This window comes from Citrobacter sp. Cpo100 (genome assembly GCF_030332595.1).
GTDB lineage: Bacteria > Pseudomonadota > Gammaproteobacteria > Enterobacterales > Enterobacteriaceae > Citrobacter > Citrobacter portucalensis.
In genome coordinates this window covers 1,046,523-1,161,865 of the sequence record NZ_JAOWHM010000037.1, presented here as the reverse complement: position 1 = coordinate 1,161,865, position 115,343 = coordinate 1,046,523, and the positions used below count along the sequence as shown (strand labels likewise).

The window sequence follows — 115,343 nt, the reverse complement described above, 5'->3', positions numbered from 1 at the left end:
CAACAGCGCGTATTAACTGGCTGGAGGATGCACAAAAAGATGGCGATATCTCAGCCGATGAAGAAAAAGAACTTACGGAATTACGTGCTTATCGTACTGCGTTACGTCGTCTGGATTTGAGTACTGCACCGAAAATAAACTGGCCTGATGCTCCGGCATGATAAAAGCGGGTGAAAACCCGCTGTCTTTTCTCTGGCCGGTTGTGCCAGACCTTATCCAACCCTGACAAATAGCCCGCCATCACCACACAACAGAAAATACACTCACCCTTAACCACGGAGTTAAACGGATGAGTGATTTTCATCATGGCGTAGAGGTCATCGAAATTAACGATGGCGTACGCACCATTTCCACCGTCTCAACGGCCATCATCGGCATGGTCTGCACGGCCAGCGATGCTGACGAAAAGACATTTCCCCTCAATGAGCCGGTGCTCATTACTAACGTGCAAAGCGCTATCGGCAAGGCGGGCAAAAAGGGGACGCTGTCGACATCCCTGCAGGCCATCGCTGACCAGTGCAAACCGGTCATTGTGGCCGTGCGCGTGGCCGAAGGCGCAGAAGACCCGGACGACCCGGAGGCCGGGAAGAAACAAACGATTTCCAACATCATCGGCACGACCGACGAAAACGGTAAATACACCGGCCTGAAAGCGCTGCTGACGGCGCAGACCATCACCGGCGTGAAGCCGCGCATTCTCGGCGTGCCGGGTCTTGATCCGCAGGAAGTGGCGACGGCGCTCGCGTCCACCTGCCAGAGCCTGCGCGCCTTTGGCTATGTCAGTGCGTGGGGCTGTAAAACCATTTCTGATGCCATCAACTACCGAGAGAATTTCAGCCAGCGTGAGCTGATGGTTATCTTCCCGGATTTTCTGGCATGGGACACCACGGCGAATGAGACTGCGACAGCCTGGGCAACGGCGCGCGCGCTCGGTCTGCGTGCCAAAATTGACCAGACCGTCGGCTGGCATAAAACCCTGTCAAACGTCGGCGTGAATGGTGTCACCGGCGTCAGTGCCTCGGTATCATGGGATTTGCAGGAGCCCGCGACCGACGCCAACCTGCTTAACAAAGCCGGTGTTACGACGCTTATCCGCAATGACGGTTTCAAGTTTTGGGGAAACCGCACCTGCTCAGATGACCCGCTTTTCCTGTATGAGAACTACACCCGCACCGCGCAGGTACTGGCCGACACGATGGCGGAGGCGCACGCGTGGGCGATGGATAAACCCATTACTCCGACCCTCATTCGAGACATCGTATCGGGTATCAATGCCAAATTCCGCGAGCTGAAAAATAACGGGTATATCGTTGACGGCTCCTGCTGGTATGACCCGGAGTCGAACGAGACCGCGACCCTGAAAGTCGGGAAACTGTATATCGATTACGACTACACCCCCGTCCCGCCGCTGGAGAACCTGACCCTGCGCCAGCGCATCACCGATACCTATCTGGCGAACCTGTCGGACTCGGTCAACAGCTAAGGAGCTCAGAGCATGGCGTTACCCCGCAAACTGAAATATCTGAATATGTTCAACGATGGCCTCAGCTACATGGGCGTCGTTGAGTCCGTCACCCTGCCAAAACTGACCCGCAAGCTGGAGAAATATCGCGGTGGCGGGATGCCGGGCGCGGTATCAATTGACCTCGGCCTCGATGACGACGCGCTGTCGCTGGAATGGACGCTCGGCGGTCTGCCTGACGTTGAGCTGTGGGCGCAGTATGCCTCGCCGGGGGCTGACAGTGTGCCGCTGCGCTTTACCGGCTCTTTCCAGCGTGATGACACCGGAGCGATTTCTGCCGTCGAGGTGGTGATGCGTGGCCGTCACAAAGAATATGACGGCGGTGAGAACAAGCAGGGCGAAAGCGGCACGACCAAAATGTCGACCGAGTGCGCCTATTACCAGCTCACGATTGATGGCCGCGAAGTCATCGAGATTGACGTCGTTAACATGGTGCTGAAAGTCGACGGCGTCGACCGTCTGGCGGAGCACCGCCGGGCGATTGGCCTGTAATCCCTTACCCGGTCAGTGAGGCTGGCCGGTCACTTTTCCTGATGAGAATACCCATGAAAAATATCAATGAAACTGCCGTTACTGACACTGAAACCGTCAATACGAATGTGGTGATTTTTGACACCCCACTGATGCGCGGTGAGCAGAAAATTGAACAGGTCACGCTGACCAAACCGAATGCCGGAACCCTGCGCGGGGTGTCGCTGGCCTCGCTGGCGAATTCCGACGTTGATGCGCTGATTAAGGTGCTGCCGCGCATGACGTATCCCGCCCTGACTGAGCATGAAGTCACGCGTCTCGATGCGTCTGATCTGATTTCGCTGGCCGGGAAGGTGGTCGGTTTTTTGTCGCCTGCTTCGGGTCGCTGACCTTTCCGAAAAAACTGTCGGTCGATGACCTGATGGCGGATATCGCGGTGATTTTCCACTGGCCGCCATCAGAGTTACATTCCCTGAGCGTGACCGAGCTCCTGACATGGCGCGACAAGGCGCTGCAACGAAGCGGAAACCATCATGAGCAATAACGTCAGAATCGAGGTGCTGCTGAATGCCGTCGACCGGGCAAGCCGACCGCTCAAAGCCATTCAGAACGCCAGTAAATCCCTGTCCGGTGATATCCGCACGTCACAGAAAAGCCTGCGCGAGCTGAATGCGCAGGCATCCCGTATCGACGGATTCCGAAAAGCTAGCGCACAGCTTGCCGTGACCGGTCACGCGCTTGATAAAGCGAAACAGGAAGCCGAAGCACTCGCAACGCAGTTTAAAAACACGGAGCGCCCGACGCGTGCGCAGGCGCAGGTGCTTGAATCCGCGAAGCGTGCCGCCGAAGGGCTGCAGACGAAATACAACAGCCTCACGGAGTCCATAAAGCGCCAGCAGCGCGAGCTCGGTGCGGCGGGGATTAATACCCGTAATCTGGCAAATGATGAGCGGGGGCTTAAATCCCGCATCAGTGAAACCACCGCCCAGCTTAACCGTCAGCGTGAGGCACTGGCGAAAGTCAGCGCACAGCAGGCGAAGTTAAGCCGGGTGAAAGAACGGTATCAGACCGGTAAATCACTGGCCGGTAACGCTGCGGCGGCGGGCGCTGCCGGTGTCGGTATTGCGACGGCGGGAACGATGGCCGGGGTTAAACTGCTGACGCCGGGCTATGAGTTTGCGCAGAAGAACTCAGAGCTGCAGGCGGTGCTCGGTGTCGATAAACAGTCACCCGAAATGCAGGCGCTGCGCAAACAGGCGCGCCAGCTGGGGGACAATACGGCGGCCTCTGCCGATGATGCGGCGGGGGCGCAGATTATTATCGCCAAAAGCGGCGGGGATGCGGCGGCGATTCAGGCGGCGACACCGGTCACGCTGAATATGGCGCTGTCCAACAAGCGCACGATGGAAGAGAACGCCGCGCTGCTGACCGGGATGAAATCAGCGTTTCAGCTTTCAAACGACAAGGTCGCGCATATTGGTGATGTTCTCTCGATGACGATGAACAAAACCGCCGCCGACTTTGACGGGATGAGCGATGCGCTGACCTATGCCGCGCCGGTGGCGAAAAATGCCGGGGTAAGTATCGAGGAAACCGCCGCGATGGTGGGGGCGCTGCACGACTCCAGAATCACCGGCTCGATGGCGGGAACGGGAAGCCGTGCCGTCATGAGTCGCCTGCAGGCACCGACCGGCAAAGCCTACGATGCTATCAAAGAGCTCGGGGTGAAAACCTCCGACAGCAAGGGTAACACCCGCCCGATATTTTCCATCCTGAAAGAAATGCAGCGCAGTTTTGAGAAAAATAATCTCGGGACGGGTCAGCGCGCGGAATACATGAAAACCATTTTCGGGGAGGAAGCCAGCTCGGCGGCCGCTGTGCTGATGACGGCGGCTTCAACCGGCAAGCTCGATAAGCTCACCGCCGCGTTTAAAGCCTCGGACGGCAAGACTGAGGAGCTGGTTAAGGTTATGCAGGATAACCTCGGCGGCGACTTCAAAGAATTTCAGTCAGCCTATGAGGCGGTCGGGACTGACCTGTTTGACCAGCAGGAGGGCTCACTGCGTAAGCTGACGCAGACGGCCACGCAGTATGTGCTCAGACTCGACGGCTGGATCCAGAAAAATAAGGGGCTCGCGACCACCCTCGGCGTGGTGGTCGGGGGGGCGCTGGCGCTGATTGGTGTGATGGGCGGGATTGGCCTTATCGCATGGCCGATGGTGATGGGGATTAATGCCATCATTGCGGCGGCTGGCGTGCTCGGGGTGGTTTTCAGTACGGTCGGCGGCGCGACTGTCACGGCTATTGGCGCAATAAGTCTGCCGGTGCTGGCGGTTGCCGGGGCGGTGGTGGCCGGTGCGCTGCTTATCCGTAAATACTGGGAACCGATTGGCGCATTTTTCTCGGGGGTGGTGGCGGGGCTGAAAGCCACCTTTGCCCCGGTGGGGGCGATGTTTTCCCCGCTTGCACCGGTGTTTGATGCCATTGCGGAAAAGCTGGGCGTTGTCTGCCAGTGGTTTAAAGACCTGCTTGCACCGGTGAAAGCCACGCAGGACACGCTCGACAGTTGCAAAAATGTCGGCGTGGCGTTTGGTCAGGCGCTGGCTGATGCGCTGTTGACGCCGCTCAACCTGTTTAACAGCCTGAGCGGCAGGGTTGACTGGCTGCTGGAGAAACTCGGCGTTATCAAAAAAGAATCGACCGACCTCGACCAGACTGCAGCCAAAGCGGATAAGGTTTCATCGGGTGGCGGGTATATCCCCGCGACAGCGAGTTATGGCGGGTATCAGGTGTATCAGCCGGTCACTGCGCCTGCAGGTCGCTCTTATATCGACCAGAGCAAAAGCGAATACAACATCACCCTGCAGGGTGGCGTTGCGCCGGGTGGAGACCTTGACCGCCAGCTCCGCGACGCCGTCGACAAACTTGACCGTGAAAAGCGTGCGCGTCAGCGATCCAGTATGAGACTCGACTGAGAGAGGGGGCAGAATGTTAATGGTGCTGGGCTTTTTTGTGTTTGAGCGGCGAACCCTGCCGCATCAGTCGATGCAGTATTCGAAGGACTACCGCTGGGTGTCCAATGACCGTATCGGCAAACGACCGGCTTATCAGTTTCTCGGGGAGGGGGAGACCTCGCGCACCCTGTCGGGGACGCTTTACCCTGAAATCACCGGCGGGCGGCTGTCGTTGCAGGCCATCGAGCTGATGGCCGACGAGGGGCGTGCGTGGCCGCTGATTGACGGAACCGGCATGATCCACGGGATGTACGTTATCGATAAAGTGACCCACAACCACACCGAGCTTTTCAGCGACGGCGCAGCGAGAAAAATCGAGTTCACTCTGTCCCTGAAACGCGTCGACGAGTCGCTCGCGGCCATGTATGGCGACCTGAAAACGCAGGCGGATAATCTGGTCACGTCAGCCAGTGAATGGGTGGGAGGGCTGGCAGGATGATAACGGGAATGAATATTCAGGCCGGGGCGCGTGTTGCCCCTGCGTATATGCTCACGCTGGACGGGGCGGATATCACGCAGAATTTCAGCGACCGGCTCATCGGCCTGACCATGACCGACAATCGCGGATTTGAGGCTGACCAGCTCGATATTGCGCTCGATGATACCGACGGGCTGGTCGAGCTGCCACCGCGCGGGGCATCGCTGACGCTGTGGCTGGGCTGGCAGGGATCCGCACTGGTCAACAAGGGGAGTTTCACGGTTGATGAAATCGAGCACCGGGGCGCGCCTGATACGCTGACCATCCGGGGACGTAGTGCAGATTTTCGCGGCTCGCTAAACTCGCGGCGCGAGCAGTCATGGCACGACACCACGCTCGGGGTGATTGTTGAGACCATCGCGCAGCGTAATAAGCTGACGGCCAGTGTTGCTGACGCCCTGAAAGCTATCGCCATTCCCCATATCGACCAGACGCAGGAATCCGACGCGGCGTTTTTGTCCCGACTTGCTGAGCGTAACGGTGCATCCGTGTCGGTGAAAGCCGGGAAATTATTATTCCTTAAAGCCGGTAGTGCGATGACGGCCAGTGGTAAGCCGATCCCTCAAATGACCGTCGAGCGTGGGGATGGCGACCGCCATCAGTTCGCCATTGCAGACCGGGAGGCTTACACCGGCGTGACGGCGAAATGGTTGCATACCAAAGACCCGAAACCACAAAAGCAAAAGGTGAAGCTCAAACGTAAACCCAAAGAGCAGCACCTGCGCGCGCTGCAGCACCCGAAAGCCACCAAAACATCAGCAAAGGCTAAGAAGAAAAAAGAGCAGGAAGCGCGGGAAGGTGAGTATATGGCCGGAGAGTCTGACAACGTTCTTGAACTCACGACCATCTATGCCACAAAGGCGCAGGCCATGCGCGCGGCTCAGGCAAAGTGGGACAAGATACAGAGGGGCGTGGCGGAGTTTTCCATTACGCTTGCCACTGGCCGGGCTGATTTATTTCCCGAAACGCCGGTGGCCGTGAAAGGCTTTAAGCGCGTGATAGACGAGCAGGCATGGATAATCAGCCGTGTGGTGCACAGCCTTAACGGGAGTGGCTTCACGACGGGCTTAGAGCTTGAGGTTAAGGTTTCTGATGTGGAGTATGAGAGCGAAGAAATAGCGCAGTGATTTGTTATATGTATTTGTTTTATAAGGTTAAAATGAGTAAAATTACTGTATTGAAAACGCTCAGAGGTGCTCATCATGTTTCACTGCCCGAAATGCCATTACGCCGCCCACGCCCGCACGAGTCGCTATTTTTCTGACACCACAAAAGAGCGGTATCATCAGTGCACAAACATCAACTGCAGTTGTACTTTTGTCACGACTGAAACCGTTGAGCGTTTCATCGTTTCGCCGGGGGAAGTCGTACCGGCTCCACCGCACCCGACGATGACCGGTCAGCATCAAATGCCCTGGCTGTGAGCCAAAAGAAAAGCCCCGCAGTTGCGGGGCTTTACTTTTGATGTGGTCAATGTGTGGACGTGACCAGAAATAAATCCTTTTATTTCATTTGGTTATCTACTGGAAAATGTCACCAATAACTGACATTGCGGTGTTTCTCCAGGTGTGGCCCATCCGGGGCCAGTGTTAGTGCACAGTTATTAACTGTGTCGAGTCTGTTTTGGCTGCTATCCATACTTTTCGTCTTTCAAGCTGCATCTTTGTTAGCTTCCTTCGCTCACCCCAGTCACGTACTTCTGTACGCTCCAGGGGATTCACTCCGTTGCCGCCTCAATGCAACTCGAAATCCATCGAGTATATAAGTATAGATAGCTGACAAAGCAGGCTATTAAAAAGGCCCCACTTACGTGGAGCCTTTATTGTACGCTTTTTAAAGTACGATTTCAGTCAAAACCAATTACATGGTCTGAGTGAAGGTACGAGTAATAACGTCCTGCTGCTGTTCTTTAGTCAGGGAGTTAAAACGTACTGCGTAGCCAGAAACGCGGATGGTCAGCTGCGGATATTTTTCCGGATGTTCCATCGCATCCAGCAGCATTTCGCGGTTCATGACGTTCACGTTCAGGTGCTGACCACCTTCGATGGACGCTTCGTGGTGGAAGTAACCATCCATCAGACCAGCCAGGTTGGTCTTACGAACTTCGTCGTCTTTACCCAGAGCGTTCGGAACGATAGAGAAGGTGTAAGAAATACCATCTTTAGCGTAAGCAAACGGCAGTTTAGCAACGGAGGTCAGAGAGGCAACAGCACCTTTCTGGTCACGACCGTGCATTGGGTTAGCACCCGGTCCGAACGGCGCGCCAGCACGACGACCATCTGGGGTGTTACCAGTTTTCTTACCATAAACCACGTTAGAGGTGATGGTCAGAACAGACTGAGTCGGGATAGCGTTACGATAAGTAGTCAGTTTCTGAATTTTCTTCATGAAACGTTCTACCAGGTCAACCGCCATGTCATCAACGCGAGAGTCGTTGTTACCAAACTGCGGGTATTCGCCTTCGATTTCGAAGTCGATAGCCAGACCGTCTTCGTCACGAATCGGTTTAACTTTCGCATATTTGATTGCAGACAGGGAGTCAGCAGCAACGGACAGACCAGCGATACCACACGCCATGGTGCGGATAACGTCACGGTCGTGCAGCGCCATCAGAGAGGCTTCGTAGCTGTACTTGTCGTGCATGTAGTGGATAACGTTCAGCGCGGTGACGTACTGTTTAGCCAGCCAATCCATGAAGTGATCCATGCGGTCCATAACTTCGTCGAAGTTCAGAACGTCGCCTTTGATCGGTTCAGATTTAGGACCAACCTGCATTTTCAGTTTTTCATCAACGCCACCGTTGATTGCGTACAGCATGGTTTTCGCCAGGTTTGCACGCGCACCGAAGAACTGCATTTGTTTACCAACAACCATCGGGCTTACGCAGCAAGCGATAGCGTAGTCATCGTTGTTGAAGTCCGGACGCATCAGGTCATCGTTCTCGTACTGCAGAGAAGAGGTGTCGATGGACACTTTAGCGGCGAATTTCTTGAAGTTCAGAGGCAGTTTTTCAGACCACAGAACAGTGATGTTCGGCTCCGGAGAAGGACCCATGGTGTACAGGGTGTTCAGGAAGCGGAAGCTGTTTTTGGTAACCAGAGTACGGCCATCAACGCCCATACCACCGATTGATTCAGTTGCCCAAATCGGGTCACCGGAGAACAGTTCATCATATTCAGGAGTACGCAGGAAGCGAACCATACGCAGTTTCATGACCAGGTGGTCGATCATTTCCTGTGCGTCTTGCTCGGTGATTTTGCCTGCTTTCAGGTCACGTTCGATGTAAGCATCCAGGAAGGTGGATACGCGACCGAAGGACATTGCTGCACCGTTCTGAGATTTAACTGCGGCCAGGTAGCCGAAGTAAGTCCACTGGATAGCTTCCTGAGCGTTGGTAGCCGGACCAGAGATATCGCAGCCATATTTAGCAGCCATTTCTTTGATCTGACCCAGAGCGCGATGCTGTTCAGCGATTTCTTCACGCAGACGGATAGTTGCTTCCAGGTTTACGCCGTTTTCCAGATCGGACTGCAGAGAGACGAACTGAGCGTATTTGTCTTTCATCAGGTAGTCGATACCGTACAGCGCAACGCGACGGTAGTCACCGATGATACGGCCACGGCCATACGCATCTGGCAGACCAGTCAGAACACCGGATTTACGGCAGTTCAGAATGTCTTTGGTGTAAACATCGAATACGCCCTGGTTGTGAGTTTTGCGGTATTCGGTGAAGATTTTTTTCAGCATCGGGTCCAGTTCGCGATTGTACGCTTTGCAGGAACCTTCAACCATTTTGATGCCGCCAAACGGAATGATCGCACGTTTCAGCGGAGCTTCAGTCTGCAGACCAACAATCTTCTCGAGCGCTTTGTTGATGTAGCCAGCGTCGTGAGAAGTGATGGTAGAAGCAACGGAGGTGTCAAAGTCAACAGGCGCGTGAGTGCGGTTTTCCTGTTTAACGCCTTCCATAACGCTGTCCCACAGTGCAGTGGTCGCATCAGTTGCGCCAGCCAGGAAGGACTCGTCACCCTCATACGGAGTGTAGTTTTTCTGAATGAAGTCACGTACGTTTACTTCATTCTGCCAATCACCTTTGGTAAAACCTTCCCAGGCTGTGGCTAACTTTTCATTAAGCTCGGACATGTAACACCTACCTTCTTAAGTGGATTTTTTATTTACTGCGTGTAATGGGCATCAACAGATTAATGATGATCGTTACCACGCAGATAAATGACCCAGTATGTCAACCCGACCAACAAACCGCCGCCGATAATGTTACCGATCGTAACCGGAATCAGGTTATCGGTGATGAAATTCATCACGGTCAGGTGAGAAAAATTCTCCGGAGAAGACCCAACTGCGGTCCAGAATTCCGGGGTGGCGAAATCGCGTATTACAATACCCATAGGGATCATAAACATGTTTGCGATACTGTGCTCAAAACCGCTGGCAACAAACATTGCGACCGGTAATACCATGATAAACGCTTTGTCCATCAGGCTGCGGCCTGAGTAGCTCATCCATACGGCCAGACACACCATCAGGTTAGCCAGGATACCAAGGCTCACTGCCTCAACAAAAGTATGGTGCACTTTGTGGTCGGCTGTTTGCAGAACGTTGAGCCCCCATGCGCCGTTGGCGGTCATATACTCGCCAGAAAGCCACATGAGTAACACAAAGATCAGGGCGCCAATCAGGTTGCCGACATAAACGTTAAGCCAGTTTTTCGCTAACTGACCCCAGGTAATACGACCACTGGCTTTAGCAACGACGATCAGTACGGTTGAAGTGAAGAGGTCTGCACCGCAGACAACACAAAGGATCAGCCCCAGGGAAAAGCAGATACCACCTACTAATTTCGCCATGCCGAAAGGCATAGTACCAGTGCCGGTTGTGGCGGTGATATAGAAAACAAAGGCAATTGAAATGAATACACCGGCAGTAATTGCCAGATAGAACGTCTTAAGCGGATGTTTCGTTGCTTTATAGACGCCTGCTTCTTCGGCAACTTTGGCCATTGCAGCAGGTAGAATAAGATCAAAAGGGTTGTCAGCTTTCACACTAACTCTCTCTTTATTAAGTCGGCGACGAGATACTAACAAAGCATTATAGATGAGAATTTGATATAGATCATATCTCGCCTGGCTTATAGGCCCGTAAGACGCATGGTTTTTATGCGATTACGGTGTAACATGTTGATTATCCATATAAAAATAAATTTTAAAAATTATAAAGTGAGTTGAATTTTTTCTTTCAGCCTCCTATGGGATGGTTAATTAAAATGGAGTAATTGAGATAAAAAACCACATTAATAAGCTAATTTTTTTAATATCAACTACTAATATTTAACCTTGCTTTTACATTTATTTTTTGGTCTGACCAAAATAAAAAACGGGGCGCTTTAAGCGCCCCGTAATATAGCTCAGACAATACATTTAGCCTACTCGAGGCAAGTTGTTTGTCACTATTTTGACCAGTGTGCCGCTTTCGCGCGTTGCAATTTCTCATAGGCTTTCAGCAGAGACTGATGTGCCGGGAATGCGTGCAGATCGCTGTCTACTGGCTGAAGTCCATAAAACGGCGCTTCACCACTCAGTGCCGCACTTGCCGCTTCAACCGCCTCAGCGCCGTACATGCGGACGAATGCGTTCAGATACTGCAGCGGCTGACGGTCTTCTTCCTGAGACAGTAGCAACAATGTTTGCAGGCAGCGATAGTAGTTTGCACGTTCCGCGCTAAAGACGGAGGCGTTAAATTCCATCGTCCATTCGGTCCACACCAGGGCCTGCTCCAGATCGCCACCGGCCAGCGCCAGCATAACTTTAAGCTCGCCAATACGCAGGGTGTACCAACCGTTATCCGCACCGGTCGCCAGACCGAGTAGCTCGCGCACGCGGGTGAAGTCGTCAAAACCTTCTTCATCCAACTGTTCAATCAGATTGAGGTAGTCTTCTTTATCCCACTCACTGCCTGGCAGAGAGAGAATGGTGTCACGCAGATGGGTGCCCATAGCGTTGTTGGCTAACCACAGGTCTTCTGCCGGATAGATGTCAGACATTCCCGGAACAATAATGCGGCACGCGTAAACGCCCAGGTGCTCATAGTCAGCGATATACACTTCTTTATCTTCAGCATTGAAGATGGCCATCAGGGTGGCGAACTCTTCTTCCGTGGTGCCGGAGAAATTCCAGTCAACGAACGGATAGTCGGCATCCTGCTTGAACAGATCCCAGGAGATCAGACCGCTGGAATCGATGAAGTGAGTTTCAAGGTTGGTATGTTCTGCCACTTCCTCATCGTCGAAGGTCGGTGGGGTGAAGACATCAAGATCCTTCAGACCACGGCCCTGCAGCAGTTCAGTCACGGTACGCTCCAGCGCAACGCCGAAATCCGGGTGTGCGCCGAAGGAGGCAAAGCAGGTACCGTTGGCCGGGTTGAACAGGACAACGCAAATCACCGGATACTTGCCGCCCAGCGAGCCATCGTAGGCAAAAATTGGGAAACCTTCCGCTTCCAGTGTGGCGATGGACTCCACCACTGCCGGATAGCGCGCCATCACCTCGGCCGGGATTTCCGGCAGGCTGATGCTTTCGGCGATAATACGGTTCTTCACATGGCGCTCAAAGACTTCAGACAGGCCCTGAACGCGAGCTTCGTTAGGTGTGTTACCCGCAGACATGCCGTTAGAAACATACAGGTTGCCGATAATATTCATCGGAATGTAGACGGTCTGGTTATCAGACTGGCGGGTAAACGGCAGGCCACAGACGCCACGCTCTTCACTACCAGACTGTAGATCGATAAGCATGCTGCCGGCCAGTTCGTTATCTGGATCGTAAAACGCACGCAGACGTGCATCCAGTAAACCTTCTGGAACATCGTCGTCTTCAGTCAGCGGGAACCATTTTTCGTTCGGATAATGCACGAACGGGCCATTGGCGATAGTTTCGCCCAGCCAGAAATCTGCAAAGAAGTAGTTAGTCGACAGACGCTCAAAGTATTCACCCAGCGCAGAAGCCAGCGCCGCTTTTTTTGTCGCACCTTTACCGTTGGTGAAGCACAGCGCGCATTCTTTGTCGCGAATATGTACAGACCAGACGTTAGGGACGGGATTCAACCACGAAGCTTCTTCAATTTGAAAACCAAGGTCGAGTAATTTTTGCTGGAAGCGAGCGATGGAGTCTTCCAGAGCGGCATCTTTGCCGGGAATAAATGTTTGCGTCATGAAAATCACTTTTGTCGTACGGAAAGCGCGCAATGATACGGGTTTTCAATGAACGGCGCTATCGCCGCCGGAGCCCATGCGTAAATAAAAGCATTGGCTATGCTTTCTTACAGCCAATCACGTTTAGAGCATATTAATGAAAGCTTTCGATTTACACCGTATGGCGCTTGATAAGGTGCCCATGGATTTTCTGGGGGAAGTTGCGCTACGCAGCCTTTACACCTTTATATTGGTTTTTCTGTTTTTAAAAATCACCGGACGTCGTGGCGTACGCCAGATGTCGCTTTTTGAAGTCCTTATCATCCTTACGCTGGGTTCCGCCGCGGGAGACGTGGCGTTTTATGACGATGTTCCGATGCTGCCGGTGCTGGTGGTCTTTATTACTCTTGCTGTGCTGTATCGGCTGGTAATGTGGCTAATGGCGCATAGTGAAAAAATGGAGGACCTTCTGGAGGGCAAACCCGTCGTGATCATTGAAGACGGCGAGCTGGCATGGTCAAAGCTCAATAGCGCCAATATGACGGAATTTGAATTCTTTATGGAACTGCGTTTGAACGGCGTGGAGCAATTGGGACAAGTGAAACTGGCTATTCTGGAGACGAATGGGCAGATCAGCGTTTACTTCTTTGCCGATGAAGACGTAAAACCGGGTCTTAGCATTCTGCCTAAACATTGTACGCAGCGATTTAAGGTGGTACCTGAAACAGGCGACTATGCATGCGTACGGTGTAGTGAAGTGGTGCAAATGAAGGCCGGAGATCATCAATTATGTCCGCGCTGTGCAAATCCAGAATGGTCGAAGGCCAGCCGGGCAAAACGGGTTACCTGACAGCAAAAATCTCGGTTTTTACCCGTCAATCCGATAGATTCTGTTGTGTGACCGATGACACATTTTTACCCTTGCCAGTTTTACCCATTGCGGCGCGTGTCACTGAATGATAAAACCGATATCCACAGGAATAACTTATACCAATGTCTGTCACCGGATTATCGTCAATGACAGGATGTTGATTGGACAACAACACAACGTGGTGAGGGGAAATGGCTCAGGTCTTCAATTTTAGTTCAGGTCCGGCAATGTTACCGGCAGAAGTACTTAAACTGGCTCAACAGGATCTTTGTGACTGGAACGGTCTTGGCACGTCAGTGATGGAAATTAGCCACCGTGGCAAAGAATTCATCCAGGTCGCAGAGGAAGCGGAGCAGGATTTTCGCGATCTTCTCAGCATCCCCTCCAACTATAAAGTGTTGTTCTGCCATGGCGGTGGTCGCGGGCAGTTCGCGGGTATCCCGTTAAATATTCTGGGCGATAAAACCACCGCGGATTACGTCGATGCCGGTTATTGGGCCGCCAGCGCAATTAAAGAAGCGAAAAAATACTGCACGCCAAACGTTATTGATGCCAAAGTCACCGTGGACGGCCTGCGTGCTGTTAAGCCGATGAGTGAATGGCAACTTTCTGATAACGCGGCATACCTGCACTATTGCCCGAACGAAACCATCGATGGCATTGCGATCGATGAAACGCCGAATTTTGCCAGCAACGTTGTGGTCACGGCGGATCTGTCCTCTACCATTCTTTCCGCACCGCTTGACGTTAACCGTTATGGCGTAATTTATGCCGGGGCACAGAAAAATATCGGCCCGGCCGGTCTGACGATTGTCATCGTCCGTGAAGATTTGCTGGGTAAAGCTCATGTCTCATGCCCGTCAATCCTCGACTATACCGTGCTGAATGACAACGATTCCATGTTCAATACGCCGCCAACCTTTGCCTGGTATCTGTCTGGCCTGGTCTTTAAATGGCTGAAAAAGCAGGGCGGTGTTAATGCGATGGATAAAATTAACCAGCAAAAAGCGGAATTGCTCTACGGCGTAATCGATAACAGCGATTTCTACCGTAACGATGTGGCGAAATCCAACCGTTCACGCATGAACGTACCGTTCCAGTTGGCTGACAGCGCATTGGATAAACTGTTCCTGGAAGAGTCTTTTGCTGCGGGCCTGCACGCGCTGAAAGGGCATCGTGTAGTCGGCGGTATGCGTGCGTCCATCTACAATGCCATGCCGCTTGAAGGTGTTAAAGCACTGACCGATTTCATGGTCGATTTCGAACGCCGCCGCGGCTAATCTGCTGTACTTTTCATCCCCACAGCCCGTCTGTGGGGTTTTTATGTCTGTTTTTGAGAGTCGAGTTTCATGGAATCCCTGACGTTACAACCCATTGCGCGGGTGGATGGCACCATCAATCTGCCTGGATCCAAAAGTGTTTCTAACCGCGCTTTGCTGCTGGCTGCATTAGCCAATGGCACCACTGTCCTGACCAATCTGCTGGACAGCGATGATGTTCGCCATATGCTCAATGCTCTGAATGCGTTAGGGATTAGCTATACCCTTTCTGCCGATCGTACCCGCTGCGAGATAGTTGGCAATGGCGGTGTGTTGCACGCAGAAGGTGCAGTTGAGCTGTTCCTTGGCAACGCCGGAACCGCAATGCGCCCGCTGGCCGCAGCGCTATGTCTGGGCAGCAATGACATCGTGCTGACGGGCGAACCGCGCATGAAAGAGCGCCCGATTGGCCATCTGGTTGATGCGCTGCGCCAGGGCGGAGCCAAAATTGACTATCTGGAGCAGGAAAACTATCCACCTTTACGTCTGCGCGGTGGCTTTACCGGAGGCCAGGTTGAGGTAGACGGTAGCGTTTCCAGCCAGTTCCTCACTGCGTTGCTGATGACTGCGCCGCTGGCGCCGCAGGATACGACGATCGCAATTAAAGGTGACCTGGTATCCAAACCTTACATTGATATCACACTGAACCTGATGAAAACGTTTGGTGTTGAAATTGAAAATCAAAACTACCAGCGCTTTGTCGTGAAGGGGCAGCAGCAGTATCAGTCACCGGGTGCATATCTGGTTGAAGGTGATGCTTCTTCCGCTTCCTATTTCCTCGCGGCAGGTGCTATTAAAGGCGGTACGGTAAAAGTTACCGGGATTGGCCGCAACAGCATGCAGGGTGATATTCGTTTTGCCGATGTACTGGAGAAAATGGGCGCAACCATTACATGGGGCGACGATTTTATTGCCTGTACTCACGGCGAGTTGAACGCAGTGGATATGGATATGAACCATATTCCTGATGCGGCGATGACCATTGCAACGGCGGCGCTGTTCGCTAAAGGCACCACGACATTACGTAATATCTACAACTGGCGCGTCAAAGAGACCGATCGTCTGTTCGCGATGGCGACGGAGTTACGCAAAGTGGGCGCGGAAGTGGAAGAGGGGCATGACTTTATCCGCATCACCCCGCCTGCAACATTGCAATTTGCGGACATCGCGACCTACAACGATCACCGCATGGCGATGTGTTTCTCGCTGGTGGCGCTGTCTGACACGCCGGTGACCATTCTTGACCCAAAATGTACCGCCAAAACCTTCCCGGATTATTTCGAACAGTTGGCTCGTATTAGTACATCTGCCTGATTTTATTGCCGCACTTTCGGGTGCGGCACATTCTGACATCTTCGATTGCCTATTTATTCTACACTCAGCTTCAATGATTCTGCATTTTTCACACAAAGATAACGATCGTTGGCGTTGGCGCGTATAATGCGCGGCGTTCACGTTAATGTACGCCCTTTTAAGGAGAAAAAGATGACGGCAATTGCCCCGGTTATTACCATTGATGGCCCAAGTGGTGCAGGTAAAGGCACCTTGTGCAAGGCAATGGCGGAAGCATTGCAGTGGCATCTGTTAGATTCAGGCGCGATCTACCGCGTACTGGCGCTCGCAGCGTTACATCACCATGTTGATGTAACATCTGAAGATGCTCTGGTACCGCTTGCCTCACACCTTGATGTGCGTTTTATCTCAACAGACGGCAACCTGGAAGTCATTCTTGAAGGTGAAGATGTCAGCGGTGAAATACGTACTCAGGAAGTAGCGAATGCCGCCTCTCAGGTTGCGGCGTTTCCCCGCGTGCGTGAAGCGTTATTACGTCGTCAACGCGCATTTCGCGAATCCCCAGGTCTGATTGCTGATGGACGTGATATGGGCACCGTGGTGTTCCCGGATGCGCCGGTGAAAATTTTTCTGGACGCCTCCTCGCAAGAACGTGCGCATAGACGTATGCTACAGTTGCAGGAGAAGGGCTTTAGTGTTAACTTTGAACGCCTTTTGGCCGAGATCGAAGAACGCGATTATCGCGATCGTAATCGTGCTGTAGCGCCGCTGGTTCCCGCTGCTGATGCTTTAGTTTTGGATTCAACCCGATTAAGCATTGAGCAAGTGATTGAAAAAGCGTTACAATACGCGCGCCAAAAACTGGCTCTCGCTTAAGTGCGACCGAATTTGCAGTACCCCCGTTGCAATGGATTGACAGCGGGTATGTTAAACAACCCCATCCGGCATGGAGCCAGGTGGACGTTAAATATGAAACCTGAAGATTAAACATGACTGAATCTTTTGCTCAACTGTTTGAAGAATCCTTAAAAGAAATCGAAACCCGTCCGGGTTCCATCGTTCGTGGTGTTGTTGTTGCTATCGACAAAGACGTAGTACTGGTTGACGCTGGTCTGAAATCTGAGTCCGCCATTCCGGCAGAGCAGTTCAAAAACGCCCAGGGCGAGCTGGAAATCCAGGTTGGTGACGAAGTTGACGTTGCTCTGGATGCAGTAGAAGACGGCTTCGGTGAAACCCTGCTGTCCCGTGAAAAAGCTAAACGTCACGAAGCTTGGATCACGCTGGAAAAAGCTTACGAAGAAGCTGCAACCGTTACTGGTGTTATCAATGGCAAAGTCAAGGGTGGCTTCACTGTTGAGCTGAATGGTATTCGCGCGTTCCTGCCGGGTTCCCTGGTAGACGTTCGTCCGGTCCGCGACACGCTGCACCTGGAAGGCAAAGAGCTTGAATTCAAAGTAATCAAGCTGGATCAGAAGCGTAACAACGTTGTTGTTTCCCGTCGTGCCGTTATCGAATCCGAAAACAGCGCAGAACGCGATCAACTGCTGGAAAACCTGCAGGAAGGCATGGAAGTTAAAGGTATCGTTAAGAACCTCACTGACTACGGTGCATTCGTTGATCTGGGTGGCGTTGACGGCCTGCTGCACATCACCGACATGGCATGGAAACGCGTTAAGCATCCGAGCGAAATCGTAAACGTTGGCGACGAAATCACTGTTAAAGTGCTGAAGTTCGACCGCGAGCGTACTCGTGTATCTCTGGGCCTGAAACAGCTGGGCGAAGATCCATGGGTAGCTATCGCTAAGCGTTATCCGGAAGGTACCAAACTGACTGGTCGCGTGACCAACCTGACCGACTACGGCTGCTTCGTTGAAATCGAAGAAGGCGTTGAAGGCCTGGTTCACGTTTCCGAAATGGATTGGACCAACAAAAACATCCACCCGTCCAAAGTTGTTAACGTTGGCGATGTAGTGGAAGTTATGGTTCTGGATATCGACGAAGAACGTCGTCGTATCTCCCTGGGTCTGAAGCAGTGCAAAAACAACCCATGGCAGCAGTTCGCGGAAACCCACAACAAGGGTGACCGTGTTGAAGGTAAAATCAAGTCTATCACTGACTTCGGTATCTTCATCGGCCTGGACGGCGGCATCGACGGCCTGGTTCACCTGTCTGACATCTCCTGGAACGTTGCAGGCGAAGAAGCAGTTCGTGAATACAAAAAAGGCGACGAAATCGCAGCAGTTGTTCTGCAGGTTGACGCAGAGCGTGAGCGTATCTCTCTGGGCGTTAAACAGCTCGCAGAAGATCCGTTCAACAACTGGGTTGCACTGAACAAGAAAGGCGCAATCGTAAACGGTAAAGTCACTGCAGTTGACGCTAAAGGCGCAACCGTAGAACTGGCTGACGGCGTTGAAGGTTACCTGCGCGCTTCTGAAGCTTCACGTGACCGCGTTGAAGATGCAACTCTGGTTCTGAGCGTAGGCGACGACGTTGAAGCTAAATTCACCGGCGTTGATCGTAAGAACCGTGCAATCAGCCTGTCTGTTCGTGCTAAAGACGAAGCTGATGAGAAAGATGCAATCGCAACTGTTAACAAACAGGAAGATGCTAACTTCTCTAACAACGCAATGGCTGAAGCTTTCAAAGCAGCTAAAGGCGAGTAATATCGAGTGCTCTAAATCCTTTGTGCTGTTAACGGCACAAAGGGTGACGAGTAGCTTGACAGATTACAGGATTCGTCCTGTAATCAATGACAAAGGGCGGCTACGGCCGCCCTTAATCAATGCAGCAGCTAATTATGCCTTTAAGGAACCGGAGGAATCATGACCAAGTCAGAATTGATTGAAAGACTTGCAACCCAGCAACCTCATATTCCCGCGAAAGCGGTTGAAGATGCAGTTAAAGAGATGCTGGAACATATGGCCTCGACTCTTGCGCAGGGCGAGCGTATTGAAATCCGCGGTTTCGGCAGCTTCTCTTTGCATTACCGCGCACCACGCACCGGACGTAATCCGAAGACCGGCGATAAAGTGGATCTGGAAGGGAAATACGTTCCGCACTTTAAACCAGGTAAAGAACTGCGCGATCGCGCCAATATTTACGGTTAAGTTTTTAGCGAGACTTAACGCCGAGAAAAGCACCCAAATGGGTGCTTTTTTCATTTCTGTCCACCTATCCTGGAATCCTCATCCCAGTTAATTTGTACGTTACAACCATCACTAAATGTCTGCGGAACTCAGGTCGTATAACGATAAATTGATGCCAGACAACCGTCGAAGAGTACTGCACACTCCCTGTAACAGGGAGGTGATTGATGAAAATAACAACGGTGAGTACCTGCGCATTACTCGGCATTCTCCCACTCATGCTATTACCTATGCTGCCAGGCATGTTGTGTATCGGCATTGTATTTTGTCTGGCATGTCTGCTCTGTTTTCTCCCCTACAAATATATGCGTTCCGCCGGACTAACCCTGCTGTTTTTTCTTTGGGGAATCCTGGCCGCGAAAGAGGCTATGTGGGCCGGTAATACGCTGCCTGCGAAAACCCAGCAAGCCATTGTGCGGATAACCGGAACTGACAATATGACAACGCACTACGGCCAGATCACTCACCTTCAGGGGAAACGAATCTTTCCTGCGCAAGGAATCGTCTTGTACGGGCAGTATTTACCCGGTGATGTTTGTGCGGGTCAGACATGGGCGATGACGTTGAAAGTCCGCGCTGTACACGGTCAATTAAACGAAGGCGGATTTGATAGCCAGCGTTACGCATTGGCGCAGCATCAACCGCTGACGGGACGATTCTTGCAGGCTTCGGTAATCACACCACAATGCGGTTTGCGTTCGCGGTATCTCGCCTCGCTGAAAACGGCACTCACCGACTATCCCTGGCAGCAGGTCATACTGGGTCTGGGAATGGGGGAGCGCTTGTCTGTGTCACAAGAGGTGAAAACGATTATGCGTGATTCCGGCACGGCTCATTTGATGGCTATCTCCGGGCTGCATATTGCGTTTGCTGCATTACTGACCGCAGGATTGATATGTGCTGGACAATTTTTTATGCCAACAAGGTGGATTTGCTGGCAGATGCCATTAGTGGGTGGGATTGTCTGCGCCACATTTTATGCCTGGCTGACGGGGCTGCAACCCCCGGCATTACGAACGGTTGTTGCGCTGCTAGTCTGGGGGGCGCTGAGACTTAGCGGCAGGCAGTGGAGTGGATGGTCGGTCTGGATCTGCTGTCTGGCAGCCATCGTGGTGGTGGATCCTGTTGCTGTTCTTTCGCAAAGCCGATGGTTGTCTGCATCCGCCGTTGCGGCACTGCTGTTCTGGTACCAATGGGTACCGCTCCCGGACTGGCCGCTGTCGCGTGCTGGACGTCAATTTCTGGCGCTGGCTCATCTGCAATTGGGTATTACGCTTCTGCTTTTTCCCGTGCAAATCGCAATGTTTCACGGTTTTAGTCTGACCTCGTTTCTGGCTAATTTGTTTGCCGTCCCTTTGGTCACGTTTGTTTCCGTACCCTTGATATTAGCAGGCATGATCGTGCATTTAGCCGGGACGGTGATGGTTGAATCAAGCCTGTGGTATCTAGCGGATCGTTCTCTGGCGCTGCTATTTTGGGGGCTCAGAAGTCTGCCTCAAGGGTGGATCAATATTGATGAGCGCTGGCAATGGCTGGCATTTTTACCCGGAATGATGATTATCGCATGGCGACTAAATATCTTGCGTACGCTACCGGTGATCTGTTTCTCTGTGCTCCTTTTGCTGAGTGGGCCGCTTTGGCGTGCACCGCGTACTGATGTGTGGCAAGTGCATATGCTGGATGTCGGGCAGGGGCTGGCGATGGTGATCGCGCGAAATGGGAAAGCGCTGCTTTACGATACCGGTCTGGCATGGCCCGAAGGCGATAGCGCACAACAGCTGATTATTCCCTGGTTGCGTTGGCATAATCTGGAGCCAGAAGGAATTATTTTAAGCCATGAGCACATGGATCACCGCGGCGGGTTGCACTCCTTACAACAAGCCTGGCCGTCGCTATGGGTAAGAAGTCCGCTGAGCTGGAAAGGTCATCTCCCGTGTTTTCGCGGAGAGCATTGGCAATGGCAAGGGTTAACCTTCAGTGCGCACTGGCCTGTGCGTGGAAATACAGACCAGGGGAATAACCACTCCTGCGTGGTTAAGGTCGATGACGGATATCAGAGTATTCTGCTGACCGGTGATATCGAATCTCCTGCTGAACAAAAAATGCTAAGTCACTATTGGCAGCACCTACAGTCGACGGTGATGCAGGTTCCACATCATGGCAGCAATACTTCATCATCACTGGCACTCATTCAGCGGGTTGACGGGCAGGTCGCACTCGCCTCTGCATCCCGTTACAACGCCTGGCGTCTGCCGTCCTGGAAAGTGAAGCAACGTTATCGGCAACAAAATTATCAATGGCTGGATACCCCCCATCAGGGACAGATTACGCTGGATTTTTATCAAAAAAACTGGCGCATACGCAGCATGCGGGATCAGATTTTACCTCGTTGGTATCATCAGTGGTTTGGCGTGTCGGAGGATAACGGGTAGAATATGCGGCTATTCTAACAAATGCTGGTTTTTTGAATGCATAACGATAAAGATCTCTCTACGTGGCAGACGTTTCGCCGACTATGGCCAACCATAGCGCCTTTTAAATCGGGTCTGATCGTGGCGGGTATAGCGTTAGTCCTTAACGCGGCCAGCGATACCTTCATGTTATCGCTCCTTAAACCATTACTGGATGATGGTTTTGGTAAAACGGATCGCTCGGTGCTGCTGTGGATGCCGCTGGTGGTCATTGGGCTGATGATAGTTCGTGGCTTAACCAGCTATGTCTCCAGCTACTGTATCTCATGGGTGTCAGGCAAAGTGGTCATGACCATGCGCCGCCGCCTGTTTGGCCATATGATGGGCATGCCCGTCTCCTTTTTTGATAAACAGTCTACAGGGACATTGTTATCGCGTATTACCTATGATTCAGAACAGGTTGCGTCATCGTCTTCCGGCGCGCTGATCACCGTGGTGCGTGAAGGGGCTTCAATTATTGGCCTGTTTATCATGATGTTCTATTACAGCTGGCAGCTGTCACTGATCCTGATTGTACTGGCGCCAATTGTGTCAGTGGCAATCCGTGTGGTTTCCAAGCGCTTTCGTAGCATCAGTAAAAACATGCAAAACACCATGGGTCAGGTTACGACCAGTGCGGAGCAGATGCTGAAAGGCCACAAAGAAGTTCTGATTTTTGGTGGTCAGGAAGTCGAAACCAAGCGCTTTGATAAGGTCAGCAACAAGATGCGTTTGCAGGGTATGAAGATGGTTTCCGCTTCTTCTATCTCCGACCCTATCATCCAACTGATTGCGTCTTTGGCACTGGCCTTCGTGTTATATGCGGCTAGCTTCCCAAGCGTAATGGAAAACCTGACAGCAGGGACAATTACGGTTGTCTTCTCCTCAATGATCGCATTAATGCGTCCGTTGAAATCGCTGACCAACGTCAACGCGCAGTTCCAGCGCGGTATGGCGGCATGCCAGACCTTATTTACGATTCTGGATAGCGAACAGGAGAAAGATGAAGGTAAACGTGTGATCGAGCGTGCTACCGGCGATCTCGAGTTCCGCAACGTGACTTTCACTTATCCGGGACGTGAAGTACCGGCTCTGCGTAACATCAACCTGAATATTCCCGCGGGTAAAACTGTTGCTCTGGTCGGCCGTTCGGGCTCAGGGAAATCCACCATCGCCAGCCTGATTACGCGCTTCTACGATATTGATGAAGGGCAGATTCTGATGGACGGACACGATCTGCGCGAATATACCCTGGCATCACTGCGCGATCAGGTTGCGTTGGTTTCGCAGAATGTGCACTTGTTTAACGATACGGTTGCCAACAACATCGCCTACGCGCGTACCGATATGTACAGCCGTGAGCAGATCGAAAAAGCGGCACAGATGGCCTACGCCATGGATTTCATCAACAAGATGGATAATGGCCTGGATACGGTGATTGGTGAAAACGGCGTCCTGCTTTCCGGCGGACAACGTCAGCGTATCGCTATCGCCCGTGCCTTGTTGCGTGACAGCCCAATTCTGATCCTTGATGAAGCAACATCGGCTCTTGATACTGAATCTGAACGCGCGATTCAGTCTGCGCTGGATGAGCTACAGAAAAACCGTACTTCTCTGGTCATTGCTCACCGTCTTTCAACCATTGAACAAGCCGACGAAATCATCGTGGTGGAGGATGGTCTGATTGTCGAACGCGGAACCCATAGCGAGCTGATTGAGCAGCGCGGGGTGTATGCGCAATTACACAAAATGCAATTTGGTCAATGATCGCACGTATCTGGTCTGGTGAATCGCCGCTGTGGCGATTGTTACTTCCACTCTCCTGGCTGTATGGCCTGGTGAGTGGCGCGATCCGCTTATGCTACAAGTTGGGGCTTAAACGCGCATGGCGCGCGCCAGTCCCGGTAGTGGTGGTCGGAAACCTTACTGCGGGCGGAAACGGTAAAACGCCGGTGGTGATTTGGTTGGTTGAACAACTGCGACAACGCGGGATTCGCGTGGGTGTGGTGTCGCGTGGTTATGGCGGGAAAGCGACTGCTTACCCGCTGTTGCTAACCGCTGATACTACTACCGCAGAAGCGGGCGATGAACCTGTGCTGATCGCCCAACGTACCGGCGTGCCGGTAGCGGTATCCCCGGTAAGATCGGATGCGGTAAAAGCCATTTTGGCCCAACACGACGTGCAGATTATTGTGACGGACGATGGACTACAGCACTATCGTCTGGCGCGAGATGTTGAAATCGTAGTCATTGACGGCGAACGTCGGTTTGGCAACGGCTGGTGGCTTCCCGCTGGTCCAATGCGGGAACGCGCAGGTCGCCTTAAATCGGTGGATGCGACTATTGTTAACGGTGGCGTTGCGCAACCAGGGGAAATCCCTATGCGACTTGAACCGGGGCTGGCCGTTAATTTACGTACAGGTGAACGCCGTGATGTGGCGCAATTGTCCAATATTGTCGCCATGGCGGGCATTGGTCATCCACCGCGTTTTTTTGCCACGCTGAAAGCATGTGGTGCCAGCGTGCAAAAAAGCATTGCGCTGGCAGACCATCAGTCTCTGACCTACAGTGACGTCAGTGCGTTTGTAGACGCCGGGCAAACGCTGGTCATGACGGAAAAAGATGCGGTTAAGTGCCGGGCATTTGCCGATGAAAACTGGTGGTATTTACCTGTTGATGCACATTTGTCAGGCGATCGGCCTGATGTATTGCTGAATAGCTTAATCTCGCTGACTCGCTAACTGATTCACGCTGCGGCAGCGAATCATTTATGAGGCCATAAATGTCGTTGCCGCGCCTTTCTCTGACGGATGCCCGTCATCTTCACCTTGCTGCTCAAGGTCTGCTGAAAAAAACACGCCGCCGGGCAACCCCGGCAGATATTCTCGCGACCATTTCGCGGATGTCGTTACTGCAAATCGACACCATCAATATTGTGGCGCGCAGTCCTTACCTGGTGCTGTTTAGTCGTTTAGGCGATTATTCCCCCCAATGGCTGGACGACTCGTTACAGCAGGGCGAACTGATGGAATACTGGGCGCACGAGGCCTGTTTTTTGCCGCGCAGCGATTTTATGCTGATACGTCACCGCATGCTGGCCCCGGAGAATATGGGCTGGAAATATAAAGCGGCGTGGATGAAAGAACATGCGCATGAGATTGAGCAACTGCTCCAGCACATCCAGCATAACGGGCCGGTACGCTCAACTGATTTTGAGCATCCACGCAAAGGGACCAGCGGCTGGTGGGAATGGAAACCGCAGAAGCGTCATCTTGAAGGGTTGTTCACTGCCGGGAAAGTGATGGTCGTGGAACGGCGTAATTTCCAGCGAGTGTATGATTTAACCCATCGCGTCATGCCGCACTGGGACGATGAACGCGACCCACTTTCGCAGAAAGATGCGGAAAGTGTCATGCTGGATAACAGCGCCCGCAGTCTGGGGATTTTCCGCGAACAATGGCTGGCAGACTACTACCGCCTGAAGCGCCCGGCGCTAAAAAACTGGTGCAACGAACGGGCGGAACAGCAGCAGATTATTCCTGTCGACGTTGAAGGGCTAGGAGCCTTGTGGCTGCATAGCCACCTTCAGCCGCTGCTTGAACAGGCGCTGGCGGGCAAATTAACGGCGACTCACAGTGCAGTATTATCACCTTTTGATCCGGTGGTCTGGGATCGTAAACGGGCAGAGCAGCTATTCGATTTTAGCTATCGGCTGGAGTGTTACACGCCAGCACCGAAACGTCAGTATGGTTATTTTGTCTTGCCGTTGCTGCATCGTGGACAGTTGGTTGGGCGGATGGATGCCAAAATGCACCGCAAAACAGGTGTGCTGGACGTTATTTCGCTGTGGTTACAGGATGGGGTTAAGCCTGGAGTGACGTTGCAAAAAGGATTGTTTCAGGCGATTGACGATTTTGCCCGCTGGCAACAGGCAACACGCGTGACGCTGGGACGTTATCCTGAAGGTTTATTTGCTGATGCACGCCATGGTTGGGAAATAGACCCAGCCCTTTAAGCGATTATGTTAATATTTACGGATTCACAATCCGGTCCATCTGGAGGAACTATGGATCATCGTCTGCTTGAAATCATTGCCTGCCCGGTATGCAATGGCAAACTCTGGTTTAACCAGGAAAAACAGGAACTGATTTGTAAACTGGATAACCTTGCTTTCCCACTGCGTGATGGCATTCCCGTGTTACTGGAAACCGAGGCCCGCATTCTGACTGCTGATGAGAGTAAATCATGAGTTTTGTGGTCATTATTCCTGCGCGTTATGCGTCCACACGTCTGCCGGGTAAACCGTTGCTGGATATCAACGGTAAACCGATGATCGTGCATGTACTGGAGCGTGCGCGTGAATCTGGCGCTGAACGTATCATCGTTGCTACCGATCACGAGGATGTCGCTCGCGCGGTAGAAGCGGTGGGTGGCGAAGTGTGCATGACTCGCGCCGATCACCAGTCTGGTACGGAGCGCCTGGCGGAAGTCGTCGAGAAATGTGGTTTTAGCGATGATACCGTTATTGTGAACGTACAGGGTGATGAGCCGATGATTCCTGCGGTCATTATTCGCCAGGTGGCTGAGAATCTGGCGCAACGTCAGGTCGGTATGGCGACTCTTGCGGCTCCGATTCACAGTGCGGAAGAGGCATTTAATCCGAATGCGGTAAAAGTCGTGTTGGACGCTGAAGGATATGCTCTCTATTTTTCACGCGCGACCATCCCATGGGATCGCGATCGTTTCGCCAAAAGTCTGGAAACGGTGGGGGACACCTTCCTGCGCCATCTGGGCATTTACGGCTATCGCGCCGGTTTTATTCGCCGCTATGTTAACTGGCAGCCTAGCCCGCTTGAGCATATCGAAATGCTGGAGCAGCTGCGAGTGCTGTGGTACGGCGAAAAAATTCACGTTGCCGTCGCAAAAGAAGTCCCGGGTACCGGCGTAGACACTGCCGAAGATCTTGAGCGCGTTCGCGCCGAAATGCATTAGTTTTTCTCACGGCACTCCCCCCATATTGAGGCGTATTTTTGGGAGGAGTGTCGTATCGTTGCGCTTTCCCTCCACTTTTCTTTTCATCAATTGATCTCATCCGGGTGACATCTGTCTGCACGACGCTCATTATGAAAGCAGTAGCATTTATGAGGGCAATCTGAAATGGAACAGTTGCGTGCCGAACTCAGCCACCTGCTGGGCGAAAAACTCAGTCGCATAGAATGCGTGAATGAAAAACTGGATACGGCCCTGTGGTCACTGTACGACAGCCAGGGAAATCCGATGCCGCTGATGGCGAGAAGTTTCACCACGCCAGGTATGGCGCAGCAGTTGGCATGGAAAACCTCCATGTTGGCGCGCAGTGGTACGGTGCGAATGCCCGTCATTTATGGGGTCTTAACCCACGAGGAGCATCCCGGTCCCGATGTGCTACTGCTTGAGCGTTTACGTGGCGTGCCGGTGGAAGCGCCAGCCCGAACGCCCGAACGCTGGGAGCATTTAAAAGATCAGATCGTAGAAGGTCTGCTGTCATGGCATCGGCAGGATAGCCGTGGCTGCGTGGGAATGGTGGATAACACGCAAGAGAACATCTGGCCATCCTGGTATCGTCAGCGTGTTGAAGTGTTGTGGACCACTTTAAATCAGTTCAACAATACCGGGCTGACGATGCAGGATAAGCGGATCCTGTTTCGTACCCGTGAGTGTTTGCCCGCTTTATTTGAAGGATTCAATGATAACTGCGTGCTGATCCACGGTAATTTTAGTTTACGTAGCATGCTCAAAGACGCCCGTAGCGATCAGCTTCTGGCGATGGTCGGACCGGGATTGATGCTGTGGGCACCCAGAGAGTATGAATTGTTCCGTTTAATGGATAATGCGCTGGCGGAAAGTCTGCTTTGGCAATACCTGCAACGCGCGCCCGTGGCGGAGTCCTTCATCTGGCGGCGCTGGCTGTATGTGTTATGGGATGAGGTGGCGCAACTGGTCAACACCGGACGTTTTAACCGCTCCAACTTTGACCTTGCCACGAAATCACTGCTGCCGTGGCTCGCCTGATGAACATGTGAACGCCTTATCCGGCCTACAATTCTGCGCTGAACACGTAGGCCTGATAAGACGCGTTAGTGTCGCCATCAGGCAACATTCCTGTCAATGTTCCGATCCCTTTAGCCACTGCCAGATTCGCCCCAACGTTTCGTAACCAACACGATCGCTATGCATCAACCAGACGGGAGAGGGGATCGCGCGCTCCCACGGATTAAGCGGTGAATCAATCGCTAACTGGTTGGCTGGCGCGGGCAACGGATGTAGTCCGGCCTGTTGGAAGAAAATCATTGCTCGCGGTAAGTGCGATGCGGAGGTCACCAGCAGGAACGGCGCGCTGCCGATGGCCTGCTTAACCGCTGCGGCTTCTTCTTCGGTGTCTTTAGGTTTATCCAGCGTGATGATATCACCGGGCGGCACACCCAGTGACTTCGCTACGCGGGCGCCCGCTTCTGCAGTACTGACGTTATTGCTCTTTGCCGCAGCACCGGTAAAGATAAGCTTCGATCCCGGGTTAGCACGCCAGAGGCGAATACCTTCATTCAGACGCGGAAGACTGTTGCTTATCAGGTTTGAACTCGGCGCCCACTGTGGATTCCAGGTATACCCACCGCCCAGCACCACAATGTATTCCACTTTTTGTGTATCCTGCCAGGTTGGATAGCTGTCCTCAATCGGTTTCAGCAGACTGTCGGCGACGGGCTGCAAGCTTAGAAGTAACAGTGCCAGCCAACTCAGGCTAATGCACACTTTCCCTGTTTTTTGAAAGCGGCTAAACCAGAGCAGCGCCAGGCCTATGCCCATGATAATGAGCATTAGCGGAAGTGGCAGCATCATACCGCCAATCACTTTCTTGAGCGTAAAAAGCATCCTTTTTGGTTCCTTTTTTAACCATACAGCAGGGGATCAGCAGGGATATTACACCAGGAAGGTTCATTCTCGGCGTGGGTGTGACAAAATAGCGGTTTTACTTAGTCACCCTAAAGCCAGCATGTGGAGAGCCCGATGCGGGATCGCAATTTTGATGACATTGCAGAGAAGTTTTCCCGTAACATTTACGGCACCACCAAAGGTCAGCTTCGTCAGACGATCCTCTGGCAGGATCTGGACAAACTTCTTGCCGACTACGCGGGCCAAACGTTGCGTGTGCTTGATGCGGGTGGCGGAGAAGGGCAGACAGCAATTCTGATGGCGCAGCGGGGCCATCACGTCACCTTGTGCGACCTTTCTGCTGAGATGGTGGCGCGAGCGCAACGGGCGGCAGAAGAGCAAGGTGTGAGCGACAACATGCATTTTATACATTGTGCCGCTCAGGACATCCCACAGCATTTGGATTCTCAGGTTGATCTGATATTGTTTCATGCTGTGCTGGAATGGGTGGCCGATCCGCAAGCCGTCTTAAAAACATTGTGGTCGATGTTACGCCCGGGCGGTGCTTTATCGCTGATGTTCTACAATGCAAACGGTCTGTTGATGCGTAATGTGTTGGTCGGTAATTTCGGCTATGTACAGCAGGGAATGTATAAAAAGAAACGGCGCACGTTGTCTCCCGATTTTCCGCGCGACCCTCAGCAGGTCTATGGCTGGCTGGAGGAGATTGGCTGGGAGATAACCGGTAAAACGGGCGTGAGGGTGTTTCATGATTATCTGCGTGATAAACAAAAACAGCATGACTGTTTTGATGCTTTAACAGAAATAGAAACACGTTATTGCCGCCAGGAACCGTATATCAGCCTTGGGCGCTATATTCATGTCACCGCGATTAAACGTCCGGCCCGAGCCGCAGATGCAAGGATAACCTATGAGTGAATTTTCCCAGACAGTCCCCGAACTGGTTGCCTGGGCCAGAAAAAATGACTTCTCCATCTCTCTGCCGGTAGACAGACTTTCGTTCCTGCTGGCTGTTGCCACACTAAACGGTGAGCGACTTGACGGTGAGATGAGTGAAGGTGAACTGGTGGATGCGTTCCGCCATGTGAGTGATGCGTTTGAGCAAACCAGCGAAACCATCGGCGTCCGCGCCAACAACGCGATCAACGATATGGTGCGTCAACGTCTGCTGAACCGCTTTACCAGCGAGCAGGCTGAAGGCAACGCCATTTACCGTTTAACGCCGCTCGGGATTGGCATCACAGATTACTATATTCGTCAGCGCGAATTCTCTACGCTGCGTCTTTCTATGCAGCTGTCAATTGTGGCAGGCGAACTGAAGCGCGCGGCGGATGCGGCAGCGGAAGGTGGTGATGAGTTCCACTGGCATCGCAACGTCTATGCGCCATTGAAATACTCGGTGGCGGAGATTTTCGACAGTATCGATCTGACCCAGCGCATCATGGATGAACAGCAGCAGCAGGTAAAAGACGACATCGCACAGTTGCTAAACAAAGACTGGCGGGCGGCGATTTCCAGCTGTGAAATGCTGCTGTCTGAAACATCTGGTACGCTGCGTGAGCTGCAAGATACGCTGGAAGCGGCAGGGGATAAGCTGCAGGCTAATCTGTTACGCATCCAGGACGCCACGATGACGCATGACGATTTGCATTTTGTCGATCGGCTGGTGTTTGATTTACAAAGCAAGCTCGACCGCATTATTAGCTGGGGCCAGCAGTCCATTGACTTGTGGATCGGCTACGATCGTCACGTGCATAAATTTATCCGTACCGCGATCGACATGGATAAAAACCGCGTCTTCGCCCAGCGTCTGCGTCAGTCCGTGCAGACCTACTTTGACGACCCATGGGCGCTGACCTATGCCAACGCCGATCGTCTGCTGGATATGCGTGACGAGGAGATGGTGCTGCGTGACGAAGAGGTCACCGGTGAACTTCCGGAAGACCTGGAATATGAAGAATTTAACGAGATCCGTGAGCAACTGGCGGCGATCATCGAAGAACAGCTGGCTATCTACAAATCCAGACAAACACCACTGGATCTCGGCTTGGTAGTGCGCGAGTATCTGGCGCAATACCCACGTGCGCGTCATTTCGACGTCGCGCGTATTGTTATCGATCAGGCGGTACGCCTTGGCGTAGCGCAAGCAGACTTCACCGGACTGCCAGCCAAATGGCAGCCGATTAATGATTACGGAGCCAAGGTACAGGCGCATGTCATTGACAAATATTGAACAAGTGATGCCGGTAAAGCTGGCGCAGGCGCTGGCGAATCCGTTATTTCCGGCACTGGATAGTGCCTTACGTTCGGGCCGCCATATCGGTCTGGATGAACTGGATAATCATGCCTTCCTGATGGATTTTCAGGAATATTTTGAAGAGTTTTACAGCCGCTATAACGTGGAATTGATCCGTGCGCCGGAAGGGTTCTTCTACCTTCGTCCGCGTTCAACGACGCTCATTCCGCGTTCGGTCCTGTCTGAACTGGACATGATGGTGGGTAAAATTCTTTGCTATCTCTATCTCAGCCCGGAACGCCTGGCGAACGAAGGGATTTTTACCCAGCAAGAGCTGTACGACGAGCTGCTAACGCTGGCAGATGAAGCGAAGTTACTGAAGCTGGTGAACAACCGTTCAACCGGTTCTGACGTTGACCGCCAGAAGCTACAGGAAAAAGTGCGTTCTTCGCTCAACCGCTTGCGCCGCTTAGGCATGGTGTGGTTTCTGGGCCACGACAGCAGCAAATTCCGTATTACGGAATCTGTCTTCCGCTTTGGTGCGGATGTGCGTAGCGGTGACGATCCGCGTGAAGCACAGCGTCGCTTAATTCGTGATGGTGAAGCGATGGCGGTCGAGAACCGTCTGCAGCTCAACGATGAGCCCGAAGAGAATCAGCCGGACAGTGGAGAAGAAGAATAATGATTGAACGCGGTAAATTTCGCTCACTTACGCTGATTAACTGGAATGGTTTTTTTGCCCGTACGTTTGATCTCGATGAGCTGGTCACCACGCTGTCCGGTGGTAACGGTGCGGGTAAATCCACCACCATGGCGGCATTTGTTACGGCGCTCATTCCGGACTTAACCCTGCTGCATTTCCGTAACACCACCGAAGCCGGTGCAACCAGCGGTTCACGTGATAAAGGCCTGCACGGTAAGCTGAAAGCAGGGGTTTGTTATTCAATGCTCGACGTCCTCAACTCGCGTCATCAGCGCGTGGTCGTGGGGGTGCGTCTGCAACAGGTTGCTGGTCGCGATCGCAAAGTGGATATCAAACCGTTTGCCATTCAGGGGCTGCCGATGTCGGTACAGCCAACCCAACTGGTGACGGAAACGCTGAACGAACGCCAGGCGCGCGTACTGTCTCTACCTGAGCTGAAAGAGAAGCTTGATGAGATGGAAGGCGTGCAGTTTAAGCAGTTCAACTCAATAACCGATTATCACTCATTGATGTTCGATCTGGGCATCATTGCCCGTCGTCTGCGCTCTGCGTCCGATCGTAGTAAATTCTACCGTCTGATTGAAGCCTCGCTGTACGGCGGGATCTCCAGCGCCATTACCCGTTCACTGCGTGACTACCTGCTGCCGGAAAACAGCGGCGTACGTAAAGCGTTCCAGGATATGGAAGCCGCGCTGCGTGAAAACCGTATGACGCTGGAAGCGATTCGCGTAACGCAGTCTGACCGCGACCTGTTTAAGCATTTAATCAGTGAAGCGACCAACTATGTGGCCGCAGATTATATGCGCCACGCCAATGAACGTCGTATCCATCTGGATAAAGCACTGGAATATCGTCGTGAACTGTATACCTCTCGCAAGCAGCTGGCGGCAGAGCAGTACAAACACGTGGATATGGCGCGTGAACTGGGTGAGCACAACGGTGCGGAAGGCGATCTGGAAGCTGATTACCAGGCCGCGAGCGATCACCTGAATCTGGTGCAAACCGCGCTGCGTCAGCAGGAAAAAATTGAACGCTACGAGGCGGATCTCGAAGAATTGCAGGTCCGTCTTGAAGAACAAAACGAGGTGGTCGCGGAAGCCGTTGACCGCCAGGATGAAAACGAAGCCCGCGCAGAAGCCGCTGAGCTGGAAGTGGATGAGCTGAAAAGCCAGCTTGCCGATTACCAGCAAGCGCTGGACGTCCAGCAAACGCGAGCCATCCAGTATACCCAGGCGATCCAGGCCCTAAACCGGGCGAAAGAGCTCTGCCACTTACCGGACCTGACAGCCGACAGCGCCGCCGAATGGCTGGAGACTTTCCAGGCCAAAGAGCAGGAAGCCACTGAAAAGCTGCTGACGTTAGAACAAAAAATGAGCGTGGCGCAAACCGCGCATAGCCAGTTTGAACAGGCTTATCAGTTGGTGGCGGCTATCAACGGCCCGCTGGCGCGCGGTGAAGCCTGGAGCGTGGCGCGTGAACTGCTGCGCGAAGGCGTGGAACAGCGCCACCTGGCAGAACAGGTTCAGCCGTTGCGTATGCGACTGAGCGAACTGGAGCAGCGTCTGCGCGAACAGCAGGATGCCGAGCGTCTGCTGGCCGAATTCTGCAAGCGTCAGGGTAAACAGTTCGATATCGATGAGCTGGAAGCGCTGCACCAGGAGCTGGAAGCACGCATCGCCGCCTTGTCGGACAGCGTCTCGTCTGCCAGCGAACAGCGTATGACGCTGCGTCAGGAGCAGGAACAGCTGCAATCCCGTATTCAGCATTTGATGAAGCGGGCACCTGTCTGGCTGGCTGCGCAAAATAGCCTGAATCAGCTTAGCGAGCAGTGTGGTGAAGAGTTTACCTCCAGCCAGGACGTGACCGAGTATCTGCAACAATTGCTGGAGCGCGAGCGTGAGGCCATTGTTGAGCGTGATGAAGTCGGCGCACGTAAAAATGCAGTTGATGAAGAGATTGAACGTTTAAGTCAGCCGGGCGGGGCGGAAGATCAGCGTCTGAACGCGCTGGCTGAACGCTTTGGCGGCGTACTGCTGTCAGAAATTTATGATGACGTTAGCCTTGAAGATGCACCGTACTTCTCTGCGCTATACGGTCCTTCGCGTCATGCCATTGTGGTACCGGATCTGTCGCTGATTACCGAACAGCTTGAAGGGCTGACGGATTGCCCGGAAGATCTCTATTTCATCGAAGGGGATCCGCAGTCGTTTGATGACAGCGTCTTCAGCGTTGATGAACTGGAAAATGCGGTGGTGGTGAAAACTGCCGAGCGTCAGTGGCGTTATTCTCGCTTCCCGACGGTGCCTATTTTTGGGCGTGCAGCACGTGAAAGCCGTATCGAAACCCTGCATGCCGAGCGTGAAGGGCTGTCTGAACGTTTCGCCACGCTCTCCTTTGACGTCCAGAAAACCCAACGTCTGCATCAGGCGTTCAGTCGCTTTATCGGCAGCCATCTGTCGGTGGCGTTTGAAGCCGATCCAGAAGCGGAAATTCGCCAACTGAATAGCCGTCGCGTTGAACTGGAACGTGCGCTGACCAATCATGAAAATGATAACCAGCAAAGCCGTATGCAGTTTGAACAGGCGAAAGAGGGCGTCTCTGCGCTGAACCGCCTGCTGCCGCGCTTGAATCTGCTGGCAGATGATACTCTAGCCGATCGCGTAGACGAAATTCGCGAGCGTCTGGATGAAGCTCAGGAAGCCGCGCGTTTTGTACAGCAACATGGCAATCAGTTGGCGAAACTGGAACCTATCGTTTCGGTTCTGCAAAATGACCCTGAGCAGTTTGAACAGCTGAAGGAAGACTATGCGTATTCCCAGCAGATGCAGCGCGATGCGCGTCAGCAGGCTTTTGCGCTGACCGAAGTTGTACAGCGTCGGGCGCACTTTAGTTATTCCGACTCAGCCGAAATGCTGAGCGGCAATAGCGATCTGAACGAAAAATTGCGTGAACGCCTGGAACAGGCGGAAGCCGAACGTACCCGCGCTCGCGAAGCGCTGCGCAGCCACGCCGCACAGTTAAGCCAGTACAACCAGGTCATGGCATCGCTGAAAAGCTCTTATGACACCAAAAAAGAGCTGCTGAACGATTTACAACGTGAACTGCAGGATATTGGCGTTCGTGCGGACAGCGGTGCCGAAGAGCGCGCGCGTATCCGTCGTGACGAACTGCATGCACAACTCAGCAACAACCGTGCACGCCGCAACCAACTTGAGAAAGCACTGACCTTCTGCGAAGCGGAGATGGAAAACCTGACCCGCAGACTGCGCAAGCTGGAACGTGATTATCATGAAATGCGCGAGCAGGTAGTCACCGCCAAAGCCGGCTGGTGTGCAGTCATGCGGATGGTGAAAGATAACGGTGTGGAACGGCGTCTGCACCGTCGCGAGTTGGCCTATCTTTCCGGTGACGAACTGCGTTCGATGTCGGATAAGGCGCTCGGTGCGCTACGTCTGGCGGTTGCAGATAACGAGCACCTGCGCGATGTGTTGCGTCTGTCTGAAGATCCAAAACGTCCAGAGCGCAAAATTCAGTTCTTCGTCGCGGTTTACCAGCATCTGCGTGAACGTATTCGCCAGGATATTATTCGTACCGATGATCCGGTTGAAGCCATTGAACAGATGGAGATTGAGCTGAGCCGTCTGACGGAAGAGTTAACCTCACGCGAACAGAAGCTGGCGATCAGCTCACGCAGCGTGGCGAACATTATTCGTAAGACCATTCAGCGTGAACAGAACCGTATTCGCATGCTGAACCAGGGGCTGCAAAGCGTGTCGTTTGGCCAGGTCAACAGCGTTCGCCTGAACGTCAATGTGCGTGAAACACATGCTACCTTGCTGGACGTACTTTCAGAGCAGCATGAACAGCATCAGGATCTGTTTAACAGCAATCGCCTGACCTTCTCAGAAGCGCTGGCGAAGCTGTATCAGCGTCTGAATCCGCAGATAGACATGGGGCAACGTACGCCACAAACCATTGGTGAAGAGCTGCTAGATTACCGTAACTATCTGGAAATGGAAGTTGAGGTTAACCGTGGCTCTGACGGCTGGCTGCGTGCTGAGTCTGGTGCGTTGTCAACGGGTGAAGCGATCGGGACCGGGATGTCTATTCTGGTGATGGTGGTGCAAAGCTGGGAAGATGAAGGCCGCAGATTGCGCGGGAAAGATATATCTCCTTGCCGCCTGCTGTTCCTTGATGAAGCTGCACGACTCGATGCGCGTTCTATTGCGACCTTGTTTGAGCTGTGTGAGCGTTTGCAGATGCAGCTGATTATCGCTGCGCCGGAAAACATCAGCCCAGAGAAAGGCACCACCTACAAACTGGTGCGTAAAGTCTTCCAGAACACCGAACACGTTCACGTGGTGGGGCTGCGCGGATTTGCGCCTCAGTTACCGGAACCACTGCCGGGGACTGAAGATGCCTCCTCGCAGGCAAGCTAAGCAAAAAGGCGGCTACATGGCTAATGCTCATCAGTTAAGCATGTATGATGAACATGTGATTCTTGCTCAGGGTTCCGTTCACCTCAGTGGTGTCATTTCTCTGAAGCGCAGATACCTGTGAACGTGCAAGGGAGGCTCACCGCCACCTCCCTTGCAACCCAGGCTCCCGGCGGGAAAATCGTCGCTGCGCGAGTTATTCGTCTTATGCCGTCTGCCTGTCGGGTCGGGGCCGAGCCTGCATCCATGCAGGCCATCCCCTCTGCCCGCATCCCTGCGGGCAGTCCCGGGCAGACGTCAACGCCTCATCGATTTTCAGCCGGACAGGGGTCATCGCTTCAATGCCCTGACTTTCAGTAAAAGCTGTTTTGCTGTTTAAACAAAAACGCAGATGGTCAGGTGTGGGCTGGTCCGGCTGAAAATTGCCGACGTGTTTCCGTAAGGCCGGGAGAGCCAGCATGGATGCTGGCTCAGGGCGCGCTTTGCAGGGACGCTTCCTCGCGCCCGGCCCGGTAGCCAGGAGGAATAAGCGGAGGGTATTGCGTAGCAACAATTTTCCCGCCGGGAGCCGGGATTGTAAAGGGCGTGGCGGAGAACGCCCTTTACACGTTCACGGGAATCCGTGTTTCAGAGAAACAATGAGCATGAGGTGAACGGAACTCTATTTCCGAGATAGCATGTTCTTTACCTCCGCCAGTTTACTGAAACTGAGGCGCTAACTGACTGGCATTACGGCTACATGGCCGCCTTATTTTTTTCCGAAAAGACTTCATGCCTGGTGTAATTTCTTTAGACTTCTTTACATTAGGTTAGGCAAAAAGTTTTTGATGTTTATATACTAAAGGTGAGCCTAACGCATCACAGGCTTGCTCGTCATACTTCAGTTTGTATTGGCGTTTTACAGGTCCGACCCTCGTCAGAATAAAGAGGAATACAGACGGCCTGGCTATTCAGAGTATGATAAAGAAAACAGGGGGCAAGGGATGTTGCTTAATAAAATGTGTGGTCGTCGGCTATCGGCAATCAGTTTGTGCCTGGCCGTAACATTCGCTCCACTGTTCAATGCTCAGGCCGATGAGCCTGAAATGATCCCTGGCGATAGCTCTGCGACCGTCAGTGAACAGCCAACAGCGTTATCGCAGCCGCAGGTTCAATCTTCTGCGACGGCCATCATGGCGGGTATTCAACCGCTGCCAGAAGGCGTGTCTGTCGATAAAGCCCGCGCCGAAATACACTCTCAGCTGCCAGCAGGTTATACGCCGGTTTACATGAGCCAGCTGGAACTGCTGTATGCCGCACGCGAAATGAAGCCGATGTGGGAAAATCGTGATGCGGTAAAGGCATTTCAGCAACAGTTAGCCGAGGTCGCAATTGCCGGCTTTCAGCCGCAGTTCACTACCTGGGTTGCACTTCTGACTGACCCGGCAGTAACCGGTCAGGCGAGAGACATCGTGCTCTCTGATGCGATGATGGGGTATCTGCACTTTATCGCTAACATCCCTGTCAAAGGTAATCGCTGGCTTTACAGCGATAAGCCCTATGCGCTAACGACGCCGCCGATTTCCGTCATCAACCAGTGGCAGGTCGCACTGGATAACGGTCAACTGACTTCATTTGTGGCCAGCCTTGCGCCTCAACATCCGCAGTATGCAGCCATGCATGAATCACTGCTCAAGCTGGTGGGCGATACACGTCCCTGGCCACAGCTCACCAGTACAGCAACGCTGCGTCCGGGGGAGTGGAGTAATGACATCCCCGCGCTACGTGAAATTTTGCGTCGAACCGGGATGCTGGAGCCTGCCGTCAGTACGTCTGGCAAAGAAGGGCGTGGTACCTACGATCGTGAATTGGTTGATGCGGTAAAGCGTTTTCAGACGTGGCAGGGACTTGGCGCAGATGGCGCGATTGGCCCTGCGACGCGTGACTGGCTGAACGTGACGCCTGCTCAGCGTGCGGGCGTGCTGGCGTTAAATATTCAGCGCTTGCGCCTGCTGCCGAGTGAGCTGTCTACCGGTATCATGGTGAACATTCCTGCCTATTCGCTGGTTTATTATCAGAATGGCAATCAGGTGCTGGCCTCGCGCGTTATTGTCGGGCGTCCCGATCGTAAAACGCCGATGATGAGCAGTGCGCTAAATAACGTGGTCGTTAACCCACCGTGGAACGTTCCGCCGACGCTGGCACGTAAAGATATTCTGCCTAAGTTATGGAATGATCCGGGATATCTTGAACGTCACGGCTATACCGTAATGCGCGGCTGGAACAGTAAAGAGACGATAGATCCGTGGCAGGTTGACTGGGCGACCATCACTGCGTCCAATCTGCCGTTCCGCTTTCAGCAGGCTCCGGGTGCACGTAACTCGCTCGGACGCTATAAATTCAATATGCCGAGTTCGGACGCTATTTATCTGCACGATACGCCGAACCACAATCTGTTCCAGAAAGATACGCGGGCGTTAAGCTCCGGATGCGTGCGTGTGAACAAGGCATCTGAGCTGGCGAATATGCTGCTACAGGACGCGGGTTGGAATGATTCACGCATCTCGGATGCCCTGAAGCAAGGGGATACGCGGTATGTGAATATTCGCCAGAATATTCCGGTCAACCTCTACTATCTGACCGCATTTGTCGGCCCTGATGGGCGCACGCAGTATCGTACAGATATTTACAATTACGATCTGACAGCGCGATCCAGCGCACAAATTGTGTCAAAAGCCGAGCAATTAATCAGATAAATGAAGCAGTTCGAGGAAAATGATTGTCGTAAGTTATGCTGGAAACGGGGCAAAATGGCTGTGAGCCCCGTATTTCCTGGGGTTGGGAGCCTTGACGTGGACTACTTAGCCAGATAAGGTTTCCCGCGTGCGCTAGAGCATACATACGATAACATTGACCTTGTAGACCTTAATACCATGGACAAATTTGACGCTAATCGCCGCAAACTGCTGGCGCTTGGTGGTATTGCCCTCGGCGCTGCCATCTTGCCTACGCCTGCATTTGCAACACTCTCTACCCCACGTCCGCGTATATTGACTCTGAATAACCTGCATACCGGTGAGTCAATAAAAGCAGAGTTTTTTGATGGCAGGGGCTATATTCAGGACGAATTAGCAAAACTTAACCACTTTTTCCGTGATTTTCGGGCCAATAAAGTGAAATCCATTGACCCGGGACTGTTTGATCAACTCTTCCGTCTGCAGGGCCTGCTGGGCACGCGTAAACCCGTACAGCTGATCTCAGGCTATCGCTCTATCGATACCAATAATGAACTCCGTGCACGTAGCCGTGGTGTGGCCAAGAAAAGCTACCACACTAAAGGTCAGGCCATGGATTTCCATATTGAAGGCATTGCATTAAGTAATATTCGCAAAGCTGCGTTATCTATGCGCGCAGGTGGTGTAGGATACTACCCCAGCAGTAACTTTGTGCATATTGACACCGGCCCTGCACGGCACTGGTGATCCATAAGCTTAATGAAACAGGAGCTGTATGAACTATCGTATTATTCCGGTCACTGCCTTCGCCCAGAACTGCTCGCTAATCTGGTGTGAGCAGACTCGTCTGGCCGCGCTGGTCGATCCCGGCGGCGATGCCGAGAAAATCAAACAGGAAGTGGATGCCAGCGGTCTGACGCTAATGCAGATCCTGCTTACTCACGGTCATCTTGACCATGTTGGAGCGGCGGCTGAACTGGCACAGCATTATGGTGTACCGGTTATTGGCCCGGAAAAAGAAGATGAGTTCTGGTTACAGGGACTCCCTGCTCAGAGCCGCATGTTTGGCTTGGGAGATTGTGAGCCGCTGACGCCCGATCGCTGGTTGAATGAAGGTGACCGGATAAGCGTTGGCAACGTGACGTTACAGGTTCTGCATTGTCCGGGTCATACACCGGGACATGTGGTCTTCTTTGATGAGCAATCAAAATTACTGATTTCTGGTGATGTGATTTTCAAAGGCGGCGTAGGGCGCAGCGATTTCCCGCGCGGAGATCATAGCCAACTGATCGATTCGATTAAACGTAAACTTTTGCCGTTGGGCGATGATGTGACGTTTATTCCGGGTCATGGACCACTTTCTACGCTGGGTAACGAACGGCTACATAACCCGTTCCTGCAGGATGAAATGCCTGTCTGGTAATATCTCAGATAAACAAAAGGCCGCTATTGCGGCCTTTTTTGTGCGCGATAGATTACAGTACTGCGACAATCGCTTCGCACAGCGGCGCCATATTATCTGGCGTCATTCCTGCCACGTTTACGCGTCCGGAAGCGACGGCATAGACGCCAAACTCTTCACGCAGACGCAGAACCTGCTCTTTGGTCAGGCCGCTAAACGAGAACATGCCGTTCTGTTTGATGATAAAGCTGAAGTCGCGGTTTGCACCTTTCTCTTGCAACGTATTCACAAACAGTAAACGCATGCGCTGAATGCGCTGGCGCATATCAGTCAGTTCCTGTTCCCAGATAGCACGCAGCGCGTCGTTGCTCAGAATCGTGGCCACTACGGATGCACCGTGTGCTGGTGGGTTGGAATAGTTAGCGCGAATGGCTGATTTCATCTGGCTGAACGCACGGTCAACGGTTTCAGTATCGGCAGCAACCAGCGTACAGGCGCCTACACGCTCATTGTACAGTCCAAAGTTCTTGGAGTAGGAGCTGGCAACGATCAGCTCTTTGTGCAGAGCCGCAAATGCGCGCAGACCTTCTGCATCTTCTTCCAGGCCACGGGCAAAACCCTGGTATGCGAAGTCGAACAGCGGTAACCAACCTTTTTCGACAGACATCTGAGCCAGCGTTTGCCACTGTTCCAGCGTAGGATCGATGCCGGTAGGGTTATGGCAGCAGCCGTGGAATAGCACCACGTCGCCAACCTGCGCTTCGCTGAGGCTTGCCAGCAGCGCATCAAAATCTAACGAGTGGTTTGCTGCATCGTAATAGTTGTATTCACAAACTTCCAGGCCTGCAGAGTTAAAGACGCTCTTATGGTTCGGCCAGCTTGGATTGCTCACCCATACGCGTTTAGCCGACGTATTTTTTGCCAGAAAATCAGCTGCCACACGCAGTGCACCAGTGCCGCCAGGGGTCTGTGCGGTACGTGCACGCTTATCGTTGATCAGCGAACTTTCTTTACCAAACAGTAATTCCTGAGTGCAGCGACCAAACTCTGGAATACCGTCAATGCCAAGGTAATTTTTGGTGGTTTCATTTTCCAGTATATATTGCTCGGCTTTTTTAACGCTGGTCAGCACCGGCGTTTTGCCTGTCTCATCTTTATATACACCGATCCCGAGGTTTATTTTTCCAGGGCGGTCATCGGCACGAAACAAATCAGCCAGACCCAAAATGGGGTCGGCAGGAGCGGCGGTAATGTTCTCAAACATGACGAGGTTCCATAGTGATTACAGAAGGGAAGTCCGCTATCAGGTTAACGGTAGATTTACAAAATGCCAACCGTTACTGACGAAAAGCTGAGGTGTTTTTTTAAGACGCAAGAATTCGCTAGCAGATATAAAAAAACAGGACCGAAGTCCTGTTTTATAGGCATTTAACAAAGAGGTCTGCTATTAGAACTGGTAAACGATACCGACTGCTACGGTGTCGTCAGAGTTCACGCCCAGTTTGTTATCAGAGTCGATCTGGTTGATCTGGTAGTCAACATAGGTGGACATGTTTTTGTTGAAGTAGTAGGTAGCGCCTACTTCAATGTAGTCAACCAGATCTTCGTTACCCACGCCTTCTACGTCTTTCGCTTTAGATTTGTTGTAGGAGAGGGATGGACGCAGACCGAAATCGAACTGGTACTGAGCGACAACAAAGAAATCTTCAGTTTTGTTGGCGAAGCCACTGTTTCCGGCACCTGAGATGCGAGTTGCGTTACGGGTTTCACCGTAGTTCGCTGCCAGGTAGATGTTGTTAGCATCGTATTTAACGCCAGTTGCCCACTGCTCAGCTTTTTTGCCGCCGTTAGCGTAGAAAGAGTTTTCCTGCGCGTTGGTACGGTCAGCTGCACCGTATGCACCGACGATACCGAAGCCATCCATTTCGTAGCTTACAGAACCGCCAACGCCGTCACCGTTAGAACGACCGGTATTGCCATCACGCTCGTTTTTACCCAGATACTGGATACCGAAGTTCAGGCCGTCAACCAGACCGAAGAAGTTAGAGTTACGGTAGGTTGCAACACCACCCACACGGCCAACGAAGAAGTTGTCGCTGTATGCGGTATCACCACCAAATTCTGGCAGCATATCGGTGTAACCCAGTGCATCGTAAACGATACCGTAGTTACGACCGTAGTCGAAAGAGCCCAGATCGGCATATTTCAGACCAGCAAATGCCAGACGGGTTTTGTTGCCGTTCTGAGCGTCGCTGCCGCCTTCAGAGTTATTACCGGCAAAGTTGTATTCCCACTGACCGTAACCGGACAGATCGGAATTAATCTGAGTTTCCCCTTTGAAACCAAGACGGGCATAAGTCTGATCGCCATCGTTGCCAGCGTTATCAGAAAAATAGTGCAGACCTACGGTTTTACCGTATACATCCAGCTTGTTGCCATCTTTGTTATAAACTTCTGCAGCGTTAGCTGCCCCGGCTACCAGCAGAGCAGGGATAACCACTGCCAGAATATTGCGCTTCATCATTATTTATTACCCTCATCGGTTTTTATATGACACCTGCCACTGCCGCCAATAAATTCCGTCAATCAAAATTTACGGAACTATTGATGAGAGTTTGGTGTCTTTATGTGTCTGACAGGCATCTTTCCATTCAAACTACCGTTTCGCTACCGTCAAAGTGCTACAAATATAAAGATTTGGTTTCAAAAAGAAAAAATATGTAACAAGATGTTATTTTTGTGCAACTTTGTGAACAGCGTCAAACTTCGGATGCCCCTGCGCTTAAAATTCTCGTTTTTATTTCTATTTATATGATTTTCTTATGTTTAATTTTGCTAAGGTCGTTTTTTATCCGTTATGCCGGAAAGTTCGGATTTTACAGGTAACGATTTTTGGACGTCTGGAGTGCCGTGCGCGAGGCTAAAAAATGTACTATTTAATCAGAAAATGCTAATCCACAATAAAATTGCTGATTATTTTTTGTGCAAATGTATTGCGATGAAATATTACGTAACAGGTGGAGGGGATTGAAAGGTTGTGTTTAACGTGAGATGGGTATCCAGATAACACGAAAAGGGTATAAAAAAGGCCAGCAATGCTGGCCTTTGAAACAATAACGCACGTTTAGAAGGTGGCGTTACGTGGAGTACGCGGGAACGGAATAACATCACGGACGTTCTGTACGCCGGTGACGTAAGCGATCAGACGTTCGAAGCCCAATCCGAAGCCGGAATGCGGAACGGTACCGTAGCGACGCAGGTCGCGATACCACCAGTAATCCTCTTTGTTCAGACCCATTTCCAGCATACGGGCATCCAGCACGTCCAGGCGCTCTTCACGCTGAGAACCACCGATGATTTCACCGATTCCCGGGGCCAGTACGTCCATTGCAGCAACGGTTTTACCGTCTTCGTTAAGGCGCATATAAAACGCTTTGATATCTTTCGGGTAGTTTTTCACTACCACCGGCGCTTTAAAGTGCTCTTCAGCAAGGTAACGTTCATGCTCAGAAGACAGATCCACACCCCAGTAAACAGGGTTTTCGAACTGTTTACCGCATTTTTCCAGAATGCTTACCGCGTCGGTGTAATCCACCTGCGCGAAGTCAGCGTCAATGAAACGTTCCAGGCGTGAAATCGCGTCCTTGTCGACACGTTCAGCGAAGAATTTCATATCATCCGCACGCTCTGCCAGTACGGCTTTAAACGCGTACTTCAGCATCGCTTCAGCCAGGCCTGCAACATCATTCAGATCAGCAAAAGCCACTTCTGGTTCCAGCATCCAGAACTCTGCCAGGTGACGACTGGTGTTAGAGTTTTCTGCACGGAATGTCGGGCCAAAAGTATAAATTTTAGACAGGGCGCAGGCGTAGGTTTCACCGTTCAGCTGACCGGAAACGGTCAGGAAGGCTTCTTTACCAAAGAAGTCTTTGTCGAAATCGACTTTGCCCTGATCGTTACGCGGCAGGTTTTCCAGATCCAGCGTAGAAACACGGAACATTTCACCGGCACCTTCCGTATCGGAAGCGGTGATCAACGGAGTCGATACCCAAAAGAAACCCTGCTCGTGGAAGAAACGATGCAGAGCTTGCGCCAGCGTATGACGTACACGCGCTACCGCACCAATCATGTTGGTACGCGGACGCATGTGCGCCACTTCACGCAGATACTCAATGCTGTGACGCTTGGCTGCCATTGGGTAAGTGTCAGGATCTTCAACCCAGCCCGTTACTTCAACCTCAGTGGCCTGAATTTCAAAGCTCTGTCCTTGTCCAGGAGATGCAACGACTTTACCCGTTACGATAACTGAACAACCCGTCGTCAGGCGCAGTACGTCCTGATTGTAATTGGGCAGAGAATTATTGATGACGGCCTGTACAGGATCAAAGCAGGAACCGTCATAAACGGCGAGGAAGGAGATGCCAGCTTTTGAATCTCGGCGGGTACGCACCCATCCGCGCACGGTGACTTCGCTGTCAACGGCTACGCGGCCCTGGAGTACGTCGGCTACAGGCACAACGCTCATAATATTCTCTCTGTTAATAGTCGGATATATAAACACATGTCCACCCGTAATGGGGGGATACCTATGTTACCTGGCATCTGCAATCAGACAAGCAGAATTCGTAGCTGGAGTGAAAGATTTCGGAAATAAACGCGAAAAAGGGAGCCAAAATGGCTCCCTGGAAGGCTTAACTGGCTTTTTTGATATGCGGAAGATCGAAGGCTTTGCGCAATGCACGAACAAATGCTTTATCGTGGCAGATGGTTTTACCCGGGCTGTCAGATAACTTCGCCACCGGTTTGCCGTTACATTCCACCAGCTTGATCACAATATTGAGTGGCTTAACCTGCGGAATGTCGCATGTTAGCCGTGTCCCAATACCAAAACTCAACTGTACGCGGGAAGAGAAGTGGCGGTAGAGTTCAATCGCTTTTTTCAGATCGAGATTATCTGAGAAGACCAGCGTTTTGCTCAGCGGATCAATACCCAGTTTTTCATAATGAGCGATGGCTTTTTCACCCCATTCCACCGGATCGCCTGAGTCATGGCGTAACCCTTGGTAGCGGGTAGCGAACTCAACGCCAAAGTCGCGTAAAAATGCGTCCATGGTGATGCAATCGGTCAATGCAATGCCGAGTTGATCAGGGTATTCATTTAACCAGGCTGCCAGGGCTACGCGCTGGCTGGTGGCAAGTTCTGGACTGATTTGCTGATGAGCCTGGAACCACTCATGCGCCTGCGTACCCATTGGGGTTAATGACAGGCGGCGGGCCAGATCGTAGTTACTGGTGCCGACAAACCAGGGCTCTTGCTGCAGGCGTTTAACGATAGCCTGCTGTACTTCGCGCGAAAAACGACGACGCGTACCGAAATCCATCAAATGGAAGCGGGACATATCGACATCTTTCGTTAAAGCAGAGAATTCTACTAGTTTGCTTTCCAGCTCATCGAGTGCCTGCGGGACGCCTGATTCAGGTGAACGGTAACGGTGTACCAGTTCGCTAATCACCGCTAACAGCGGGACTTCCCACATGATCACTTCACGCCACGGACCGGTTAAGCGGATGTTTAGCTTGCCGTTATCATTGGTGACGCAAACCTGTTCCGGGTTATAGCGGAAATCACGTAACCAGGTGAGGTAATCAGCTTTAAAGAAAGGCAGGCCGGAGAGCCACTGGTACTCATCCTCCTGCAGTCGCAGGTGCTGCATAGCATTCACCTGCTCACGAATAGAATCGGCATAAATACCGAGCAGGTCATCGCCACGGCAACGAAATTCAGCCGCTACTTGTACATCATAGTAGTGGTGAAAAACGGCTTGCTGCATATGCAACTTATAAGCGTCTGTATCCAGCAGCGAGTGCAGAACAGGAGAAGCGAATTGTGTCATAGGTGCGCAGTAGCATCCTCTCACGGGAGCGTTTAGTACAATAAACAACTAAGAAAACCGCTGGAGTATACCCTGTTTAGCGATTTATTGAACCCCGATCACACCATAAGCTCTCTTTCTGGTCGAGGGCAATTCGTGCCACGTGTTATGAAAATGTAGCAAAAAGGGTGTTTGTGCCTGAAAAGATGAACATTCTGCGTAGCGCGATTTACGCAACAGGAATAGACTGAAGCCGAGACTCTATTAAAGATGCTAAAGGTTTTTTTATGACACAACAGCCACAAGCCAAATACCGTCACGACTATCGTGCGCCGGATTACCAGATTACTGATATTGACTTGACCTTTGACCTGGATGCTGAAAAAACCGTGGTCACCGCAGTGAGCCAGGCTGTCCGTCATGGCGCGTCCGATGTGCCCCTGCGCCTGAATGGCGAAGATCTGACCCTGGTGTCGATCCACGTGAACGACGAGCCGTGGACAGAGTATAAAGAAGAGGGCGCTCTGGTCATTAGTCAGTTGCCGGAACGTTTTACGCTGCGTATCGTGAATGAAATTAGCCCAGCGGCCAATACCGCGCTGGAAGGACTGTACAAGTCTGGCGAAGCGCTGTGCACCCAGTGTGAAGCGGAAGGGTTCCGCCATATTACCTGGTATCTGGACAGGCCTGATGTCCTGGCGCGTTTTACCACCAAAATTATCGCCGATAAAACCCAATATCCGTTCCTGCTCTCTAACGGCAACCGTGTGGCGCAGGGCGAACTGGAAAATGGTCGTCACTGGGTACAGTGGCAAGATCCGTTCCCGAAACCGTGCTATCTGTTTGCGTTGGTAGCCGGTGATTTCGACGTTCTGCGCGATACCTTTATCACCCGTTCCGGGCGTGAAGTGGCGCTGGAACTGTACGTCGATCGCGGCAACCTTGACCGCGCGCCGTGGGCGATGACCTCGCTGAAAAACTCCATGAAATGGGATGAAGAGCGCTTTGGCCTCGAGTATGACCTCGACATCTATATGATTGTCGCTGTGGATTTCTTCAACATGGGCGCGATGGAGAATAAAGGTCTGAACATCTTTAACTCCAAATATGTGCTGGCACGTACCGATACAGCCACCGACAAAGACTACCTCGATATTGAGCGCGTTATCGGTCATGAGTATTTTCACAACTGGACCGGCAACCGTGTGACCTGCCGTGACTGGTTCCAGTTGAGCCTGAAAGAAGGCTTAACCGTGTTCCGCGATCAAGAGTTCAGTTCCGATCTTGGCTCACGCGCGGTAAACCGCATCAGCAATGTGCGCACCATGCGTGGTCTGCAGTTTGCTGAAGATGCCAGCCCGATGGCGCACCCTATCCGTCCGGATATGGTCATTGAAATGAACAACTTCTATACCCTGACCGTGTACGAAAAGGGCGCTGAAGTCATTCGTATGATCCACACCCTGCTCGGTGAGGCTAACTTCCAGAAAGGGATGCAACTTTACTTTGAGCGTCATGACGGCAGTGCTGCAACCTGTGATGATTTCGTGCAGGCGATGGAAGATGCTTCTAACGTTGATCTCTCCCATTTCCGCCGCTGGTACAGTCAGTCCGGTACGCCGATTCTGACCGTGCGTGATGACTACAATCCGTCAACTGAGCAGTACACGCTGACGATCAGCCAGCGCACGCCGGCCACGCCGGATCAGGCCGAAAAACAGCCGCTGCATATTCCTTTCGCCCTCGAGTTGTATGACAACGAAGGGAAAGTGATCCCGCTACAAAAAGGCGGGCACCCGGTGAATTCTGTACTCAACGTCACCCAGGCAGAGCAGACGTTTGTCTTTGATAACGTCTACTTCCAGCCGGTTCCGGCGCTGCTGTGCGAATTCTCCGCGCCGGTAAAACTGGAATACAAATGGAGCGATCAGCAGCTGACCTTCCTGATGCGTCATGCGCGTAACGATTTCTCTCGTTGGGACGCGGCGCAAGGCCTGCTGGCGACCTATATTAAGCTTAACGTTGCCCGTCATCAGCAGGGACAACCGCTGTCGCTGCCGGTACACGTGGCTGATGCATTCCGCGCAATTTTACTGGATGAGAAAATCGATCCGGCGCTGGCGGCAGAGATCCTGACGCTGCCTTCAGTAAATGAAATAGCCGAACTGTTCGACATCATCGATCCGGTGGCGATAACCGAAGTACGCGAAGCGTTAACCCGCACGCTGGCGGCCGAGCTGGCAGATGAATTCCTCGCCATCTATAACGCTAATCATCTTGATGAGTACCGCGTTGAGCATGCCGATATTGGCAAGCGTACGCTGCGTAACGCCTGCCTGCGTTTCCTGGCCTTTGGCGAAACCCATCTGGCTGACACGCTGGTAAGCAAGCAGTATCGTGAAGCGAACAATATGACCGATGCGCTGGCGGCGCTATCCGCGGCAGTGGCGGCGCAGCTGCCTTGTCGCGACGCGCTAATGCAGGAGTATGACGATAAGTGGCACCATGACGGTCTGGTGATGGACAAATGGTTTATCCTGCAATCCACCAGCCCGGCGAAAAACGTGCTGGAAACGGTACGCGGCCTGCTGAAGCATCGCTCTTTCAGTATGAGTAACCCGAACCGAATCCGTTCGCTGATCGGTGCCTTTGCAGGTAGCAACCCGGCGGCATTCCATGCGGAAGATGGTAGTGGATATCAGTTCCTGGTCGACATGTTGACTGAGCTTAATAGTCGTAACCCGCAGGTGGCGTCACGTCTGATTGAGCCGCTGATTCGCTTAAAACGTTATGATGCAAAACGTCAGGCGAAAATGCGTGCGGCGCTGGAACAGCTGAAAGGTCTGGAGAATCTCTCCGGCGATCTGTTCGAGAAGATTGACAAAGCGTTAGCCTGAAACGTTGACCTGTAGTTTAGTAGGCCGGATAAGGCGGTAACGCCGCCATCCGGCAAAAGGCCCGGTAAGCGCTACCGGGCCTGGTTTTCTGAGCGGTTATCCATGTCGAAGGATCGGTTGTTCCGTCTCGCCGCGTTTCATAACCCGGTTCAACACTTCCGCTTCCAGATCGGCTAACCGTACCGATCCCAAACGGCGGGGGCGCTGAATATCCACCGTCAGATCCAACCCGATTTTTCCGTCCTCAATCAGCAACACGCGATCGGCCATTGCCACCGCTTCACTGACGTCATGAGTGACCAGCAGTACGGTAAAGCCGTGCTCTTGCCATAAAGAGACGATCAGATCCTGCATTTCAAGGCGGGTTAGGGCATCCAGAGCGCCGAGGGGTTCATCCAGCAGCAGCAAACCGGGGCGATGAATTAATGCCCGTGCCAGGGCTACACGCTGTTTTTGTCCACCGGACAGCGCAGCCGGCCATTCGTGAGCACGACTCTCCAGCCCAACCGCGGCCAGCGCATCTCGGGCCGCCTCGCGCCACTGACCTTTCAGACCCAGGCCCACATTATCGATAACCGTCTTCCATGGCAGCAGACGCGCATCCTGGAACATCATACGCGTATCATCCTGAATTTCCGCCAGTGGGGTGGTTCCGGCAAGTAATGCGCCTGAGGTCGGCGATTCCAGCCCTGCCAGCAGACGCAGCAACGTACTTTTACCACCGCCGCTGCGGCCAACCACGGCAACAAACTGTCCGGCCGGAATATGCAAATCTAATTGATTGAGCACTGTATTGGCGGCGTATTGTTTTGTCACGGCGCTCAGCAACAGCGGTGTACCCTGGTTCAGGCGAGCGGTATTCATACGGTAGCCTCCTTTACATGGTAAGCCGGATGCCAGCGTAGCCAGACTCGCTCCAGCAATTGGGCGCTGACGTCGGCAAGTTTGCCGAGCAGGGCGTAGAGAATAATGGCCACCACGACCACATCGGTTTGCAGAAATTCGCGGGCGTTCATCGCCAGGTAACCAATACCTGCATTGGCAGAAATAGTTTCCGCCACAATCAGCGTCAGCCACATCAGCCCGAGAGCAAAACGCACGCCGACCATAATCGAGGGCAGGGCGCCGGGGAGGATCACATGAACAAACAGTGAAAAGCCGGATAATCCATAGCTGCGCGCCATTTCTACCAGCCCACGATCGATACTACGGATCCCATGCCAGGTGTTGATGTAAATCGGGAACAGCGTGCCCAACGCAACGAGAAAGATCTTGGCGGATTCATCAATGCCGAACCACAAAATCACCAGCGGGATCAGCGCCAGATGCGGTACGTTACGCAGCATCTGCACCGAGGTATCCAGCAGGCGTTCTCCCCAACGCGAAAGGCCGCTGATAAGTCCCAGTGTCAGGCCAATCGATCCACCGATGGAGAATCCGATCAGCGCGCGCCAGGAACTGATGGCCAGATGCTGCCAAAGCTCGCCACTGGCGGAAAGCGTCCAGAAAGCTTCGATAACACCTTCCGGAGAGGGCAGAATGCGAGTGGACAGCCAGCCCATTGAAGATGCGAGCTGCCAGAGCGCCACCAAACCTACCGGTAAAAACCAGGGCGCGAGGCGTAATAACCACCTGTTTTTCGGCGTTGCCATTAGCCGCTCCTTAGCTTTGCGCGACTTTGCGCGGGATAAATTCGTTTGCCACCGCTTCACCTTGTTGTTGCAGGTATTGCGGCTGCGGAATTTCCGGTATAGCAACATCCAGATGCGGGAACAGCAGCTCGCCAACCTTGTATGCCTCTTCCAGATGTGGGTATCCGGACAACACAAAGCTGTCGATTCCCAGCGCGGCATACTCATTGATACGCGCCGCGACAGTCGGACCATCTCCGACCAGCGCGGTACCCGCACCACCGCGTACCAGTCCAACGCCTGCCCACAGGTTCGGACTAATTTCCAGTTTGTCGCGTTTACCATTGTGCAGTGCAGCCATTCGCTGCTGACCAACCGAATCCGTTCTTGAGAAGGCGGCCTGGGCTTTGGCAATGGTGTCGTCATCAAGGTGGGCTATCAGACGATCCGCTGCCTGCCACGCCTCGTGGGTTGTCTCCCGTACGATCACATGCAGACGAATACCAAAGCGGATCTTGCGCCCGAGCGCCGCCGCTTTGGCTCGCACCTGTTCAATCTTCGCTTTCACCTGCTCAGGAGGCTCGCCCCAGGTCAGATAAAGATCAACCTGCTCGGCAGCAAGGTCTTGTGCGACATCAGACGAGCCGCCGAAATAAAGCGGTGGCTGGGGTTGTTGTACGGGAGGGAAAAACAGCTTCGCGCCGCGAACATGAATATGTTTGCCGTTGAAATCCACCGTTTCACCTTGCAGCAGTCGCCGCCAGACCTGAGTAAATTCAGCAGAGGCTTCATATCGTTCTGTGTGATCGAGGAACACGCCGTCGCCAGCCAGCTCCTGCGGATCGCTGCCGGTCACCAGGTTAAATAACGCCCGGCCATTTGAGAGTCTGTCGAGCGTCGCAGCCTGACGTGCGGCAACCGTTGGCGAGGTGACGCTTGGGCGCAGCGCGACCAGAAACTTTAATCTCTGGGTGACCGGGATCATCGAAGCGGCGACCAGCCAGGCATCTTCGCAAGAGCGACCGGTTGGGATCAGGACGCCGGTAAATCCCAGGCGATCGGCCGTTTGCGCGATTTGTTGCAGATAACTGTGATCAACCGGGCGCGAACCTTCTTCCGTTCCAAGATAATGACCGTCACCGTGGGTGGGTAAAAACCAGAACATATTCAGACTCATAATTTTTCTCCTGCCTGCTGAGTGGGTTGCCAGATACGCTGGCGAATATCGATTTTTTTCGGCACCAAACGGTTGTCATAAAACAGATCGGCGGTTTGTTGTTGTAGGGCAGCAACAGAGGCGTTGACTGGCACAATGGTGGTTGGCGGACGATGATCCAGATAAGACGCAATCACCGGTTCAGGCAGCCCCATGGTTTTGGCCAGCAGGGTAATGCTTTGCTGGCGCTGACTGAGCGTTAACGCATCGGCCTGGCTAAAGGTATCCAGTACGCCAAGTACAAAAGCGCCATTTTTCTCGGCATAAGGACGGGCGGCGAGATAAAACGAACCGGTTTGCTTGAGGTCTGAGCCGTCCTTCAGTACGCGTACATCACCTTGCAGTAACGCGGCGGAATAATAGGGATCCCAGATAGCCCACGCATCCACGTTTCCTTGCTGAAAGGCCGCTCGCGCATCGGCGGGAGTCAGATACGTCGGTTGAATATCGGTAAATTTCAGTCCGGCCTGTTGCAGCGCCCGGAGCAGTAAATTGTGGGCGCTGGAGCCTTTCTGGAAGGCGACTTTATGTCCTTTAAGCTGCGCGACGCTCTGGATCGGGCTATTTTTTGGCACCAGAATCACTTCGGCTTTCGGTTTGGGCGGCTCGACGCCCACGTAAACCAGATCGGCCCCGGCAGCCTGGGCGAAAATCGGCGGAATGTCACCGGTACTGCCGAGATCGATACTGCCGATATTGAGTGCTTCCAGCATTTGCGGTCCAGCCGGGAATTCGACCCACGAGATTTTAGTCTGCGGATAGCGTTTCTCGAGTAGCTGATGGCTTTTGGCCAGCACCATACTGACGCTTCCTTTCTGGTAACCAATACGCAGGGCATCGGGGGCCGATTCTGCGGCATGCCCCAGCGTTGACAGCGACAACAACCCGGTCAGTGCCAGCCATGACGTGTGACGCCTGAGAAAATCAAGCATGAGCGGCACCTCGCAGGGTGTTCAGTTGAGGAAGTTGGACATCGCGACGATGCAACGCCAGCCAGAAGGTATCGAGCGCACTGTCCAGACGCTGCTGAAGGTTGGGCGTAAACTGAGGTTTATGCTGATAATCAATCACCTGTGAATCATCGGCAAACACACCGTGCAGGATCTCCTGGGCCTTTAATGCGCTCAGTACCGGTTTCAGCGCGTAATCGACGGCAAGTAAATGCGCCACGCTGCCGCCGGTCGCCAACGGCAAAACCACTTTCCCTTCCAGCGCCCGCTCGGGGAGTAGGTCGAGCAGGGTTTTCAGGGCGCCAGAGTAAGCGGCTTTATAGACTGGTGTTGCGACAATCAGCCCGTCTGCATCCTGCAATTGTTCGATAAATGTGTTCAGCGCCGGACTGTCGAAACGAGCATAGATCAGGTCTTCCGGGGCAAAATTGTGCAGGTTCCAGTGAAAGATTTCGACATCCTGACCGTGAAGTTTTTCTCGGGCATATTCCAGTAACGCACTGGATCGAGAGGGAAAGCGAGGGCTCCCCGCCAGAGTGATGACGCGCATAATTTCATTCTCCCCTTATAACTAATTGTTTGCTTTTGGTTAACATTGATAACAATTTGAGCAGTCTGGCAGAGAGATTTTGTTTATCGAAATGATTTATACGGGATAGAAAAGTTGGAAATTGAATAAAAAGGCAGAGGCGAGGAAAACGATTGCTATTTATTGCCGCAGGTCAATTCCCTTTTTGCTCGCGATCGCACATAATACGCCCCCGGTTTGCACACCGGGAATCCAGGAGAGTTCATGTACTACCCCTTCGTTCGTAAAGCCCTTTTTCAGCTCGATCCAGAGCGCGCTCATGAATTGACATTCCAGCAATTACGTCGCATTACCGGCACACCGCTTGAAGCGCTTGTGCGCCAGAAAGTACCGGCAAAACCGGTTACCTGTATGGGGTTGACGTTTAAAAATCCGCTCGGGCTTGCTGCCGGACTGGATAAAGACGGGGAGTGCATTGATGCGCTCGGCGCGATGGGATTTGGTTCCATTGAGATTGGTACCGTGACGCCACGCCCTCAGCCGGGTAACGATAAACCGCGTCTGTTCCGTCTGGTCGATGCAGAAGGTTTGATCAACCGCATGGGGTTTAATAACCACGGGGTTGATAACCTGGTTGAGAACGTTAAAAAATCACATTTCGACGGTATTCTGGGTATTAATATTGGTAAGAACAAAGATACCCCAGTAGAGAACGGCAAAGATGACTATCTGATTTGTATGGAAAAAGTCTATGCTTATGCTGGCTATATCGCGATTAATATCTCTTCGCCGAATACGCCGGGATTACGTACGCTACAATACGGCGAGGCGCTGGACGATCTCCTGACGGCAATTAAAAATAAGCAAAACGATCTGCAAGCGATCCACCATAAATATGTTCCGGTGGCGGTAAAGATCGCGCCGGATCTTTCTGTGGAAGAACTGATCCAGGTCGCCGATAGTTTAGTTCGTCATAATATTGATGGCGTAATTGCGACTAACACCACCCTCGATCGTTCTCTTGTTCAGGGAATGAAAAATTGCGATCAAATGGGTGGTCTGAGCGGTCGACCGTTGCAATTAAAAAGTACAGAAATTATTCGCCAGTTGTCTCAGGAATTAAAAGGTCAGCTGCCGATTATTGGTGTTGGTGGTATCGACTCGGTGATTGCTGCACGTGAGAAAATAGCTGCTGGTGCAACCCTCGTACAGATTTATTCGGGCTTTATTTTTAAAGGTCCGCCGTTGATAAAAGAAATCGTCAGCAATATCTGAATGCTACCTTAATCACAAACCAGGGCTTTATTTCTAGCCCTGGTTGTTTTATATTCCTTTACTGTTGCTTATTTAAACATTCTGAGCTTTTATTATTAGGGCAATAAACGAAGCGGCAAAAGGATACTGTCGTAACGGTGATGATTAAGGAAAGGAGAGAAACTGATGCGAATTAAACCCGACGATAACTGGCGCTGGTATTATGATGAAGAGCACGATCGAATGATGCTCGATTTAGCCAATGGCATGTTATTCCGTTCGCGTTTTGCTCGTAAAATGCTCACTCCTGATGCATTTTCTCCGTCAGGTTTTTGTGTTGATGACGCCGCGCTTTATTTTTCCTTTGAAGAAAAATGTCGCTACCTGGATTTAGCCAAAGAACAAAAAGCGGAACTGGTGCTTAATGCGCTGGTGGCGATTCGTTATCTCAAACCGCAAATGCCAAAAAGCTGGCACTTTGTCGCACACGGTATTAACTGGTCGCCGGTCGTGGGTGACGCAGCCTGTGTTGATTTAAGCGATACCGATGAACAGGTAAACCTGTTAGTGGTTGAGCCGGGTGAAAACGCCGCGCTTTGCCTGCTTGCGCAACCTGGCGTGGTTATCGCCGGGCGTACGATGCAGCTTGGCGATGCGATTAAAATAATGAATGACAGACTGAAACCGCAGGCCGTTGTTGACAGTTTCAGCCTTGAGCAGGCGGTTTAGCTCTCCAGCCTGATTGCCGTTTTGGGAATACAGCTGCAGCACAGAATCGTTCCGTCGTCCCCCATCGCTGATTTCTTCAACGGGCTAACTTCGCCTTCTACCAGCCGAATTCGACAGCATCCGCAAATGCCTGCCCGGCATGAATAGGGAACCCGGATACCCTGGTTTTCCAACTGCTCAAGCAATACCTGCTGATTATTTCCGCGAAAGGTCTGTCCCTGCCAGTCAATAAGCACCGTGGCATCAGGTTGTTGTTCGGGTGTAGTTTCGTCTGATTCAGCCGCGCCGTACGCTCTGGCGGGGCCGGTTGCCAAAATTTCTACCTCATCGCCGACGCGAATAACGCCACTGTTACGCGCGATAAGATTCTGACCAAAATCGACATCGCCGTTATCTACCGCAGTACGGAAGGTTTGCAATGTGGCAAGCGGTTCACCGGATGGATGTTTCTGGCCTTTTTCCGGGCTAACTGTCGTGAAAATACAGCGGCTACAGGGTTTTGCTACATCAAAAATGACGTCGCCAATACGAATCACTTTCCAGGTATCTTCTTCCCAGGCACCAGCTCCCGAAACTACTATATTGGGGCGAAACTGTTCCATTTTGACGCTTGCCGGACAGCGCTGTTGCAGATCGCGCAGGGATGCTTCGTTGGCCAGCAGATAGGGATAACCATCAGCGAAGGATAAAGGAACATCAACATGGCGTTTTACACGGCGCGTCAGCTGCGGGCCGACCCAGCGTAACTGCACGTTACGGGAGAAAAAGCCGCTAAGCCACTGGTTGATAGCCGCTGGCGCAATACGCGCGGTAAAATGGTTTCCCCATACTTCTGTTGGTGCATCCTGGGGAGCGAAGTCGGCAAATCGCACGAGCGCACTGCTGCCGTCTGGCGCCGTAAGATGCAGCCCATCGTGGAATGGGGAAGGCGTAAAACGGACCATTTGTGGGAACTGGCGGGCAGTTATGAACGTTCCGTCAGGTTCAGTGATCATAAATATGCGATCAAAGGCGAGACCGCTAATATCTGCCAGGGCATGCGTAAGCCCAATGCCGCGCATTGATTTAACCGGATGAATAAAAAGTCGGGTTAACGTGACCACTGTACAGCCCCTCGAATGAAAATAAGCCTTCAACTTTATGACATACAGCCCATATTAGCTATAATGCGCAGCAATTTTCTCGGAGTAAAAGTGACATTATGAATTCTCTGTTTGCCAGTACGGCCCGCGGGCTGGAAGAGCTGTTAAAAACTGAACTGGAAAACCTCGGCGCGCTGGAGTGTCAGGTCGTTCAGGGTGGGGTCCATTTTAAGGGCGACACGCGGCTTGTTTACCAGAGCCTGATGTGGAGCCGCCTGGCCTCGCGCATTATCCTGCCGATGGGAGAGTGCAAGGTCTACAGCGATCTTGATCTGTACCTCGGCGTTCAGGCAATCGACTGGACAGAGATATTTAACCCTGGTGCTACGTTTGCCGTCCATTTTAGCGGACTGAACGAGACCATTCGTAACAGCCAGTACGGCGCGCTGAAGGTCAAGGATGCGATTGTCGATGCCTTTACCCGCAAAAATATGCCGCGTCCGAATGTGGATCGTGAATCCCCGGATCTGCGCATCAACGTCTGGTTGAACAAAGATACTGCCAGCATTGCGCTCGATCTGAGCGGTGACGGTTTGCATCAGCGTGGCTATCGCGATCGCGCGGGTCAGGCACCGATTAAAGAGACGCTGGCCGCCGCTATTGTAATGCGTTCTGGCTGGCAGCCGGGAACCCCGTTACTCGATCCGATGTGTGGTTCCGGCACGCTGCTGATTGAAGCGGCAATGTGGGCGACCGATCGCGCGCCGGGTCTGCACCGTGTATACTGGGGCTTCAGCGGTTGGGCGCAACACGACGAAGCCGTCTGGCAAGAAGTGAAAGCCGAAGCGCAGGTGCGTGCGCGTAAGGGACTGGCTGACTATACCTCGCATTTTTATGGATCCGATAGCGATGCACGCGTGATTGAAAAAGCGCGTAGTAATGCTCGCCGCGCCGGTATCGCCGATCTGATGACGTTTGACGTGAAAGATGTCGCCAAACTGAGCAATCCGCTGCCGAAAGGACCGTATGGTACAGTTATCAGTAACCCGCCTTACGGCGAACGTCTGGATAGCGAACCGGCGCTGATTGCTCTGCACAGCCTGCTGGGCCGTACGATGAAAAACCAGTTTGGCGGCTGGAATTTGTCGCTGTTCAGCGCCTCGCCGGATCTGCTCAGCAGCCTGCAATTACGTGCCGACAAGCAGTTCAAAGCGAAAAACGGCCCGCTGGATTGTGTGCAGAAGAATTATCACGTTGCAGAGACCACTGCGGACAGCAAGCCGGCTACGGTAGCGGAAGATTATGCCAACCGCCTGCGCAAGAATATTAAGAAGCTGGAAAAATGGGCGCGTCAGGAAGGCATTGAATGCTATCGCCTGTATGACGCTGACCTGCCGGAATACAACGTTGCAGTAGATCGTTACGGTGATTGGGTCGTGGTTCAGGAATACGCACCGCCGAAGACGGTCGATGCGCAAAAAGCACGTCAACGCTTGTTCGACATCATTGCCGCCACGCTGTCAGTACTGGAAATCGCGCCAAACAAACTGGTGCTGAAAACCCGTGAGCGTCAGAAAGGCAAGAATCAGTATCAGAAGATGAATGAGAAGGGTGAATTCATTGAGGTAAGCGAGTACAACGCGCGCCTGTGGGTGAACCTGACTGACTACCTTGATACGGGTTTATTCCTCGATCACCGTATTGCGCGCCGCATGTTGGGGCAGATGAGTAAAGGTAAGGACTTCCTCAACCTGTTTTCCTACACCGGTAGCGCCAGCGTACATGCAGGATTGGGCGGCGCGCGTAGCACCACGACGGTCGATATGTCGCGTACCTATCTGGAATGGGCGGAACGTAACCTGCGCCTGAATGGATTGAGCGGTCGCGCTCACCGTTTAATTCAGGCCGATTGCCTGGGCTGGCTGCGTGATGCGAATGAACAGTTTGATCTGATTTTCATCGATCCGCCGACGTTCTCTAACTCAAAACGTATGGAAGATTCGTTTGATGTGCAGCGCGATCATCTGGCGCTGATGAAAGATCTGAAACGTCTGCTGCGTAAAGACGGCACGATCATGTTCTCCAACAACAAACGTGGGTTCCGTATGGATCTCGACGGTTTGGCTGAACTGGGATTGAAAGCACAAGAAATTACCCAAAAAACGCTTTCCCAGGATTTTGCCCGTAACCGTCAGATCCACAATTGCTGGCTGATTACCGCAGCCTGAAAGGATAAATAAATGTCATTGATCAGTATGCATGGTGCATGGCTGTCGTTCAGCGATGCGCCACTTCTTGATAATGCAGAACTGCATATCGAAGATAACGAACGCGTCTGTTTGGTTGGCCGTAACGGCGCAGGTAAATCGACGCTGATGAAGATCCTGAACCGTGAGCAGGGGCTTGACGACGGGCGTATCATTTATGAGCAGGATCTGGTTGTGGCGCGTCTGCAACAGGATCCGCCGCGTAATGTTGAGGGCAGCGTGTATGATTTCGTTGCCGAGGGTATCGAAGAGCAGGCCGAGTATCTCAAACGTTATCACGATATTTCGCGTCTGGTGATGACTGATCCAAGCGACAGAAATCTGAATGAGATGGCGCGGGTTCAGGAAATGCTCGATCATCACAATCTGTGGCAGCTCGAAAGCCGTATTAATGAAGTGCTGGAGCAGTTGGGGCTGGATCCAAACGCCGCACTTTCTTCGCTTTCAGGCGGTTGGCTGCGTAAAGCGGCGCTGGGCCGCGCGTTAGTGAGCAATCCGCGTGTACTGCTGCTGGATGAACCAACGAACCACCTCGATATTGAAACTATCGACTGGCTGGAAGGGTTCCTGAAATCCTTCAATGGGACAATCATCTTCATTTCCCACGACCGTTCATTTATACGCAATATGGCGACGCGTATCGTCGACCTCGATCGTGGCAAGCTGGTGACTTATCCGGGGAATTACGATCAGTATCTGCTGGAGAAAGAAGAAGCGCTGCGCGTAGAAGAGTTACAAAATGCAGAGTTTGACCGCAAGCTGGCGCAGGAAGAGGTCTGGATCCGTCAGGGGATCAAAGCGCGCCGTACCCGTAATGAAGGCCGCGTGCGCGCACTGAAAGCCATGCGTCGCGAGCGTGGCGAACGTCGCGAAGTGATGGGCACGGCGAAGATGCAGGTCGAAGAGGCGAGCCGTTCAGGCAAGATTGTTTTCGAAATGGAGAACGTGGATTACCAGGTTGATGGAAAGCAGCTGGTAAAAGATTTCTCAGCACAGGTACAGCGCAGCGACAAAATTGCGCTAATCGGACCGAACGGCTGCGGCAAAACAACGCTGCTGAAGCTGATGTTAGGCCAGCTTCAGGCTGACAGTGGACGCATTCACGTCGGCACCAAGCTGGAAGTGGCCTATTTCGATCAGCACCGCGCCGAACTGGATCCCGATAAAACCGTGATGGACAACCTGGCTGAAGGTAAGCAAGAGGTGATGGTTAACGGTAAACCTCGCCATGTGCTGGGTTATCTGCAGGACTTCCTGTTCCATCCGAAACGCGCGATGACGCCAGTGCGAGCGCTCTCTGGTGGGGAACGAAATCGCCTGCTGTTGGCGCGTCTTTTTCTGAAACCCAGCAATCTTTTGATTCTCGATGAACCAACGAACGATCTTGACGTCGAAACGCTGGAACTGCTTGAAGAACTAATTGATAGCTATCAGGGGACTGTACTGCTGGTAAGCCACGACCGTCAGTTTGTGGATAATACTGTAACTGAATGCTGGATCTTCGAGGGCGGTGGTAAAATTGGTCGTTATGTCGGCGGTTATCATGACGCGCGCAGCCAGCAATCTCAGTATGTGGCGTTTAAACAACCGGTCGCGAAAAAAACAGAGGAAGCTGTTGCTCCTAAAGCAGAAATTGTCAAACGTGGCACGAGCAAACTAAGCTATAAACTGCAGCGCGAACTCGAGCAACTCCCCGCGCAGCTTGAAGAACTGGAAGCTAAACTGGAAAGGCTACAAGCGCAGGTTGCTGACGCCGCTTTTTTCAGTCAGCCACATGAGCAAACACAGCAGGTATTAGCTAATCTGAACGAAGCGGAACAAGAACTTGAGCAAGCCTTTGAGCGCTGGGAGTATCTTGAGTCTTTGAAGAACGGCGCATAATTTAAAGGAGCACATATGTGCGAACATCACCATGCCGCGAAGCATATTTTGTGCTCGCAGTGTGACATGCTGGTGGCGTTACCTCGCCTTGAGCATGGTCAAAAAGCGGCATGTCCACGATGTGGCACTACGTTAACGGTTGAGTGGGACGCGCCGCGGCAGCGTCCTACCGCCTATGTTTTAGCAGCATTGTTCATGCTGCTTCTGTCAAATCTCTTCCCCTTTGTGAATATGAACGTTGCAGGGGTGAGCAGCGAAGTGACGTTGCTGGAGATCCCCAGCGTTCTCTTTTCTGAAGACTACGCCAGTCTCGGCACCTTCTTTTTATTATTCGTGCAGTTGGTCCCCGCGTTTTGCCTGCTGACTATCCTGCTGCTGGTGAATCGGGTGCAGATGCCCGCCAGACTTAAGGCGGGTCTTGCACGCGTCCTGTTCCAGTTAAAAAGCTGGGGGATGGCGGAAATCTTCCTTGCCGGCGTGCTGGTCAGCTTCGTTAAGCTTATGGCTTACGGCGATATCGGCGTGGGCAGCAGCTTTATTCCGTGGTGCTTCTTTTGCGTTTTGCAACTGCGCGCATTCCAGTGCGTTGACCGTCGCTGGCTGTGGGATGATATTGCGCCAATGCCAGTGATTAAGCAGGAGTTAAAACCTGGCGTGCCCGGCATTCGACAGGGACTGCGTTCCTGCTCTTGCTGCACCGCGATTCTTCCCGCTGATGAGCGGGTGTGTCCGCGCTGCCAGACGAAAGGCTATGTGCGGCGTAAAAACAGTCTGCAATGGACGTTGGCATTACTGTTTACGTCAATCATGCTTTATCTTCCTGCCAATATTTTGCCGATTATGATTACCGATCTGCTCGGGTCAAAGCTGCCATCAACGATACTTGAGGGGGTGGTTTTAATCTGGAGCGAAGGCTCGTATCCGGTGGCTGCGGTTATTTTTATCGCCAGTATTATGGTGCCGACGTTGAAAATGATCGCCATTGCCTGGTTATGTTGGGATGCCAAAGGCCACGGCAAACGTGACAGCGAACGTATGCACCTGATTTATGAAGTTGTGGAATTTGTCGGTCGCTGGTCAATGATCGACGTCTTTGTGATTGCGGTACTCTCTGCGCTGGTGCGCATGGGAGGGTTAATGAACATTTATCCTGCAATGGGTGCTTTGATGTTTGCTTTAGTCGTCATTATGACAATGTTTTCTGCGATGACATTTGATCCGCGTCTGTCGTGGGACCGTGAACCAGAACCAGGCCATGAGGAGTCCTGACAGCATGGAATCTAAAAGTGGGGAAGCCAAAGTGCAAAAGGTAAAAAACTGGTCGCCCGTGTGGATATTCCCTATCGTCACTGCACTCATTGGCGCGTGGGTTCTGTTTTATCACTACAGTCATCAGGGGCCGGAAGTCACGCTGATTACCACCAATGCCGAAGGTATTGAAGGGGGCAAAACGACGATTAAGAGCCGCAGCGTGGATGTCGGTATCGTCGAGAGCGCAACCCTGACTGATGATTTGACCCATGTGGAGATTAAAGCGCGTCTTAACTCCGGAATGGAAAAGCTGCTGCATAAAGATTCTGTCTTTTGGGTGGTGAAGCCGCAGGTTGGACGTGAAGGTATCAGTGGGCTCGGCACGCTATTGTCCGGGGCTTATATTGAACTGCAGCCCGGCAATAAAGGCAGTAAGCTGGAAAATTACCAACTGCTGGATTCACCGCCCCTGGCCCCGCCAGATGCAAAAGGGATCCGTGTGATTCTGGACAGCAAAAAAGCCGGTCAGTTGAGCCCAGGCGATCCGGTGCTTTTCCGCGGCTATCGTGTGGGCTCGGTTGAAACCAGCACGTTTGATGCGCAAAAGCGTACGATCAGCTATCAGCTTTTCATCAATGCGCCTAACGATCGTCTGGTGACCAGCAATGTACGTTTCTGGAAAGACAGCGGGATCGCCGTAGATCTTACCTCAGCAGGTATGCGCGTAGAAATGGGATCGCTCTCCACGCTGTTTGGCGGTGGTGTAAGTTTTGATGTGCCCGAAGGACTGGAACAAGGTCAACCGGTTGAGCAGCAGGCCTCATTTAACCTCTATGACGATCAAAAAAGTATTCAGGATTCCCTGTATACCGATCATATTGATTACCTGATGTTCTTTAAAGATTCGATTCGTGGCCTACAGCCTGGTGCACCGCTGGAATTCCGTGGCATCCGCTTGGGTACGGTGAGTAAAGTACCTTTCTTCTCACCGAATATGCGTCAGGTATTTAACAATGATTACCGCATTCCGGTGCTGGTGCGTATTGAACCAGAACGTCTGAAGGCACAGCTGGGAGAAGATACCGATGTTGGCGCTCATTTGGAGCAACTGCTTAAACGCGGATTACGAGGATCGCTCAAAACCGGGAACCTGGTGACCGGCGCGCTGTATGTCGATCTCGACTTCTACCCGAAAGAGCCGCCGATTACCGGTGTACGCGAATTCAATGGTTATCAAATTATTCCGACCGTGAGCGGTGGTCTGGCGCAGATCCAACAGCGTCTGATGGAAGCGTTGGATAAGATTAACAATCTGCCGCTGAACCCGATGATTGAGCAGGCAACCAATACGCTGTCGGAAAGCCAGCGCACAATGAAACATCTGCAAACCACGCTGGATAACATGAACAAGATCACGTCCAGCCAGTCGATGCAGGATCTGCCGGCGGATATGCAAAACACGCTACGTGAACTGAATCGTAGTATGCAGGGCTTCCAGCCTGGTTCCGCGGCCTACAACAAGATGGTGGCGGATATGCAGCGTCTTGATCAGGTACTGCGTGAACTGCAACCGGTACTGAAAACGTTGAACGATAAGAGTAATGCGCTGGTATTTGAAGCGAAGGACAAAAAAGATCCAGAGCCGAAGAGGGCGAAACAATGAAAAAGTGGCTAGTGGTGATGATGGCGGTCTGGCTGACGTCATGCAGCTCCAGCGGAGAAAATAAAAGCTATTACCAGCTCCCTATCGCACAAGGCGGTGTGCAGAGCTCTGCCAATCAGGGAAACCGTCTGCTGTGGGTTGAACAGATTGCGGTACCTGATTATCTGGCCGGTAATGGGGTGGTTTACCAGACCAGCGATGTGCAATATGTGATAGCCAATAATAATCTCTGGGCCAGCCCATTAGATCAGCAATTGCGCAATACACTGGTTGCGAACCTCAGTATGCAGTTGCCTGGCTGGGTTGTCGCTTCACAACCGCTGGGAAGCACTCAGGATACGCTGAACGTGACCGTAACCGGCTTCCACGGTCGGTACGATGGTAAGGTTATTGTGAGCGGTGAATGGTTGCTGAATCATCAGGGACAACTGATCAAACGCCCGTTCCACATCGAAGTTGTGCAGACGAAAGACGGCTACGATGAGATGGTGAAGGTTCTAGCCAATGCCTGGAGTCAGGAAGCGACGGCCATTGCTCAAGAGCTGAAACGCATCCCTTAAGCTTAAATAATTGTAAATTATGCCGCCCCTGGTTCATTGCCCGGGGCGGTTTTTTTTATTTTTTTAGCCGTGAAGATAGCTGTTCTGACTGACTATTTTTGTACAAATGATTTAGAGGCTAGCTCACAAATATGACACTGGCGTGAATTTTGCGCATTGACGAGCCTGATGTTTAGGGGTATTCGTTTAGTGTGATTGCACACTTAGTAATCACTGTTTTCTTTTCCACCAGACCCAAAAATGAGGGAAACGAGGCATGAAGAGACAAAAACGAGATCGCCTGGAACGGGCACATCAACGTGGATATCAGGCCGGCATTGCCGGACGCTCAAAAGAAATGTGTCCCTATCAGACGCTGAATCAGAGGTCATACTGGCTGGGAGGCTGGCGAGAAGCCATGGGGGATAGGGTTTTAATGGCCTGATTCTGTCTCTTTAGATAAAAGAAACCTCCGCAGAGCGGAGGTTTCGCCTTTTTGCACACCAGATAAAACGGGGAAACGTTAATGTCTGGCTGCTTCGCAGTTCTGGATTAGAACGCGGAAGTGTCCTGGAACAGACCCACTTTCAGATCGTTTGCGGTGTAGATCAGACGACCATCAACCAGCACTTCACCATCTGCCAGGCCCATGATCAGGCGACGGTTAACGATGCGTTTGAAGTGAATGCGGTAAGTGACTTTCTTCGCGGTCGGCAGAACCTGGCCGGTGAATTTAACTTCGCCTACGCCCAGCGCACGGCCTTTACCTTCGCCGCCCAGCCAGCCGAGATAGAATCCAACCAGTTGCCACATGGCGTCGAGACCCAGGCAGCCCGGCATCACCGGATCGCCGATAAAGTGACAACCGAAGAACCACAGGTCCGGGTTGATATCCAGTTCAGCTTCAACATAACCTTTGTCAAAGTTGCCACCGGTTTCGGTCATCTTGATGACACGGTCCATCATCAGCATGCTTGGTGCTGGCAGTTGTGGCCCTTTAGCGCCAAACAGCTCACCGCGACCAGAGGCAAGAAGGTCTTCTTTCGTATAGGATTCGCGTTTATCTACCATGTTCTCTGTAAGCCTTATTTTATTGAAGCACGCAGGATAGCTAACACGTGTACGCTGAACAAGTCCGATCAGTTCGGAATAATCCAGTTCAGCCAACGTAGCGGCCATGGAAAACGGTGACGACCTTCCTGTTGCGTTGCCGTGGCAATACGCTCCTGAATGGTTTGCATCAGCGTTGTCTGGCCTTCGCCATCCCACACCAGATTTAACAACAGTGGCAGCGCATCGGTCACGTCGTCCACCGCCCAGATAGTGAATTTTTCTTCTTCTATGGCCTGTAGCAGCGCAGGCTGCAGGCTGAGGTGTCTGACGTTAGCCGAAGGAATGATAACGCCCTGCGTGCCCGTCAGCTCACGCTGCTGGCAGATGGCGAAGAAACCTTCAATTTTCTCATTCAGACCACCGACAGGTTGCGCCCGACCAAACTGATCGACAGAACCGGTAATAGCGATACTTTGATTAACAGGTACGTCGGCGAGGGCGCTTATCAATGCGCACAGTTCTGCCATGGACGCGCTGTCACCGTCCACCTCACTGTAAGATTGCTCAAAGGTCAGCGAGGCAGAGAAGGGGATCTGTTGCTCCAGCTGGAGTTCCGACATCAGGAACGCCTGCATAATCATCATACCCTTGGCATGAATATTTCCGCCAAGCTCGGCTTTGCGCTCAATATCCGTAAACTCGCCGTCGCCAATATGCACGACGCAACTGATACGAGAAGGCTCGCCAAATGCGCGTGGGTGGCCCGGAAACTCAATCACCGACAAGGCGTTGATCTGGCCAATACGCTCGCCTTCCGTCTCGATAAGGATCTGCTCTTGCAGAATTTCATCCTGCATGCGTTCAGCCAGGAATCCCTCACGCCATTCGCGCTGAGCCAGCATCAGGCTGAACTGTTCAGCGTTGCAGGTTTCGCCCTCGCATAACGGAGCCACCTCTTTGAACTGTCGGGTGATCCACAGCGGGTTAAGCGGCAATGTATCCTGTTCACCGGTATAGCGAACGGCTTCACGGATCAGAACCTGCCAGGCATCAGGAGCGGGGTAAGGCAAATTATTGCGCATAGCAGTATGCGTGACCCATTGACACCACTGCGTCATGGTTTCGGCATCCACTATCTGCAGATTATCTTCAAACTCGCTGTAAATGGCCTGCTCAGCCAGCTCTGGTTCCATGTCCTGGAAATCCGCCAGCGATTCACGCTCACCTACTAAAATCACTTTCAGTTTAAGCGGCATAGGCGGAACGGAGACAGGCAGCGGGCGAGACTCATCAAAAGCCACCCAATCAAAACGCTCGTGGCTGACAATGGCTTTCAGGCGCATCCATAACAGCGGTTGGGCCAACAGCGTGCGCAATGAGATAACCAGCACACCTCCGTTGGCCTGATGTACCAGACCTGGCTGCAGCGTAATTTCGCCATTGAACTGACGCAGACAGCCAAACAGTTGTTCGGCTTCGGCCCAGTCAGCGCTGACCACCTGCGTCAACGTCGCAAAATTGTCTTCCGCTTTCTCAGCTGTACGATAACGAATAGTGTGACCGGAGATGTCGTAATGACCGCCAGTCAGGCTTCCTGCATCCGTGTGCAAGGGACGTGCAGCCTTTGCAATAAGGTTGAGATACTCAAGCTCTTCCGGTGCTTTTACCAACATGAACGAGGATGTTGTCCAGTGCTGAAGAAGCTGCTCTAGCGCGAATTGTAAACGTGGCTGAGTATCACTAAGTAAGGTGTCGGTGTCGTCAGTGACGTGCGGCTGTGCAAATACTTCCTGATAACTGTCGGTATCAGGAACCAGATCACGCCATGCAAGTTTCGTAATGGTCAAAGTTGATGTTTTTTAGTCTGTTGTAAAAAACGAGATTATACCGTAACCCTCACCACTAAACACCTGGAAAGCACCGTGAAACGGTTGTGATGACACGCGACAGTTCACAGGCTGGATATTCTTTTCTTCAGATGCCGAAAAAGCTGATATTCTGATAAGAGTTACACGGTAACATTGAGATCGCAATGAAATATCAACAACTTGAAAACCTTGAAAGCGGCTGGAAATGGAAGTATCTGGTGAAGAAGCATCGTGAGGGGGAATTAATCACCCGTTACGTCGAGGCCAGCGCTGCCAAAGAAGCCGTTGATTTATTGCTAACCCTCGAAAATGAACCGGTTCGGGTCAATAGCTGGATTGAAGAACACATGAATCCTGCGCTGCTTAATCGTATGAAACAAACCATACGTGCCAGGCGCAAGCGGCACTTTAATGCTGAGCATCAGCATACCCGGAAGAAATCCATCGATCTGGAATTTATGGTCTGGCAGCGTCTGGCTGGTCTTGCGCAGCGGCGCGGAAAAACGCTTTCTGAAACTATTGTGCAGCTAATTGAAGACGCAGAGCATAAAGAGAAGTACGCGAACAAAATGTCGACATTGAAACAGGATTTACAGGCGTTGCTGGGGAAAGAGTAGCGGTCGGCTGGTTTAATGCGTGGCTTACTTTGGATGAAAACAGATGAAAAAAAACCCCGCATAGCGGGGTTTTTTATAAGACGATAACTTAAGCCTGAGGCTGAGTTACAACGTCTTTGATGCCTTTAACTTCGATCTCAACACGACGATCCGGAGCCAGGCAGTCGATCAGTGCAGCGCGAGCTTTCACGTTGTCACAGGTGTTGCCAGTAACTGGGTTGGATTCACCCATGCCACGTGCAGAGATTTTGTCAGAAGGAATACCTTTAGAGATCAGGTAATCAACAACGGACTGAGCACGTTTCTCGGACAGAGCCTGGTTGTAAGCGTCAGAACCGATACGGTCAGTGAAGCCCAGAACTACTACGGAACCGTCTTTCGGATCCAGGTTGCTCAGCTGGCTGTACATCTGATCCAGAGCCTGCTGGCCTTCTGGTTTCAGAGTTGCTTTGTTGAAGTTGAACAGAACGTCAGACTTCAGAGTGAAGTGCTTGGTCTGTACTTCTGGAGCCGGAGCCGGAGCAACAACTACTGGAGCTGCTTCTTCCTGCTGGCCGAAACGGTAAGAAACACCAACGCTCAACAGACCGTTATCCGGACGACCGCCAACGGTGTTCGCGTCACCGATGTTGTTGGTCCACTGGTATTCCAGACGGGTAGCGATTTCAGGAGTAATTGCATACTCTACGCCACCAGCGAATACTGGGGATACACCAGTGTCGTGGTCTTTGAAGCCGCTGCTGCTTTTAGCGTCTGCACGCCAAACCATACCACCCAGACGAGTATAAACGTCCAGATCGTCAGTGATTGGGTAACCCAGTTTAGCGGTCAGCTGAACGCCCTGAGCTTTGAAAGCGCCATTTTGATTGGTAGCGTCAGCAGTGCCTTTGTACGGCATACGACCTAACCAGTCATAACCCATTTCGAAACCAACGTACGGGTTAACCTGATAACCACCGAACGCACCGGCACCCAGTTGGCTTTCGTGGGTCGGACCGGTGTTATTGATCTGGTTGTTGCCAATATCATGGTACTGAGACCAGCCCATTTTAGCACCAGCGTACCAGGTGTTATCTTTCGGAGCGGCCTGCGCCACGGTAGCGAAACCAGCCAGTGCCACTGCAATTGCGATAGCTGTCTTTTTCATTTTTTGCGCCTCGTTATCATCCAAAATTCGCCATGAATATCTCCGAAGAGAGATAACACGGTTAAATCCTTCACCCGGGGACCAGTTCAATAGTTACTCTACCGATATCTGCGGCTTACGCCGAGCACCCCTGGCGATGTAAAGTCTACAACGTAGTTGAAAACTTACAAGTGTGAAGTCCGTCAGGCATATGAAAAAAAAAGGCTTGTATACACAATATTTAACATTTATGGCTGAATAAATGTACTGAGGATATCCTGAAAACCGCTTCAGACAAGCGTTCAGACGAAAAACACATTACAGCTCAAAGACAAATTGAGAGATGAAAAAAAATTCCAGGATAAATCCTAATTTTACTCAATGATACAAATTCGAGTGAATTTTTAGCCCGGAATGCTGTCTCCCCGCAAGTGTCTGGGCGCGAACCGGACGCATGATAAAACCCATCGCATTACCTTCATCAGCCGCTTTGACCAGTTCGGCATGTTCATCTTCCGTTAATTCTTCCGCCAGCCAGCCAATAACGACGCTGTAATTACCCGTGCGCAGCGCACGAATCATCGATTCCAGCGTATTGCAGGGGGAGAGCTGACTAATTTGCATGACTTTCGTCAATGGAAGTCCAGCTGACTGCACCCACTCCCGGCTTAATTTTTGCTGAGGCGTCAGCCACAGCTGCCAGCGTGATTGTTGCCCTAACTGTTGCAGCAGGGGAAGCAGCAGCAGTTGTGTCATCATGGGCTGGTCCTCGCGATAGACAACTTCACTGATAAGCCCAGCGGTTGCGTTCTCTGATGAAACGCGCGCAATGTTGCTTGATGTGGAAGAGAACGACGATGAACGATTTGCATAGCCTGAAGTGTACATAATCAATCCAGCCCTGTGAGTTACTGTATGGATATACAGTAACTCTGCCATCAACAAAGATCAACCTTATTTTCGGAAACAGGTTCGCATTTTTTAGTCGTCGTCACGGGAAAAATAAAATTCATCTTGCCCCATACGCATAAGTTGCCTATTTTCGTCATTAACGGATCCGCTACTGAAAATCATTTGCTTACGTTATGATTTAAAAAGGATTTTTATGAAAGAGCTTTCTTATGCAAGGATCTATAAATCGCAGGAATATCTGGCTTCTCTGGGGACAATTCACTATCGCTCACTGTTTGGTGGCTACAGTCTGACGGTTGGCGATACGGTCTTTGCCATGGTCGCTAATGGTGAGCTGTATCTTCGCGCCTGTGAGCAGAGCGCCCAGTATTGTGTACAAAATTCTCCTGTCTGGCTGACATTTATTAAGCGCGGACGTCCTCTTGTACTTAATTATTACCAGGTGAACGATGCCCTGTGGCAAAACCAGCAGCAGCTGGTGTCGCTATCGCGATATTCGTTGGATGCAGCGGTTAAGGAAAAACAGAGTCGCTTTGCCCAGCATCGTCTGCGGGAATTGCCGAATATGACGTTTCATCTGGAGACTCTGTTGAATGAAGCTGGAATTAAAGATGAGGGGACCATGCGATCGTTGGGGGCACAAATGTGCTGGCTGAAACTTCGGCAAAATAACCCGGCTCTGACGGTAAAAGTACTCTATGCCCTTGAAGGCGCGGTAGAGGGGATACATGAAGCCGCGCTCCCGGCGACGCGTCGCCAGGAGCTGGTTGAGTGGGTAAGTTCTCTTACGCCGGAGCCGGGGTATTAGACGGCAGCACGTCAATTTGCTGCTGTAATCGCCGGATCTCTGGGAGCAGGGCGATCAATAGCCCAACTTGCTGAACGACCAGCGGCTCTTTACTGTCCGGGCGTGGTTCCAGGTGCTGAATTCGCTGCTTCAGCCCTTCTAACGCCTGATATACACGCTGCTCGTCAGCGGGTTGATGGTGAAGGGCATCATCAACATAGCAAACAGCGTCATCCAGCAATGCCAAAACGTCTGGATTGGTCAGTTGTTCGCGATGTGCGCCCAGCGCAGAAATATAGCTGGTAAACGTATGGTTGAGACACAGTAAACGGAACGCCGTTTCGCGGGTTTGGGCCGTGACATCCGGCTCGCTTGACATGTTTGATACCACGGAGGCGAGTTCAGCATCACGATTATGCGCATCACGGCGAGCGATACGGTAGGCCAGACGATTATCACGGCCCTGATGATATTGCTCGAGAATAGCATCAAGGTAGCGGCAGTTAGCGTCAGTCGCCCGTTCAATTACCCGTGGTAGGTTACGAAAACGCCAGTCTGGCCAGATGAAACTGACAGCAGCCCAGGCGATAGCACAGCCAATTAGCGTATCGATGACACGCGGCAGCGCAACCTCAAAGCCTTCGCCGAGCAGGTTAAAGCACAGTAACACCAGCAGCGTGATAAACATGGTGGCGTGAGCATACTGGACGTTGCGAAAGGCAAAAAACAGTACACCAGTGATCACCAGGAGTATCAGTTGCCCTTCGAGAGAGGGCACAAACCACAGGATCGGTAAACCAATGGCAATCCCAACCAACGTGCCGATAATCCTGAGCGCCAGGCGATGTCGGGTGGCGTTGTAGTTTGGCTGACAGACAAACAGGCTGGTCAGCAAGATCCAGTATCCGTGATTCATGCCGGTTATCTGGATAATGGCGTAACCAACACAGAGCACTAACGACATGCGAACGGCATGGCGAAACAGAGCAGACTCAGGGGTGAAATTACGGCTCAGACGTAACCAGATATCACTGAATCCATGGGGACTGTCATCGGCAAGCTGATTTTCAGACTCATTGCGCGAGAGTACCTGAGCCTGTTCAGACTCTATGGTAGCAAGCTGCGCGTCGATTGCCCGTAGGTTTGACAGTAAAAAACCCAGCGTATTGAGCAGGTCGGCAGGTTCACCACTGGCACGCATGCGCTCAAGTGCGGCATCTATATGGGTGAAGGCGCGCTCAAAGTGCGGATCGTGCTGGTAAGGCGTGCGCAATAAAATACAGCGAGATAATTGTGAACAGGCTTGCCCTTGCATCGACATCAACCGCTGGAAACGGAACATCACATCGCTGTGACGGAAATGATCGCGTAGCGTTTGATACTGAATGTGTGAAGAGCTTGCGCGTTCATGAATATCCTGCGCCACAAAATAGTAATGTAGCGTGCGACGTGTTCCTCGTTGTCCACGGTCACCGCGCAGGCGCGTCAACAGCGACACTTTAGTCTGATTCAGCGTTGCCATCAGTTGGCCATTCGCGAGAGCTAAATCATACAACGGTGCCTGGCTTTCATCTTCTATGTCGGGGTCAAAAAGACGCGATTTCAGTTCCAGGTAGTGCGCTAACTGTTCGTAGCTGCGTGCAAGATTGTCCTGTAAGGGGCGGATGGGGAACAGAAGATGACCGGTGAGCGTCAGCAGGTTATACCAGATAGCGCCAGCGAGCAGCAGGATGGGTTGTTGATACCACTGATCGTAAAGCGAGGTGCCCAGCATCGTGTAAATGGCGATCAGCAATGCACCAAAAGCAATAGTTGCATAGCGCTGGCCTAATCCCCCCAGCAGAATAAAGCCGCTGGTGGAAAGCGTTAACCCAATAGCAAACAGCCATGGCCATGGGAAGAGCAGTTCAACGGAGGCTGAGGCAATAAAAAAGCACACCAGTGTGATGATTAAATTGCGCAATCGTCCTGCGAGACGATCGTCCAGATCGGTAAGTGCGGCAGCGACCATACCTAGCGTGAGTGGGATAGTCAGCTTGACGTCACCCAGCCACCAGGGTAGCGCCGTTGTGCCGCATAGCGCGATAAAAATCCGCACGTAGTACAGCCATGTGCTGTTCCAGGTATAGCGTTTGAGCAGAGGACTTAACATAAAGGCCATCGGTCCTGATTATTCAAAACGACGACGTGCATTGGCTTCACGCGCTGCACGGGCAACTTCTACTGAAACCACCCGGCGACCCACCGGCCAGAGCGCAATGGCAGCGATTTTAAAGTTCGCAATGCCAACCGGAATACCAATAATCGTTATGCACTGGGCAATACCAGAGATGATGTGCATCAGGCACAACCACCAGCCGAAGAAAATCAGCCAGAAAATATTGAGCACGGTGCCGCCGGTATTTAACAGGACGCTTTTACCGGCCGGATTCAGTTCATCGACATGAATCGCTTCGTTACCATAGGGAAACAGCGAAAGTCGGGTTATCTCCCAGCATGAACGGGTCAAGGGTAAAGTAAAAATAAGCACGACACTGACCAGCGTTGCCAGTAACCAGGCCAAGGTAGTGGCGAACCCCCCAAGCACAAAATTTAAAATATTCAGAACAGTACGCATAAACCCTCGGTTAACTCTGGTTTTCTGTGAATTCGGCAATTGTAACGTTTTTTTGGGCTGGAGCACGTTTTCTCTGGCGGTTACACTGATAAGCAAACCTCTTCGTGTGGATCCGCTTGAGTCTTATGGAACTGAAAGCAACTTCTCTTGGAAAACGTCTGGCACAACACCCTTACGATCGGGCCGTTATTCTCAATGCCGGGATTAAAGTTTCCGGCGATCGTCACGAGTATCTTATTCCCTTCAATCAGTTACTGGCTATTCATTGCAAACGCGGCCTGGTATGGGGCGAGCTGGAGTTTGTACTCCCGGATGAGAAGGTGGTTCGTCTTCACGGTACAGAGTGGGCGGAAACCCAGCGCTTCCATCATCATTTGAATGCGCTCTGGCAACAGTGGAGCCAGGAAATGAGTGACGTTGCTGCGGGGGTTTTACAGCAGCAGTTGGATGCGATAGCGGCGCGTACTAGTGAAAGTAAATGGCTGACGCGCGAACAAACGTCAGGGCTGCAGCAGCAGATTCGCCGTGCCTTTGCCGCGTTACCGCTCCCGGTTAATCGGCTGGAGGAATTTGAAAATTGCCGGGAGGCGTTACGTCAATGCCAGGCATGGTTGAAAGACATTGAAGCCTGTCGCTTACAGCACAATCAGGCGTACACCGATGCAATGCTGGAAGAGTATGCCGAGTTTTTCCAGCATATTGAATCTTCGCCGTTGAACCCTGCTCAGGCGCGCGCGGTGGTGAATGGTGAGCAATCATTGTTGGTACTTGCTGGTGCTGGAAGCGGTAAAACATCTGTGTTGGTTGCCCGGGCTGGTTGGTTGCTTGCACGAGGAGAAGCTGCACCAGAACAGATCCTGTTGCTGGCGTTTGGACGCAAAGCAGCCCAGGAGATGGATGACCGCATCCGTGAGCGTCTGCATACGGATGAGGTCACCGCACGGACGTTCCATTCACTCGCGTTGCACATTATTTCGCAAGGTAGCAAAAAAGTTCCAACGGTGAGCAAGCTTGAAAATGATGCTATCGCGCGCAACAAACTCTTTATAACAACCTGGCGTCAGCAGTGCAGTGAGAAAAAGGCTCAGGCTAAAGGCTGGCGACAATGGTTAGAAGAAGAAATGCAGTGGTCTGTACCCGAAGGTAACTTCTGGGATGACGAAAAATTACAGCGCCGTCTGGCTTCCCGGTTGGATCGCTGGGTTAGTTTGATGCGTATGCATGGCGGAGCACAGGCGGAGATGATTGCTAATGCTCCGGAGGAGATCCGTGATCTGTTCAGTAAACGCATAAAGCTAATGGCGCCGCTGCTCAAGGCATGGAAGAGTGCCCTGAAGGATGAGAATGCCGTCGATTTCTCCGGGTTGATCCATCAGGCTATTGTCATTCTGGAGAAGGGGCGGTTTATCAGTCCGTGGAAACATATTCTGGTCGATGAATTTCAGGATATTTCCCCTCAGCGCGCCGCTCTGCTAGCCGCCTTGCGTAAGCAAAACTCGCAGACTACGCTGTTTGCCGTGGGAGATGACTGGCAGGCAATTTACCGGTTCAGCGGGGCACAGCTTTCTCTGACAACCGCATTCCAGCAAAACTTCGGCGAGGGCGATAGCTGTAATCTGGATACGACTTACCGTTTTAATAGCCGTATCGGCGAAGTCGCAAACCAGTTTATCCAGCAAAACCCACACCAGCTCACAAAACCGCTGAACAGTCTGGCGACCGGTGATAAAAAAGCCGTCACGTTGCTCGACGAAAGCCAGTTAGATCTGTTGCTGGATAAGCTGTCGGGTTTTGTAAAAGCCGAAGAGAGAATTCTGGTGCTGGCGCGATATCATCATCTCAAACCTGCCAGCCTGGACAAAGCGGCCACCCGCTGGCCCAAGTTGCAGCTGGATTTTATGACTATTCATGCCAGCAAAGGGCAGCAGGCGGATTACGTCATTGTTATGGGACTTCATGAAGGGAATGACGGTTTCCCGGCTCCGGCTCGCGAGTCGATTATGGAAGAGGCGTTACTTCCGGCTGTTGAAGATTTTCCTGATGCAGAAGAGAGACGGTTGCTGTATGTGGCGCTAACGCGTGCGCGGCATCGGGTATGGCTACTGTTTAGCAAAGACGCGCCATCATGCTTTGTTGATGAGCTTAAGCAATTAGACGTTCCGGTGACCCGGAAACCCTGAAAAGCAGGCGGCAATTACCGCCTGCTTAGCGTTTATTTGAGGCGTTCTGCCAGATAACGGGCGTAATCCGGGATCAAGATATCTGTTGCGTCGTTGAAGTTTGGCGACTGGATAATAAAATCAGCCGTTGACACGTTGGTGGCGACGGGAATGTTCCAGACTGTGGCCAGACGTAGCAGGGCTTTAACATCAGGATCGTGGGGAACGGCGTTGAGCGGATCCCAGAAGAAAATCAGCACATCAATTTTCCCTTCTGAAATCAGCGCACCCACCTGCTGGTCACCCCCCATCGGGCCGCTCAGCATGGCGTTGACGTCCATTCCTGTCGCGCGTTGAATTAAGTTTCCTGTTGTTCCTGTAGCATACAGAACGTGTTTTTCCAGTAATGGCTGGTGGCGTTCAACCCAGCTCATCAACATCTTTTTGCAGTGATCGTGTGCGACCAACGCAATATGTTTCTGCGCTGGCAATGTGCGAGTCGTTAATTCCATAGTACAGCTCCCAAGTTAACCTTGTTACAGAGTACTGGAAGCACTTGACGCTGCAAGAGAAAGACAAAAAAATGCGTATACGAACATAAATGTCACGATGGGGGTTGTTTCTCCGCCCATTGTAAGAAGTTACTTCGCGTTTGTGCGTCAGCCTGTTGAAACCAATATTTTAAGCGCTGCTCGGTCAGTGTTTGCGACTGAGGCGGCACGCGATCCAATTCTGACACCCCGGAAAGCAGCGAACTGTCATCGGCCATCATTGTGGCAAATTGCGGTAAAGACGCATGCTTAGCCGCTTTGTTATAGCGCTCTGTTTCCATTTCATAATCTACGATTTTTGCGGTGGACGTGATTGACAGAATATCCAGCTTAACCGGTATAGGCATGGAGTCCCCATCCAGCAGTTCTACGCGCGGGGCATCATCAAAATGCGTTGCATCCCGCTCGTTGCTCAGACGTGGGAGGTGGAAATTAACCTGACTGACGAGTTGGGTATCAAAGCTGATGACCAACGGAGGCGAAATATACAGACGTTCTTCGTGGCTGGACAGGCGAATGGTTTTTTCTACGCGAAACACGAGCTGGTGCCGACCATTTTCCAGCTCAATACTGTCGGCACCACGCAGTAATGAGCTGGAGACTTTTTTTCCGTCCAGTACCAGAAGGTCAATATCATTAGACAGACGTAAAGAGGTAGCAAAAACGGTTACCGGCAAACATAGGGCAATCAAGGCTGTCACAATGCCGGCTTTCATAGGTTTCTCCTGTCCAGAAAATATCTCTATAAGATGTATCAAAATTTTTCGATAATCATGTTTACTAACATATAGACATATTTTTGAGTTTAGCTCTCATGCGCCAGTATGGGATGAATGGTTGCAAAGTCAGGTTTGTCGTACACTTTGCTAAACAGCCTGGAGGAAAACGATGAAAGAGACCGATATTGCTGGCATTTTGACAACGACCCGTACGATTGCGCTGGTGGGGGCAAGCGATAAACCCGATCGTCCAAGCTATCGGGTGATGAAATATTTACTCGATCAGGGCTATCACGTTATTCCTGTTTCACCGAAGGTTGCCGGAAAAACGCTGCTGGGGCAGCAGGGCTATGCGACGCTGGCAGATGTGCCAGAGAAAGTGGATATGGTAGATGTCTTCCGTAATTCTGAAGCGGCGTGGGGTGTTGCTCAGGAGGCAATTGCCATCGGAGCGAAGACCCTATGGATGCAGCTCGGCGTGATTAACGAGCAGGCAGCCGTGCTGGCTCGCGATGCAGGGATGACGGTGGTGATGGATCGCTGCCCGGCGATTGAGATCCCGCGGCTGGGACTGGCGAAGTAAGGCTGATCTGTAGCCGAACAAAACGCACAGGCCCGATTAGCGAATCGCCATCGGGCCTGTGTTAGCATCAATTGCGCAGGCGCGGGGCCTGAAGCTGTTTTCGAATTGTTCGCGCCAGTTCATCCATCGACGGTTGCTCCGGATGTTCTTCCTGTAGTTCACGACTCAGTTGTGCTTCGGCCAGATACGTATGCACTGGCAGACCATTATCGTCTTCCATCACCACGTGATACCAGGGAGCGGCGCGAAGTTCGTCGTTAACCGCCAACTCATCGGCTGACGGTTGATCAAGCGAATATTCCGGGTCGATATCCACGACCACTCCGAGGTAACCTAACAGGGAATGGCGGACCTGCTGGCCGATACCGAATTTGCTGGCAATCATAGTCACCTCCCGGGAAATAGATACCCTTTATGTAAGGGTAATATTCCACTTTTCAAGTTACATGATGCGACAGGCAAACCCTTTCAGATACAGCCCTTCCGGGTAGGTAGCGATCACCGGGTGATCGGCGGCCTGACGGAACTGCTCTATAAATTGTACATCACGACCAGCATCTATTGCGGCATCAGCGATGATTTTCTGAAATAAATCGGTGGTCATTAGCCCAGAGCAGGAGAAAGTCAGCAGCACACCGCCCGGATTGAGCAACTGAATAGCCAGCATATTGATGTCCTTATAGCCGCGGCAGGCACCCATCAACTGGCTTTTGTTTTCGACAAATTTCGGCGGATCCATCACGATGACGTCGAATTTCTCACCACGATCGCGATAAGCACGCAGAAGTTTGAACACATCATCACGCACGAACTCAGCTTTGCTCAGATCCAGCTTGTTCAGTTCCACGTTCTGGCGGGCAATATCGAGCGCTTCCTGAGAGGTGTCAACGCTGACGACCTGACGGCATCCGCCCATTAATGCTGAGACCGCAAAGCCGCCGGTATAAGAGAAACAGTTCAGCACACGCTGATTTTCCACATAACGACGCGTGGCCAGGCGGCTGTCGCGTTGATCGAGGTAATAGCCGGTTTTGTGACCATGCTGAATATCAACCAGCAGCTTCATTCCGTGCTCTTCAATTGGCAGCAGGGCTGGCGGAAGCTCACCCGTTACTGGCCCTTGAGTCAGCTCCATACCTTCTTTTTTACGTACGGCCACATCGCTACGGTCATAAATGGCGCAGTCCGGGAAAACAATTTGCAGAGCGCTAATCAGCGCGGCGCGTTGGTATTCAGCCCCCGCGCTGAGCAACTGCAACACCAGGAAGTTGCCGAAGCGGTCAATGGTGATGCCCGGCAGGCCATCGGATTCTCCGGCGATCAGACGGTAACTGTCCAGACCGTCTTTTTTCGCCAGCCAGTCACGCCATGTCTGCGCCTGCTGCAGACGACGGGTGAAGAAATCAATATCGATGGACTCAGACTTGTCGAATGTCCAGACGCGTGCACGGATCTGCGACGCGGGTGAGTACGCGCCGCGTGCTAACCATTTACCCTGATGGTCAACAATATCGATGGTTTCACCGAGGTTGGCTTTACCTTCCATACGTGCGACAGCACCGGAAAATACCCACGGATGGCGGCGCAGTAATGATTTTTCGCGCCCTTTGGCTAACACTAAACGAGGATAATGTGGAATTGTAGATTCAGTCATGCGGAGCAACCTCTCACAAACAGTGACGCGGGCTGGAGTAAACTACCAACCTGAAACCATTAAAATAAAATGGCGCGTAGAGTAGCACAGATGGTGAGGTCAATCATCAGGGTATGGCGTTGAGCGTTTCGGCACAAAACTCTATCACAGAGGCACAGTTTCTTTTATGCCCACCGTTTACATTGCTATTTCTTAATCAGAAAAAGGAAATGCAATGAAAGCTGTCTACTTTCTGGCTACCGCCGCCATTGTTGCGTTGAGTTTTAATACCTCTGCCGCCTCGACGTTTCGCCTCAACAGCACCGACATACCCGCTAACCTGAAGTTAACGCAAAAACAGGTGTTTAAGGGATTTGGCTGCAGTGGCGACAATATCTCCCCACAACTGAGCTGGCAAAATCCGCCAGTTGATGCCAAAAGTTTTGCCATTACGCTGTTTGATCCTGATGCGCCAACGGGAAGCGGCTGGTGGCACTGGACCGTCGTAAATATTCCTGCTCAGATCCACACTCTTCCTGGCGGGGCCAGCATGGATAAGTTACCCGCTGGAGCAGTTCAGGGACGCAATGATTTCGGTTATGCTGGATTCGGTGGCGCCTGTCCACCGCCGGGCGATAAACCTCATCGCTATCAGTTTACCGTGTGGGCGTTAAATACAGACGAGTTGCCAATTGACAGTAACGCCAGCGGTGCCCTAGTCGGTTTTATGCTGAACAGCCACGTGATTGCTAAAGCTGATTTAACCGCCACTTACGCAAGAAAATAAAGAGGATACTCTGGTGCAGGATGTACATTTTCGCCATAACAACCTTACCACCGCTGAGGTGCGTTCCGGCCATCTGCACCACTTGCATCGGGTTAAACTGTTTTCTGCTGCTATTTGCCATATTACGCAGGGAAGTAAGGTCATTATTCAGGATGAAAATCGTCTGGTTGCAGGACCGGGTGAGCTGATTATCATCCCGGCGAATACGACTCTGGAGATTATTAATCAGCCGGAACAGGGGGCATTTCGCTCGGATTTGTTGTTGCTATCGACGAGCATCATTACCGCGTTTAAAAATAACTGGGTCGAGGATTTCCCTCCGGCAAAATTGACGTCGCTATGTACGCCAATGAGCAACGGACTGGCTTTTATGTGGGAAAGCTTGCTGGATGCAGTACGCCAGGACTTACCTGCAAAATTGCAGGAGCATCAGGCGATGGGATTATTGCTGGCGCTACTGCATGATGGTGTGGCGGGGCCTCTGCTTATCGAGCGACGGTTTAATCTTACTGAACAGGTGCGACAACTAATTATGTTATCCCCTGCTAAGCTATGGACAGCTCAGGAGATTGCTGGTCACCTGTCTATCAGTACCTCGACGTTACGCAGACGATTACAGATGGAATCGCAGAGTTACCGGCAGATAGTCGAGGAGGTGCGAATGTCCTGTGCGCTCTCTCAACTACAGTCGACCACGCTGCCGATTGGCGAAATAGCGTTACGCTGTGGCTATCTGTCAGGTTCACGATTTACTGCAAGATTTCGCCAGCATTACGGATGTCTGCCGAAACAGGTGCGATGAGGCCTCGGTACCTGTTCCTTCATATACGTTAATAAGGAGAACCGCAATGTCGAAAGTCTGCATAATCGCCTGGGTCTATGGCCGGGTTCAGGGGGTAGGATTTCGCTACACCACCCAGCATGAAGCACAACGGCTGGGGTTGACCGGCTACGCGAAGAATATGGATGACGGCAGCGTAGAGGTTGTCGCCTGTGGTGAAAGCGACCGGGTAGAACAACTGATGAAGTGGTTGAAAGCCGGGGGGCCGAGCAGCGCCAGGGTTGACCGGGTTCTTAGTGAACCACATCGTCCTGGCGACGAGCTAAAGGGATTTAGTATCCGCTATTAAATACATTTCACCGGTTTCGGCAGGCCGGCAATTTTAGTCGCCTGCTTGGCCGGACCTTTCGGGAACAGGCGGTAGAGATAACGGCTGTTGCCTTTCTCTTCGCCAAACTTGTTGGCCATTGCTTTTACCAGCATGCGGATAGCGGGGGAGGTATTAAACTCCAGATAAAACTCGCGGACAAAACGCACCACTTCCCAGTGTTCCGCGGAGAGCGTAATGCCTTCGTTTTCGGCGATTCTCTCCGCCAGCGCCTCGCTCCACAGCGTGGTATCTTTCAGATAGCCTTCGCTATCGGTACTGATTTCTTTACCTTCAAAGATCAACATAATTCGTCACTGCGTTAGTCAAACTGGCGGCAGTTTACCAAAAAAGAAAGCCCCGCATAAGCGGGGCTGGATAATGCGTGTGGACATCTTAATCGCGGCTGGCGAAGCCCAGAATACTCAGCAGGCTGACGAAGATGTTGTACAGCGAAACATACAGGCTAACGGTGGCACGAATATAGTTGGTTTCACCGCCGCGGATGATATTGCTGGTTTCAAACAGGATTGCGCCTGAAGAAATCAGAATGAACACCGCGCTGATTGCCAGATGTAATGCTGGCAGTTGCAGGAAGATATTGGCAACCATACCAATCAACACCACTACAACACCCGCCATCAGCATACCGCCGAGGAAGGACATATCTTTACGCGTGGTCAGCACATAGGCCGAGCAGCTGAAGAAGACCAGCGCCGTACCGCCCAGCGCCATGGCGATAACATCACCCATGCCTGCGGACAGGTATGTATTCAGCATCGGTCCCAAGATGTAGCCCAGGAAGCCAGTGAAGGCGAAAGCTGACAGAATACCAACCGGTTTATCCGCCGTTTTGTAGGTCAGGAACATCAGACCATACATACCCACCAGCGTCAGGATAAGTCCCGGAGAAGGTAACATCAGTACGGTACTGGCGGTCGCAGTGATCGCTGAAAACGCCAGCGTCAGGCTGAGCAGGAAATAGGTATTGCGCAGCACCTTATGCGTGCTGAGTAGCGATGTACGCTCGCGCGAAGAACTAATAATACGATCCATGAGTCACTCTCTTATGACAGATGTAATTAATGATGGAGGATAATGAAATCAAGGGGAATGACACAGCGGTTTTACCCATCTTTACGCATTTTAGCCCGCCAGACTTAAGCATATTATTTCAACAAAAGTTCCCGAACTAGATGTTAGCACTGTATGTGCAAAAATGTCAGATCGCTATCTACCAGGTAACTGAAAAATATTGCGTTATTCCTGAATCTCTCTGACAGTGACAGCGGTGTCTACATAAAACAGAGCAATAAGGTAAAGGGAATGATTCAACATAAATCGAAGATATTGACGTTTACGCTGTTGGCTGTCTGTTTGATGTCTATAAACGGCGCGGCGAGGGCGGCAAATGTTCCCGCAGGAACACTACTGGCAGAAAAACAGGAACTGGTCAGAAACAACGGCAGTGAGCCGGCATCGCTGGATCCGCATAAAGTTGAAAGCAACGTTGAGTTTAATTTAATCAGCGATATGTTCGACGGTCTGGTTGCTGTCAAGCAGGATGGGTCTATCGAACCCCGTCTAGCCTCGTCCTGGGAGAATAAAGGCAACACTGTCTGGACCTTCCATTTACGCCCGGGCATAACCTGGTCAGATGGATCTGCTATTACCGCACAGGATGTCGTCTGGAGCTGGCAGCGTCTGGTTTCGCCGCAAACGGCTTCACCTTATGCTTCGTATCTGGGCAACATGCACGTTGCGAACGCGGTTGATATTGCCCAGGGGAAAAAAGATCCCGCCACGCTGGGAGTCAAAGCCCTGGATGATACCACGCTGGAAATTACCCTGACGCAACCGACGGCGGCGTTTCTGGCGATGCTGGCGCATCCATCTCTGGTCCCGCTGGATAAAGTGTTGATAGGTCGTTTTGGCGATAAGTGGACCCGGCCAGAGCATTTTGTCAGCAGCGGGCCGTACAAATTATCGCAGTGGGTGGTTAATGAGCGCATCGTTGCCGAGCGTAACCCACATTACTGGGACGATCGGCATACGGTTATTAATAAAGTTACTTATTTGCCTATTAGCTCAGAGTCAGCTGACGTAAATCGCTATAAGGCCGGTGAAATCGACATTGTGTATAGCGTACCGGTTAACCAGTTCGCGCAACTGAAAAAAACAATGGGGGATGAACTGCATGTCTCGCCTCAGCTTTCAACGTATTACTATCAGTTCAATACAACCCGCGCGCCGTTTAATGATCCGCGCGTGCGCCGGGCGCTGAATATGGCGTTGGATAAAGACATCATTGCGCAAAAGGTGATGGGGCAGGGGCAGCGAGCAGCGTGGGTTATCAGCCAGCCGGAAATAGGTGGGGTGAAACTGCATGCGCCGGAGTATTCGTCATGGCCGCTCGAAAAACGTATTGCTGAAGCCAAAAAACTGCTGGCTGAAGCCGGTTTTGGTTCTGAGCATCCGCTTAGCTTAAATCTGCTCTACAACACCTTCGAAACGCACCAGCGTATTGCGATTGCCGCATCGTCGATGTGGAAGAAAAACCTTGGCGTCGAGGCGAAGCTGCAAAACCAGGAATGGAAAACCATGCTGGACACTATGCACACCGGTAATTTTGACGTCGTGCGCTATGCGTGGATAGCCGACTATGATGATGCTTCAAGTTTCCTCAATATCTTCCGGACCGGTGATAGCGAGAACACCACCAAGTACAGTAACCCCGCCTTTGATGAAGCGATGCGTAATGCGGCAAAAGCAAGTTCACTGGAAGAACGCGGCAAATACTATCAGCAGGCTGAAGACCTTTTAGGTGAGGATGTGCCCGCGATTCCGGTTTACCACTATGTCCGTACGCATCTGGTGAAGCCGTGGGTGGGGGGATTTGCGCCGGATAACCGGGGAAATTACTACACCAAAGATATGTATATCAAAAAACATTAAGCGCTATAGCCGGTATTCGTGCTGAATAAATGGTCAATTTGTTGTTATTTCAGTCGATTAACAACATTTTGGCTGTTTTTCAGGCAAACGAACACATTGATGCTTTACAGGTCCGTTCGGGATGTTTATAGTGCGCCTCATTGGAAGCGTGGCCGAGCGGTTGAAGGCACCGGTCTTGAAAACCGGCGACCCGAAAGGGTTCTAGAGTTCGAATCTCTACGCTTCCGCCAAAAATGAAGAGGGGTTACCGAAAGGTAACCCCTTTTTGCTTTTGAGAAAGATTTAAAACATGGTGTCGTGAATGTCAGTGTTACTGTTGCGCATTACATGCTCTATATTTGGCAAGTAAACTGAATAACGTAAGCAGGCATCATATTCTCCAGCCCAGCCTGAGTGAGCTATGGTAATCCCTGATATCACTTGAAATGACTGGTGTAGACTCTTCTTCAAAAACAAAGCCCTCCACATTTAGGTGTGAGGGCTTGTAATCGTTAATTGTTAAATTTACCTAAGTAGACTATAGCGGTGTTATCTGAGATGAATAATGAATAATATTCATTAGATGATACAGGTTCAATTCCTTTGTTAATCATATCAGCAAATTGATTTTTGCTTTCATTCACATCAGTATAACCATGTCGTGTTTGTGTTAATCCTTTATTGATCAATTGAAAGGACGCTAAGAATTCAGTGGCTGGGAAAACGAAGTAACCTATGAGGGGTTTGTTCTCTACTATTAGCTTTGCTCTTTCATTTATATTTAATTGACCTACAGTACCAATAGATACGATGTTTTTATGATTGGCAATATCTTGCACAATCATGTTAAAAACAAAATCTTCGTATTCTTGTTGTGATTTCATTGTGTTGCTTAGTTGAGCACTAAAAGCAAGTGAAGCAATAACCGGTATCAATGCTGCATATTTAAAGCGTGGAGCAAAATGCATAATGGGTATAGCAATTATAACCAATATGACTGAAAATGATACTAAGGTACGGGGGAGTACCGGTGCATCCTGAAGTAATATAGTTGGCCCCATAAGAGATATAATGAATATTAAAAAAGACAATCCACTATACAAAATAAAGGATACTATACTCCCTATGTTTGTGCGATAAGAAATGAGCATAAACACCAGGATAATTAGTATCGGAATAGCAAAGTAAATGTAAACAGGGTGGTAAAAATATGAAAGGGTTATTGCTTTTAAAGAGGTTAATGTTCCGATTAGGTGCTCAAATCCTCCCTTATCCAAAGATATTAACTCTGAGCGCGAGTTGTGTTTTGGAGAGAAGAAAATCATGTAGATAAGATAAAATGAGATAAATAAAATTGTTTTTTTAAATAAAAATATTACCGATTCTTTGATATGTGTCTGTTTTTTTATTGCGATAATTATTACGTCAACAGCCAGCAAACCGATGAAAATATTTGCACACGGTTGATACAATGTTAAGGATAATACACCCGCTATCAACTTTATTGCTATCTCTAGCGTCAAGTTTTTATTTTGGTATGTATATGCCACTACAGCCACGAAAAAGGAAATAGACATTCCCAGGCTATCGTATCTATAAGCGATATTTTGCAGGATAAATGGGTTGAATATTAAAAGTGCGGCAACTATTTTAGCGTTAGGTACATCTGATTTAATCAAATGTTTACTAAGTGCAAGTGAAGATGCTCCTAAGAGAATGCAGGACGCGATCATGGTATAAGGAAATAAATCAAGATTGTAGTGGCCACTTGCAGAAAAAATTCTTGCTATAACATCCGCAAAAGGTCGACCTAAACCTCGCCAGCCGTAGTTTCCAGTGATCGATCTGTCTAAATCATCTCTATAATATATTCCAGCTTGAATTAAAGGGTAAATAAATAGGAGAGCCAGTCCTGAATAAATAAAAAATAATTTTTTATCGAATTTAGAAAACATGTTAAATCCCATCTTGTTTTTTAACTAGGTAGCGCGGTCTTTGTTTGGTTTCAATATATATTCTACCTATGTACTCCCCGAGTACACCGATTCCAATTAACTGAATACCGCCCAGGAAAAGAATTGAAACAATAATAGATGGATATCCCGCTACCGGATTGCCCCAAAATATTTTGTCTATAATCATCCATGCGCCGAATAAGAAGGATAAAGTGGCGACAAAAAAACCAATGTAAGTCCAAATTCGGAGTGGGAACGTTGAAAAGCTAGTAATACCTTCGAGTGCGAGATTCCACAATTTCCAGCCATTAAACTTTGATTTACCGGCTATGCGGCCTGCTCGAGTGTACTCCACTACGTCAGTACGACCTCCAACCCAGCTAAGAACACCCTTCATAAAGAGATTACGTTCCGGCATGAGTTTGATATTTTCTACGACATCGCGGGACATGAGTCTGAAGTCACCAACGTTCTCTTCGATCTTCGGGTCGCTTATTTTATTGTGCAATTTATAGAACCATTCAGCGGTTTTTCGCTTAAGTTTGCCATCTGTAGAACGGTCCGCACGCTTTGCCAGTACAATATCTGCACCCGATAACCATTTATTTATCATCAATGGAATTGTTTCAATTGGATCCTGTAGGTCGACATCGATTGGGATAACGGCTTCGCCAGTGGAACATTCCAGTCCTGCAAATATGGCGGCTTCTTTTCCAAAATTACGTGTGAATGAAACGGGAACAACGAGCGAATCAGATAAGGCAAGGGCATTAATAATTGATTCTGTAGCATCTTTGCTACCGTCGTTGATAAACACAATTTCAACATCGTACTTTTTTAGTTCTTCGTATCCTCGCACCGTCTTGTAGAAAATAGGTATTGTATCTTCTTCATTGAAGACTGGCACTATCAGAGAAATTTTCATTTCGGATCCCTAAAAACAACAAATTTAGAGTATACAAACCCACATACTAAGCTGATTGAGGAGAACTCAATCAGCGTTATGAGTGGGGAAATGTTAAAGCGATCGGAAATCTGACCGGAGATGAAACTCAACAACCCCATAAAACCAACAAACAGTATGTATCCTCTGCTGGTGGCTTTTGCATTGAAGGTGAATTTTGCGTTAGCAAAAAATGAAAATGTTACTGCGCATAAGAATGCCACTACATTGCTCACAGCTTGGTCATTTTTCATGATGTACACCATGATGCCGAACACGGCCCAATGCAATGCCGTGTTTACGATTCCGACAGAAATGTAGCGAGAAAGTAGTTTTATCATGATTAAAAATGCTGAACAGGAAGAAAGGGAGTTTAACATTGATGTAAAACCAGATCGACATGTTGACGCCAGTCAGCGCAGTAAGCAGAGTCATTTGGGGATGATTAAGGGGCTGTAAATGCTACAGCCACGTTATCTGTAAGAATAGGTTGCCGAAAGCCCCCGCTTTTTGCTTTATACTTTTGGCGCAAGTCAGCTGATATAAGGAGATTATGATGATAAAAGTTGGCACCTTGCTGGCGCTAAGCATTCTGTCATTGTCGGCGTACGCAGCAACGACTGGGCTAAACAGTCCAGCGCCGGGCGTATTGTGCGATAAAACCATCTGTGCCGATGAACACGGTTTGTCGGTGGCGTTGACCTCGAAATATCTTGGCAAGCAGCAGGGCGAAAAACTGGCAGCTGCCGGACAGTTCGATACCTCGGCTTTTACATTCCGCGGTGGCCTGTTTTGTGACACCAACGAACGTTTGTGTCGGGATGACCGCTATTTCGGCACCGACGGTAAGCGCAGCGGTAAAATAAACACCCATTACACCGCGTTACTGTTCGGAAAGGTCGACAAGCCCTGACAATCTCTGACGTGTCCCCAGCCTGTATTGCGGGGGGCACTACAACACTAACTCTCAAAAATGAGAGGCCGATCCTCTGAGCAGGACTTTTGTCCTCAATCACCTCACAAACGTCTGGTTACAATCCCTGCATATCTTCAATACCCATAATTCAGGAATTGTTATGACTGCACATATTAATGCCAAGCCAGGTGATTTCGCGCCAACCGTTATTATGCCGGGCGATCCGCTCCGTGCTAAATTTATTGCCGAAAATTATCTAATGGATTACCGCGAAGTCACCAATGTACGTAATATGCTGGGTTATACCGGTTTATATTTTGGGCAACCTGTTTCGGTGATGGGACATGGAATGGGCATTCCTTCAATGACGCTTTATGCCCATGAACTGGTACATGATTTTGGTGTGCAAAGAATTATACGCGTCGGCAGTTTAGGGGCAACACAATATCATGTCAAAATGCGCGATATTATCCTGGCCGTCGCAGCCGGAACGGATTCAGTCACAAATTTAAAACGTAGCGCAGGCTATGCGATGGCAACATCCGCCTATTTCCCATTATTGCAGCAGGCGTGGACGCTGGCACAGAAGGCCGGTATCGATATTAAAGTCGGCAATGTTTTTAGCGGCGATCTTTATTACGATCCTGACGATAATTTAATACCGGCACTGGAAAAATTCGGTGTGCTCGGTGTGGATATGGAAGTAGCAGGATTATACGCTTTAGCGCATCAGTTTAATATTGAAGCGCTGGCTATTTTAACTGTCTCCGATCATTGCCTGACAGGTGAAGAAACAACTGCAGAAGAACGACAATTGACCTTTAATAACATGATTGAGCTGGCGCTAAATACTGCTGTTACCGCTTAGTTCCGGCTTTTAATTGAACCAATCAGAGATGGCATTATATGAAGAATAAAATAGCACTTACGCTGATTAGTTTTCTGGCAAATTTTATTATGGCAGGGTTTGCCAGCCAGTTCGGTATGCTAATCGAACCGATTGCAGTACGCTACGGTGCCGATGTGAATACCGTTGCTTCGATATTTTCGTTGCTCAATGGTGGAGCATTAGCCGGCACTATCGCCGCCTTTTTCCTGATTGAGAAAATCGGTGTGAAGCGTATGACGCTCATTATCTATTCGATAGTGTTCCTTTGCGCTCTGGTAATGCATTTAAGCCCTGGCTTATGGCCTGTGATGGTCGCCATGACCCTGGTGGGTTTTTGCGGTGGGATCGGTCTGTGCGTGGCGGGAACGATTGTGGTATCGGTCTGGCAGGATCGTATTCAAAGTACGATGCTGGTGGTGCAGGACGCCACTTTCAACGTTGCGGGCGTGGTTTTTCCGCTGATCACGACCTTCGCCCTGACGCACAATATGTCGTGGAGTTACAGCTATCTAAGCGTGGGTATGGTGGCCTTACTCACGCTGGGCGTTGTGGCGCTCACCCGCTTTACTGCCTGCGAGACGGCGCCCACGGCAGATCGGACAGACAAGGTAAAATCGGAGTGGAACCCTGGGATCATCAGCGGAGGCATTGGCCTGTTCTTAGGTATGCTGGCGCTGTACACCTTCCTGACCTGGGCACCATTATTTGTGAAGAACAAATTTGGCATTCCCTTTGAAGAAGCAGGAAATATTATTACGCAATACTGGGGCGCTGCGCTGGTCGGGGCATTAGTATCAACCGTCATTGTTTCTCGGGTGAAGATACATTATTTCCTGCTAAGTATTATTTTGCTGGCTAGCATTATTACCACAATTATCGTCACGAAGGATAATATCTCCGGGCTTGATTATCTGGCATACAGTTACGGGTTTGTCTGTGCTGCGCTGTATAACTCATTTATTGCCTATGGTGTTTCTTTCGTGAAGCGTGCGAGCAGTCAGAACGTTTCTTATATTTTAATTAGCGGCAGTGCCGGGGCCATGTTTAGTCCGGCGATCAGCGCGCTCATGGAAAAAACAATGGGATTGCAGAAAATTATGTACGCGATACCGGTGTTGTATTTAATTATCTTTGTCATGTTGATGGTGACATTAAAACTCAAACGTAATTAAAAACACTAATAACACTTACCTCTTTAATTAAATAGCCAGTCGCCACACCATTTATATGGTGGGGCGATACTCAACCTTACTCAAAGGAATTGAAAAATGCTGAAGAACAATAAGTTAATGATTAAAAAAACAATCCTGGGTGCAGTAGTGGCAATGAGCTGTATGCAAGCATTCGCGGCTGACTATACTGATGGCAACATCCGTAAAAATGATTTTAACTGGATGCAGATGAACTTAATGCAAAGTGTGGACGCGAAAGTGCCATATGGTATTCGCAATGACACCTATCTGGAACTGGAGTTTGGTGCACGCTCTGGCATTATCGATCTGTACGGTTATGTGGATTTCTTTGATATTTTTGATCGCGAGCAGGACGATCGTCATGGGGGGGATAACTTCTTTGCCAAGATATCTCCGCGTTTTTCCCTGGACGCCATTTTTAATAAAGATTTATCCGTTGGGCCGTTTAACGAATTCTATATTGCAACGGTAAATAACATTGGCGACCGGGAATTATTTGAACATTACGTTGGCCTGGGTACAGATGTGAAGGTCCCGTGGTTTGGTCTGGTGGGAATGAACATCTATGCGCACTATGTTCGTGAAAACTACGGTGCGGATAACGAAGGAAAGTGGGATGGTTACATGTTCTCGACTAACTGGTCGACGCCATTCTATACCTTTGCCAACGGCAGTTATCTGAACTATCAGGGGTACTTTGACTACCAGTTCGCCGCGAATAAGATTGCTAATCAACCGTTATACAGCAATAACGCGATTGAATGGTATAACGGTATCTACTGGCATTCAGAGCATTATGCAGTCGGTTATGGCCTGAAGTATTTCCGTAACATGGCATTGATGGAAAACCACGGCGGAGCAGGGCGTACCACCGGGCTCGGTCACTATTTCAGCCTCACCTATAAGTTCTGATTGCGCCGAAATGACACACCGATGCTCTGTTAACGAGCGTTGGTGTGTCAGTCAATGATGTCATTGCCGAGAAATTTACGCAGCCCATCCAGATCCTTAATTTCCAGTCCTTGCTTCGTTCGCGTTACCAGCCCGGCATCCGTCAGCGCTTTAACCGCCCGCCGATAGACCCGGTCGGTAGTACCGAATCGCTCAGCTTCCTGGTATTTTTTATGGAAACCATCCATCGGCTGCTTGTTCTGATGCTGGCGATACAGGTCATACGCCACGTTATGTACGATAGGGTAGAGCATCCGGTGCAGGAAGATTTCCAGCATATCCTGATAATCAATCGCCATTGCACTGGCAAAAAATATCGCCAGTCTGGGGTGCTGATTTAGCGCTTCTTCCAGACGGTCACAGCTGCACACCGCTACGGTCAGTGGTTCTTCCGCGACGATATCAAGCTGGCAGCGATACCCGGTAAAAAACTCCATTTCACCAAACAGCTGCTCGTCGCATTCCATGGCGCCCAACTGGAATCGGCGACCATTCTCCGCGCTGTAACGCAGCGAAATTCTTCCGGATTGCACCATGATCAGTCGATCGACAACCTGTCCCTGGCGGTATAGATACTCATCTTCCTGGATAATCTGCGTTTCAGAGAGCAGTTCCTGAAATATCTTCTCAATCAAGGCATCATCCTGCTGCCAGATGTTGTGAAAACGACCTTTCGTGAGGGGTTTAAGCTGCATGACTCAACGTCTTATTGTTTAAGATAATTCTTATCTCAGACTGTATGCCATCTGCTGGGCAATGTCATTAAGAGCGCGGGGCGGATAATAAAAGGACCAGCACCATGCTGGTCCTGACACACTAAGGATGGCTGATAAAGCGAGACAGGCGCTGGCGCAGCAGGCGGTTTTCCTGGCGTAACTGAGCGTTCTCCTCCAGCAACGTCAGCGCAACGGCAATCCCTGGCCAGTCAAGTTCCAGCTCCTGACGCAGGCGCACCGCGCGACGCATTACTGTCAGCGCATGATCGTCAAACGTCTCGTCTTCATGAGGTTCTATCACCCCTAAGCCGACAATCTCATGCAGTTCTTCTTCTGACACACCGGTGTACAGACAAAATTCGGTAATGGTAAAAGTGACGGTAACGTTAGCCATTATGCTTTCCCCCACTCTTTGCGCGGATCAAAGGTCTTTTGTGCATCCGCCAGTTGTTGCCACAGGGCGGCACTGGCGTCGTCAGGTTTCGGTGGCATGACGATCTTGATCACCGCATACAAATCGCCGGTATGTTTTTTACTTACCAGACCCTTGCCCTTAATGCGGAGTCGCTGGCCGGCCTGACTGCCTGCAGGAATGGTCAGCAGGATGTTCTCTTTCAACGTCGGAACGGTTACTTTCGCACCCAGCGCAGCTTCCCACGGCGCGAGGGGAACGACAACTTCCAGATCCTGATTAACAATATCGAACAGCGGATGCGGCGCAATATGAATCACCAGCCACAAATCACCGTTCGGTCCACCGTTTTCGCCGGGGGTACCCTGGCCTTTCAGACGGATACGCTGACCGTTACCGACGCCAGCCGGAATTTTCACATTCAGCGTTTTAGGAATTTCTCGTTCTACCATGCCAAACGCATTATAGACTGGCAGGTTGTAACTGATAGTGCGGCTATGCTCAGTAAGCGTTTCTTCGAGGAATACGGCAACTTCAATTTCAATGTCGTGCCCGCGGCTGGCAGGGCGCTGGCGCGACTGGTGCGCACGCTGGCCAAAAATGGAGGAGAAGATATCGTCGAAATCTTCGGCGCTGTAGCTTTGATTCTCCCCTTGCTGGAATTGACGGCTGAACTGTGGGTCGTTGCGGTGCTGCCACAGCTGGTCGTACTCGGCGCGTCGCTGCTCATCACTCAAAACTTCCCAGGCTTCTGCAACCTCTTTAAACCGGGCCTCTGCGTCAGTCTCTTTGCTGACATCAGGATGATATTTACGGGCGAGTCGACGATAGGCGGTCTTGATTGTCTTGAGATCGTCTGTCGGTTTCACGCCCATAATGGCGTAATAATCCTTTAATTCCATAGCGTTCTCTCGTGTAAATCAACACTTGCAGAAGGTGAACCCTGACAACAGGTATCACCGCTAAGTTTAGGGTAATCCTGATAACGGCGAATGCCAACCGGGAAGGGAGGATATTGCGATAAACGATGCAGGCATTGCACCACCAACAGCGCAGTTGAGGTTACGGCATCTGTTGTGTGGTGCGAAAAATGAGATTAGCTAAACATCAGGATTTGCTTATCAGGAAGCGGACCGTATCAGCATAGTTTTGCACGAATGCATTAAGATCATCTGACTTCAGTCCTTTTGGATTGATCATATATTTTCCGTTGATAAAAATGGCGGGCACACCGGTTAAATCAACTGCCTTCGCCATTTCTTGCTGCTTAGCGGTCAGTGATTTCACGGCAAAGCTATTCCATGCCGCATCATAATCACTGGCGCTGACGCCCGCGCTGATAAATACGTTACGAATATCGTCCGCTGTTTTAACGGTTTGTTTTTTCTGAACGGCATCAAAAAGCAACGGCTTAACTTTATCTTGTACGTTCAACAGCATGGCGACGGACCAGGCGTGGGTCATGTCTTGCCCCAGCGGACCTAAAAAGTCGACGTGGTATTCGGTGAGTTTGACATCTGCAGGCAATACTTTTTTCACGTTATCAGTGATTTCAAAAACTTCATCGTACTGATAACAGGAAGGACAATAGAATGAGAAAAACTTCAGTGCGGCTGGAGCGGAAGCGACAGGTTTTTCCAGTGAGATATACTCTTTGCCGTCGGTAAATGATGCTGCCTGAGCGCTAACTGTAAAAAGTAACCCAATCAGGGGTAATAAATATTTTTTCATTTCCATATACTCTAAATAACATTTAATAAACAAATTATCTGCTAATGAATACGTTATTCATTGCGTCTGAATATAATAAGGAAATTCTCTGGAAATGCGCTGACCCTTACTTTCATTTACGCATTAGTACGTGGTGGGCATTATCTGTGTGCTGTCATGGAAATATCTTTCGGCATTCTTCGTAAATAGTGAATGATAACTTGGGTGATATTTTCAGGGGTGTTTTTAGCAATGTTATAGTGTAATAAATAAAGGCGGGAATATGATTAATTATCATTTCGTTTTTAAAGCGTGAATTGCAGGTTGTTGCGTTAAGTTCTGCAAATAACTCCGTAGATTTTCTTTTTCTTGTCGCGCGTGAATGAATAGGGTAAGTGTCAGAGATGAGCAACCCAAATGGATATCGCTATGATCGACCACCTGGATCACCTGGTACTAACCACCAATCATGAAGAGGCTTGCGTACGTTTCTATGTCGAGCTTTTAGGCATGAGGCTGGAAACCTTCGCGCAAGGTCGGAAAGCCTTCGTCTTTGGCAATCAGAAAATCAATCTCCACATTCGGGGAAAAGAGTTTGAACCCAAAGCCTACGCGCCAACGCCGGGGGCGCTGGATTTATGTTTTATCACCACGCGTACGCTGGAAGAGGTGATGGAGACGTTTCAAACCCACGGAGTCGAGATTATTGAAGGGCCCGTTGCACGTACCGGTGCGACAGGACCTATTCGCTCGGTGTATGTCAGGGATCCCGATCTTAATCTGATTGAAATCGCGGTATATCCAGCAGATAGCAGGACATAACTTTACAGCGGAAAGGTTGCCAAAACCTGGCGAGTGGTTAAGATAACTCGCATCAATGAGTGAGGGTATAATGGCGATACGTCAACGGATGGGATGGTGGTTCCTCTGTCTGGCATGTGTTGTGGTGATGGTTTGCACCGCACAACGCATGGCGGGCCTGCACGCGTTGCAGATGGATACCGCCGTTACAAGCGTTGTCGCCAGCGCACAAGTGCAGACCGATGAGGCCTCACCCGTTACCCCTTGTGAACTGAGTGCGAAATCATTACTGGCTGCGCCACCCGTATTGTTTGAAGGTGCTATTCTGGTGCTGTGCCTGCTGCTGTCATTGCTGGCGCCAGTACGGGCGTTTCGTCTACCTTTTTTCCCACCGCGAGCCATCTCGCCGCCCACTCTCCGGGTGCATCTCCGATTTTGCGTCTTCCGTGAATGACAGAACAGCAGTTGCTGACTGTTAGATAATTATTCACGGAGAAAAACTATGATGACTGTTTTCAGACAGGCGCTGCTCTGTCTGTTATTGCTATGGCTGCCCGTATCCTGGGCGGCTGAACCCGGCTGGCTGCGTTCACCCGATAACGATCACGCCAGCGTGCGGTTACGCGCTGATACGTCCGCAGGCGGAGAAACCCGTCTGTTGCTGGATGTCAAACTGGAGGACGGCTGGAAAACCTACTGGCGTTCTCCGGGCGAGGGAGGCGTTGCACCTGCTATCGCCTGGAAAGGGGAAATGCCCGCGGTCGACTGGTTCTGGCCAACCCCTGCTCGTTTTGAGGTCGCCAATATCACTACTCAGGGGTATCACGATAAGGTGACGTTCCCGATGGTGGTGCGCGGTAGAGCGCCCGCCACGCTCAGCGGCGTTTTGACGCTATCCACCTGTAGCAACGTTTGCCTGTTGACGGATTTTCCTTTTTCCGTGACGCCCACAGCCCAGGACCCGACTTTTGCACATGACTATGCTCAGGCGATGGGACAGATCCCACTTGCCAGCGGCCTGACCGATGCTCTGAGCGCTGGCGCACGGGCGGGAGAGTTAGTCGTCGAGGCTCGCCGTGCGGGAGGCTGGACTGAACCAGGGCTGTATCTGGATGCTGTTGATGATGCGGATTTTGGCATGCCGCAAATTCATGTTGAGGGGGAGACGTTACGCGCTACGGTACCTGTACATGACGGTTGGGGAGAAGGCGCGCCGGATCTGCGTGGTAAGTCAGTCACGCTGGTGCTGGCAGACAACGGTGTTGCCCAAGAGAGTCGTCTTGCGATTGGCGAAGCCCCGGTTGTTGAGAACGCCTCACTCCCACTGTGGCAAGTGGTGCTCATGGCGCTGCTGGGCGGTTTGATCCTCAATCTGATGCCTTGTGTGTTACCGGTTCTGGGCATGAAGCTGGGCTCTATTTTGCTGGTCGAGGAAAAAAGTCGTCGCCAGATCCGTCGTCAGTTCCTCGCATCGGTAGCCGGAATACTGGTCTCGTTTATGGCTCTGGCGCTATTGATGACGGTGCTGCGTTTAACCAATCAAGCCCTTGGCTGGGGGATCCAGTTTCAGAATCCGTGGTTCATTGGCGTCATGGTGCTAGTGATGCTGACGTTCAGTGCCAGCCTGTTCGGGTGGTTTGAATTCCGACTCCCTTCTGCTATGACCACCACGCTGGCGACTCACGGCGGCAACGGACTGTCGGGACATTTCTGGCAAGGTGCATTTGCGACACTGCTTGCCACGCCGTGCAGTGCCCCGTTTCTGGGAACGGCGGTGGCGGTAGCATTGACTGCTTCGCTGCCGACGTTGTGGGGATTGTTTATCGCACTTGGGCTGGGGATGAGCTTACCGTGGCTGCTGGTGGCCCTGCGTCCCGGTCTGGCGCTGCGTTTGCCGCGGCCAGGGCGGTGGATGAATATTTTGCGGCGTCTGCTTGGCGTGATGATGCTGGGTTCGGCTATCTGGCTTGCGACGTTGCTGCTCCCACACTTAGGGTTTAGCGGACAAAGTAGCGCTAAAGAAAGCGTGAACTGGCAACCGCTAAGCGAGCAGGCGATTGAGGATGCGCTGGCGCAACATAAGCGCGTGTTCATTGACGTCACAGCCGACTGGTGCATCACCTGTAAGGTAAACAAATACAACGTGTTGCATAAAGAAGACGTACAGGCCGCATTGCAACAGCCGGATGTGGTGGCGCTGCGCGGCGACTGGACACTCCCTTCTGAAGCTATTACCGAATTTCTAAAAAAACGCGGCCAGGTTGCTGTGCCGTATAACCAAATTTATGGCCCCGGTCTGCCGGATGGCCAGGCGTTACCCACGTTGTTAACCCGCGATGCGGTACTGCAAACGTTGAATGATGCCAAAGGAGTAACCCCATGAAAATGATGATTGTTCTGTTGTTAACCCTGTTTTCTGCCGTCAGTATCGCGAAAGAGCCTGCGCCGTTTACCCCGGAACAGGAAAAGCAAATTGAAGCATTAATTCAGGAAGCCTTGTTTAACGATCCCAACAGCCCGCGGATTGGCGCGAAGCAGGCGAAACTGACCCTGATAAACTTCACCGATTACAACTGCCCATACTGCAAGCAGTTGGATCCAATGCTGGAAAAAATTGTGCAGAAATACCCTGACGTGGCGGTAGTGATTAAACCGCTGCCGTTTAAAGGTGAAAGTTCGGAACTGGCGGCGCGGACCGTGCTGACCACATGGCATGAGCATCCGCAACAGTCCCTGGCATTACATGAAAAATTGATGCAGAAGAAGGGCTACCATACCGACGTCAGTATCAAACAGGCGCAGGAAAAAGCGGGGGCCAGTCCGGTGACGCTGGACGCCCAAAGTGCTGAAACGCTGAGCACTAACCTGCAACTGGCGAGACTGGTGGGGGTGCAGGGAACCCCGGCAACGATTATTGGTGATGAACTTATTCCCGGCGCGGTGCCGTGGGAAACCCTTGAGGAAGTGGTAAAAGAAAAACTGGCGGCGGCCAATGCTCAGTAAACTGCGCCGCTGGTTGCGCGAAGGGCTGATCTTACTGGCTCTGTTGGCGGGGGCAATGCTGCTGATGGATGTCTGGCGCGCGCCGCAGCTCCCTGCCTCCTTTGACAGCACGCCTTTACAAACACTGGATGGTGAAACCGTCACGCTGGCGGCGCTCAGCAAAGACGAGCCGGTGTTGCTTTATTTCTGGGCGAGCTGGTGCGGCGTATGCCGCTTCACGACGCCGGAAGTCGCCAGGCTGCGTTCGGAAGGGGAAAATGTGATGACCATTGCGTTACGTTCCGGAAATGAAGCTGAGGTATCTCGCTGGCTGTCGCGTAAAGGCGTGGACTTTCCGGTCATCAATGATGCGAACGGGGCCATTTCCCGCAGTTGGGCAATCAGCGTCACGCCAACGCTGGTGGTGATGTCACAAGGTCGGGTAGTATCAACCACCAGCGGCTGGACCAGCTACTGGGGCATGAAACTTCGGTTGTGGTGGGCGAAAACGTTCTGATAAATGTGCCGGGGAAACCCGGCATTTTTTATGGCGTCGCCCTCCCCAGGAAGGCATATTTCGTTGCCTGACGAAGCAAACACGGTGATTAACGTCCAGAATCAGTCATCTTCTCTTTTCCAGGAAAGTGCAACATGACGAGTTCTTTAGCGTTTGGACCCGCTCTGGTGGTGATGATTGCCGCCACATTTGTCCTCGCCGGGATGGTGAAAGGCGTTACGGGTATGGGGTTACCCACCGTGGCTATGGGGATCCTCGGATCGCTTATTTCGCCGGTTGCCGCGGCGGCCATGCTGTTATTGCCTTCGCTGATAAGCAATTTGTTCCAGTTTGGCGGTGGTGGAAATACACGCCAATTACTCAAACGACTGTGGCCAATGCTGCTGACAGTAGTGGTGGCGACACTGCTTGCCAGCGCCTGGATTACCGGTGGTGACACCACCCGAACTCAGTTTGCACTCGGCGTAGCGCTGGTGGCCTACGCTATCTGGACGCTGGCGGGAAAGAAAATCGCGGTGGCCCCGCAGCGTGAAAAACCGTACTCCCTCGTTATTGGATTTGTGACCGGCTTATTGACCGGCGGAACCGGGGTGTTTGTGATGCCCGCCGTGCCCTGGATCCAGTCCCTCGGCTTTGAGAAAGATGAACTGGTGCAGGCGCTCGGGATCTCTTTTACCTTTTCGACCCTGGCATTGGCGCTGGGTCTGTGGTGGCACAACGCGCTGCCCATACAATCGCTAAGTTTGTCGGCTTTGGCCATTGTTCCTGCGCTGATTGGCCAATGGATAGGTACCCGTGTGCGAAGGGTTATTTCTCCGCTCGTGTTTAAACGCTGTTTTCTGTTTTGTCTGGTCGGGTTGGGTACAGAGATGATGCTACGTGCCGTGTGACCGGTGCGGTGACTTTGCGCGACTTTCATGGCATCGTTAATTCAGAGATTCAGGGCCAATGAGGTCGTTATGGCGTCCGTGATGTTACATGAAGAAGAGGGCGATCTGGAGTCGAAAATGGCACTCACTGCGGCAGTGATGGCCGATAAATCGCGCTCGCGTATGTTGTGCGCCCTAATGGATGGCTGCGCCTGGACTGCCACTGAGCTCAGCGCGGTGGCGGATATATCCGCGTCGACCGCCAGCGCGCATCTCGCGCGTCTGTGCGAACAACGTTTTGTTGTTGCGTTGGCGCAGGGCAGACATCGTTATTTTCGCCTTGCAGGTTCCGATATCGCTGAACTGCTGGAACGCCTGATGGGCGTTGCGTGGGCGACATCAACGCCCCGCAGAATCACTACACCGCCAGGTTTGCGCCATGCCCGCACCTGCTACGACCATCTCGCCGGAGAGGTCGCGGTGAGGTTGTTCGATACGCTGGTTTCCCGTCAGTGGTTAACGCCGGATGGTGAAACGCTGACTCCTCTTGGGCAGGAAAAGCTGGCACAGATGGGGATTGTCCTGGCGGCGGGCTCATCCCGGCGGAAGTTAACCTGCGGTTGTCTGGACTGGAGCGAACGACGTTATCATCCTGGTGGTGTGCTTGGCGCAACGCTGCTGCGCTGGCTCACTGAACAGCGATGGATAAAAACCGAACAGGGCAGCCGCCATGTCATCTTCACACCTCTTGGCATTCGTAAACTCGAAACCGAGTTTGGTGTTAAAACGACACGCTAGATGGTCTGTTTTGCGAAAGCGTTCCCGGAAATATGTCATATTTCTGTCACACTCTGTTGTGATTGATAACAACAAGAGGTCGTAGGGATGAATAAATCGTTAATCGCCACAGCCGTGGCAGGGGCTGTCTTATTGTCAACCGCCGCGCAGGCGCAGGCCGCGCCGGAAGGCTATCAGCTTCAGCAAGTATTGATGATGAGTCGGCATAACTTACGCGCACCTTTAGCCAATAATGGCAGCGTTCTTGAGCAGTCCACCCCCAAACAATGGCCAGAATGGGATGTCCCCGGTGGGCAACTCACTACTAAAGGCGGTGTGCTGGAAATCTATATGGGCCACTACATGCGAGAGTGGCTGGCAGAGCAGGGGATGGTGAAATCGGGCGAATGCCCGGCACCGAACACGGTCTATACCTATGCTAACAGCCTGCAGCGTACGGTCGCCACGGCGCAGTTCTTTGTCACCGGTGCTTTCCCTGGTTGCGATGTTCCGGTCCATCATCAGGAAAAAATGGGCACCATGGATCCCACCTTTAACCCGGTGATCACCGATGATTCCGCCGCCTTCAGCCAGCAGGCCGTTCAGGCCATGGAGAAAGAGCGCAGCAAAATGCAGCTCAACGATAGCTATCAGTTGCTTGAGCAAATGACCGACTACAAAGACTCTCCGTCCTGCAAAGAAAAACAGCAGTGTTCCCTGACCGATGCCAAAGATACGTTTAGCGCGAAGTACCAGCAGGAGCCAGGCGTTTCGGGGCCGCTGAAGGTGGGAAATTCGCTGGTTGATGCCTTCACGCTGCAATATTACGAAGGCTTCCCGATGGACAAGGTTGCCTGGGGCGAGATTAAATCCGATCAGCAGTGGAAGGTTCTGTCGAAGCTGAAAAACGGCTATCAGGATAGCCTGTTCACCTCCCCGGAAGTGGCGCAGAACGTCGCCAAACCGCTGGTGAAATATATTGACAATGCGCTGGTTACTGAACGCACGAAAGCACCGAAAATAACCGTGCTGGTGGGGCATGATTCAAATATCGCTTCGTTGCTCACCGCGCTGGATTTTAAACCGTACCAGCTTCACGATCAGAACGAGCGTACACCGATTGGCGGGAAGATTGTCTTCCAGCGCTGGCATGACAGCAATGCAAATCGTGATCTGATGAAAATCGAGTATGTGTATCAGAGCTCGCAGCAGTTGCGTAATGCAGACGTTCTGACGCTGAAATCCCCGGCGCAGCGCGTAACGCTGGAGCTGAAAGGATGTCCGATAGATGCGGATGGTTTTTGCCCGATAGATAAGTTCGATAGCGTGCTGAATGAGGCGGCTAAGTAAAAGAAAACTCCCCCGTGTTCGCGGGGGAGTCAGCGCGCTAGACGTTTTTGCGTTCGATAGTCTGTTCACCCCAAAAGAGCGAATCTTTGTCTGTTTTTTCAAAGGCTTTGATGAGTACCTCATCGCTACCTTCTTCCCAAATTTTTTCCGCCAGTTTCTCGTCATAATGTGCGACTTCAAAAATGGCTTCGGCTATTTCCGGCGATGTATTGCGCAGACTTGCCCATTCGCCGACGCGATGGGCTTTCGCTTCTTGAGTTGGCATTCGAATCCTCCTGTTGAAGATTAGCCGTTGAGTTTTACTGCCAGACCTGCGACATATTCACCCTGATAGCGGGCGATAGATAACTCTTCCTGACTTGGCTGGCGGGAGCCGTCGCCTCCGGCAATGGTGGTTGCACCGTAAGGGGTACCGCCGCGAACTTGAGAGACATCAAACAGCTCTTGCGCCGCGTAACCGATAGGTACAATCACCATCCCATGGTGGGCAAGCGTAGTCCAGGTTGATGTAATGGTTTGTTCCTGACCGCCGCCGGTTCCCGTTGAGCTGAATACGCTGGCGAGTATGCCGTACAGGCCGCCAGAGGCCCACAGCCCGCCAGTCTGGTCGAGGAAGGTACGCATCTGACCAGACATATTGCCAAAGCGCGTGGGAGTACCAAAAATGATGGCGTCGTAATCAGCCAGTTCTTGCGGGGTTGCGACTGGTGCGTTTTGTGTTTTGCCGCCAGCCTTAAGGAAAATCTCGGGCTGCATGGTCTCTGGTACACGCTTAATAATCACTTCCGCGCCATCTACCTTATTTGCGCCTTCTGCGACTGCGTGGGCCATAGTTTCAATGTGTCCGTACATGGAATAATAAAGCACCAGAACTTTTGCCATTTTACACTACTCCTCGAGTTAACCGTGTCCGTAGCGATTCGCTACCTACCTTTAAAGATATGACGTACTGTCAGGAGTGCAAATTTCACAATCACTTCTTTGATTTATAACAATTTTTATAACAACCTTCTTTGTAGCAAAATGATACATATTTAACCGGGTAGAATTCGGTAGTCATAAGAAAGACTTATTGATTTCTTATGGTGATTATTTCTTTGTCACTCCTGATCCTGTTGCAGGATATTACAGTTAGCGTCTGCCCTGGTCACACTTCACTATGCTTATTCCCACGCAGTTATTTTCAGGGCCTCGCCCGTAACGCTGCGTGAGGTATCACTCCTCAGTACCTATGCAATATGATGTCTAATCAATGACGGAGGTCAGTAATGGCAAACCATCGGGGCGGTTCCGGCAACTTTGCGGAAGACCGCGAAAGAGCATCAGAAGCAGGTCGAAAAGGTGGCCAGCACAGCGGGGGCAACTTCAAGAATGACCCGCAACGCGCTTCAGAGGCAGGCAAAAAAGGGGGCAAAAATAGTCACGGCAACAACAAATCGTAATTGTCGGGCTATCTGTCAGATATGTCGTGACGGCTGAGAGTCAGAGACAGACGTTACGTAGCCACCGCCGCCGGGTCTTTCCGGCGGTTTTTTTTGTCTGCAAGGTTGAACTGTAACAAAACGCAACGCAGACTAATGACATTCAGTTAATCGGGTGTCTCATGTCATTACTTTCTCGTTATTCCTTCTCTGTTAAACCTCAGGAAGCGATCCTCATTGTGATCACCATGTTCTGGGGTGGCACGTTTTTGGCGGTGCAATATGCCGTTACCCTGAGCGGCCCTTTTTTCTTTGTCGGTGTGCGTTTTGCCACTGCCGCGCTGGCGGTCGCGCTTTTGTCGTTACACACACTGCATAAGCTGACGTGGCTGGAAGTTAAAGCAGGGGTTGCAATCGGTATCGCAATTGCGCTGGGTTATAGTCTGCAAACCTGGGGGTTACAGTTTATTCCCAGCAGTAAATCGGCGTTTATTACCGCGATGTACGTACCGTTGGTGCCGCTTTTACAATGGTTGTGTCTGGGACGCATGCCAGGTCTGATGCCGTGCGTCGGCATTGTGCTGGCCTTTATCGGATTGATATTTCTTGCCGGACCGGGAGGCAATTTACTGGCTTTAGGCGAAGGCGAGTGGATCACGCTCGCCGGTGCGGTGGCGATTGCGGCAGAAATTATCCTGATTAGCGCGTGGGCAGGAAAAGTGGATGTTCGTCGGGTAACGGTAGTGCAACTGGCAACCGCTTCGATAGTGGCGTTTATGGCGATGGGACCGGCCGGAGAGACCGTACCACCAATGTCTACCGGATTGCTGGTGGTGGCGCTGGGGCTGGGTATTTTTAGCGCGATTATTCAGGTCACCATGAACTGGGCGCAGCGCAGCGTTTCGCCGACGCGCGCGACGGTTATTTATACCGGTGAACCGGTGTGGGCGGGGATCTTTGGCCGTCTGGCGGGTGAACGCTTACCGCTACTTGCATTGCTTGGTGCGGCATTCATTATTGTTGGCGTACTGGTCAGCGAGCTGAAGTTCAAAAAGAAAAAAGCACTTGGACAAGAGGCGCCGCCGGAATCGCTTTAATTTAACCATTCACCGCGTGATTTGGTATGCTGACGCCCTCACAAGAAGGAGAGGGCGCATGGTCCAACGCGCAGAGAAAAAAACAGGTAAGCGCTCGCAGGCCGTCAGTGCAAAACGCCAGGCCATCTTAACCGCGGCATTAAATATCTTCTCCCAATATGGGATCCACGGCACGCGCCTGGAGCAGGTGGCAGAGCAGGCGGGCGTGTCTAAAACCAATCTACTTTATTACTACCCGTCAAAAGAGGTGCTTTATATCGCCGTTTTACGGCAGATCCTCGACATCTGGCTGGCTCCATTGAAAGCTTTTCGCGAAGACTTTGCGCCGCTAGTGGCCATTAAAGAATACATTCGCCTTAAGCTGGAAGTGTCGCGCGATTACCCTCAGGCCTCACGGCTGTTTTGTATGGAGATGCTGGCCGGAGCGCCTTTATTGATGGCAGAACTGGAGGGGGATCTTAAAACGCTAATTGATGAGAAATCCGCGCTGATTGCCGGTTGGATCAAAAGCGGAAAACTGGCTCCGGTCGATCCGCATCATCTGATTTTTATGATTTGGGCTTCAACTCAGCACTACGCCGATTTTGCCCCACAGGTAGAGGCGGTGACGGGCGCAACGCTGCGTGATGAAGCCTTTTTTAACCAAACGGTGGAGAGCGTACAGCGGATGATTATTGAAGGGATCCGCGTGCGTTAACTGGCCGGCGGTAACGGGCAGCTTAAATCGCCTTCTTCACACTGCAAAAGTGAGGCGAGAAACGCTTCGCGCTCGTTGGTCTTATCCGTCAGGCACTGGCTGGAAATCATCGCCTGAACGCTACCGCCTTCAGTGCCAGAACTGATTAACGCACAGTCCGCATCGCGCAAAGTTATCCAGGATATTTGCGCTTTTTTCAGTAAATCGCGCTGGGTTGGGGCGGCGCGCTTCAGCGCATTCTGATAAGTTTCATTAAGTTTGGCGTCGGCCGCCTTATACTGCTCTGCCGCACAGGTGTTCATCTCAATCTGCGTGTTCGCGTTGGCGCAGTCATCCGCCAGCGCTTGGCCGCTAAGCAGCAGCGCTGCACATGTCAGTACGATTCGTTTCATGCTTCCCTCTGGCTTAATAAAAAAAGGCCCCGTTACCGGAGCCTTAATTAACCACAACCTTAGCCGATTGTCATCAGGCTGGCGTTCCCCCCAGCTGCGGCGGTATTGACGCTCAGGGAGCGCTCAATATACAACCTTTCCATCAGGATATTGCTTTCGCCGCGGGCAAAGCCCTGGACCGACACAATCGCCCCTTCGCGGGCCGCCACCGCTTCACACAGTGCGCGAAGCTGATCGGAATCACCGTGGAAAATAACCGCATCAAACGGCTGCGTAGTGATGTTGTCCGCTTTGGCAAACTGGATGCGCCCGGAAACTACTGCTGGCAGGCGTTTTGCCAGGTCGCGATGGAATGTATCATCCGGCCACAGAATTAAGCTACCAACGGAAGTTACAGCGGCAACCTGTACCAGCGCATCCTGTTCATCATCGGCGATACACAGCACGCGTTCGCGCGGCAACAGCGTCCAGGTATTGCGCTCGCCGGTGGGTCCTGGCAGCAGGCGTTGCGTTCCGGCCTGCGCCAGTTCACCAAACTGTTGGCAGAGCGCACGCAGTGCTGGACGATCGGTTGCCCATTCGCTAAGCGCTTCCAGCGGCTGAACGAGCGCCGTTTTAAGCTGTGCATCGACAGGGTATTCGGCATCCTGACGGGCAAGCGTAATGCCTAACGCATTTTCCGGACGGTTTGCCAGCAGGCGGTACAGATACAGCGGTCCACCCGCTTTTGGCCCGGTTCCTGACAAGCCTTCGCCACCGAATGGCTGCACTCCGACGACGGCGCCGACCATATTGCGGTTAACGTACAGGTTACCCACATGTGCCGAACCCGTGACCTGGGCGATGGTTTCATCGATACGGGTGTGCACGCCCAGCGTCAGGCCGTAGCCGGAGGCATTAATTTGCTCAATCAGGCTGCCCAGATTGTTGCGGGTGTAACGCACAACGTGCAGTACCGGACCGAACACCTCTTTTTGCAATTCGTCGAAGCTTTCCAGCTCGATAAGCGTCGGCGCGATAAAGGTACCGGTTTGCCATTCACGCGCATCGTCGCTGTTTTCGCGCGCGGCCTGGAACACCGGACGCCCTTTGGCGCGCATGGCCTGAATATGGCGCTCAATATTGGCTTTGGCTTCTTCATCGATTACCGGTCCAATATCGGTGGTCAGGCGGCCCGGGTTACCCATGCGACATTCCGCCATTGCGCCACGCAGCATTTTCAGCGTATGGTCGGCGACATCGTCCTGCAGACACAGGACGCGAAGCGCGGAGCAGCGCTGTCCGGCGCTGTCAAAGGCAGAAGCCAGAACGTCGACCACGACCTGTTCCGTTAACGCAGAAGAGTCGACGATCATGGCGTTCATCCCGCCGGTTTCGGCGATAAGCGGGATTGGACGCCCCTGAGCATCCAGGCGGGTCGCGATATTACGTTGCAACAGCGTGGCGACTTCCGTTGAGCCGGTAAACATGACGCCGCGTACGCGCTCATCGGAAGTGAGCTGTGCCCCGACCGTTTCGCCCTGGCCGGGCAACAGTTGCACCACGCCTGGCGGCACGCCTGCTTCGAGTAAAATGGCAATACCCTGGGCGGCAATCAGCGGAGTTTGTTCCGCGGGTTTTGCCAACACGCTGTTGCCCGCCGCCAGCGCAGCGGCAATCTGCCCGGTGAAAATGGCCAGCGGGAAGTTCCAGGGGCTGATACAGACCACCGGCCCTAACGGACGATGGGTTTCATTATCGAAGTCATCGCGGACCTGACCGGCATAATAGTGCAGGAAGTCTACCGCTTCGCGCACTTCCGCAATGGCGTTGCTGAAAGTTTTGCCCGCTTCGCGCACCAGAATGCCAATTAACTGCTGCATCTGGCCTTCCATCAGAACGGCGGCACGATGCAAAATAGCGGCGCGCTCTTGTGGCGGTGTGGCGAACCAGATCGGCGCGTTATTTACCGCGTTCTGCAATGCCTGTTCCACTTCGCTGTGAGTCGCTTCACGCACGTAACCGACAATGTCTTTCGGTTCGGCTGGGTTGACGACTGGGGTCATTTCACCGTCAGCAACCGGATGTTCGAGCATCGGTTTAGCGTGCCATTTTTGCAGCGCGCTGTTGAGCAGGGCGGAGGACAGTGAGGCCAGACGATGTTCGTTCGCTAAATCCAGTCCGCCTGAGTTTTCGCGGCCTTTACCGTACAGGTCACGCGGCAGGGCAATCTTCGGATGTGGCAGACCAGCCTGGCCTTCCTGCTGCGCCAGTTTTTCAACGGCTTCGACCGGATCGGCTACCAGTTCATCCAGCGGCAGGGTAGTGTCTGCAATGCGGTTGACGAACGATGTGTTGGCGCCGTTTTCCAGCAGACGACGCACCAGGTATGCCAGCAGCGTTTCATGCGTGCCTACCGGTGCATAAATGCGGCATGGACGATTCAGTTTGCCATCGGCAACTTTACCTGTGACCTGCTCATACAGCGGTTCGCCCATACCGTGCAGGCACTGGAACTCGTACTGACCCGGATAGTAGTTTTGACCGGCCAACTGATAAATCGCCGCCAGCGTATGGGCGTTGTGGGTGGCGAACTGCGGGTAGATCAGATTCGGCACCGCAAGCAGTTTTTTCGCACAGGCCAGATAGGAAACGTCGGTGTAGACCTTACGGGTATAGACCGGATAACCTTCCAGACCGTCCATTTGCGCACGTTTGATTTCGCTATCCCAGTAGGCGCCCTTAACCAGGCGGATCATCAGGCGACGGCGGCTGCGCGTGGCGAGGTCAATCAGGTAGTCGATAACATACGGGCAGCGCTTCTGGTAGGCCTGAATAACAAAGCCGATACCGTTCCAGCCCGCCAGTTCAGGTTCAAAGCACAGCTTTTCCAGCAGATCGAGGGAGATCTCCAGTCGGTCGGCCTCTTCAGCATCGATATTGATACCGATGTCGTACTGGCGGGCCAGCAGAGTAAGCGACTTCAGACGCGGATAGAGTTCATCCATCACGCGGTCATACTGCGCGCGGCTATAACGCGGATGCAGCGCTGACAGCTTGATAGAAATGCCCGGCCCTTCATAGATGCCGCGACCATTTGAGGCTTTACCAATGGCGTGGATTGCCTGTTGGTACGAAACCATATAAGCCTGGGCATCGGCGGCAGTCAGAGCTGCTTCGCCCAGCATGTCGTAAGAGTAGCGGAAACCTTTTTCTTCCAGTTTACGGGCGTTAGCCAGCGCTTCGGCGATAGTCTCTCCGGTGACGAACTGCTCGCCCATCAGGCGCATTGCCATGTCGACGCCTTTACGCACCAGTGGTTCACCGCTTTTACCGATAATACGGTTGAGTGAGCGTGAGAGGCTGGCTTCATTATGCGTAGAAACCAGACGACCGGTAAACAACAGCCCCCAGGTCGCCGCGTTGACGAACAGGGACGGGCTACGTCCAATGTGCGACTGCCAGTTGCCGTTGCTGATTTTGTCGCGGATTAACGCATCGCGGGTTGCCTTATCAGGAATACGCAGCAGGGCTTCGGCCAGGCACATCAGCGCGACCCCTTCCTGTGAAGAAAGTGAGAATTCCTGCAATAAACCTTGTACCATCCCGGCGCGGCCGCTGGCGGTCTTTTGGTTACGCAGTTTGTCGGCCAGATCGTACGCCAGCTTGTGCGCTTGCTCTGCGATGGGTTGCGGCAGACGAGCCTGTTCCATCAGCATCGGCACAGCATCGGTTTCGGCTCGGCGGTACGCGGCGGTGATTGCTGCGCGGGAAACTGACTGCGGCAGGATCTGTTCGGCAAATTCCAGGAAAGGCTGATGCGCTTCATTCTGCGGCGTGGTTGACTCCTCACCCTCATTCGCGGCACCCGCCAGCAGGGCCGGCAGTTCAGGAAGCGCGTCGTCATTTTCCAGTCTTTCGAGATAATTAAAGATGGCTTGCTTGATCAGCCAATGTGGCGTGCGATCGATTCGTGATGCTGCTGTTTTAATACGCTCGCGAGTGGCGTCATCCAGTTTAACCCCCATCGTGGTGGTTCCCATGCCGTTTACTCCTGTTGTACTGAAATACGGGTCTGATAGTTACCGAGAAATATCTACTATGTTGCAACTTTGTGCAACCGTGTTAAATGTGACTTGGTTTGCAAGCTTGGAAATGAATGAGATGTTAATAAATATGAGTCTTATGATGTGGGCTGTATAAATTACAGAATCTTTTTCTCTGCGGTAGTTAACACTTTTAAAAGGTGCAACCGAAAAAAATGTGAGAGAGTGCAACCTACAGAAAAATGCTATCTACTCTGGATCAAATTTGATGTAAATGGTGTGTTAAATCGATTGTGAATAACCATCGCTTCCGGCAGGATACGGTCGCCCTGGTCAACATAGATATCTTTGCCACGTTCCGGCAGGGTAATAAAACGGCAAGCCACGGCATTGCTGATACATAATTTTGGAGAGTTTTGATGGCTATTAGCACACCGATGTTAGTGACATTCTGTGTCTATATTTTCGGCATGATATTGATAGGGTTTATTGCATGGCGTTCAACCAAAAACTTTGACGATTACATTCTCGGTGGACGCAGTCTGGGTCCATTCGTGACCGCGTTATCCGCCGGGGCATCTGACATGAGCGGCTGGTTGCTGATGGGTCTGCCTGGCGCGATTTTCCTGTCGGGGATTTCAGAAAGCTGGATCGCCATCGGCCTTATTTTGGGCGCCTGGATCAACTGGAAGCTGGTGGCCGGACGTTTACGCGTACACACCGAATACAATAACAATGCGCTGACGTTACCGGATTACTTTACCGGTCGCTTTGAAGATAAAAGCCGAATTCTGCGTATTATCTCCGCGCTGGTTATTCTGCTGTTTTTCACCATCTATTGTGCTTCCGGTATTGTGGCAGGGGCTCGTCTGTTTGAAAGCACCTTTGGCATGAGCTACGAAACAGCACTGTGGGCGGGCGCGGCCGCGACGATCATTTATACCTTTATTGGTGGTTTCCTGGCGGTTAGCTGGACCGATACCGTCCAGGCCAGCCTGATGATCTTTGCTTTGATCCTGACCCCGCTGATGGTAGTCATTGGCGTGGGTGGATTCGACGATTCGCTGGAAGTGATTAAACAAAAGAGCATTGAGAACGTGGACATGTTCAAAGGGCTGAATTTTGTTGCCATCATTTCCCTGATGGGCTGGGGTCTGGGCTACTTTGGTCAGCCGCATATTCTGGCGCGCTTTATGGCTGCAGATTCCCACCATAGCATCGTTCATGCTCGCCGCATTAGCATGGCCTGGATGATTCTGTGTCTGGCAGGTGCTGTGGCCGTGGGCTTCTTTGGTATTGCTTACTTTAACAACAACCCACAGCTTGCCGGTGCCGTTAACCAGAACGCCGAGCGTGTGTTTATTGAACTGGCGCAAATCCTGTTCAACCCGTGGATTGCCGGTATCCTGCTGTCTGCGATCCTCGCTGCGGTTATGTCGACCCTGAGCTGCCAGCTGCTGGTGTGCTCCAGCGCAATCACCGAAGATTTGTACAAAGCGTTCCTGCGTAAAAATGCCAGCCAGAAAGAGCTGGTGTGGATTGGCCGCATCATGGTGTTGGTCGTGGCGCTGGTGTCTATCGCGCTGGCGGCGAACCCGGAGAACCGTGTACTTGGTCTGGTAAGCTACGCCTGGGCGGGCTTCGGCGCTGCGTTTGGTCCGGTAGTCCTGTTCTCCGTAATGTGGTCGCGTATGACCCGCAACGGCGCGCTGGCAGGGATGATCATTGGTGCGGTGACGGTAATCGTCTGGAAACAGTTTGCCTGGCTGGGTCTGTATGAAATCATCCCGGGCTTTGTTTTCGGCAGCATCGGTATTGTGGTCTTCAGCCTGTTGGGTAAAGCGCCTTCAACTGCTATGCAGCAACGTTTTGCCGAGGCTGATGCGCATTATCACTCAGCTCCGCCATCGCGTTTACAGGCAGAATAATCTGCCTCTGTCTTCAAGCCCGCCGCGTGCGGGCTTTTTTATTGCTTCCGTTGTAAACCTGCTATAACCATTACCCGCCTGGCTTTTTACATTCAGTCATCATTCTCAAAACATTCTGCTTGAGTTTTTCTTTGCTGTAATGATAATCACTATCACTGTAATTTACTTTTCTTTTCATCAATTGACTGAGAATAACGTTTAAGGGTTCTTCGCATGTTTGTTCCATTTCTAATTATGTTGCGCGAAGGGTTAGAGGCCGCGCTGATTGTCAGCCTGATTGCCAGCTACCTGAAACGGACTCAGCGTGGTCGATGGATTGGTGTGATGTGGATTGGTGTTCTGCTGGCGGCGGCGTTATGCCTGGCGTTAGGGATTTTCATCAACGAAACCACCGGTGAATTTCCGCAAAAGGAACAGGAGCTGTTTGAAGGCATCGTGGCGGTCATTGCCGTGGTGATCCTCACCTGGATGGTGTTCTGGATGCGTAAAGTTTCGCGCAACGTCAAAGTCCAGCTTGAACAGGCTGTCGATAACGCGTTGCAACGCGGCAACCATCACGGCTGGGCGCTGGTGATGATGGTCTTTTTTGCTGTTGCCCGTGAAGGGCTGGAGTCGGTGTTCTTTCTACTGGCAGCATTCCAGCAGGATGTAGGTATCTGGCCGCCGTTAGGCGCGATGCTCGGGCTGGCTACCGCGGTGGTTCTGGGTTACCTGATTTACCTCGGCGGTATTCGCCTCAACCTCGGGGCATTCTTTAAATGGACCAGCCTGTTCATTTTGCTGGTGGCTGCCGGTCTTGCCGCTGGGGCAATCCGCGCTTTCCACGAAGCCGGGTTGTGGAATCATTTTCAGGATGTGGCGTTTGACCTGAGCAGCGTGCTGTCGACGCATTCACTGTTTGGCACATTGATGGAAGGCATTTTCGGCTATCAGGAAGCGCCAAGCGTTAGTGAAGTCGCTGTCTGGTTTATCTACCTGATTCCGGCGTTGATTATGTTTGCGTTACCGCCGCGTTCAGGCACTACGGCATCGCGTACCGCACCTTGATAAAAACGCGATGCAGAATACTTTTTAGTTACAACATACTTATTTATAGGGATAGGTTATGACGTTTAATTTTCGCCGTAGTGCGCTGCAGCTAGGTATCGCCGCGCTGTTTGCCTCCGCTTTTAATGCACAAGCTGCCGATATTCCGCAGGTGAAAGTCACGGTTAACGACAAACAATGTGAACCGATGACTATCACGGTTAATGCCGGGAAAACGCAGTTCATCATCCAGAACCATAGCCAGAAAGCGCTGGAGTGGGAGATCCTCAAAGGCGTTATGGTGGTTGAAGAGCGCGAAAACATTGCACCAGGCTTTAGCCAGAAAATGACCGCTAACCTCCAGCCTGGCGAATATGATATGACCTGCGGTCTGTTGACTAACCCGAAAGGCAAACTGATCGTAAAAGGTAGCGCAACGGCGGATGCCGCGCAAAGCGATGCTCTGCTGAGTCTGAGCGGCGCGATTACCGAATACAAAGCCTATGTGACAGCCGAAACCGCGCAGTTGGTTGCGGGCACTAAAGCCTTTACCGATGCGATTAAAGCAGGCGATCTGGAAAAAGCGAAATCGCTGTATGCGCCAACCCGTCAGCATTATGAGCGTATTGAACCGATTGCTGAACTGTTCTCCGATCTCGACGGCAGCATTGATGCGCGGGAAGATGATTACGAACAAAAAGCCGCCGATCCTAAATTCACCGGCTTCCACCGTCTGGAGAAAACGCTGTTTGGCGACAATACCACCAAAGGTATGGATAAGTACGCCGACCAATTAAACAGCGATGTTCTTGACCTGCAAACGCGTATTAGCGAGCTGGCTTTCCCACCGTCTAAAGTTGTTGGCGGGGCAGCAGGACTGATTGAAGAAGTTGCTGCCAGCAAAATCAGTGGGGAAGAAGATCGCTATAGCCATACCGATCTGTGGGATTTCCAGGCCAACGTCGATGGTGCGCAGAAAATTGTCGATCTCTTGCGTCCTCAGTTGCAAAAATCCAATGCTGAACTGCTTGCGAAGGTGGATGCGAACTTCAAAAAGGTCGATACCATTCTGAGCAAGTACCGTACCAAAGACGGCTTTGAAACCTATGACAAACTGACTGATGCCGATCGTAATGCACTGAAAGGGCCAATCACGACGCTGGCGGAAGATTTGTCGCAATTACGCGGTGTTCTGGGTCTGGATTAAGCACTATGCAGCAAGATAATGAAAACGGCGTGAGCGAACCGTCACGCCGACGTTTACTGAAAGGGATGGGCGCCCTGGGTGGGGCGCTGGCGCTGGCGGGTGGGTGTCCGGTTGCCCACGCGCAAAAACCACAAAGCGCGCCGGGCACGTTGTCTCCGGATGCTCGTAGTGAAGCGCAGCCGTTTTATGGTCAGCATCAGGCGGGGATCCTGACGCCGCAGCAGGCATCAATGATGCTGGTGGCATTCGATGTTCTCGCCAGCGATAAGGCCGATCTTGAGCGTTTATTCCGGTTGCTGACCAGCCGGTTTGCGTTTCTGACCACCGGTGGACCGGCGCCGGATACGCCGAATCCGCGTCTTCCCCCTATGGATTCAGGTATCCTTGGCGCATACATTGCGCCAGACAACCTGACGATGACGTTGTCAGTCGGCTCCTCGCTGTTTGATGAACGCTATGGCCTGAAATCCCAGATGCCGAAAAAGCTGCAAAAAATGACCCGCTTCCCGAATGATTCACTGGATGCGGCGCTATGTCATGGCGATGTGTTGCTGCAGATTTGTGCCAACACCCAGGACACCGTCATCCACGCGTTGCGCGATATCATTAAACATACGCCCGATCTCCTTAGCGTGCGCTGGAAACGTGAAGGTTTTATTTCCGACCACGCCGCACGTAGTAAAGGCAAAGAGACCCCGGTCAATTTGCTTGGCTTTAAAGACGGCACCGCGAATCCGGACGCTACGGATGCGAAGTTGATGCAAGACGTGGTGTGGGTTACGGACGGGCAGGGCGAGCCTGCCTGGGCGCAAGGCGGAAGCTATCAGGCCGTCAGGCTCATTCAGTTTCGCGTTGAGTTCTGGGATCGTACGCCGCTGAAAGAGCAGCAAACGATTTTTGGTCGCGATAAACACACTGGCGCACCGCTGGGTATGCAGCATGAGCATGATGTGCCTGACTATGCCAGCGATCCTGAAGGCGAGGTGATTGCGCTCGACAGCCATATCCGTCTCGCAAATCCGCGTACGAAAGAGACCGACTCCAGCCTGATGATGCGTCGTGGCTACAGTTATTCGCTCGGTGTGACTAATTCCGGTCAACTGGATATGGGGCTGTTGTTTGTCTGCTATCAACACGATCTGGAAAAAGGTTTTTTGACAGTGCAGAAACGTCTGAACGGTGAAGCGCTGGAAGAATATGTCAAACCGATTGGTGGGGGATATTTCTTTGCTTTGCCGGGTGTTAAAACTGCAGATAATTATCTGGGACAGTCTCTGCTTGAAGCCTGATGATTATGCCCCGCAGTACAGCGGGGTTTTTCCTGACATCTTGATGAAGGAACAAACTATTTTTTATGATCGGTATGCGACTGAAATAATTCTGTCATCTTTCTGCAAGAGACTGTCTCTGGTGATAAGATAGAATTTAAGTTAACAACAAGTAAAAATATTGTTGCATTAGCGAAAGGTTATGATGTACTTATAAGTAATAGCGGTAGTTCCCGGCGGTGATTGTCATTCACTATGGAGATCGCGAATGGAAAAGTCCTGTATTGGACACGTTTTTCACAGTAACAGCAGTACCTTACGCGGACGTTTCTCTTCCGGTAGCCTCCTCGTCACCGCTAAATCTCTCTCTCATTCACTTCTTATCTTCGCAACTGACGCCCTGTACGGTGCGCGTAGCTGTGCGTGGCGTCTTATCCGAAAGCAAGCAATGGCTTACAAGGAAGCCAACCCTCAGATGTTCGTGCGCATAATCGTGCCGCCAACGGCGCGTGTGATGTATACCTACAACTCAAGGTGCTATCCATGGGAAGACAAAAAGCAGTGATCAAAGCTCGTCGTGAAGCAAAACGTGTGCTGAGGCGGGATTCGCGTAGCCATAAGCAACGTGAAGATGAATCGGTCACCTCGCTTGTGCAGATGGGCGGCGTAGAAGCGATTGGTATGGCGCGTGACAGTCGCGACGCCTCGCCAATCACGGCGCGGAATGAAGCTCAGGCGCACTACCTGAATGCTATCGAGAGTAAACAGCTGATCTTCGCCACCGGTGAAGCCGGGTGTGGTAAAACCTGGATCAGCGCGGCAAAAGCAGCAGAGGCCCTGATCCATAAAGATGTGGACAGGATCATTGTAACCCGTCCAGTTCTGCAAGCTGATGAAGACCTCGGCTTCTTACCTGGAGATGTTTCCGAGAAGTTTGCTCCCTATTTTCGCCCCGTGTATGACGTGCTTGTCAAACGACTGGGAGCCTCCTTCATGCAATATTGCCTGCGACCTGAGATTGGTAAGGTGGAAATCGCGCCGTTCGCCTATATGCGTGGACGTACATTTGAAAATGCAGTGGTCATTCTTGACGAGGCTCAGAACGTCACTGCTGCGCAAATGAAGATGTTTTTGACCCGCCTCGGGGAGAATGTGACGGTGATTGTGAATGGGGATGTGACCCAGTGCGATCTACCAGCTCACGTTCGCTCAGGGCTTAGCGATGCGCTGGCCCGTTTCGAAGAAGATGAGATGGTTGGGATTGTTCGTTTCAATAAAGACGATTGCGTCCGCTCTGCGCTCTGTCAGCGGACGCTCAACGCTTACAACTGATAAGTACTCTGTCTTCAAGGCCCGGGAAACCGGGCTTTGTTGTTTGACGTTAACACATGACCGGTCGGGGCTTCTCATCCCCCCGTAGATGTGCAACATGCGAAAAAAAAGCCCGTACTTGTGTACGAGCTCTTCTTAAAATATGGCGGTGAGGGGGGGATTGACTCGCTTTGCTCGCCCTTCGGGCAGCCCACTCACTCCGTTCGCGGTCTGTCCAGCTGGCTGCGCCAGCAGTCGAACCCCGGTCAGGGTTTCTCATCCCCCCGCAGATGTGCAATATGTGAAAAAAAAGCCCGTACTTGCGTACGAGCTCTTCTTAAAATATGGCGGTGAGGGGGGGATTGACTCGCTTTGCTCGCCCTTCGGGCAGCCCACTCACTCCGTTCGCGGTCCGTCCAGCTGGCTGCGCCAGCAGTCGAACCCCGGTCGGGGTTTCTCATCCCCCCGCAGATGTGCAATACGTGAAAAAAAAGCCCGTACTTGCGTACGAGCTCTTCTTAAAATATGGCGGTGAGGGGGGGATT

The 115,343-nt window shown here is 51.7% G+C and carries 104 protein-coding genes, 2 tRNA genes and 2 other RNA genes (2 of these 108 cut by a window edge); 68 read left to right on the top strand and 40 right to left on the bottom strand.

Annotated features, from left to right (window positions below; genetic code table 11):
* The 9 genes from OGX96_RS21290 to OGX96_RS21250 form a co-directional block, all read left to right on the top strand.
* Positions 1 to 161: the end of a tail fiber assembly protein gene (locus OGX96_RS21290; RefSeq protein WP_286584173.1), read on the top strand. The gene continues 367 nt to the left of window position 1, outside the view; the window shows 161 of its 528 coding nt (coding positions 368–528); its start codon lies off the left edge, out of view; the stop codon is at positions 159 to 161.
* 128 nt (positions 162 to 289) lie between these two features.
* Positions 290 to 1,483 (top strand): phage tail sheath protein, encoded by a 1,194-nt coding sequence (locus OGX96_RS21285; RefSeq protein ID WP_286584172.1) that lies wholly within the window; start codon positions 290 to 292, stop codon positions 1,481 to 1,483.
* 12 nt (positions 1,484 to 1,495) lie between these two features.
* A complete protein-coding gene (locus tag OGX96_RS21280; RefSeq protein WP_041327772.1) occupies positions 1,496 to 2,014 on the top strand; it encodes a phage major tail tube protein in 519 nt (172 codons plus the stop codon).
* 53 nt (positions 2,015 to 2,067) lie between these two features.
* Positions 2,068 to 2,382 (top strand): phage tail assembly protein, encoded by a 315-nt coding sequence (locus OGX96_RS21275; protein WP_286584171.1) that lies wholly within the window; start codon positions 2,068 to 2,070, stop codon positions 2,380 to 2,382.
* Positions 2,379 to 2,537, top strand: a complete 159-nt coding sequence (locus OGX96_RS21270; protein ID WP_326972750.1) for a GpE family phage tail protein — start codon at positions 2,379 to 2,381, stop codon at positions 2,535 to 2,537. Before OGX96_RS21275 ends, OGX96_RS21270 begins: the two co-directional genes overlap by 4 nt.
* Complete coding sequence (locus OGX96_RS21265) at positions 2,527 to 4,968, top strand: phage tail tape measure protein (RefSeq protein ID WP_286584170.1); 2,442 nt, start codon at positions 2,527 to 2,529, stop codon at positions 4,966 to 4,968. Before OGX96_RS21270 ends, OGX96_RS21265 begins: the two co-directional genes overlap by 11 nt.
* 13 nt (positions 4,969 to 4,981) lie before the next feature.
* The gene (locus tag OGX96_RS21260; RefSeq protein ID WP_286584169.1) at positions 4,982 to 5,446 is read left to right on the top strand and encodes a phage tail protein; all 465 of its coding nucleotides are present in this window, start codon (positions 4,982 to 4,984) and stop codon (positions 5,444 to 5,446) included.
* Entirely contained in the window at positions 5,443 to 6,612 is a 1,170-nt protein-coding gene (locus OGX96_RS21255) for a phage late control D family protein (RefSeq protein ID WP_213757564.1), read from the top strand. Before OGX96_RS21260 ends, OGX96_RS21255 begins: the two co-directional genes overlap by 4 nt.
* A gap of 75 nt (positions 6,613 to 6,687) precedes the next feature.
* Positions 6,688 to 6,909 (top strand): DNA-binding transcriptional regulator, encoded by a 222-nt coding sequence (locus OGX96_RS21250; RefSeq protein WP_047090157.1) that lies wholly within the window; start codon positions 6,688 to 6,690, stop codon positions 6,907 to 6,909.
* Between the two features lie 436 nt (positions 6,910 to 7,345).
* Here OGX96_RS21250 and pflB read toward each other — a convergent pair whose 3' ends face one another.
* The 3 genes from pflB to ycaO all read right to left on the bottom strand — a co-directional run bounded on the left by pflB (position 7,346) and on the right by ycaO (position 12,710).
* Positions 7,346 to 9,628, bottom strand: a complete 2,283-nt coding sequence (gene pflB, locus OGX96_RS21245) for a formate C-acetyltransferase (protein ID WP_003035753.1) — start codon at positions 9,626 to 9,628, stop codon at positions 7,346 to 7,348.
* A 59-nt stretch (positions 9,629 to 9,687) separates the two neighbouring features.
* Positions 9,688 to 10,545, bottom strand: coding sequence for a formate transporter FocA (focA, locus tag OGX96_RS21240; RefSeq protein ID WP_003831909.1), 858 nt, complete (start codon positions 10,543 to 10,545; stop codon positions 9,688 to 9,690).
* Between the two features lie 404 nt (positions 10,546 to 10,949).
* Entirely contained in the window at positions 10,950 to 12,710 is a 1,761-nt protein-coding gene (gene ycaO, locus OGX96_RS21235; RefSeq protein ID WP_286584168.1) for a 30S ribosomal protein S12 methylthiotransferase accessory factor YcaO, read from the bottom strand.
* Positions 12,711 to 12,846: 136 nt separating this feature from the next.
* On the opposite strand from ycaO, the gene OGX96_RS21230 reads away from it, so the two are divergent.
* From OGX96_RS21230 to OGX96_RS21170, 13 genes are all read left to right on the top strand, one after another.
* A complete protein-coding gene (locus tag OGX96_RS21230; protein ID WP_100272702.1) occupies positions 12,847 to 13,539 on the top strand; it encodes a DUF421 domain-containing protein in 693 nt (230 codons plus the stop codon).
* Between the two features lie 212 nt (positions 13,540 to 13,751).
* Positions 13,752 to 14,840, top strand: a complete 1,089-nt coding sequence (gene serC / locus OGX96_RS21225; RefSeq protein ID WP_208744486.1) for a 3-phosphoserine/phosphohydroxythreonine transaminase — start codon at positions 13,752 to 13,754, stop codon at positions 14,838 to 14,840.
* A gap of 69 nt (positions 14,841 to 14,909) precedes the next feature.
* Positions 14,910 to 16,193 (top strand): 3-phosphoshikimate 1-carboxyvinyltransferase, encoded by a 1,284-nt coding sequence (gene aroA / locus OGX96_RS21220; RefSeq protein ID WP_003831919.1) that lies wholly within the window; start codon positions 14,910 to 14,912, stop codon positions 16,191 to 16,193.
* Positions 16,194 to 16,364: 171 nt separating this feature from the next.
* Positions 16,365 to 17,048 (top strand): (d)CMP kinase, encoded by a 684-nt coding sequence (gene cmk, locus OGX96_RS21215; RefSeq protein WP_003831921.1) that lies wholly within the window; start codon positions 16,365 to 16,367, stop codon positions 17,046 to 17,048.
* 113 nt (positions 17,049 to 17,161) lie between these two features.
* On the top strand, positions 17,162 to 18,835 hold the full coding sequence (rpsA, locus tag OGX96_RS21210; RefSeq protein WP_003035776.1) for a 30S ribosomal protein S1: 1,674 nt from the start codon (positions 17,162 to 17,164) through the stop codon (positions 18,833 to 18,835).
* A gap of 159 nt (positions 18,836 to 18,994) precedes the next feature.
* A complete protein-coding gene (gene ihfB / locus OGX96_RS21205) occupies positions 18,995 to 19,279 on the top strand; it encodes an integration host factor subunit beta (RefSeq protein ID WP_003035780.1) in 285 nt (94 codons plus the stop codon).
* A gap of 206 nt (positions 19,280 to 19,485) precedes the next feature.
* On the top strand, positions 19,486 to 21,750 hold the full coding sequence (locus OGX96_RS21200; RefSeq protein WP_286584167.1) for a ComEC family protein: 2,265 nt from the start codon (positions 19,486 to 19,488) through the stop codon (positions 21,748 to 21,750).
* Positions 21,751 to 21,786: 36 nt separating this feature from the next.
* A complete protein-coding gene (msbA, locus tag OGX96_RS21195) occupies positions 21,787 to 23,535 on the top strand; it encodes a lipid A ABC transporter ATP-binding protein/permease MsbA (RefSeq protein ID WP_048214571.1) in 1,749 nt (582 codons plus the stop codon).
* Positions 23,532 to 24,509: a tetraacyldisaccharide 4'-kinase gene (lpxK, locus tag OGX96_RS21190; RefSeq protein WP_032942888.1), complete on the top strand. Its 978-nt coding sequence runs from the start codon at positions 23,532 to 23,534 to the stop codon at positions 24,507 to 24,509. The genes msbA and lpxK overlap by 4 nt, the downstream gene beginning before the upstream one ends.
* A gap of 41 nt (positions 24,510 to 24,550) precedes the next feature.
* Positions 24,551 to 25,783, top strand: coding sequence for a winged helix-turn-helix domain-containing protein (locus OGX96_RS21185; RefSeq protein WP_286584166.1), 1,233 nt, complete (start codon positions 24,551 to 24,553; stop codon positions 25,781 to 25,783).
* Between the two features lie 51 nt (positions 25,784 to 25,834).
* The gene (ycaR, locus tag OGX96_RS21180; protein WP_151217924.1) at positions 25,835 to 26,017 is read left to right on the top strand and encodes a protein YcaR; all 183 of its coding nucleotides are present in this window, start codon (positions 25,835 to 25,837) and stop codon (positions 26,015 to 26,017) included.
* Positions 26,014 to 26,760 carry a 3-deoxy-manno-octulosonate cytidylyltransferase gene (gene kdsB / locus OGX96_RS21175; RefSeq protein ID WP_003831932.1) on the top strand — a complete coding sequence of 249 codons (747 nt, stop codon included), beginning with the start codon at positions 26,014 to 26,016 and terminating at the stop codon, positions 26,758 to 26,760. The genes ycaR and kdsB overlap by 4 nt, the downstream gene beginning before the upstream one ends.
* A gap of 165 nt (positions 26,761 to 26,925) precedes the next feature.
* A complete protein-coding gene (locus OGX96_RS21170; protein ID WP_286584165.1) occupies positions 26,926 to 27,819 on the top strand; it encodes a YcbJ family phosphotransferase in 894 nt (297 codons plus the stop codon).
* 93 nt (positions 27,820 to 27,912) lie between these two features.
* Here the strand turns inward: OGX96_RS21170 and elyC are convergent, their stop codons facing one another.
* A complete protein-coding gene (gene elyC / locus OGX96_RS21165) occupies positions 27,913 to 28,677 on the bottom strand; it encodes an envelope biogenesis factor ElyC (RefSeq protein ID WP_103284965.1) in 765 nt (254 codons plus the stop codon).
* Between the two features lie 135 nt (positions 28,678 to 28,812).
* Here elyC and cmoM point away from each other — a divergent pair, with 135 nt between their 5' ends.
* The 7 genes from cmoM to OGX96_RS21130 all read left to right on the top strand — a co-directional run bounded on the left by cmoM (position 28,813) and on the right by OGX96_RS21130 (position 40,210).
* Positions 28,813 to 29,616 (top strand): tRNA uridine 5-oxyacetic acid(34) methyltransferase CmoM, encoded by an 804-nt coding sequence (cmoM, locus tag OGX96_RS21160; protein WP_003035803.1) that lies wholly within the window; start codon positions 28,813 to 28,815, stop codon positions 29,614 to 29,616.
* Positions 29,609 to 30,931, top strand: a complete 1,323-nt coding sequence (gene mukF / locus OGX96_RS21155; RefSeq protein ID WP_003831939.1) for a chromosome partition protein MukF — start codon at positions 29,609 to 29,611, stop codon at positions 30,929 to 30,931. The genes cmoM and mukF overlap by 8 nt, the downstream gene beginning before the upstream one ends.
* Positions 30,912 to 31,616, top strand: a complete 705-nt coding sequence (mukE, locus tag OGX96_RS21150) for a chromosome partition protein MukE (RefSeq protein WP_003035809.1) — start codon at positions 30,912 to 30,914, stop codon at positions 31,614 to 31,616. The genes mukF and mukE overlap by 20 nt, the downstream gene beginning before the upstream one ends.
* The gene (mukB, locus tag OGX96_RS21145) at positions 31,616 to 36,076 is read left to right on the top strand and encodes a chromosome partition protein MukB (RefSeq protein ID WP_079936780.1); all 4,461 of its coding nucleotides are present in this window, start codon (positions 31,616 to 31,618) and stop codon (positions 36,074 to 36,076) included. Before mukE ends, mukB begins: the two co-directional genes overlap by 1 nt.
* A gap of 980 nt (positions 36,077 to 37,056) precedes the next feature.
* On the top strand, positions 37,057 to 38,808 hold the full coding sequence (ldtD, locus tag OGX96_RS21140; RefSeq protein WP_191238687.1) for a L,D-transpeptidase: 1,752 nt from the start codon (positions 37,057 to 37,059) through the stop codon (positions 38,806 to 38,808).
* Between the two features lie 177 nt (positions 38,809 to 38,985).
* On the top strand, positions 38,986 to 39,534 hold the full coding sequence (mepK, locus tag OGX96_RS21135; protein WP_003831948.1) for a peptidoglycan L,D-endopeptidase MepK: 549 nt from the start codon (positions 38,986 to 38,988) through the stop codon (positions 39,532 to 39,534).
* Between the two features lie 28 nt (positions 39,535 to 39,562).
* On the top strand, positions 39,563 to 40,210 hold the full coding sequence (locus tag OGX96_RS21130) for an MBL fold metallo-hydrolase (RefSeq protein WP_003831949.1): 648 nt from the start codon (positions 39,563 to 39,565) through the stop codon (positions 40,208 to 40,210).
* Between the two features lie 52 nt (positions 40,211 to 40,262).
* Here the strand turns inward: OGX96_RS21130 and aspC are convergent, their stop codons facing one another.
* From aspC to pncB, 4 genes are all read right to left on the bottom strand, one after another.
* Positions 40,263 to 41,453: an aspartate transaminase gene (gene aspC, locus OGX96_RS21125; RefSeq protein WP_198801972.1), complete on the bottom strand. Its 1,191-nt coding sequence runs from the start codon at positions 41,451 to 41,453 to the stop codon at positions 40,263 to 40,265.
* Positions 41,454 to 41,636: 183 nt separating this feature from the next.
* Entirely contained in the window at positions 41,637 to 42,713 is a 1,077-nt protein-coding gene (gene ompF, locus OGX96_RS21120; RefSeq protein WP_048235705.1) for a porin OmpF, read from the bottom strand.
* A 600-nt stretch (positions 42,714 to 43,313) separates the two neighbouring features.
* Positions 43,314 to 44,714 carry an asparagine--tRNA ligase gene (asnS, locus tag OGX96_RS21115; protein ID WP_020996514.1) on the bottom strand — a complete coding sequence of 467 codons (1,401 nt, stop codon included), beginning with the start codon at positions 44,712 to 44,714 and terminating at the stop codon, positions 43,314 to 43,316.
* A gap of 166 nt (positions 44,715 to 44,880) precedes the next feature.
* Positions 44,881 to 46,083 carry a nicotinate phosphoribosyltransferase gene (gene pncB, locus OGX96_RS21110; RefSeq protein ID WP_003836860.1) on the bottom strand — a complete coding sequence of 401 codons (1,203 nt, stop codon included), beginning with the start codon at positions 46,081 to 46,083 and terminating at the stop codon, positions 44,881 to 44,883.
* A gap of 266 nt (positions 46,084 to 46,349) precedes the next feature.
* On the opposite strand from pncB, the gene pepN reads away from it, so the two are divergent.
* Entirely contained in the window at positions 46,350 to 48,959 is a 2,610-nt protein-coding gene (pepN, locus tag OGX96_RS21105) for an aminopeptidase N (RefSeq protein WP_286584164.1), read from the top strand.
* A 96-nt stretch (positions 48,960 to 49,055) separates the two neighbouring features.
* Here pepN and ssuB read toward each other — a convergent pair whose 3' ends face one another.
* Genes ssuB through ssuE form a run of 5 tightly spaced genes read right to left on the bottom strand, consistent with a single transcriptional unit; the run spans position 49,056 to position 53,306 of the window.
* Positions 49,056 to 49,823: an aliphatic sulfonates ABC transporter ATP-binding protein gene (gene ssuB / locus OGX96_RS21100; protein WP_198801973.1), complete on the bottom strand. Its 768-nt coding sequence runs from the start codon at positions 49,821 to 49,823 to the stop codon at positions 49,056 to 49,058.
* Positions 49,820 to 50,611, bottom strand: a complete 792-nt coding sequence (ssuC, locus tag OGX96_RS21095) for an aliphatic sulfonate ABC transporter permease SsuC (protein WP_048235702.1) — start codon at positions 50,609 to 50,611, stop codon at positions 49,820 to 49,822. Before ssuC ends, ssuB begins: the two co-directional genes overlap by 4 nt.
* 10 nt (positions 50,612 to 50,621) lie before the next feature.
* Positions 50,622 to 51,767, bottom strand: a complete 1,146-nt coding sequence (gene ssuD / locus OGX96_RS21090) for an FMNH2-dependent alkanesulfonate monooxygenase (RefSeq protein ID WP_008784276.1) — start codon at positions 51,765 to 51,767, stop codon at positions 50,622 to 50,624.
* A complete protein-coding gene (locus OGX96_RS21085; protein ID WP_048235698.1) occupies positions 51,764 to 52,738 on the bottom strand; it encodes a sulfonate ABC transporter substrate-binding protein in 975 nt (324 codons plus the stop codon). Before OGX96_RS21085 ends, ssuD begins: the two co-directional genes overlap by 4 nt.
* Entirely contained in the window at positions 52,731 to 53,306 is a 576-nt protein-coding gene (ssuE, locus tag OGX96_RS21080) for an NADPH-dependent FMN reductase (protein ID WP_032942900.1), read from the bottom strand. The genes OGX96_RS21085 and ssuE overlap by 8 nt, the downstream gene beginning before the upstream one ends.
* Positions 53,307 to 53,549: 243 nt before the next feature.
* Between ssuE and pyrD the strand changes: the two genes are divergently transcribed.
* Both pyrD and zapC read left to right on the top strand, forming a co-directional pair.
* Positions 53,550 to 54,560, top strand: coding sequence for a quinone-dependent dihydroorotate dehydrogenase (pyrD, locus tag OGX96_RS21075; RefSeq protein WP_003831973.1), 1,011 nt, complete (start codon positions 53,550 to 53,552; stop codon positions 54,558 to 54,560).
* A gap of 165 nt (positions 54,561 to 54,725) precedes the next feature.
* Entirely contained in the window at positions 54,726 to 55,268 is a 543-nt protein-coding gene (zapC, locus tag OGX96_RS21070; protein WP_003035852.1) for a cell division protein ZapC, read from the top strand.
* Here the strand turns inward: zapC and OGX96_RS21065 are convergent.
* Positions 55,265 to 56,371 carry a YcbX family protein gene (locus OGX96_RS21065; RefSeq protein ID WP_286584163.1) on the bottom strand — a complete coding sequence of 369 codons (1,107 nt, stop codon included), beginning with the start codon at positions 56,369 to 56,371 and terminating at the stop codon, positions 55,265 to 55,267. The genes zapC and OGX96_RS21065 overlap by 4 nt on opposite strands.
* 98 nt (positions 56,372 to 56,469) lie before the next feature.
* On the opposite strand from OGX96_RS21065, the gene rlmKL reads away from it, so the two are divergent.
* The 6 genes from rlmKL (at position 56,470) to rmf (ending at position 64,396) form a co-directional block, all read left to right on the top strand.
* Positions 56,470 to 58,578 carry a bifunctional 23S rRNA (guanine(2069)-N(7))-methyltransferase RlmK/23S rRNA (guanine(2445)-N(2))-methyltransferase RlmL gene (rlmKL, locus tag OGX96_RS21060; protein ID WP_286584162.1) on the top strand — a complete coding sequence of 703 codons (2,109 nt, stop codon included), beginning with the start codon at positions 56,470 to 56,472 and terminating at the stop codon, positions 58,576 to 58,578.
* 12 nt (positions 58,579 to 58,590) lie between these two features.
* On the top strand, positions 58,591 to 60,498 hold the full coding sequence (locus OGX96_RS21055; RefSeq protein ID WP_008784281.1) for an ABC transporter ATP-binding protein: 1,908 nt from the start codon (positions 58,591 to 58,593) through the stop codon (positions 60,496 to 60,498).
* 15 nt (positions 60,499 to 60,513) lie between these two features.
* Entirely contained in the window at positions 60,514 to 61,767 is a 1,254-nt protein-coding gene (pqiA, locus tag OGX96_RS21050; protein ID WP_032942902.1) for a membrane integrity-associated transporter subunit PqiA, read from the top strand.
* A gap of 4 nt (positions 61,768 to 61,771) precedes the next feature.
* A complete protein-coding gene (gene pqiB, locus OGX96_RS21045) occupies positions 61,772 to 63,412 on the top strand; it encodes an intermembrane transport protein PqiB (RefSeq protein ID WP_048235695.1) in 1,641 nt (546 codons plus the stop codon).
* A complete protein-coding gene (pqiC, locus tag OGX96_RS21040; RefSeq protein WP_048214507.1) occupies positions 63,409 to 63,972 on the top strand; it encodes a membrane integrity-associated transporter subunit PqiC in 564 nt (187 codons plus the stop codon). The genes pqiB and pqiC overlap by 4 nt, the downstream gene beginning before the upstream one ends.
* Positions 63,973 to 64,228: 256 nt before the next feature.
* Positions 64,229 to 64,396, top strand: coding sequence for a ribosome modulation factor (gene rmf / locus OGX96_RS21035; protein WP_003035871.1), 168 nt, complete (start codon positions 64,229 to 64,231; stop codon positions 64,394 to 64,396).
* Between the two features lie 107 nt (positions 64,397 to 64,503).
* Here rmf and fabA read toward each other — a convergent pair whose 3' ends face one another.
* Positions 64,504 to 65,022, bottom strand: coding sequence for a bifunctional 3-hydroxydecanoyl-ACP dehydratase/trans-2-decenoyl-ACP isomerase (gene fabA / locus OGX96_RS21030; protein ID WP_003035875.1), 519 nt, complete (start codon positions 65,020 to 65,022; stop codon positions 64,504 to 64,506).
* Between the two features lie 68 nt (positions 65,023 to 65,090).
* Positions 65,091 to 66,851 carry an AAA family ATPase gene (locus OGX96_RS21025; protein ID WP_128611773.1) on the bottom strand — a complete coding sequence of 587 codons (1,761 nt, stop codon included), beginning with the start codon at positions 66,849 to 66,851 and terminating at the stop codon, positions 65,091 to 65,093.
* Positions 66,852 to 67,036: 185 nt separating this feature from the next.
* Here OGX96_RS21025 and matP point away from each other — a divergent pair, with 185 nt between their 5' ends.
* A complete protein-coding gene (matP, locus tag OGX96_RS21020; RefSeq protein WP_032942905.1) occupies positions 67,037 to 67,489 on the top strand; it encodes a macrodomain Ter protein MatP in 453 nt (150 codons plus the stop codon).
* An 88-nt stretch (positions 67,490 to 67,577) separates the two neighbouring features.
* Here matP and ompA read toward each other — a convergent pair whose 3' ends face one another.
* Positions 67,578 to 68,636, bottom strand: coding sequence for a porin OmpA (ompA, locus tag OGX96_RS21015; RefSeq protein ID WP_198801977.1), 1,059 nt, complete (start codon positions 68,634 to 68,636; stop codon positions 67,578 to 67,580).
* Positions 68,637 to 68,993: 357 nt separating this feature from the next.
* Complete coding sequence (sulA, locus tag OGX96_RS21010; RefSeq protein WP_008784287.1) at positions 68,994 to 69,503, bottom strand: SOS-induced cell division inhibitor SulA; 510 nt, start codon at positions 69,501 to 69,503, stop codon at positions 68,994 to 68,996.
* A gap of 217 nt (positions 69,504 to 69,720) precedes the next feature.
* On the opposite strand from sulA, the gene OGX96_RS21005 reads away from it, so the two are divergent.
* Entirely contained in the window at positions 69,721 to 70,335 is a 615-nt protein-coding gene (locus tag OGX96_RS21005) for a TfoX/Sxy family DNA transformation protein (protein ID WP_198801979.1), read from the top strand.
* Here the strand turns inward: OGX96_RS21005 and yccS are convergent.
* Positions 70,313 to 72,466 carry a YccS family putative transporter gene (gene yccS / locus OGX96_RS21000; RefSeq protein WP_048236463.1) on the bottom strand — a complete coding sequence of 718 codons (2,154 nt, stop codon included), beginning with the start codon at positions 72,464 to 72,466 and terminating at the stop codon, positions 70,313 to 70,315. The two genes, OGX96_RS21005 and yccS, sit on opposite strands and share 23 nt — an antisense overlap.
* 18 nt (positions 72,467 to 72,484) lie before the next feature.
* Complete coding sequence (locus OGX96_RS20995; RefSeq protein WP_003831998.1) at positions 72,485 to 72,931, bottom strand: YccF domain-containing protein; 447 nt, start codon at positions 72,929 to 72,931, stop codon at positions 72,485 to 72,487.
* 125 nt (positions 72,932 to 73,056) lie between these two features.
* Between OGX96_RS20995 and helD the strand changes: the two genes are divergently transcribed.
* Positions 73,057 to 75,111 (top strand): DNA helicase IV, encoded by a 2,055-nt coding sequence (gene helD, locus OGX96_RS20990; protein ID WP_198801980.1) that lies wholly within the window; start codon positions 73,057 to 73,059, stop codon positions 75,109 to 75,111.
* A 32-nt stretch (positions 75,112 to 75,143) separates the two neighbouring features.
* Here the strand turns inward: helD and mgsA are convergent, their stop codons facing one another.
* Together mgsA and csgI are read right to left on the bottom strand one after the other, a co-directional pair.
* Positions 75,144 to 75,602: a methylglyoxal synthase gene (gene mgsA / locus OGX96_RS20985; RefSeq protein ID WP_003035897.1), complete on the bottom strand. Its 459-nt coding sequence runs from the start codon at positions 75,600 to 75,602 to the stop codon at positions 75,144 to 75,146.
* A 92-nt stretch (positions 75,603 to 75,694) separates the two neighbouring features.
* On the bottom strand, positions 75,695 to 76,357 hold the full coding sequence (csgI, locus tag OGX96_RS20980; protein ID WP_016149882.1) for a curli synthesis inhibitor: 663 nt from the start codon (positions 76,355 to 76,357) through the stop codon (positions 75,695 to 75,697).
* A 172-nt stretch (positions 76,358 to 76,529) separates the two neighbouring features.
* Here csgI and OGX96_RS20975 point away from each other — a divergent pair, with 172 nt between their 5' ends.
* On the top strand, positions 76,530 to 76,943 hold the full coding sequence (locus OGX96_RS20975; RefSeq protein WP_032942909.1) for a CoA-binding protein: 414 nt from the start codon (positions 76,530 to 76,532) through the stop codon (positions 76,941 to 76,943).
* A 67-nt stretch (positions 76,944 to 77,010) separates the two neighbouring features.
* On the opposite strand, the gene hspQ is transcribed toward OGX96_RS20975, so the two are convergent.
* Entirely contained in the window at positions 77,011 to 77,328 is a 318-nt protein-coding gene (gene hspQ / locus OGX96_RS20970; protein ID WP_198801981.1) for a heat shock protein HspQ, read from the bottom strand.
* Between the two features lie 57 nt (positions 77,329 to 77,385).
* Positions 77,386 to 78,597 (bottom strand): 23S rRNA (cytosine(1962)-C(5))-methyltransferase RlmI, encoded by a 1,212-nt coding sequence (rlmI, locus tag OGX96_RS20965; protein ID WP_048227015.1) that lies wholly within the window; start codon positions 78,595 to 78,597, stop codon positions 77,386 to 77,388.
* Between the two features lie 214 nt (positions 78,598 to 78,811).
* Here rlmI and OGX96_RS20960 point away from each other — a divergent pair, with 214 nt between their 5' ends.
* Genes OGX96_RS20960 through yccX form a run of 3 tightly spaced genes read left to right on the top strand, consistent with a single transcriptional unit; the run spans position 78,812 to position 80,493 of the window.
* Positions 78,812 to 79,363 (top strand): YbhB/YbcL family Raf kinase inhibitor-like protein, encoded by a 552-nt coding sequence (locus OGX96_RS20960; RefSeq protein WP_198801982.1) that lies wholly within the window; start codon positions 78,812 to 78,814, stop codon positions 79,361 to 79,363.
* 13 nt (positions 79,364 to 79,376) lie between these two features.
* Entirely contained in the window at positions 79,377 to 80,165 is a 789-nt protein-coding gene (locus OGX96_RS20955) for an AraC family transcriptional regulator (RefSeq protein WP_103014510.1), read from the top strand.
* A 46-nt stretch (positions 80,166 to 80,211) separates the two neighbouring features.
* Positions 80,212 to 80,493, top strand: coding sequence for an acylphosphatase (gene yccX, locus OGX96_RS20950; protein WP_020996508.1), 282 nt, complete (start codon positions 80,212 to 80,214; stop codon positions 80,491 to 80,493).
* Here the strand turns inward: yccX and tusE are convergent.
* Both tusE and yccA read right to left on the bottom strand, forming a co-directional pair.
* Positions 80,490 to 80,819, bottom strand: coding sequence for a sulfurtransferase TusE (gene tusE / locus OGX96_RS20945; protein WP_008784296.1), 330 nt, complete (start codon positions 80,817 to 80,819; stop codon positions 80,490 to 80,492). The genes yccX and tusE overlap by 4 nt on opposite strands.
* A gap of 88 nt (positions 80,820 to 80,907) precedes the next feature.
* Positions 80,908 to 81,567 (bottom strand): FtsH protease modulator YccA, encoded by a 660-nt coding sequence (gene yccA, locus OGX96_RS20940; protein WP_008784297.1) that lies wholly within the window; start codon positions 81,565 to 81,567, stop codon positions 80,908 to 80,910.
* Between the two features lie 270 nt (positions 81,568 to 81,837).
* Here yccA and OGX96_RS20935 point away from each other — a divergent pair, with 270 nt between their 5' ends.
* A complete protein-coding gene (locus OGX96_RS20935) occupies positions 81,838 to 83,466 on the top strand; it encodes an ABC transporter substrate-binding protein (RefSeq protein WP_198801983.1) in 1,629 nt (542 codons plus the stop codon).
* Between the two features lie 142 nt (positions 83,467 to 83,608).
* Positions 83,609 to 83,696: transfer RNA gene (locus OGX96_RS20930), tRNA-Ser, on the top strand.
* A 261-nt stretch (positions 83,697 to 83,957) separates the two neighbouring features.
* On the opposite strand, the gene OGX96_RS20925 is transcribed toward OGX96_RS20930, so the two are convergent.
* The 3 genes from OGX96_RS20925 to OGX96_RS20915 are packed head-to-tail and all read right to left on the bottom strand — an operon-like array spanning position 83,958 to position 86,684.
* Positions 83,958 to 85,400 carry a glucosyltransferase domain-containing protein gene (locus OGX96_RS20925; RefSeq protein ID WP_286584161.1) on the bottom strand — a complete coding sequence of 481 codons (1,443 nt, stop codon included), beginning with the start codon at positions 85,398 to 85,400 and terminating at the stop codon, positions 83,958 to 83,960.
* A 1-nt stretch (position 85,401) separates the two neighbouring features.
* Complete coding sequence (locus tag OGX96_RS20920; RefSeq protein WP_198801985.1) at positions 85,402 to 86,325, bottom strand: glycosyltransferase family 2 protein; 924 nt, start codon at positions 86,323 to 86,325, stop codon at positions 85,402 to 85,404.
* Positions 86,322 to 86,684: a GtrA family protein gene (locus tag OGX96_RS20915; protein WP_048214495.1), complete on the bottom strand. Its 363-nt coding sequence runs from the start codon at positions 86,682 to 86,684 to the stop codon at positions 86,322 to 86,324. Before OGX96_RS20915 ends, OGX96_RS20920 begins: the two co-directional genes overlap by 4 nt.
* Before the next feature lie 212 nt (positions 86,685 to 86,896).
* Between OGX96_RS20915 and OGX96_RS20910 the strand changes: the two genes are divergently transcribed.
* From OGX96_RS20910 to OGX96_RS20895, 4 genes are all read left to right on the top strand, one after another.
* A complete protein-coding gene (locus OGX96_RS20910) occupies positions 86,897 to 87,256 on the top strand; it encodes a YcgJ family protein (RefSeq protein ID WP_128611778.1) in 360 nt (119 codons plus the stop codon).
* A gap of 163 nt (positions 87,257 to 87,419) precedes the next feature.
* Positions 87,420 to 88,127 carry a purine-nucleoside phosphorylase gene (gene deoD / locus OGX96_RS20905; protein WP_286584160.1) on the top strand — a complete coding sequence of 236 codons (708 nt, stop codon included), beginning with the start codon at positions 87,420 to 87,422 and terminating at the stop codon, positions 88,125 to 88,127.
* Positions 88,128 to 88,165: 38 nt separating this feature from the next.
* Positions 88,166 to 89,320, top strand: coding sequence for an MFS transporter TsgA (tsgA, locus tag OGX96_RS20900; protein WP_032942923.1), 1,155 nt, complete (start codon positions 88,166 to 88,168; stop codon positions 89,318 to 89,320).
* Between the two features lie 96 nt (positions 89,321 to 89,416).
* The gene (locus OGX96_RS20895; protein WP_286584159.1) at positions 89,417 to 90,253 is read left to right on the top strand and encodes a nucleoside-specific channel-forming Tsx family protein; all 837 of its coding nucleotides are present in this window, start codon (positions 89,417 to 89,419) and stop codon (positions 90,251 to 90,253) included.
* Positions 90,254 to 90,300: 47 nt separating this feature from the next.
* Here OGX96_RS20895 and OGX96_RS20890 read toward each other — a convergent pair whose 3' ends face one another.
* The 4 genes from OGX96_RS20890 to dsbA all read right to left on the bottom strand — a co-directional run bounded on the left by OGX96_RS20890 (position 90,301) and on the right by dsbA (position 93,151).
* Entirely contained in the window at positions 90,301 to 90,987 is a 687-nt protein-coding gene (locus OGX96_RS20890) for a Crp/Fnr family transcriptional regulator (protein ID WP_003832031.1), read from the bottom strand.
* A gap of 121 nt (positions 90,988 to 91,108) precedes the next feature.
* Complete coding sequence (gene cbpM, locus OGX96_RS20885) at positions 91,109 to 91,402, bottom strand: chaperone modulator CbpM (RefSeq protein WP_003832033.1); 294 nt, start codon at positions 91,400 to 91,402, stop codon at positions 91,109 to 91,111.
* Positions 91,402 to 92,322 (bottom strand): curved DNA-binding protein, encoded by a 921-nt coding sequence (gene cbpA / locus OGX96_RS20880; RefSeq protein WP_071444952.1) that lies wholly within the window; start codon positions 92,320 to 92,322, stop codon positions 91,402 to 91,404. Before cbpA ends, cbpM begins: the two co-directional genes overlap by 1 nt.
* 205 nt (positions 92,323 to 92,527) lie before the next feature.
* Positions 92,528 to 93,151: a thiol:disulfide interchange protein DsbA gene (gene dsbA / locus OGX96_RS20875; protein WP_008784313.1), complete on the bottom strand. Its 624-nt coding sequence runs from the start codon at positions 93,149 to 93,151 to the stop codon at positions 92,528 to 92,530.
* A 396-nt stretch (positions 93,152 to 93,547) separates the two neighbouring features.
* Between dsbA and OGX96_RS20870 the strand changes: the two genes are divergently transcribed.
* The 8 genes from OGX96_RS20870 (at position 93,548) to agp (ending at position 100,426) form a co-directional block, all read left to right on the top strand.
* Complete coding sequence (locus OGX96_RS20870; protein ID WP_003832040.1) at positions 93,548 to 93,952, top strand: VOC family protein; 405 nt, start codon at positions 93,548 to 93,550, stop codon at positions 93,950 to 93,952.
* 70 nt (positions 93,953 to 94,022) lie between these two features.
* Entirely contained in the window at positions 94,023 to 94,385 is a 363-nt protein-coding gene (locus OGX96_RS20865; RefSeq protein WP_234095954.1) for a copper resistance protein, read from the top strand.
* Between the two features lie 48 nt (positions 94,386 to 94,433).
* Positions 94,434 to 96,314, top strand: coding sequence for a cytochrome c biogenesis protein CcdA (locus tag OGX96_RS20860; protein ID WP_267449658.1), 1,881 nt, complete (start codon positions 94,434 to 94,436; stop codon positions 96,312 to 96,314).
* Positions 96,311 to 96,934 (top strand): DsbA family protein, encoded by a 624-nt coding sequence (locus tag OGX96_RS20855; RefSeq protein WP_008784317.1) that lies wholly within the window; start codon positions 96,311 to 96,313, stop codon positions 96,932 to 96,934. The genes OGX96_RS20860 and OGX96_RS20855 overlap by 4 nt, the downstream gene beginning before the upstream one ends.
* A complete protein-coding gene (locus OGX96_RS20850) occupies positions 96,924 to 97,430 on the top strand; it encodes a protein disulfide oxidoreductase (protein WP_048235675.1) in 507 nt (168 codons plus the stop codon). Before OGX96_RS20855 ends, OGX96_RS20850 begins: the two co-directional genes overlap by 11 nt.
* Positions 97,431 to 97,564: 134 nt before the next feature.
* Positions 97,565 to 98,320: a sulfite exporter TauE/SafE family protein gene (locus tag OGX96_RS20845; RefSeq protein ID WP_048214487.1), complete on the top strand. Its 756-nt coding sequence runs from the start codon at positions 97,565 to 97,567 to the stop codon at positions 98,318 to 98,320.
* A gap of 69 nt (positions 98,321 to 98,389) precedes the next feature.
* The gene (locus OGX96_RS20840; RefSeq protein WP_286584158.1) at positions 98,390 to 99,097 is read left to right on the top strand and encodes an ArsR/SmtB family transcription factor; all 708 of its coding nucleotides are present in this window, start codon (positions 98,390 to 98,392) and stop codon (positions 99,095 to 99,097) included.
* 87 nt (positions 99,098 to 99,184) lie between these two features.
* On the top strand, positions 99,185 to 100,426 hold the full coding sequence (agp, locus tag OGX96_RS20835; RefSeq protein ID WP_286584157.1) for a bifunctional glucose-1-phosphatase/inositol phosphatase: 1,242 nt from the start codon (positions 99,185 to 99,187) through the stop codon (positions 100,424 to 100,426).
* Positions 100,427 to 100,463: 37 nt separating this feature from the next.
* On the opposite strand, the gene OGX96_RS20830 is transcribed toward agp, so the two are convergent.
* Together OGX96_RS20830 and wrbA are read right to left on the bottom strand one after the other, a co-directional pair.
* Positions 100,464 to 100,691: a YccJ family protein gene (locus OGX96_RS20830; RefSeq protein ID WP_003036015.1), complete on the bottom strand. Its 228-nt coding sequence runs from the start codon at positions 100,689 to 100,691 to the stop codon at positions 100,464 to 100,466.
* Between the two features lie 20 nt (positions 100,692 to 100,711).
* The gene (gene wrbA / locus OGX96_RS20825) at positions 100,712 to 101,308 is read right to left on the bottom strand and encodes an NAD(P)H:quinone oxidoreductase (RefSeq protein WP_286584156.1); all 597 of its coding nucleotides are present in this window, start codon (positions 101,306 to 101,308) and stop codon (positions 100,712 to 100,714) included.
* Positions 101,309 to 101,694: 386 nt separating this feature from the next.
* Here wrbA and OGX96_RS20820 point away from each other — a divergent pair, with 386 nt between their 5' ends.
* From OGX96_RS20820 to rutR, 3 genes are all read left to right on the top strand, one after another.
* Complete coding sequence (locus tag OGX96_RS20820) at positions 101,695 to 101,868, top strand: con-10 family general stress protein (protein ID WP_003036022.1); 174 nt, start codon at positions 101,695 to 101,697, stop codon at positions 101,866 to 101,868.
* Positions 101,869 to 102,029: 161 nt separating this feature from the next.
* Positions 102,030 to 102,944, top strand: a complete 915-nt coding sequence (locus OGX96_RS20815; RefSeq protein ID WP_003832060.1) for a DMT family transporter — start codon at positions 102,030 to 102,032, stop codon at positions 102,942 to 102,944.
* 58 nt (positions 102,945 to 103,002) lie between these two features.
* Positions 103,003 to 103,641, top strand: coding sequence for an HTH-type transcriptional regulator RutR (gene rutR, locus OGX96_RS20810; protein WP_003036026.1), 639 nt, complete (start codon positions 103,003 to 103,005; stop codon positions 103,639 to 103,641).
* Here the strand turns inward: rutR and OGX96_RS20805 are convergent.
* Both OGX96_RS20805 and putA read right to left on the bottom strand, forming a co-directional pair.
* Complete coding sequence (locus OGX96_RS20805; protein ID WP_032936250.1) at positions 103,638 to 104,033, bottom strand: lysozyme inhibitor LprI family protein; 396 nt, start codon at positions 104,031 to 104,033, stop codon at positions 103,638 to 103,640. The two genes, rutR and OGX96_RS20805, sit on opposite strands and share 4 nt — an antisense overlap.
* A 59-nt stretch (positions 104,034 to 104,092) precedes the next feature.
* The gene (putA, locus tag OGX96_RS20800; RefSeq protein ID WP_286584155.1) at positions 104,093 to 108,055 is read right to left on the bottom strand and encodes a trifunctional transcriptional regulator/proline dehydrogenase/L-glutamate gamma-semialdehyde dehydrogenase; all 3,963 of its coding nucleotides are present in this window, start codon (positions 108,053 to 108,055) and stop codon (positions 104,093 to 104,095) included.
* 422 nt (positions 108,056 to 108,477) lie between these two features.
* Between putA and putP the strand changes: the two genes are divergently transcribed.
* From putP to phoH, 6 genes are all read left to right on the top strand, one after another.
* On the top strand, positions 108,478 to 109,986 hold the full coding sequence (gene putP / locus OGX96_RS20795; RefSeq protein WP_286584154.1) for a sodium/proline symporter PutP: 1,509 nt from the start codon (positions 108,478 to 108,480) through the stop codon (positions 109,984 to 109,986).
* 213 nt (positions 109,987 to 110,199) lie between these two features.
* Positions 110,200 to 111,033: an iron uptake transporter permease EfeU gene (gene efeU, locus OGX96_RS20790; RefSeq protein WP_003036041.1), complete on the top strand. Its 834-nt coding sequence runs from the start codon at positions 110,200 to 110,202 to the stop codon at positions 111,031 to 111,033.
* 58 nt (positions 111,034 to 111,091) lie between these two features.
* Entirely contained in the window at positions 111,092 to 112,219 is a 1,128-nt protein-coding gene (gene efeO, locus OGX96_RS20785) for an iron uptake system protein EfeO (protein WP_286584153.1), read from the top strand.
* A 5-nt stretch (positions 112,220 to 112,224) separates the two neighbouring features.
* Positions 112,225 to 113,508 (top strand): iron uptake transporter deferrochelatase/peroxidase subunit, encoded by a 1,284-nt coding sequence (gene efeB, locus OGX96_RS20780; protein ID WP_008784328.1) that lies wholly within the window; start codon positions 112,225 to 112,227, stop codon positions 113,506 to 113,508.
* A 247-nt stretch (positions 113,509 to 113,755) separates the two neighbouring features.
* A complete protein-coding gene (locus tag OGX96_RS20775) occupies positions 113,756 to 114,052 on the top strand; it encodes a hypothetical protein (protein WP_172111178.1) in 297 nt (98 codons plus the stop codon).
* Positions 114,031 to 114,819 carry a phosphate starvation-inducible protein PhoH gene (gene phoH, locus OGX96_RS20770; RefSeq protein ID WP_003832078.1) on the top strand — a complete coding sequence of 263 codons (789 nt, stop codon included), beginning with the start codon at positions 114,031 to 114,033 and terminating at the stop codon, positions 114,817 to 114,819. The genes OGX96_RS20775 and phoH overlap by 22 nt, the downstream gene beginning before the upstream one ends.
* Positions 114,820 to 114,962: 143 nt before the next feature.
* Here phoH and OGX96_RS20765 read toward each other — a convergent pair.
* The 3 genes from OGX96_RS20765 to OGX96_RS20755 all read right to left on the bottom strand — a co-directional run.
* A non-coding RNA gene (locus OGX96_RS20765) (RtT sRNA) lies at positions 114,963 to 115,099 on the bottom strand.
* Between the two features lie 44 nt (positions 115,100 to 115,143).
* A non-coding RNA gene (locus OGX96_RS20760) (RtT sRNA) lies at positions 115,144 to 115,280 on the bottom strand.
* A gap of 44 nt (positions 115,281 to 115,324) precedes the next feature.
* A tRNA-Ser gene (locus OGX96_RS20755) sits at positions 115,325 to 115,343 on the bottom strand; it runs 123 nt beyond the window's last position.

Coding starts and splice junctions, on each gene's coding strand:
- wrbA (WP_286584156.1), bottom strand. CDS start 101,308: ATGGCAAAAGTTCTGGTGCTTTATTATTCCATGTACGGACACATTGAA.
- ldtD (WP_191238687.1), top strand. CDS start 37,057: ATGTTGCTTAATAAAATGTGTGGTCGTCGGCTATCGGCAATCAGTTTG.
- zapC (WP_003035852.1), top strand. CDS start 54,726: ATGCGAATTAAACCCGACGATAACTGGCGCTGGTATTATGATGAAGAG.
- cbpA (WP_071444952.1), bottom strand. CDS start 92,322: ATGGAATTAAAGGATTATTACGCCATTATGGGCGTGAAACCGACAGAC.
- aspC (WP_198801972.1), bottom strand. CDS start 41,453: ATGTTTGAGAACATTACCGCCGCTCCTGCCGACCCCATTTTGGGTCTG.
- OGX96_RS20915 (WP_048214495.1), bottom strand. CDS start 86,684: ATGATAAAACTACTTTCTCGCTACATTTCTGTCGGAATCGTAAACACG.
- cbpM (WP_003832033.1), bottom strand. CDS start 91,402: ATGGCTAACGTTACCGTCACTTTTACCATTACCGAATTTTGTCTGTAC.
- OGX96_RS20860 (WP_267449658.1), top strand. CDS start 94,434: ATGATGACTGTTTTCAGACAGGCGCTGCTCTGTCTGTTATTGCTATGG.
- OGX96_RS21185 (WP_286584166.1), top strand. CDS start 24,551: ATGTCGTTGCCGCGCCTTTCTCTGACGGATGCCCGTCATCTTCACCTT.
- OGX96_RS20960 (WP_198801982.1), top strand. CDS start 78,812: ATGAAAGCTGTCTACTTTCTGGCTACCGCCGCCATTGTTGCGTTGAGT.
- rutR (WP_003036026.1), top strand. CDS start 103,003: ATGGTCCAACGCGCAGAGAAAAAAACAGGTAAGCGCTCGCAGGCCGTC.
- yccS (WP_048236463.1), bottom strand. CDS start 72,466: ATGTTAAGTCCTCTGCTCAAACGCTATACCTGGAACAGCACATGGCTG.
- OGX96_RS20775 (WP_172111178.1), top strand. CDS start 113,756: ATGGAAAAGTCCTGTATTGGACACGTTTTTCACAGTAACAGCAGTACC.
- ycaO (WP_286584168.1), bottom strand. CDS start 12,710: ATGACGCAAACATTTATTCCCGGCAAAGATGCCGCTCTGGAAGACTCC.
- efeB (WP_008784328.1), top strand. CDS start 112,225: ATGCAGCAAGATAATGAAAACGGCGTGAGCGAACCGTCACGCCGACGT.
- pqiC (WP_048214507.1), top strand. CDS start 63,409: ATGAAAAAGTGGCTAGTGGTGATGATGGCGGTCTGGCTGACGTCATGC.
- OGX96_RS20935 (WP_198801983.1), top strand. CDS start 81,838: ATGATTCAACATAAATCGAAGATATTGACGTTTACGCTGTTGGCTGTC.
- pepN (WP_286584164.1), top strand. CDS start 46,350: ATGACACAACAGCCACAAGCCAAATACCGTCACGACTATCGTGCGCCG.
- mgsA (WP_003035897.1), bottom strand. CDS start 75,602: ATGGAATTAACGACTCGCACATTGCCAGCGCAGAAACATATTGCGTTG.
- mepK (WP_003831948.1), top strand. CDS start 38,986: ATGGACAAATTTGACGCTAATCGCCGCAAACTGCTGGCGCTTGGTGGT.
- tusE (WP_008784296.1), bottom strand. CDS start 80,819: ATGTTGATCTTTGAAGGTAAAGAAATCAGTACCGATAGCGAAGGCTAT.
- msbA (WP_048214571.1), top strand. CDS start 21,787: ATGCATAACGATAAAGATCTCTCTACGTGGCAGACGTTTCGCCGACTA.
- hspQ (WP_198801981.1), bottom strand. CDS start 77,328: ATGATTGCCAGCAAATTCGGTATCGGCCAGCAGGTCCGCCATTCCCTG.
- mukE (WP_003035809.1), top strand. CDS start 30,912: ATGTCATTGACAAATATTGAACAAGTGATGCCGGTAAAGCTGGCGCAG.
- phoH (WP_003832078.1), top strand. CDS start 114,031: ATGGGAAGACAAAAAGCAGTGATCAAAGCTCGTCGTGAAGCAAAACGT.
- deoD (WP_286584160.1), top strand. CDS start 87,420: ATGACTGCACATATTAATGCCAAGCCAGGTGATTTCGCGCCAACCGTT.
- OGX96_RS21255 (WP_213757564.1), top strand. CDS start 5,443: ATGATAACGGGAATGAATATTCAGGCCGGGGCGCGTGTTGCCCCTGCG.
- lpxK (WP_032942888.1), top strand. CDS start 23,532: ATGATCGCACGTATCTGGTCTGGTGAATCGCCGCTGTGGCGATTGTTA.
- aroA (WP_003831919.1), top strand. CDS start 14,910: ATGGAATCCCTGACGTTACAACCCATTGCGCGGGTGGATGGCACCATC.
- OGX96_RS20865 (WP_234095954.1), top strand. CDS start 94,023: ATGGCGATACGTCAACGGATGGGATGGTGGTTCCTCTGTCTGGCATGT.
- OGX96_RS20830 (WP_003036015.1), bottom strand. CDS start 100,691: ATGCCAACTCAAGAAGCGAAAGCCCATCGCGTCGGCGAATGGGCAAGT.
- ihfB (WP_003035780.1), top strand. CDS start 18,995: ATGACCAAGTCAGAATTGATTGAAAGACTTGCAACCCAGCAACCTCAT.
- ssuC (WP_048235702.1), bottom strand. CDS start 50,611: ATGGCAACGCCGAAAAACAGGTGGTTATTACGCCTCGCGCCCTGGTTT.
- OGX96_RS20840 (WP_286584158.1), top strand. CDS start 98,390: ATGGCGTCCGTGATGTTACATGAAGAAGAGGGCGATCTGGAGTCGAAA.
- yccA (WP_008784297.1), bottom strand. CDS start 81,567: ATGGATCGTATTATTAGTTCTTCGCGCGAGCGTACATCGCTACTCAGC.
- rlmI (WP_048227015.1), bottom strand. CDS start 78,597: ATGACTGAATCTACAATTCCACATTATCCTCGTTTAGTGTTAGCCAAA.
- pflB (WP_003035753.1), bottom strand. CDS start 9,628: ATGTCCGAGCTTAATGAAAAGTTAGCCACAGCCTGGGAAGGTTTTACC.
- serC (WP_208744486.1), top strand. CDS start 13,752: ATGGCTCAGGTCTTCAATTTTAGTTCAGGTCCGGCAATGTTACCGGCA.
- OGX96_RS20820 (WP_003036022.1), top strand. CDS start 101,695: ATGGCAAACCATCGGGGCGGTTCCGGCAACTTTGCGGAAGACCGCGAA.
- ycaR (WP_151217924.1), top strand. CDS start 25,835: ATGGATCATCGTCTGCTTGAAATCATTGCCTGCCCGGTATGCAATGGC.
- OGX96_RS20805 (WP_032936250.1), bottom strand. CDS start 104,033: ATGAAACGAATCGTACTGACATGTGCAGCGCTGCTGCTTAGCGGCCAA.
- dsbA (WP_008784313.1), bottom strand. CDS start 93,151: ATGAAAAAATATTTATTACCCCTGATTGGGTTACTTTTTACAGTTAGC.
- ompA (WP_198801977.1), bottom strand. CDS start 68,636: ATGAAAAAGACAGCTATCGCAATTGCAGTGGCACTGGCTGGTTTCGCT.
- yccX (WP_020996508.1), top strand. CDS start 80,212: ATGTCGAAAGTCTGCATAATCGCCTGGGTCTATGGCCGGGTTCAGGGG.
- OGX96_RS21265 (WP_286584170.1), top strand. CDS start 2,527: ATGAGCAATAACGTCAGAATCGAGGTGCTGCTGAATGCCGTCGACCGG.
- OGX96_RS20975 (WP_032942909.1), top strand. CDS start 76,530: ATGAAAGAGACCGATATTGCTGGCATTTTGACAACGACCCGTACGATT.
- ssuB (WP_198801973.1), bottom strand. CDS start 49,823: ATGAATACCGCTCGCCTGAACCAGGGTACACCGCTGTTGCTGAGCGCC.
- efeU (WP_003036041.1), top strand. CDS start 110,200: ATGTTTGTTCCATTTCTAATTATGTTGCGCGAAGGGTTAGAGGCCGCG.
- OGX96_RS21170 (WP_286584165.1), top strand. CDS start 26,926: ATGGAACAGTTGCGTGCCGAACTCAGCCACCTGCTGGGCGAAAAACTC.
- OGX96_RS20920 (WP_198801985.1), bottom strand. CDS start 86,325: ATGAAAATTTCTCTGATAGTGCCAGTCTTCAATGAAGAAGATACAATA.
- OGX96_RS21285 (WP_286584172.1), top strand. CDS start 290: ATGAGTGATTTTCATCATGGCGTAGAGGTCATCGAAATTAACGATGGC.
- OGX96_RS21280 (WP_041327772.1), top strand. CDS start 1,496: ATGGCGTTACCCCGCAAACTGAAATATCTGAATATGTTCAACGATGGC.
- helD (WP_198801980.1), top strand. CDS start 73,057: ATGGAACTGAAAGCAACTTCTCTTGGAAAACGTCTGGCACAACACCCT.
- fabA (WP_003035875.1), bottom strand. CDS start 65,022: ATGGTAGATAAACGCGAATCCTATACGAAAGAAGACCTTCTTGCCTCT.
- OGX96_RS20845 (WP_048214487.1), top strand. CDS start 97,565: ATGACGAGTTCTTTAGCGTTTGGACCCGCTCTGGTGGTGATGATTGCC.
- cmk (WP_003831921.1), top strand. CDS start 16,365: ATGACGGCAATTGCCCCGGTTATTACCATTGATGGCCCAAGTGGTGCA.
- OGX96_RS21260 (WP_286584169.1), top strand. CDS start 4,982: ATGTTAATGGTGCTGGGCTTTTTTGTGTTTGAGCGGCGAACCCTGCCG.
- elyC (WP_103284965.1), bottom strand. CDS start 28,677: ATGCTTTTTACGCTCAAGAAAGTGATTGGCGGTATGATGCTGCCACTT.
- pqiA (WP_032942902.1), top strand. CDS start 60,514: ATGTGCGAACATCACCATGCCGCGAAGCATATTTTGTGCTCGCAGTGT.
- kdsB (WP_003831932.1), top strand. CDS start 26,014: ATGAGTTTTGTGGTCATTATTCCTGCGCGTTATGCGTCCACACGTCTG.
- OGX96_RS20895 (WP_286584159.1), top strand. CDS start 89,417: ATGCTGAAGAACAATAAGTTAATGATTAAAAAAACAATCCTGGGTGCA.
- matP (WP_032942905.1), top strand. CDS start 67,037: ATGAAATATCAACAACTTGAAAACCTTGAAAGCGGCTGGAAATGGAAG.
- OGX96_RS20815 (WP_003832060.1), top strand. CDS start 102,030: ATGTCATTACTTTCTCGTTATTCCTTCTCTGTTAAACCTCAGGAAGCG.
- OGX96_RS20890 (WP_003832031.1), bottom strand. CDS start 90,987: ATGCAGCTTAAACCCCTCACGAAAGGTCGTTTTCACAACATCTGGCAG.
- OGX96_RS20850 (WP_048235675.1), top strand. CDS start 96,924: ATGCTCAGTAAACTGCGCCGCTGGTTGCGCGAAGGGCTGATCTTACTG.
- rlmKL (WP_286584162.1), top strand. CDS start 56,470: ATGAATTCTCTGTTTGCCAGTACGGCCCGCGGGCTGGAAGAGCTGTTA.
- agp (WP_286584157.1), top strand. CDS start 99,185: ATGAATAAATCGTTAATCGCCACAGCCGTGGCAGGGGCTGTCTTATTG.
- OGX96_RS20910 (WP_128611778.1), top strand. CDS start 86,897: ATGATGATAAAAGTTGGCACCTTGCTGGCGCTAAGCATTCTGTCATTG.
- ssuE (WP_032942900.1), bottom strand. CDS start 53,306: ATGCGCGTCATCACTCTGGCGGGGAGCCCTCGCTTTCCCTCTCGATCC.
- OGX96_RS21250 (WP_047090157.1), top strand. CDS start 6,688: ATGTTTCACTGCCCGAAATGCCATTACGCCGCCCACGCCCGCACGAGT.
- mukF (WP_003831939.1), top strand. CDS start 29,609: ATGAGTGAATTTTCCCAGACAGTCCCCGAACTGGTTGCCTGGGCCAGA.
- OGX96_RS20870 (WP_003832040.1), top strand. CDS start 93,548: ATGGATATCGCTATGATCGACCACCTGGATCACCTGGTACTAACCACC.
- efeO (WP_286584153.1), top strand. CDS start 111,092: ATGACGTTTAATTTTCGCCGTAGTGCGCTGCAGCTAGGTATCGCCGCG.
- OGX96_RS20855 (WP_008784317.1), top strand. CDS start 96,311: ATGAAAATGATGATTGTTCTGTTGTTAACCCTGTTTTCTGCCGTCAGT.
- ompF (WP_048235705.1), bottom strand. CDS start 42,713: ATGATGAAGCGCAATATTCTGGCAGTGGTTATCCCTGCTCTGCTGGTA.
- pqiB (WP_048235695.1), top strand. CDS start 61,772: ATGGAATCTAAAAGTGGGGAAGCCAAAGTGCAAAAGGTAAAAAACTGG.
- OGX96_RS20925 (WP_286584161.1), bottom strand. CDS start 85,400: ATGTTTTCTAAATTCGATAAAAAATTATTTTTTATTTATTCAGGACTG.
- OGX96_RS21085 (WP_048235698.1), bottom strand. CDS start 52,738: ATGCTTGATTTTCTCAGGCGTCACACGTCATGGCTGGCACTGACCGGG.
- rpsA (WP_003035776.1), top strand. CDS start 17,162: ATGACTGAATCTTTTGCTCAACTGTTTGAAGAATCCTTAAAAGAAATC.
- asnS (WP_020996514.1), bottom strand. CDS start 44,714: ATGAGCGTTGTGCCTGTAGCCGACGTACTCCAGGGCCGCGTAGCCGTT.
- tsgA (WP_032942923.1), top strand. CDS start 88,166: ATGAAGAATAAAATAGCACTTACGCTGATTAGTTTTCTGGCAAATTTT.
- OGX96_RS21200 (WP_286584167.1), top strand. CDS start 19,486: ATGAAAATAACAACGGTGAGTACCTGCGCATTACTCGGCATTCTCCCA.
- mukB (WP_079936780.1), top strand. CDS start 31,616: ATGATTGAACGCGGTAAATTTCGCTCACTTACGCTGATTAACTGGAAT.
- OGX96_RS20995 (WP_003831998.1), bottom strand. CDS start 72,931: ATGCGTACTGTTCTGAATATTTTAAATTTTGTGCTTGGGGGGTTCGCC.
- OGX96_RS21055 (WP_008784281.1), top strand. CDS start 58,591: ATGTCATTGATCAGTATGCATGGTGCATGGCTGTCGTTCAGCGATGCG.
- putP (WP_286584154.1), top strand. CDS start 108,478: ATGGCTATTAGCACACCGATGTTAGTGACATTCTGTGTCTATATTTTC.
- OGX96_RS21130 (WP_003831949.1), top strand. CDS start 39,563: ATGAACTATCGTATTATTCCGGTCACTGCCTTCGCCCAGAACTGCTCG.
- OGX96_RS21230 (WP_100272702.1), top strand. CDS start 12,847: ATGAAAGCTTTCGATTTACACCGTATGGCGCTTGATAAGGTGCCCATG.
- OGX96_RS21005 (WP_198801979.1), top strand. CDS start 69,721: ATGAAAGAGCTTTCTTATGCAAGGATCTATAAATCGCAGGAATATCTG.
- csgI (WP_016149882.1), bottom strand. CDS start 76,357: ATGAAAGCCGGCATTGTGACAGCCTTGATTGCCCTATGTTTGCCGGTA.
- rmf (WP_003035871.1), top strand. CDS start 64,229: ATGAAGAGACAAAAACGAGATCGCCTGGAACGGGCACATCAACGTGGA.
- ssuD (WP_008784276.1), bottom strand. CDS start 51,767: ATGAGTCTGAATATGTTCTGGTTTTTACCCACCCACGGTGACGGTCAT.
- putA (WP_286584155.1), bottom strand. CDS start 108,055: ATGGGAACCACCACGATGGGGGTTAAACTGGATGACGCCACTCGCGAG.
- cmoM (WP_003035803.1), top strand. CDS start 28,813: ATGCGGGATCGCAATTTTGATGACATTGCAGAGAAGTTTTCCCGTAAC.
- sulA (WP_008784287.1), bottom strand. CDS start 69,503: ATGTACACTTCAGGCTATGCAAATCGTTCATCGTCGTTCTCTTCCACA.
- OGX96_RS21275 (WP_286584171.1), top strand. CDS start 2,068: ATGAAAAATATCAATGAAACTGCCGTTACTGACACTGAAACCGTCAAT.
- pncB (WP_003836860.1), bottom strand. CDS start 46,083: ATGACACAATTCGCTTCTCCTGTTCTGCACTCGCTGCTGGATACAGAC.
- pyrD (WP_003831973.1), top strand. CDS start 53,550: ATGTACTACCCCTTCGTTCGTAAAGCCCTTTTTCAGCTCGATCCAGAG.